General features: G+C 61.5%; 92 protein-coding genes (2 of these 92 running past the window's edge). 47 read left to right on the top strand and 45 right to left on the bottom strand.

Annotated features, from left to right (window positions below; translation table 11 throughout):
• Window positions 1-163, bottom strand: partial view of a pentapeptide repeat-containing protein gene (locus EDF56_RS07785; protein WP_132386161.1) — the start only. 530 nt of this gene lie to the left of the window's left edge; the window shows 163 of its 693 coding nt (coding positions 1-163); its start codon is at window positions 161-163; its stop codon lies off the left edge, out of view.
• A gap of 488 nt (window positions 164-651) precedes the next feature.
• Here EDF56_RS07785 and EDF56_RS07780 point away from each other — a divergent pair, with 488 nt between their 5' ends.
• Both EDF56_RS07780 and EDF56_RS07775 read left to right on the top strand, forming a co-directional pair.
• Window positions 652-2,454, top strand: a complete 1,803-nt coding sequence (locus EDF56_RS07780; RefSeq protein WP_243652460.1) for a tannase/feruloyl esterase family alpha/beta hydrolase — start codon at window positions 652-654, stop codon at window positions 2,452-2,454.
• Between the two features lie 411 nt (window positions 2,455-2,865).
• The gene (locus EDF56_RS07775) at window positions 2,866-3,762 is read left to right on the top strand and encodes an alpha/beta hydrolase (protein WP_243652459.1); all 897 of its coding nucleotides are present in this window, start codon (window positions 2,866-2,868) and stop codon (window positions 3,760-3,762) included.
• A 61-nt stretch (window positions 3,763-3,823) separates the two neighbouring features.
• Here EDF56_RS07775 and EDF56_RS07770 read toward each other — a convergent pair whose 3' ends face one another.
• Window positions 3,824-7,267 (bottom strand): glycosyl hydrolase, encoded by a 3,444-nt coding sequence (locus tag EDF56_RS07770; protein ID WP_347812970.1) that lies wholly within the window; start codon window positions 7,265-7,267, stop codon window positions 3,824-3,826.
• Between the two features lie 238 nt (window positions 7,268-7,505).
• On the opposite strand from EDF56_RS07770, the gene EDF56_RS07765 reads away from it, so the two are divergent.
• Window positions 7,506-8,795, top strand: a complete 1,290-nt coding sequence (locus tag EDF56_RS07765) for a cytochrome P450 (protein WP_132386160.1) — start codon at window positions 7,506-7,508, stop codon at window positions 8,793-8,795.
• 27 nt (window positions 8,796-8,822) lie between these two features.
• Window positions 8,823-9,569: an SDR family NAD(P)-dependent oxidoreductase gene (locus tag EDF56_RS07760; protein ID WP_132386159.1), complete on the top strand. Its 747-nt coding sequence runs from the start codon at window positions 8,823-8,825 to the stop codon at window positions 9,567-9,569.
• A 107-nt stretch (window positions 9,570-9,676) separates the two neighbouring features.
• Here the strand turns inward: EDF56_RS07760 and EDF56_RS07755 are convergent, their stop codons facing one another.
• The 3 genes from EDF56_RS07755 to EDF56_RS07745 form a co-directional block, all read right to left on the bottom strand.
• Window positions 9,677-10,720 carry a hypothetical protein gene (locus EDF56_RS07755; protein ID WP_132386158.1) on the bottom strand — a complete coding sequence of 348 codons (1,044 nt, stop codon included), beginning with the start codon at window positions 10,718-10,720 and terminating at the stop codon, window positions 9,677-9,679.
• Between the two features lie 88 nt (window positions 10,721-10,808).
• A complete protein-coding gene (locus EDF56_RS07750; protein WP_132386157.1) occupies window positions 10,809-11,720 on the bottom strand; it encodes an alpha/beta hydrolase in 912 nt (303 codons plus the stop codon).
• A gap of 133 nt (window positions 11,721-11,853) precedes the next feature.
• Window positions 11,854-12,984 carry a helix-turn-helix transcriptional regulator gene (locus EDF56_RS07745; RefSeq protein ID WP_132386156.1) on the bottom strand — a complete coding sequence of 377 codons (1,131 nt, stop codon included), beginning with the start codon at window positions 12,982-12,984 and terminating at the stop codon, window positions 11,854-11,856.
• A gap of 264 nt (window positions 12,985-13,248) precedes the next feature.
• On the opposite strand from EDF56_RS07745, the gene EDF56_RS07740 reads away from it, so the two are divergent.
• Both EDF56_RS07740 and EDF56_RS07735 read left to right on the top strand, forming a co-directional pair.
• Window positions 13,249-15,591 carry a TonB-dependent receptor gene (locus tag EDF56_RS07740; protein ID WP_132386155.1) on the top strand — a complete coding sequence of 781 codons (2,343 nt, stop codon included), beginning with the start codon at window positions 13,249-13,251 and terminating at the stop codon, window positions 15,589-15,591.
• Window positions 15,592-15,742: 151 nt separating this feature from the next.
• Window positions 15,743-17,422 (top strand): tannase/feruloyl esterase family alpha/beta hydrolase, encoded by a 1,680-nt coding sequence (locus tag EDF56_RS07735; protein ID WP_243652458.1) that lies wholly within the window; start codon window positions 15,743-15,745, stop codon window positions 17,420-17,422.
• A gap of 101 nt (window positions 17,423-17,523) precedes the next feature.
• Here EDF56_RS07735 and EDF56_RS07730 read toward each other — a convergent pair whose 3' ends face one another.
• Together EDF56_RS07730 and EDF56_RS07725 are read right to left on the bottom strand one after the other, a co-directional pair.
• A complete protein-coding gene (locus EDF56_RS07730) occupies window positions 17,524-19,329 on the bottom strand; it encodes a tannase/feruloyl esterase family alpha/beta hydrolase (protein ID WP_243652457.1) in 1,806 nt (601 codons plus the stop codon).
• A 306-nt stretch (window positions 19,330-19,635) separates the two neighbouring features.
• Window positions 19,636-20,310 carry a TetR/AcrR family transcriptional regulator gene (locus EDF56_RS07725; protein WP_243652488.1) on the bottom strand — a complete coding sequence of 225 codons (675 nt, stop codon included), beginning with the start codon at window positions 20,308-20,310 and terminating at the stop codon, window positions 19,636-19,638.
• Between the two features lie 246 nt (window positions 20,311-20,556).
• Here EDF56_RS07725 and EDF56_RS07720 point away from each other — a divergent pair, with 246 nt between their 5' ends.
• Window positions 20,557-22,092: a hypothetical protein gene (locus EDF56_RS07720; RefSeq protein ID WP_165912131.1), complete on the top strand. Its 1,536-nt coding sequence runs from the start codon at window positions 20,557-20,559 to the stop codon at window positions 22,090-22,092.
• Window positions 22,092-23,321, top strand: a complete 1,230-nt coding sequence (locus EDF56_RS07715; protein ID WP_132386151.1) for an alginate lyase family protein — start codon at window positions 22,092-22,094, stop codon at window positions 23,319-23,321. The genes EDF56_RS07720 and EDF56_RS07715 overlap by 1 nt, the downstream gene beginning before the upstream one ends.
• 220 nt (window positions 23,322-23,541) lie before the next feature.
• On the opposite strand, the gene EDF56_RS07710 is transcribed toward EDF56_RS07715, so the two are convergent.
• The 3 genes from EDF56_RS07710 to EDF56_RS07700 all read right to left on the bottom strand — a co-directional run bounded on the left by EDF56_RS07710 (window position 23,542) and on the right by EDF56_RS07700 (window position 25,903).
• Window positions 23,542-24,153: a TetR/AcrR family transcriptional regulator gene (locus EDF56_RS07710; protein ID WP_132386150.1), complete on the bottom strand. Its 612-nt coding sequence runs from the start codon at window positions 24,151-24,153 to the stop codon at window positions 23,542-23,544.
• 81 nt (window positions 24,154-24,234) lie between these two features.
• Complete coding sequence (locus EDF56_RS07705) at window positions 24,235-24,978, bottom strand: alpha/beta hydrolase (protein WP_132386149.1); 744 nt, start codon at window positions 24,976-24,978, stop codon at window positions 24,235-24,237.
• Between the two features lie 55 nt (window positions 24,979-25,033).
• On the bottom strand, window positions 25,034-25,903 hold the full coding sequence (locus EDF56_RS07700; protein ID WP_132386148.1) for a LysR family transcriptional regulator: 870 nt from the start codon (window positions 25,901-25,903) through the stop codon (window positions 25,034-25,036).
• Between the two features lie 93 nt (window positions 25,904-25,996).
• On the opposite strand from EDF56_RS07700, the gene EDF56_RS07695 reads away from it, so the two are divergent.
• The 6 genes from EDF56_RS07695 to EDF56_RS07670 are packed head-to-tail and all read left to right on the top strand — an operon-like array spanning window position 25,997 to window position 31,972.
• Window positions 25,997-26,419, top strand: coding sequence for an EthD domain-containing protein (locus EDF56_RS07695; RefSeq protein ID WP_132386147.1), 423 nt, complete (start codon window positions 25,997-25,999; stop codon window positions 26,417-26,419).
• A 5-nt stretch (window positions 26,420-26,424) separates the two neighbouring features.
• Window positions 26,425-26,940: a nitroreductase/quinone reductase family protein gene (locus EDF56_RS07690; protein WP_132386146.1), complete on the top strand. Its 516-nt coding sequence runs from the start codon at window positions 26,425-26,427 to the stop codon at window positions 26,938-26,940.
• Between the two features lie 6 nt (window positions 26,941-26,946).
• Window positions 26,947-28,641, top strand: coding sequence for an AMP-binding protein (locus EDF56_RS07685; RefSeq protein WP_132386145.1), 1,695 nt, complete (start codon window positions 26,947-26,949; stop codon window positions 28,639-28,641).
• Window positions 28,642-28,684: 43 nt separating this feature from the next.
• Entirely contained in the window at window positions 28,685-29,245 is a 561-nt protein-coding gene (locus tag EDF56_RS07680; RefSeq protein ID WP_132386144.1) for a nuclear transport factor 2 family protein, read from the top strand.
• Window positions 29,242-29,904, top strand: coding sequence for a carboxymuconolactone decarboxylase family protein (locus EDF56_RS07675; protein WP_132386143.1), 663 nt, complete (start codon window positions 29,242-29,244; stop codon window positions 29,902-29,904). Before EDF56_RS07680 ends, EDF56_RS07675 begins: the two co-directional genes overlap by 4 nt.
• A 52-nt stretch (window positions 29,905-29,956) precedes the next feature.
• Window positions 29,957-31,972 (top strand): alpha/beta hydrolase domain-containing protein, encoded by a 2,016-nt coding sequence (locus EDF56_RS07670; RefSeq protein WP_132386142.1) that lies wholly within the window; start codon window positions 29,957-29,959, stop codon window positions 31,970-31,972.
• A gap of 30 nt (window positions 31,973-32,002) precedes the next feature.
• On the opposite strand, the gene EDF56_RS07665 is transcribed toward EDF56_RS07670, so the two are convergent.
• From EDF56_RS07665 to EDF56_RS07650, 5 genes are all read right to left on the bottom strand, one after another.
• A complete protein-coding gene (locus EDF56_RS07665) occupies window positions 32,003-32,728 on the bottom strand; it encodes a TetR/AcrR family transcriptional regulator (protein ID WP_279389703.1) in 726 nt (241 codons plus the stop codon).
• Entirely contained in the window at window positions 32,614-34,272 is a 1,659-nt protein-coding gene (locus EDF56_RS07660) for a carboxylesterase/lipase family protein (RefSeq protein WP_132386140.1), read from the bottom strand. Before EDF56_RS07660 ends, EDF56_RS07665 begins: the two co-directional genes overlap by 115 nt.
• Window positions 34,273-34,294: 22 nt before the next feature.
• Window positions 34,295-35,764 carry a hypothetical protein gene (locus EDF56_RS07655; RefSeq protein WP_243652456.1) on the bottom strand — a complete coding sequence of 490 codons (1,470 nt, stop codon included), beginning with the start codon at window positions 35,762-35,764 and terminating at the stop codon, window positions 34,295-34,297.
• A gap of 37 nt (window positions 35,765-35,801) precedes the next feature.
• Complete coding sequence (locus tag EDF56_RS26580; RefSeq protein WP_279389702.1) at window positions 35,802-35,930, bottom strand: hypothetical protein; 129 nt, start codon at window positions 35,928-35,930, stop codon at window positions 35,802-35,804.
• A 286-nt stretch (window positions 35,931-36,216) separates the two neighbouring features.
• Window positions 36,217-36,687 carry an Lrp/AsnC family transcriptional regulator gene (locus EDF56_RS07650; protein ID WP_132386138.1) on the bottom strand — a complete coding sequence of 157 codons (471 nt, stop codon included), beginning with the start codon at window positions 36,685-36,687 and terminating at the stop codon, window positions 36,217-36,219.
• 150 nt (window positions 36,688-36,837) lie between these two features.
• Here EDF56_RS07650 and EDF56_RS07645 point away from each other — a divergent pair, with 150 nt between their 5' ends.
• From EDF56_RS07645 to EDF56_RS07605, 9 genes are all read left to right on the top strand, one after another.
• A complete protein-coding gene (locus tag EDF56_RS07645; RefSeq protein WP_132386137.1) occupies window positions 36,838-37,104 on the top strand; it encodes a hypothetical protein in 267 nt (88 codons plus the stop codon).
• Window positions 37,101-38,336 (top strand): thiamine pyrophosphate-dependent enzyme, encoded by a 1,236-nt coding sequence (locus EDF56_RS07640; protein ID WP_132386136.1) that lies wholly within the window; start codon window positions 37,101-37,103, stop codon window positions 38,334-38,336. The genes EDF56_RS07645 and EDF56_RS07640 overlap by 4 nt, the downstream gene beginning before the upstream one ends.
• A complete protein-coding gene (locus EDF56_RS07635; RefSeq protein WP_132386135.1) occupies window positions 38,333-39,355 on the top strand; it encodes an alpha-ketoacid dehydrogenase subunit beta in 1,023 nt (340 codons plus the stop codon). Before EDF56_RS07640 ends, EDF56_RS07635 begins: the two co-directional genes overlap by 4 nt.
• A 4-nt stretch (window positions 39,356-39,359) precedes the next feature.
• Window positions 39,360-40,631, top strand: a complete 1,272-nt coding sequence (locus EDF56_RS07630) for a dihydrolipoamide acetyltransferase family protein (RefSeq protein WP_132386134.1) — start codon at window positions 39,360-39,362, stop codon at window positions 40,629-40,631.
• 81 nt (window positions 40,632-40,712) lie between these two features.
• Window positions 40,713-41,132, top strand: a complete 420-nt coding sequence (locus tag EDF56_RS07625) for a heme-binding protein (RefSeq protein WP_132386133.1) — start codon at window positions 40,713-40,715, stop codon at window positions 41,130-41,132.
• Window positions 41,133-41,229: 97 nt separating this feature from the next.
• Window positions 41,230-41,979, top strand: coding sequence for an SDR family oxidoreductase (locus EDF56_RS07620; RefSeq protein WP_132386132.1), 750 nt, complete (start codon window positions 41,230-41,232; stop codon window positions 41,977-41,979).
• Window positions 41,980-42,078: 99 nt separating this feature from the next.
• On the top strand, window positions 42,079-42,846 hold the full coding sequence (locus EDF56_RS07615; protein WP_132386131.1) for an SDR family oxidoreductase: 768 nt from the start codon (window positions 42,079-42,081) through the stop codon (window positions 42,844-42,846).
• A gap of 124 nt (window positions 42,847-42,970) precedes the next feature.
• Window positions 42,971-43,552, top strand: a complete 582-nt coding sequence (locus EDF56_RS07610) for a TetR family transcriptional regulator (RefSeq protein WP_243652455.1) — start codon at window positions 42,971-42,973, stop codon at window positions 43,550-43,552.
• A gap of 125 nt (window positions 43,553-43,677) precedes the next feature.
• Entirely contained in the window at window positions 43,678-44,445 is a 768-nt protein-coding gene (locus EDF56_RS07605) for an SDR family NAD(P)-dependent oxidoreductase (protein WP_207904659.1), read from the top strand.
• Between the two features lie 45 nt (window positions 44,446-44,490).
• Here EDF56_RS07605 and EDF56_RS07600 read toward each other — a convergent pair whose 3' ends face one another.
• Window positions 44,491-45,645: an FAD-dependent monooxygenase gene (locus EDF56_RS07600; RefSeq protein ID WP_132386130.1), complete on the bottom strand. Its 1,155-nt coding sequence runs from the start codon at window positions 45,643-45,645 to the stop codon at window positions 44,491-44,493.
• Between the two features lie 211 nt (window positions 45,646-45,856).
• Between EDF56_RS07600 and EDF56_RS07595 the strand changes: the two genes are divergently transcribed.
• Window positions 45,857-46,756 carry an SMP-30/gluconolactonase/LRE family protein gene (locus EDF56_RS07595; protein WP_243652454.1) on the top strand — a complete coding sequence of 300 codons (900 nt, stop codon included), beginning with the start codon at window positions 45,857-45,859 and terminating at the stop codon, window positions 46,754-46,756.
• A gap of 18 nt (window positions 46,757-46,774) precedes the next feature.
• On the opposite strand, the gene EDF56_RS07590 is transcribed toward EDF56_RS07595, so the two are convergent.
• Window positions 46,775-47,581, bottom strand: coding sequence for an SDR family NAD(P)-dependent oxidoreductase (locus tag EDF56_RS07590; protein WP_132386129.1), 807 nt, complete (start codon window positions 47,579-47,581; stop codon window positions 46,775-46,777).
• Between the two features lie 43 nt (window positions 47,582-47,624).
• The gene (locus tag EDF56_RS26335; RefSeq protein WP_243652453.1) at window positions 47,625-48,230 is read right to left on the bottom strand and encodes a cytochrome P450; all 606 of its coding nucleotides are present in this window, start codon (window positions 48,228-48,230) and stop codon (window positions 47,625-47,627) included.
• Here EDF56_RS26335 and EDF56_RS26330 point away from each other — a divergent pair.
• From EDF56_RS26330 to EDF56_RS07565, 5 genes are all read left to right on the top strand, one after another.
• A complete protein-coding gene (locus EDF56_RS26330; RefSeq protein ID WP_243652452.1) occupies window positions 48,213-48,881 on the top strand; it encodes a hypothetical protein in 669 nt (222 codons plus the stop codon). The two genes, EDF56_RS26335 and EDF56_RS26330, sit on opposite strands and share 18 nt — an antisense overlap.
• Before the next feature lie 439 nt (window positions 48,882-49,320).
• The gene (locus EDF56_RS07580) at window positions 49,321-50,148 is read left to right on the top strand and encodes a helix-turn-helix domain-containing protein (RefSeq protein WP_132386127.1); all 828 of its coding nucleotides are present in this window, start codon (window positions 49,321-49,323) and stop codon (window positions 50,146-50,148) included.
• A gap of 205 nt (window positions 50,149-50,353) precedes the next feature.
• The gene (locus EDF56_RS07575) at window positions 50,354-52,366 is read left to right on the top strand and encodes a PQQ-dependent dehydrogenase, methanol/ethanol family (protein WP_243652451.1); all 2,013 of its coding nucleotides are present in this window, start codon (window positions 50,354-50,356) and stop codon (window positions 52,364-52,366) included.
• A 108-nt stretch (window positions 52,367-52,474) separates the two neighbouring features.
• Window positions 52,475-53,587 carry a ThuA domain-containing protein gene (locus EDF56_RS07570; RefSeq protein WP_132386125.1) on the top strand — a complete coding sequence of 371 codons (1,113 nt, stop codon included), beginning with the start codon at window positions 52,475-52,477 and terminating at the stop codon, window positions 53,585-53,587.
• 228 nt (window positions 53,588-53,815) lie between these two features.
• A complete protein-coding gene (locus tag EDF56_RS07565) occupies window positions 53,816-54,718 on the top strand; it encodes an alpha/beta hydrolase (RefSeq protein WP_243652486.1) in 903 nt (300 codons plus the stop codon).
• 116 nt (window positions 54,719-54,834) lie between these two features.
• Here EDF56_RS07565 and EDF56_RS07560 read toward each other — a convergent pair whose 3' ends face one another.
• The 6 genes from EDF56_RS07560 to EDF56_RS07535 all read right to left on the bottom strand — a co-directional run bounded on the left by EDF56_RS07560 (window position 54,835) and on the right by EDF56_RS07535 (window position 66,330).
• Window positions 54,835-57,180 carry a TonB-dependent receptor gene (locus tag EDF56_RS07560; RefSeq protein ID WP_243652450.1) on the bottom strand — a complete coding sequence of 782 codons (2,346 nt, stop codon included), beginning with the start codon at window positions 57,178-57,180 and terminating at the stop codon, window positions 54,835-54,837.
• A 421-nt stretch (window positions 57,181-57,601) separates the two neighbouring features.
• A complete protein-coding gene (locus EDF56_RS07555; RefSeq protein WP_132386122.1) occupies window positions 57,602-59,818 on the bottom strand; it encodes a glycoside hydrolase family 3 C-terminal domain-containing protein in 2,217 nt (738 codons plus the stop codon).
• Window positions 59,819-59,839: 21 nt separating this feature from the next.
• Complete coding sequence (locus tag EDF56_RS07550) at window positions 59,840-61,360, bottom strand: glycosyl hydrolase (RefSeq protein WP_132386121.1); 1,521 nt, start codon at window positions 61,358-61,360, stop codon at window positions 59,840-59,842.
• A gap of 9 nt (window positions 61,361-61,369) precedes the next feature.
• The gene (locus tag EDF56_RS07545; protein WP_132386120.1) at window positions 61,370-62,734 is read right to left on the bottom strand and encodes a family 1 glycosylhydrolase; all 1,365 of its coding nucleotides are present in this window, start codon (window positions 62,732-62,734) and stop codon (window positions 61,370-61,372) included.
• Window positions 62,735-62,799: 65 nt separating this feature from the next.
• Window positions 62,800-65,475, bottom strand: a complete 2,676-nt coding sequence (locus tag EDF56_RS07540) for a glycoside hydrolase family 2 TIM barrel-domain containing protein (RefSeq protein ID WP_243652449.1) — start codon at window positions 65,473-65,475, stop codon at window positions 62,800-62,802.
• 159 nt (window positions 65,476-65,634) lie between these two features.
• Window positions 65,635-66,330, bottom strand: a complete 696-nt coding sequence (locus tag EDF56_RS07535) for a GntR family transcriptional regulator (RefSeq protein WP_132386119.1) — start codon at window positions 66,328-66,330, stop codon at window positions 65,635-65,637.
• A gap of 135 nt (window positions 66,331-66,465) precedes the next feature.
• Between EDF56_RS07535 and EDF56_RS07530 the strand changes: the two genes are divergently transcribed.
• Both EDF56_RS07530 and EDF56_RS07525 read left to right on the top strand, forming a co-directional pair.
• The gene (locus EDF56_RS07530; protein ID WP_132386118.1) at window positions 66,466-67,206 is read left to right on the top strand and encodes an SDR family NAD(P)-dependent oxidoreductase; all 741 of its coding nucleotides are present in this window, start codon (window positions 66,466-66,468) and stop codon (window positions 67,204-67,206) included.
• A gap of 24 nt (window positions 67,207-67,230) precedes the next feature.
• A complete protein-coding gene (locus EDF56_RS07525; protein WP_165912129.1) occupies window positions 67,231-68,079 on the top strand; it encodes a TauD/TfdA family dioxygenase in 849 nt (282 codons plus the stop codon).
• Window positions 68,080-68,152: 73 nt separating this feature from the next.
• On the opposite strand, the gene EDF56_RS07520 is transcribed toward EDF56_RS07525, so the two are convergent.
• The 9 genes from EDF56_RS07520 to EDF56_RS07480 form a co-directional block, all read right to left on the bottom strand.
• Window positions 68,153-68,470, bottom strand: coding sequence for a hypothetical protein (locus EDF56_RS07520; RefSeq protein ID WP_132386116.1), 318 nt, complete (start codon window positions 68,468-68,470; stop codon window positions 68,153-68,155).
• Between the two features lie 205 nt (window positions 68,471-68,675).
• Window positions 68,676-69,341: a nitroreductase gene (locus EDF56_RS07515; protein ID WP_132386115.1), complete on the bottom strand. Its 666-nt coding sequence runs from the start codon at window positions 69,339-69,341 to the stop codon at window positions 68,676-68,678.
• Between the two features lie 23 nt (window positions 69,342-69,364).
• On the bottom strand, window positions 69,365-71,032 hold the full coding sequence (locus EDF56_RS07510; RefSeq protein ID WP_132386114.1) for an AMP-binding protein: 1,668 nt from the start codon (window positions 71,030-71,032) through the stop codon (window positions 69,365-69,367).
• The gene (locus EDF56_RS07505; protein ID WP_132386113.1) at window positions 71,029-71,856 is read right to left on the bottom strand and encodes a TIM barrel protein; all 828 of its coding nucleotides are present in this window, start codon (window positions 71,854-71,856) and stop codon (window positions 71,029-71,031) included. Before EDF56_RS07505 ends, EDF56_RS07510 begins: the two co-directional genes overlap by 4 nt.
• Before the next feature lie 24 nt (window positions 71,857-71,880).
• A complete protein-coding gene (locus tag EDF56_RS07500; RefSeq protein WP_132386112.1) occupies window positions 71,881-74,637 on the bottom strand; it encodes a xanthine dehydrogenase family protein molybdopterin-binding subunit in 2,757 nt (918 codons plus the stop codon).
• Complete coding sequence (locus tag EDF56_RS07495; RefSeq protein ID WP_132386111.1) at window positions 74,634-75,122, bottom strand: (2Fe-2S)-binding protein; 489 nt, start codon at window positions 75,120-75,122, stop codon at window positions 74,634-74,636. The genes EDF56_RS07500 and EDF56_RS07495 overlap by 4 nt, the downstream gene beginning before the upstream one ends.
• Entirely contained in the window at window positions 75,119-75,988 is an 870-nt protein-coding gene (locus EDF56_RS07490) for a xanthine dehydrogenase family protein subunit M (protein WP_132386110.1), read from the bottom strand. Before EDF56_RS07490 ends, EDF56_RS07495 begins: the two co-directional genes overlap by 4 nt.
• Entirely contained in the window at window positions 75,985-76,695 is a 711-nt protein-coding gene (locus EDF56_RS07485) for a carbon monoxide dehydrogenase subunit G (protein ID WP_243652448.1), read from the bottom strand. Before EDF56_RS07485 ends, EDF56_RS07490 begins: the two co-directional genes overlap by 4 nt.
• A gap of 101 nt (window positions 76,696-76,796) precedes the next feature.
• Window positions 76,797-77,417, bottom strand: coding sequence for a TetR/AcrR family transcriptional regulator (locus EDF56_RS07480; RefSeq protein WP_132386108.1), 621 nt, complete (start codon window positions 77,415-77,417; stop codon window positions 76,797-76,799).
• A gap of 259 nt (window positions 77,418-77,676) precedes the next feature.
• Between EDF56_RS07480 and EDF56_RS07475 the strand changes: the two genes are divergently transcribed.
• Entirely contained in the window at window positions 77,677-78,549 is an 873-nt protein-coding gene (locus EDF56_RS07475; protein WP_132386107.1) for an SDR family NAD(P)-dependent oxidoreductase, read from the top strand.
• 161 nt (window positions 78,550-78,710) lie between these two features.
• Entirely contained in the window at window positions 78,711-79,454 is a 744-nt protein-coding gene (locus EDF56_RS07470; protein WP_132386106.1) for a FadR/GntR family transcriptional regulator, read from the top strand.
• Between the two features lie 83 nt (window positions 79,455-79,537).
• Here the strand turns inward: EDF56_RS07470 and EDF56_RS07465 are convergent, their stop codons facing one another.
• On the bottom strand, window positions 79,538-81,160 hold the full coding sequence (locus EDF56_RS07465) for a hypothetical protein (protein WP_132386105.1): 1,623 nt from the start codon (window positions 81,158-81,160) through the stop codon (window positions 79,538-79,540).
• 400 nt (window positions 81,161-81,560) lie between these two features.
• Here EDF56_RS07465 and manD point away from each other — a divergent pair, with 400 nt between their 5' ends.
• Window positions 81,561-82,769 (top strand): D-mannonate dehydratase ManD, encoded by a 1,209-nt coding sequence (manD, locus tag EDF56_RS07460; RefSeq protein WP_132386104.1) that lies wholly within the window; start codon window positions 81,561-81,563, stop codon window positions 82,767-82,769.
• A gap of 76 nt (window positions 82,770-82,845) precedes the next feature.
• Here manD and EDF56_RS07455 read toward each other — a convergent pair whose 3' ends face one another.
• The 3 genes from EDF56_RS07455 to EDF56_RS07445 all read right to left on the bottom strand — a co-directional run bounded on the left by EDF56_RS07455 (window position 82,846) and on the right by EDF56_RS07445 (window position 88,201).
• Window positions 82,846-83,592, bottom strand: coding sequence for a FadR/GntR family transcriptional regulator (locus EDF56_RS07455; RefSeq protein WP_132386103.1), 747 nt, complete (start codon window positions 83,590-83,592; stop codon window positions 82,846-82,848).
• 495 nt (window positions 83,593-84,087) lie between these two features.
• Window positions 84,088-85,365: an MFS transporter gene (locus EDF56_RS07450; RefSeq protein WP_132386102.1), complete on the bottom strand. Its 1,278-nt coding sequence runs from the start codon at window positions 85,363-85,365 to the stop codon at window positions 84,088-84,090.
• A gap of 205 nt (window positions 85,366-85,570) precedes the next feature.
• A complete protein-coding gene (locus EDF56_RS07445; protein ID WP_165912128.1) occupies window positions 85,571-88,201 on the bottom strand; it encodes a TonB-dependent receptor in 2,631 nt (876 codons plus the stop codon).
• An 847-nt stretch (window positions 88,202-89,048) separates the two neighbouring features.
• On the opposite strand from EDF56_RS07445, the gene EDF56_RS07440 reads away from it, so the two are divergent.
• The 5 genes from EDF56_RS07440 to EDF56_RS07425 all read left to right on the top strand — a co-directional run bounded on the left by EDF56_RS07440 (window position 89,049) and on the right by EDF56_RS07425 (window position 97,885).
• The gene (locus tag EDF56_RS07440; protein ID WP_243652447.1) at window positions 89,049-90,977 is read left to right on the top strand and encodes a tannase/feruloyl esterase family alpha/beta hydrolase; all 1,929 of its coding nucleotides are present in this window, start codon (window positions 89,049-89,051) and stop codon (window positions 90,975-90,977) included.
• Window positions 90,978-91,171: 194 nt separating this feature from the next.
• Window positions 91,172-94,549 (top strand): glycosyl hydrolase, encoded by a 3,378-nt coding sequence (locus tag EDF56_RS07435; RefSeq protein WP_132386100.1) that lies wholly within the window; start codon window positions 91,172-91,174, stop codon window positions 94,547-94,549.
• A gap of 46 nt (window positions 94,550-94,595) precedes the next feature.
• Window positions 94,596-95,027: a beta-galactosidase gene (locus EDF56_RS26210; RefSeq protein WP_207904658.1), complete on the top strand. Its 432-nt coding sequence runs from the start codon at window positions 94,596-94,598 to the stop codon at window positions 95,025-95,027.
• Window positions 95,028-95,073: 46 nt separating this feature from the next.
• Window positions 95,074-96,219 carry a DUF5597 domain-containing protein gene (locus tag EDF56_RS07430; RefSeq protein WP_207904657.1) on the top strand — a complete coding sequence of 382 codons (1,146 nt, stop codon included), beginning with the start codon at window positions 95,074-95,076 and terminating at the stop codon, window positions 96,217-96,219.
• A gap of 22 nt (window positions 96,220-96,241) precedes the next feature.
• Window positions 96,242-97,885: a family 43 glycosylhydrolase gene (locus EDF56_RS07425; protein ID WP_132386099.1), complete on the top strand. Its 1,644-nt coding sequence runs from the start codon at window positions 96,242-96,244 to the stop codon at window positions 97,883-97,885.
• 253 nt (window positions 97,886-98,138) lie between these two features.
• On the opposite strand, the gene EDF56_RS07420 is transcribed toward EDF56_RS07425, so the two are convergent.
• Together EDF56_RS07420 and EDF56_RS07415 are read right to left on the bottom strand one after the other, a co-directional pair.
• A complete protein-coding gene (locus tag EDF56_RS07420) occupies window positions 98,139-98,339 on the bottom strand; it encodes a hypothetical protein (protein WP_207904656.1) in 201 nt (66 codons plus the stop codon).
• 259 nt (window positions 98,340-98,598) lie between these two features.
• Window positions 98,599-99,375, bottom strand: coding sequence for a helix-turn-helix transcriptional regulator (locus tag EDF56_RS07415; RefSeq protein WP_132386098.1), 777 nt, complete (start codon window positions 99,373-99,375; stop codon window positions 98,599-98,601).
• Window positions 99,376-99,467: 92 nt separating this feature from the next.
• On the opposite strand from EDF56_RS07415, the gene EDF56_RS07410 reads away from it, so the two are divergent.
• The 4 genes from EDF56_RS07410 to EDF56_RS07395 all read left to right on the top strand — a co-directional run bounded on the left by EDF56_RS07410 (window position 99,468) and on the right by EDF56_RS07395 (window position 104,357).
• Window positions 99,468-100,937 (top strand): TolC family protein, encoded by a 1,470-nt coding sequence (locus tag EDF56_RS07410; protein WP_165912127.1) that lies wholly within the window; start codon window positions 99,468-99,470, stop codon window positions 100,935-100,937.
• Between the two features lie 14 nt (window positions 100,938-100,951).
• Window positions 100,952-102,076 carry an HlyD family secretion protein gene (locus tag EDF56_RS07405; protein ID WP_132386096.1) on the top strand — a complete coding sequence of 375 codons (1,125 nt, stop codon included), beginning with the start codon at window positions 100,952-100,954 and terminating at the stop codon, window positions 102,074-102,076.
• Window positions 102,073-103,638 carry a DHA2 family efflux MFS transporter permease subunit gene (locus tag EDF56_RS07400; protein ID WP_132386095.1) on the top strand — a complete coding sequence of 522 codons (1,566 nt, stop codon included), beginning with the start codon at window positions 102,073-102,075 and terminating at the stop codon, window positions 103,636-103,638. Before EDF56_RS07405 ends, EDF56_RS07400 begins: the two co-directional genes overlap by 4 nt.
• A gap of 320 nt (window positions 103,639-103,958) precedes the next feature.
• Window positions 103,959-104,357, top strand: coding sequence for a hypothetical protein (locus tag EDF56_RS07395; protein WP_165912126.1), 399 nt, complete (start codon window positions 103,959-103,961; stop codon window positions 104,355-104,357).
• Window positions 104,358-104,402: 45 nt separating this feature from the next.
• On the opposite strand, the gene EDF56_RS07390 is transcribed toward EDF56_RS07395, so the two are convergent.
• From EDF56_RS07390 to EDF56_RS07370, 5 genes are all read right to left on the bottom strand, one after another.
• Window positions 104,403-105,287 carry a hypothetical protein gene (locus tag EDF56_RS07390; RefSeq protein ID WP_207904655.1) on the bottom strand — a complete coding sequence of 295 codons (885 nt, stop codon included), beginning with the start codon at window positions 105,285-105,287 and terminating at the stop codon, window positions 104,403-104,405.
• A 74-nt stretch (window positions 105,288-105,361) separates the two neighbouring features.
• The gene (locus EDF56_RS07385) at window positions 105,362-107,893 is read right to left on the bottom strand and encodes a fimbria/pilus outer membrane usher protein (protein ID WP_132386092.1); all 2,532 of its coding nucleotides are present in this window, start codon (window positions 107,891-107,893) and stop codon (window positions 105,362-105,364) included.
• 4 nt (window positions 107,894-107,897) lie between these two features.
• The gene (locus EDF56_RS07380; protein WP_132386091.1) at window positions 107,898-108,668 is read right to left on the bottom strand and encodes a fimbria/pilus periplasmic chaperone; all 771 of its coding nucleotides are present in this window, start codon (window positions 108,666-108,668) and stop codon (window positions 107,898-107,900) included.
• Between the two features lie 67 nt (window positions 108,669-108,735).
• The gene (locus tag EDF56_RS07375; RefSeq protein ID WP_132386090.1) at window positions 108,736-109,350 is read right to left on the bottom strand and encodes a hypothetical protein; all 615 of its coding nucleotides are present in this window, start codon (window positions 109,348-109,350) and stop codon (window positions 108,736-108,738) included.
• 150 nt (window positions 109,351-109,500) lie between these two features.
• Window positions 109,501-110,040 (bottom strand): hypothetical protein, encoded by a 540-nt coding sequence (locus EDF56_RS07370; RefSeq protein ID WP_132386089.1) that lies wholly within the window; start codon window positions 110,038-110,040, stop codon window positions 109,501-109,503.
• Window positions 110,041-110,493: 453 nt separating this feature from the next.
• Here EDF56_RS07370 and EDF56_RS07365 point away from each other — a divergent pair, with 453 nt between their 5' ends.
• The 4 genes from EDF56_RS07365 (at window position 110,494) to EDF56_RS25875 (ending at window position 114,930) form a co-directional block, all read left to right on the top strand.
• Entirely contained in the window at window positions 110,494-111,093 is a 600-nt protein-coding gene (locus EDF56_RS07365) for a hypothetical protein (protein WP_132386088.1), read from the top strand.
• Between the two features lie 117 nt (window positions 111,094-111,210).
• Complete coding sequence (locus tag EDF56_RS07360) at window positions 111,211-112,455, top strand: Xaa-Pro peptidase family protein (protein ID WP_132386087.1); 1,245 nt, start codon at window positions 111,211-111,213, stop codon at window positions 112,453-112,455.
• 175 nt (window positions 112,456-112,630) lie between these two features.
• Window positions 112,631-114,679 carry an AsmA family protein gene (locus EDF56_RS07355; RefSeq protein ID WP_132386349.1) on the top strand — a complete coding sequence of 683 codons (2,049 nt, stop codon included), beginning with the start codon at window positions 112,631-112,633 and terminating at the stop codon, window positions 114,677-114,679.
• 101 nt (window positions 114,680-114,780) lie between these two features.
• Complete coding sequence (locus EDF56_RS25875; protein ID WP_165912125.1) at window positions 114,781-114,930, top strand: hypothetical protein; 150 nt, start codon at window positions 114,781-114,783, stop codon at window positions 114,928-114,930.
• 45 nt (window positions 114,931-114,975) lie between these two features.
• Here EDF56_RS25875 and EDF56_RS07350 read toward each other — a convergent pair whose 3' ends face one another.
• On the bottom strand, window positions 114,976-115,343 hold the 3' portion of the coding sequence (locus EDF56_RS07350) for a hypothetical protein (protein ID WP_132386086.1). The gene runs 85 nt beyond the window's last position; the window shows 368 of its 453 coding nt (coding positions 86-453); its start codon lies beyond the right edge, outside the window; the stop codon is at window positions 114,976-114,978.

The raw sequence follows: 115,343 nt of genomic DNA, 5'->3' as shown, positions 1-115,343 counted from the left end.
AGCGCTCAAAACGCATTTGGCGCAAATCGAGCGAGGAAAAGTCGCCTCCGTCCAGATCGCACTCGATCAGGTGATGCGGCCGCAAGCCGTCTTCTCCGGCCAGATCGGCGCGCGTTACGGTACGGCCGGTCAATGTGGCGATGGCTTCTTTCGGATCGTTCATCACGGCCTTATGGGCGCACGAGCCGGGAGAAGAAAGCCTCGATCAGCACATGGGATAACCGCTTTCGAACCATGGGCGATCGATACTTCACCGCGCTGGCGGGCAAAAGCGGCCGAGGCCCACGGGCCTATTTCAGACTCATTCCCAACCGCGGCGAGAATTTCGGCGCCGTGCAAAGTAGCGCCTGAAGAAGCATGCCAATGGTTCGATGATGATACTCAAACCCGAATAAAAGCAATCTTGCAATCCGCTTATAGACCGATTAGTCGGTAAGTCAAGTTTGTGCACGCAATTGTCCAAGCAGTTTGGGGCTTTTCCAGCAGACGGTATTTCACCGCCGCCTCCGCGCTCTGTCGTGGGGTGCCGTTCGGTGGGAAGGGCAATGCGGCGCCGCTTCAGACGGAATAAGCCAGTCCACATCAGAAGGCTTTCAGGGCCCGCGCTTAACACGCCACGCAAATATCTTCGATCCTTGGGAGAGGCCGCTTATGACGAAAATTACCACGCGTTTGGGACTTTCAGCTGCGGCTACGGCCTCGCTGGGAATATTGCTCGGAACCTCCAGCGCGCTTGTACCCACCCCCGATTCCATGGCTCATTCGCAGACGCCGGCGACCAGTGGCTTCGCGGCAAGCTGCACACCGGAATTCGTGCAGGCCGCTGCCTCCGGGCTTGGCAGTGCGATCACGATCAAGCCGATCAAGGACAGCATGTTCAAGGGCGCCACAAACTACGTTGCGGCAAAAGGCACACGCCCGGCTTTCTGCCAAGTGACCGGAAGTTTCGTCACCAATCCCGAGACAGGCAAAACCTCGAACTTCCTTGCCTCGTTCCCGTCGAACTGGAATGGAAAGTACTTGCAGCTCGGCTGCAGTGGTCATTGCGGCCAGTTCTATGTGAGCGATCCGGCCATGCCTTCCGTCACTGTCACGGCACAAGGACATCCGGGTCAGATCATCGAGAAAGGATACGCGACTTTCGCCACCGACGAGGGCCACGAGGGGCTTGATTCCGCATCGTGGGCAGTGAAGAATGGAAAGGTCGATCAGGACTATGTCGACGATTTCCTCTATCGGGCCGATAAAGTCCTCGCGCGCCTCGGCAAGAATTTCACCACCGCCTTCTACGGCCGCGTGAACGGCGCGAAGACGCAGATCTCGCATTCCTATTTCGAGGGTTGCTCCGGAGGCGGACGCGACGCGATGGTTGCTGCATCCTACTTCCCGGAGGAGTTCGACGGGATCATCGCGGGATCGCCTTACGACATCTGGGGCGTGTCGTTCCACGGCACGGCAATCGGAAAAGCAACGAGCCGCTCGGCGGGATCAGTGCTTACACCCGGCTTGCTCTCGCTTATGGACAATGTGGTCAAGAAACAGTGCGATGCGCTCGACGGCGTCAAGGACGGGCTCATCCAGAACCCTGCCGCATGCAACTTCGATCCGGAACGGGATCTGCCGAAGTGTGGCCCCGGCTCCACGCCCGGGCAATGCTTCACTCCCGAACAGATCGAAACTGTGGCGGTAACTGTGAATGCGGTGACCGATGAGCGCGGAAACATCGTACAGCCGGGCTATTCAGTCAGTGAACTTGGCGTTCTGGGCGGCGGAACGGCGATGCTTAGCGATCCGGTGCATGAGATCTTCGTGCACAAAAACGATCCGGGCTTCAAAGCGGCTTCCATGGTCACATTCCGACGCGGCGGCCCCGGACCTGTCACGGGTTTTCATGCTGTCGTGCCCGCCGCCGAAGTCGCCGCAGCACGAGCAGCCCTGCTCCCCGGCATCGGAACGCTGCCCGAAAATACGGCGCGGCTGATGAACAGTAAGACGAAGCTGCTGATGTGGCATAACTACAGCGACGAGCGGCTCACTCCTTACATGTCGGTGAACTGGTATAACCAACTGGCGCGGCGCCATGGCGGCTTCGACAAGGTCCAGCAACAAGTCCGGCTGTTCATGCTTCCCGGCACCGCCCATTGCAGCATCGTAAGCAGTGCCCCCAATAGTTTCGACCCGATCACGGCACTTGAGGGATGGGTCGAGAAAGGCCACGCGCCTGAGTCCCTGCCGGCCTGGGTCGCCGACCGGCAATATACGCCCGGTGGGCCGAAAGCCTTGGCACTGAAGACCCCGAACTACACCATGCCCCTGTGCAAGTATCCCGAAATGGCCCGCTACAGCGGCAAGGGAGATGTGCAGGACAAGAAGAACTGGAGCTGCAGCCCAAGCGACAAGCGACTGCTCACTGTCGGGACCAGCGGCAGGCAGGCGGGCCTGATGATGAAATAGTGAAATCGCGAGATAAGCCGGTGCACCGGGAACGGCGTCCCGGGACGGCACCGGCTTATCGTCCGCCCGGCGCCCCTTACGATTTCGCCGCAATTGGCGGCGCTTTCGCGGTCTTGATCGAAACAGACAGCCGGATGCCTTGCAACGAAAGCGGCCGCAATCTGGCGAGAGACAAGATACATGAAAAATGCCCATGCTAATCGCGCTTCGAAAGCAGATGCGGCGTTTCCGCTGAGCCGTCGCGGCGTCTTCGGGCTGTCCGTTGCGCTTGCGGTAACGCTTGACGCCCAGCCCGCGGCCGCAGGCAGCGCCCCGACAACAGGCTCGATGAATGCGGCAGACGGCGCGGTTCACCTCCCGCCTCGGATCATCGAGCCGCCGCTGTCCATCAGCGAGGCCGCGCGGGCCTATTTGCGCAAGGGCGCGAATACCGCTGAGGATCCGTCTCCTCCCGTCACCAATTCTGCAGCATGGCGCACGAAGATCGCTTATCACGATGCGAGCATGCTCCGCATGATGAATGGCGGCGATCTGGTCCTCCCCGGTTTCAAGGTGGAAGACCGTGTGATCGGCGCGGCGAAAGTCTATGTTATCACACCGCCGGCCTCTGCGCCCAACCAAGGCAAGCCGCATCTCAGCATCCATGGAGGCGGCTGGACAAGTCTGGGCGGAAAAATCGCCCGCGTTCTGGCGCAAGTACAAGCCCAGCAATACGGCGGCGTGATCTATGCAGTCGATTATCGCATGCCGCCGGATCATCCCTTCCCCGCCCCCCTGGACGATTGCCTTGCTGTCTATCGAGAGATGACCCGCCAATTTCGGCCCGACCAGATCTTGGTCTCGGGCGGGTCGGCGGGAGGCAATCTGGCCGCTGCACTCATGTTGAAGGCACGCGACGGCGGGCTGCCTCAGCCCGCTGCGCTCTTGCTGGATACGCCGGTAGTCGATTTGACAGGTGTGAGTGACACCTTGCAGACCAACCAGCATCTCGACACGTTGTTGAAGGTCTGGCGGCAGGATGCGAATGTCGCTCTCTACGCTGGCAGTTCAAACCTCGCAGATCCTTATCTGTCCCCGCTGAAGGGAGACTTGTCTCGTGGCTTCCCGCCGACCTACCTGCGGTCCGGCACGCGTGACCTCTTCCTGTCCGACACGGTCCGTTTCCACGCTGCTTTGCGAAAGGCCGGTGTCCCTGCGGATCTCTATGTCGGCGAAGCTATGCCGCATGGGGGCTTCGGCGGCCGCACACCGGAAGACCTGGATGCCGTTGCCGATGCCCTGCGCTGGCTGGCCGTTCATTGGACCTGAAGTCGGCCGTAGTTACCTTGACGTGGAGCAAAGCGTAACCTCTGCGGTCCACGTCGCCTGATCAATTGGATTCTCTTGGATTGGCAACGCGACTGAGCGTCACCGGGCCGATCAATCCTGCAGGCCTGAGCGGAGCATCTGCCTTGTATGCGGGCATAACGGTGAAGGCTATCTTGGACGCTCCAGTCTGCGCGTCCCCGATCAAGCGATTGACCCACAAATTGGCGACGCGGACTTCGAGATGGTTCTTCCCATTTCGCAATGCCTTGCCAATGTCGACCTGAAACGGCGCATGCCAAACGGTACCTATCCTTATGCCGTTGAGGCGGACCTCGGCCAAGTCGCCGACGCGTCCCAGATCGAGCAGGACAGGCGCGCCGGAGCGGTAACCTGTCGGCACAGAAAAGTCTTTTGTGTAAGTAGCCACGCCCGAGAAGTACTTGATGCCCGGATCGGTCTGCTCGTTAAGCGGCGCAAGATGCCCCATTGCGAGCGAGCGAGGCGCTCCGCGGCCCGCTTCGAAAGCTACGTTCCACCCGTCATCCAATGACATCATCTGGCGGGGTTCGGACTGAAGAAGCGTCAATGCCTGTGCCGCCGCGTTTCGACGAAAGACCACGAAGAAGCTGTCATTGGCCGCCATCGTGAGCGGCACGACAGTCTCGTTGCCTTCGATCCGATAGGATACTCGCGTGATCGCGCCTGTATCGGCTCTCCAGATCTCCGGCGCTTTGCCTGCAACCCGGAAACGGGCGTCGAACCCTTCTCTTCGGCCGAGTCCATTAGACACGAAATAGATATCGCCGTCGTCCAGTTGCCGATGCACAAATCTGATCTGGCTGTCGGATCGTGCGCCGCCGATTGCGAAATCGGGCGCCACGCCGACGGTTCGCAGGGCGGCATCGACATCATGGCCACTAACGACCTGGCCGGCTCCGACAGAGGTCACGGCGCTACCCGACCACAGGCGGCGAACCAGCGCTGCATATTCGACGGGATCATCCTGCAAGGCAGGCGAACCGGCCGGAGCATCGCCCGCGATCACGGCGCCCGCATCTGCGAGTTCCGCAATGCGCCGAAGCATCGGCAAAGTCATCCGCGCACTCGATCCGCCAAGATAGAGCAGGCGATACCGGGCTCCGGACGGTGCCACCAAAGCGCCTGCGTCGACTTTGAAATCCTTTTGCAGGACCGTCGCATTGACGTAGTCGTAGCCGTTGCGCGTTGGACCATCGGCGTATGCAGCCTTGCCGGCTATGGGAGTAGGCTCCTCTTCGCCATAGAAATAGGCAACGTCGGCAACGAAACGCCCCTGTTGCAACAGCAAGCCGGTCCGCGCCATATAGTCCACCCATGGCCGCGCCATCTCGGACCAGGTTTCGTTGCGCGTGAAGAATTGGCCGATATGCCACATCGATAGCCCCGGCTTCTTGTCGACGGGTTGGTGTACCGAGGTATGGATGACGGGAAGATTGACCCCATTCGCAAACTCGGCGTCAATGACCGGACGCAGATCCGAGGGCGAATGGGCCCAAGGGAAGCGCGTCGACGTCATCGATTCTGCTGCGACTACGTTCTGCCCGAACAGATGGGCGACGGATGCCGCTCCCCGAATGTCGACAAGGTACGGAAATTTCGGCCCGTCCTCGGGCCTGAACGCCCACATCGCGGCCATGGGCACGTCCGCGAACCGCCTCATGTCCATATTGTCGCCGAGCGAGGTACGCCCCCCTTCAAGCGCCTCGCTGTACCAGCGAAGGCCGTTCTCGTGGGCAACTGCCGCGACCGTGGCATAGTGCTCCGAGGCGTGGAGGTCGGCAATCGTGCGACGAAAATCGAACAGGAAGGCATCGCTCTTTGCCCGGGATTCGACGATCGTTCCGGTCAGCACGGGCAGCCATGGACGGGCATCGTAGCCACGCAGCCGGCGAAACTGGTCAAGCATGGCGGGCGTCCAGTTGAACGGACCAACCTCGGTGCTGTCGTTGACGAGCGCCTTCAAACCGTGGGACGCGAACGAACCTGGTCCAAGTGTTTCCTTGAAGCGGCCAAGATAGGTCTCGAAATACCGGCGAACGGCGGCCGCATCGAGTTTGTCCACCTCAAGCCCGGTCGCCTCCGCCGAAGCAGGGTGATTGAGAGCGCCAGTGAGCGAGTAGCCCATCCGCACCACCCGCCATTCTCCCTGAGGAACGGTCCAGTCCAGCGAACCGTCGGGCCGCATCCGGCTTGTCAGATCGAGAACATCGCCGGCCGGCACGCCATTCGCCTCGCTTCCGACATCGGCATCAAGCGCACTGTAATCGGCGGCGGCGGAAAAGCCTGCCTTCACTTCGAACTCGTTGACCCGCGCCTCCTGCGACAGGCGCAGATCGACAATATCGAGTTTTTGCCTCGGCTTGCCGGGTCCAGAAAATCCCGCATATCCGGGCGCAGAGATCGTCGCGGAACCAGCAGCTGGCGGAGCCGGTACGAGAACGAAGCGGAAGTAGCGAGCGACAACCGGCGCGAAGCTGATGGTCGTGGGCACGATGCCAAGGCGGATATCGGTAATCCTGCGCCAGTGAATCCCGTCCATACTGGCTTCGAGGCGCGGTACTACGGTGGCCGCCGAATAAAGGTCGGCAATGTCGGCAATGAAGAGCGATGCGGAACGGATGGTTTGTGGACGGGAGTAAGTAAGAACAATCATGCCGGGGTTTTCTGAGGTGCCCGCAGGGACCTCGACTCCGGTTGCGTAGGAGCCGTCAAGCAGGGCGGTGCCGTCCAACGCTTTGCCATCAGCCAGTGTGAAAGTTGGAACCGCGCTCTTTTGCATATCGTGCACGCGCCAAGCGAACACGGCTGCATCGGCGTAAAAATCCGGAATTGGAGGCTTGGCAACCGCGCTCAGTTCCTTGTGCGGCGCAAGATCCTGAAACAGACCGGTTATAGTTGGCGGAAGTCGCAGCACGCCGTCGAACCGCCGGCCCCCGCGCACTATGGTTTCGCTCCAGACCAGCTTTTTCATCGCGTCCTGAGGCTTTACCCATGGCCCTCCGGACTCGCTCCAACCTGCCGAAGCGGCGATACCGAGTTCAAGACCGAGACCGTTCGCAAGCGTTGCCGCGTGCCGGAATGCACCCTGCCATTCCGGCGACATGTATGTGATCCGCCGCTCCACAACTTTGGGAAGAGCAAAACTCCCGTCAAAAGTCTGCGCTCCGCCCAGCCCGACGCGCTTCATCCATGCAAGGTCTTTCTCGATCCCGTCTTCGCTTATGTTGCCATCCAGCCAATGCCACCAAACCCTGGGGCGGGCGGCCTGGGGCGGATCGCGAAAGCCATCCTCTAACGGATCGCCTTGCGAAACGGCTTGCGGCGCGGGGTCGGCAAGTGCTGCAAACGGAAAGCTCAGGCCCGATCCGCAAAGCAGCGCACCGATCGCAAAAACGGCAAACGTTTTGGTTCTGTTCGGCGCATTTTCCAACGGCAACATCCTGCTCCCCACACCCAGCTTGAACAAACGGAGCCTCCTCCCCGCTGGAGGTCCCAGCACCCATTTCCCGTCGTTCCAAACATCGTGACGGCGGGAAACGAACAAGGAGAAGTGCCGCGTTATCTCGACTTCTCAAAAACCGATTGCAAAAATTACTGACTAGTTGGTAGGCTTAACGCTCATTCGCGATGCGGTCAACGCGCGTGACCGAATCCAAACCGTTTGCAGTTTTGAAAACGTTACGAAAAATTCTGGAGAGTATCCTGTGACAGAAGCCCTCGAACTGATCGACCGTGACTATCTTACCGATCCCGCTCTGTTGCTCGATCCTTACGAGTTTTTCAGGGAACTGCGCGAACGCGGCCGCGTGATCGCATCGAGGGCGCGCGAAGACCTCCTGATTGTCACGGGCTTCCAGGAAGCCCTCGACGTCCTCAATAATCCCAAGGATTTCTCCTCGGCGATCGCTCCCGGCGGCCCGGTCGCACCGCTGCCGTTCGTGCCTGAAGGTGACGACCTTACTCCGCAAATCGAGGCGCACCGCGATCAGATCATTGCTGGCGACTTGCTGGTTGCCCTCGACGATACCCGGCACGCCAACGCGCGCGCGGTGCTCAACCGCCTCTTCGTGCCCTCGCGGCTGAAGGCGAACGAGGCATACATCAACGAACTGGCAGAAACGATGGTGCGTGATGCCGTGCAGAGCGGCGGATGCGAAGTGATCAAGGGCGTTGCCGTACCGTTCGTGACACTTGTGATCGCGGATCTGCTGGGCGTTCCATCCGAGGACCGCGAACAGTTCACCAACGTCATCGAAAACGCGCCCCCGCCGGGCAGCATTCAAGCCGAAGGCGCGACGACGGACGTGGGACCGCTGGAATTCATGGCGGGCTTCTTCGTGCGCTACCTGATGGAACGCCGAGCCGCGCCCAACGGAGACGTCCTCAGCGATCTCGCAACCGCCACTTATCCGGACGGGACGCTTCCGGATGTCATCGAACTGGTCAAGCTCAGCACCTTCCTGTTCGGCGCTGGGCAGGACACGAGCGCGAAGCTGCTCGGCAATTCCATGCTCTATCTCACCCGAATGCCTGACGTGCAGCGCCAGCTTCGCGAAGACCCCAGCCTTATCCCGGCGTTCATCGAGGAAGTCCTGCGCCTTGAAGGGTCGAGCAAGGTCACGTTCCGCCTCGCGCGCCGGGACACCAATATCGGAGACCTTCCCGTCAAGGCGGGCACCAAGGTGATGATCGCCCTTGCTGCTGCCAATCGGGATCCGGCTCGCTGGGAAAATCCCGACGAATTCCAACTTAACCGTCCCAAACTGCGCGAACAGCTGGCCTTCGGCCGCGGCGGGCATGTCTGTTCGGGCGCACCGCTCGCCCGGGTGGAGATCCGGATCATCCTGGAGAAGTTCCTGAAGCTCACGAGCAATATCGCGATCGACGAGGCAGAACACGGTTCGCCAGCCGATCCGGCGCTTGAGTACGAGGCCAGCTTCATCGTTCGCGGACTCGAAAAACTGAATGTGAAATTGACCCCTGCGGCGAACTGAAAACAACCGAATTCAAGGAACGATCGAATGAATGAAAAACGTACTGTTGTCGTTACCGGCGCGGCAGGAGGCATCGGCCTTGGCATTGCCCAGCGCTTTGCGCGCGATGGCCATCCGACCGCGATGCTGGACATGAACGGCGCGCTTCTCGACAAGGAAGCCGAGCTGCTGCGTGTAGAAGGCACGCGGATTGTCGCTCACGCCGTCGATATTTCGGACCGTTCGGCACTCGACGAAGTCTATGACAGCATCCGCAAGGAACTGGGGCCGATCAGCATCGTCGTGGCGAACGCGGGGATTTCAGAATTCGTCCCCTTCATGGAAATGTCGCAGTCGCAATGGGACCGGACGATGTCGGTTAACCTCACCGGCGTGTTCCATACCGTGCAGGCCGCACTTCCGGACATGATCGAGCAGTCCTGGGGGCGGATCGTTACGATTTCCTCGCAGGCGGCGCAGTCGGGCGGCCCGCGGCAGGTCCATTACTCGGCATCGAAAGGCGGCGTCATCGGTATGACCCGGGCGCTCGCACGCGAGTTTGCCCCGCACAACATCACCGTCAACACCATCCCGCCTTCGCTGGTGGAGACCCCGATGATGCACCGGCATGCGGAATCCAGCGGGTTCCCGACCGAGATGATCGTCCAGATGATTCCGATTTCCCGTCCCGGCACGCCCGCCGACATCGCGGGGGCCTGCGCTTATCTCGCTTCCGACGATGCGAGCTACGTCACCGGACAGGTGCTCGGCGTGAATGGCGGGATGTACATCTGAGAGCGACCGCGCTCGCCTGACCTATCCATTACGGCGCCCCGGTTCAGACCGGGGCGCCGCTCCCATACCGTCGCGGGGAGCGGCGAACCGGGCTTGCCGTCGTCACTCTATCTTGCGGAGGCCCAAACGCCGGCAGGCGCGCAAGGCAGGCCAACGTCCTTCAACGTCAGAATGCCGGCCGGGGCCGCCTTGACATTGAAGGCGGCGTTTACGGCCGGCATGGCCGTCATCGTATCCCACTCGTGACGCCCCCAGTGCGCGGGCGGCGTGAAACGGATGCGCGTGTTGACCTCAGGCTCACCCTTGATCACCAGATGGTACTGGTCATCCTCAAACTTCCAGCCCTCATTGAGAAGTTTGGTCAGATACCAGGCGACGGTCACCTTTACGACGGTGCGACCGCCAATCTTCCCGGTCCAACCGGCGCGCAGCGCGGCATTGGTATCCTTGGGGATGGTCATGAAGCCGAGATCGACCGTCTGTGAGGCTGTGGCGAATTCGATATCGTAATCCAGTTCCTCCAGTTCGAAACCCAGAGCTGTCGCCAACCGATTCGCGGCATCGTAGAACGATGTCATCCACAAACGACTTGTCTGGATGACTTCCGGAGTGGCTTCGGGAAGCGATATTCCCATCGCGAGCCAGGTCTCCTTGGATTCATAGACCGAACAATCGGCCGATTCCGAAATCGAGACCATCTCGACATCGCGGCATACCGCTGTCAGCGCAGCGGCTACGCCGTTGATCCACCCGGGGTTTACCCCTGTAATGAAGAGCGAGGCGTCACCTTTACGACAGGCCTCCTCCAGCGCCTTGCGCGTGTCCCCCTGAATGCCTCCAACGTTCAGGAACAGGTTGGTGCTGATGATGTCTATTCCGCTTTCCAGCAATCTGACGGCGTGGTCCAGATCGGCCATGAAAGGTGTGTAGATGACCGCATCGGCACCCAGAGCAATCAGCGCGTCGATATCATTTGTCGCCAACACTCCGCATTCGGGCCGCCCGCAAAGCGTTCCTGCATCCACGCCACGCTTCTCGTCGGAATAGGCAAAGACACCAGCCAATTCCAATCGGGGATCATCCAGAATACCGCGAAGCGCAAGCTTGCCGACTTTTCCGGTGGTCCATTGTATTACCCGCATGGTTTCCATTTCTCTCTCCCGTATAATTTGCAAATTATCGATCAAAAGCCGACTTAAACACTACGACAGACAATATTTCGGAATGTTGCCGGCCAGTTCATTTTTCGGTTTTTCGTTTTAGAAACCCTTGAATATCCAGCCATTGGATAAGCTGGTCGAAGACGCCCAGACTGGTCGTGCCGGGCCTCCCCAACCCAAATCCGTGCCCGCCACTCTGATAGGCATGCAGTTCGACCGGCCGCCCTGCCGAGTGCCAAGCGGCGACGACAGGAAAGCCGTCAAATCTGGCAATCTTGTCGTCAAAGGCCACCGCAGCGAACATCGGCGGTGCCGTTGCCGGCACCTCGACCTTGTCCAAACCTCCGTAAAGGAGCGCAACGAAGTCCGGCCGCCCACCGGGCTCATTTACGAAAGCGGCGTCTCTGGCCACGGTTGCTCCAGAGGAGAACCCGATCATCCCGACGCGTGCTGGGTCCACTCCCCAGCGCGCGGCGTTGGCCCGTACCATCGCGATCGCGGTACCGGCATCCTTGACCGCGGCGGTGCTATCGGTCTCCGTCGCCTCGCCTTTTTCCGCCTTTGCCTGCAGCTGCGCAAAATAGGCCAGAAGATCGGGAACAGCCACGGGCGTCGGTTGGACCCGGTACTTCAGTACGAATGCCGCGATCCCGCGGCGTGCGAACGCATGCGCAACCTGCCAGCCTTCCGCGTCCAGGGCGAGCATGATCATGCCGCCGCCGGGCGCGATCACGACGGCCGCCCCTGTTGCATTCCCCGGTTCCGGAAGGATCGGTGTGAGCGTGGGATGCGAGACGTTTCTCACAACATCCAGCGTTCCAAGCCGTGTCCAGACTTCGGTATCGGCGCTACCCGCGACCGAACCGTCCAGCGGTATCGAAGGTGGTGAATTTGGAGCCGGAATATCGCGTACCGCAGGGCTTGTCTGCGCGGCGCTGGGCACACCGATGAGCGTAAAAGCAAGTGTCCCAATGTATACAGACTTTCGCATGCGCTACTCCCCAGCCCGTCCGGACGCTTTTGCATCCTGGAATCTCATTGCCCGCCGTCGCGATTCCCAACCCTACCGAACAGTTGGTTAATTGCGCAAGCCATGGCAAACCGAAATAGCACCTGTCCTCAGATCAACGAGGCAGCCGCTCGATGTCAGGTGCGAGCGCCAGCACACTGCCCATGAGAATGCGGACAAGGTCCGCTTGCCCCCGCGCGCCGATTTTTGCATAGATTTTCTTAGAGTAGCCCCGTGCCGTTTCGACCTGCAGGCCAAGATCGTCCGCCGCCTCGGCAATCGATCTTCCACGGCACAGTTCAAGCGCAAGCCGGGCCTCGCTCTTGGTAAGCCGGAACAAATCGATGAGTTGGCCACATCGATCCGCGATCCTCCAGCTATCGCCATGGATGTAGGCAACTACAACGGGCTTCCCGATCGTACCGATAAAGCGCCGGGGCGCCGGAACCAGCAGCATGTCCAGCCATGGATCCCTAGACAACGAAACCGCGCGTGGCTGGGCCTCAACACTTGTAGACATCACGCGGATGCTATCGAGAATGGCTTTTTCGGTATTAGCGTCGGCAATCTTCAGCCGCCCCGCCCCGGATCGGCCGAGCATTCCCGATCTTTGCAGCAAAACCGATCCGACGTCGTCGCAATCGACGACCTTTCCATTCCGGTCGAGAGCCAGCCATCCGAATTGCAGCCGGCGGATCGCCTCAGACGCGAGTGACGCAGTGAAGCTTTCTCTTTGCAAAGTCACGTAATTGCGCAGAACGCCTCGCAAAAACGGCGCAAGTTGTTCGAGAAGTCTGTCTACGTCGCGATCGAACGCTCCGACTTTGCGGACGATAGTCAGCCAGGCGTCGACACCGCTAGGCTCTCTGACCCGGATCTGGCGGATATCGCTTACACCATGGACTTGTGTCAGTTCGGTATAGAACGCCGTGTGCTCCCCTTGATCCTGCTCGATAAGATCCCGCAGGGAGTACGGCGTTGCCTCGCTCGTCGTGTCTCCCGAATTCGGGTCCCGTGAAACGAAATGACGTCTATGGATGTCCTTGCTCTCCTCGATGCGGGCATCGCCCCAAATGAGCTGCAAGGCATCATCCTGCCGCCAGCCGGGCGGTTGGCACAGAAGAATGGCAAAGTCGGAGTTGGTAGCGGCGGAAAGCTGCGAGAGAAAGGTGCTCCACAATTCCGTTTCATATGCGCCGTCCAGCAGGCTCTGGGTAAGATCAGCCAAGCCAAGCGTAGCGGACATTCTTAGCTCTCCCGGATTTTACTTCACATACCCCCATATGGGTGTTTTTCTGCTGCCATCCTTACGCCAAGATTGCCGCAACACCAAACGGGCGGCACGACAATAATGCCGCGGGATCGAGGATACTGGGCAACTCCAACCGACCGGCAAAAAGCGGGCATTGCCTGGTGCGATCGTGGGAGGAGAAGGCGACAACGCCATCTGCCGAAAAGAAAATTACCTGCACGCGGATGAAACCACGGCGGGCGAACAGGGAGGAAAGCCATGAAGAAACTACGGTGGATCGTGCTGTCAGGCGCGAGCCTGCTGCCATTGGCAAGCGCACACGCGCAGGACGCGCCGAAGGAAGCCACGGTATATTCGACTGAAGACATCATCGTCACGGCGCGCCGCCGTCAGGAGAGCCTGCAGGACGTGCCGCAAACGGTCAACGCCGTCACCACGGAGGCGATCGAAAAGCTCAACCTTCAGAACTTCAAGGATATTCAGAACGTCGTCCCCGGGCTCCAGCTTGCGGGCGGCGTTACCGGTTCGGATTCCAAGTTCTCGCTTCGCGGCGTGACGTTCGATACGCTGGCGGGCAGCACGAGCCCCACGGTTCAGTTCTACATCAATGAAGCGAGCGCGGATTCGAACCTTGTATTCCAGTCGATGTTCGACGTGGGACAGATCGAAGTGCTGCGCGGGCCGCAAGGCACCTTGCGCGGCCGTTCCGCGCCATCCGGCGCGATCACCCTGACGACCAAGGGCGCCGACCTTTCCGAGGTCGGCGGCTACGTCAACATGACCGGGACCACCCGAGGAAACATCAACGTCAACGGCGCCGTGGGCGTGCCGCTGATCGACGGCGTACTGGGAATTCGTCTAGCCGGGCTCGTCGATCACAACGAACTCGACAGCGTGACGAGCGTGAACAATGGCGCCGATCCGTTCGGCAAGACCGAGGCAATGCGCGCTAGTCTGCGCTTCGAGCCCACGGACACGATCGGCGTGTCCGTGATGTACCAGCACATGGACGCCAAATATCGCTCGTTCCAACAGGTCGATGGCTTTTCCAACCCCTTCCCGATGCTGGGCCTGCCCGCCGGCGGCCCGGTCATCTCGGGCAGCGATCGGCTTGCCGTGTCGGACTTTTCGCGCAATTCCAAGCTGAAATTCGACCTCGTCACCGCCAATGCCGATTGGGGTTTCGCCGGGCAGAAGCTCAGCTACGTGGGCGGATATTCGAAGCAGACGCTGAATACCTATACGCCGCAGGATCCATACAACGTCTTCCCCGGCTTCGATTCCTATCAGGCGATTGCGCCGGCCGGGAACGAGACATGGCGCCATGAACTGCGCCTGGCCTCCGAGGAGCGGATTGCCGGGATCTTCGACTATACGATCGGCGCCTACTACGAACACCAGAAGGGAAGCGCCATAGGCGTCGTCGATCCCTCGACGCCGCTTTCCAACATCGGCACGCTGCTCTCGCAAAAGGTCATAAGCCGCGAGGTTTCGTTCTTCGGCACAGTCACCGCGCACATTACCGACCGCACCGAACTGACCGGCGGCGCGCGGCATATCGATATCAAGCAGACGGCCAGCGAACCCTTCGATTCCGTTCCGGGTGAAGGAAACTCGCTGTGCCTCACGCCGTCGAATTTCTGCCTGCCGGGCTTTGCCCAGACCCAGCCGATCAAGGACACTCACTGGGTCTGGAACGCTTCGCTTTCGCATCGCTTGTCCGATGATTTCCTGATCTACGGCAATGCCGGAACATCCTACCGTCCGCCATTCAGCGTCGTGATCCTCAGTCCGCTGGAAGTACCGGGCTTTCAGTCGGCAAGCGATTTGCACTTCAAGCCACCGGAGAAATCGCTGGGCTTCGAGGTCGGCTTCAAGGCATCGTTCCTCGACAAGCGCGCGCATCTCAATGTCGCGGCGTTCTATCAGAAATTCGACAATCACAACTTCCTGATCGAAGACATCTATTTCGATGACTTCGCGCAAGGAATGGTCACAAGGCAGGATTTCACCGCCGATGCGAATGCGATTGTGAAGGGCATCGAAGCCGATGCCTCCTTCCTGATCACGCCCCGGTGGAATGTGTCGGCCGGCTTCAGCTATGCGAAGGGAACGGTCGACAACGATTATGTGCCCTGCAACGACAGCAACTTCGATGGCATTCCCGACAACGGCGTGCCGACTGCGGCCGACTTTGCGGCCGCCGGCGTTCTGGTAGCGCGCTGCAAGTCCAATCAATCGATTTCGACCGCGCCGCGCTGGACACTCTCGGTCCAGTCCGAATACTCGCACCCGGTGTCAAATTCCGTCGACGGATTTATCCGCGGGCTGTTCAACTATTACCCGGAAAATCCCTATCGCAACGAAGGCGTGGTCATCGACAACTACAGCCTGCTCAATGTCTACGCAGGCATTCGCTCGCCCGACAATGCCTGGGAAATCTCGCTGTACTCGAAGAATGCGCTGAACACGTCTCAGGTTCTTTCGCGGGGACAGGTGGCGCCGGTGTTTGGCTTCATTCCCGTCAACTACCGTCCGATCAGCTACACTCCGCGTCGTGAGTTTGGTCTGAATGTACGATACTCATTCGGATCGCGCTGATCCGCATTCGCAGCCGCACCGACGCGATCCTTCACGCCGTCGGTGCGGCATCATTTCCGTCCTGAAAACAGGCACGTACACCATGGCGTGCCTGCTCGCTTTCCATTCGGGAAGCGGCGAAGCACGACCGCCGATAGGAGCGCCCTGCGCCATGTCCGATAACCTTGTTGCCGCAATCGAGAACGATGACCTGACCCGCATCGTCCTGATCCGCCAGTTCAAAAAGGGCGAGTCGCTCGTCATCGACGAACCGGCATCACCCCATACGCCGGTCGCCCCGTCCGACCTGTGCCTCGTCAAGCTGATCGTCGGGCCCGGCAATCCGGGGCCCGAGGGCGCGCCTTCGACCTCGCCCGGGATCGGCATCGAAGTCTGGCTGCCCTCGCGTGAGGCCTGGAACGGGCGCATCCACAACATCGGCGGCCTCGGCGGCTTCGACGGCGGCCAGCACAGTTCGCCCCATGCCGTGGGCTGGCCTTACGCGGCGCTGACCGCAGGCAGCGAGGGCTCGCTTTCAGCCAGTACCGATTCCGGTCACACGCTCACAAACGGTGCCTGGGCGATGAACCCGGATGGCACGCCGGCGCGCCAGCTTTGGGAGGACTACGCCCACCGCGCGATGCACGTGATGGCCGAAAAGACCAAGCAGCTCGCCCAAGTCTATTACGGTAAGCCCGCACACCATGCCTATTACGAAGGTGTGTCTACCGGCGGGCGACACGGCTACCGCCTCGCCCAGGAGTATCCGGGTGACTATGACGGCATCATCGCCAGCCTGCCTGCACTCAACTGGGCGCAATGGGTGACTGCCGATGTCTACCGCAGCCTCGCAGTCGAACGCGAACTCGGCGGTCATTACCTGACCAAGGCCCAGATGGACCTTGTGTCCAATGCCGCCATTGCCTCGTGCGATACCGTGGGCGGGCAGCACATGGGCTATGTAACCGACAACGCCGCGTGCATCTACGATCCCACCAAGGACAAGGCCGTGCTGCGCGTCGAGGATGGCGGCACCAACGCCGGGCCCGATGCGCTGTCGCTCGCGCAGGCGCGCGTCGTCAACCAGATGTGGTACGGCATCACCAGTGATGGCTCGGCGCCCGATCCCGCGCGCGACAATGGCGTAGGGACGGAACTTTCGGGGCCGCACAAGTGGTACGGCCTCATGCGCGGCACCTCCCTCTATCAGGCCTATTTCGCCAATATCGGCTATGGCAGCTCGAACGCCCACGAGGGATACGTGGCCGATCAGGTGGCGCTCGATCTGGGTGATCCCCGCCTCGCCAATCCGACGTTCCACAATGCCAGCGCCAATGGCGAGGCGGGCTGGACGAAGCTGACTTATGAGGAACTCGCCCGGGCGTTCGATCGCGGAACCGAACTCGACGAGACTTTCGGCCGCCTTGCCAGCGACGATCCCGACCTTTCGGCATTCAAGGCGCGCGGCGGCAAGTTCCTGAGCTGGCACGGCTGGAATGACGAGGCGATCCCGGTCCAGGGAACGATCCGCTACTACGACCGGGTGCTTGAGACGATGGGCGGGCCGGAGCAGGTCCATGACTTCTTCCGCCTCTACCTGCTGCCGGGTGTGGGCCACATGTCTCCCAACGGCACGTCGAACCCCGAAGCGCATCCGCCACTGGTGGCGCCGGGTCAGTTCTTCGCCCTGATGGTCGACTGGGTCGAGAACGGCAAATCGCCGGACGATATCATCATCGAGACTCCCGCCGACAGCCCGATCCGCCGCAGCGCGCCGATCGCACCTTACCCAAGGCAAGTGCGCTACGCCGGCGGGAATCCGAACGAGGCCGCCAGCTACGAAGTGCAATAAAAAGGGGGGCTCCGAAGCATCGCGCACTTGCGTGCTTCCGCGCCCCCTCACAGGCAGACATTCACAGGCGCGCGCGTGTCACCACGCGCGCGCCATTGCATTCAGGTCCGTGGTATCGTCACGCCTGCCTGACGCCCGCTTTCGCCGACTCCAAGCATACGCCGGTCGTTCGCCGGGCATTCCCAGTTGTGACCGTCGTTGACGTCGCCCGTGCCTTTGTACCGCGCCATTTCGGGATACTTGCAAAGTGGCATTGTTCTGCCGGGCGCTTTGTCGAATTGCTTAACGCCGAAGCCGTTCACCGCGTAGTTCGTGGCCCAAAGCGCCTCGGGCGCCTGCCCCTGCTCGACCCATTTCTCCATCGCTCCCATCGCATCGAAGCTGTTGGGGCCTGCACCGCCCATGCTGCAATGCGGTGTGCCGGGAAGGCCGAACAGGCGCACGCTCTGTTGCAAACGGGCATAGCCGCCGTGGCGGGCCGCCAGCTTGTTGTAGAGATTGGTCGAAGCATAGGGCGTCAGGACATTGTCGGAAAGGTTGTGCCAGATCATCAGACGCGTTTTCGAGCGCATCAACGGGTCGAACCCTTCGACGAAATGACCGATCCCGGTTTGCGCCTTGCGGCGAAGCAGAGCGACCTCGGAACTGGGCACGACGATGTGATAGTTCGTGACCTGTCCATTGCCGCCACGCGCGAAGCTCACGACCGAACGCGAATGGAAATTCGGATCGTTGCCGTGAACGAAGACCTTCAGCATGGCATCGGCAAGCGGCCAATAGCCATTGCCGGCGACATCGCCATTGTCCGAACCCGGAAACGGTTCCAGCGCGGCAAGGTCGTCGGGACGCTTGGGAGTCTTGAAGGACATTCCCTGCATGTCGCTGACGGACAGCCCCGGCTGGACGATCTCGCCGTTTTCGTCGGTCACGGCGCTGATCAATGTGCTGACCGTCTCGGCCTGCTCCTTGGTGAAGCACTTTCCGCCGCTTTCACCGGGCTTGCATATCGGCAAGTCGCGCTCGGGCACGAAATTGCAGGCGGCCGGGTTCTGGATCAGACCATCCTCCACCCCGTCAAGCTTATCGCACTGGGCAGCCACGATGGGCGGGATCAATGCCGCCAGTTCCGCCGTGATCACTGCGCCCGGCGATCTCAGTGCGGCGACCGGAACACCTGCGAACTGGAACGCTGCTCCCGCCGCGTTGTAGGGTGAGCCTGAAATGATCCCGTCGAACGCCTGCGGGAACCGCGTGGCCGCAACGAGCGCGTCGCGCCCTCCGCCGGAACATCCATTAAAGTACGAATAGGCGATCGTCTGCGGCCGATTCCTCAGGGTGCCGTAGAAAGCCTTTGTGAAATTCTTGCCCAATTTGGAAAGCACCTCATCGGCGCGGTAGTAGAGATCGTCGATCGCATCTTGATCGATCTGCCCGGGACCCTTTGTGGCCCAGGTACCGCCGGCAAGGCCGGTGTGGCCTTCATCGGTCGCGAAGATCGCATAGCCTCTGTTGATCGCATCCATGGGCTTGCCCTGGCTGGTAATCACGATCGTGGGCATCGCCGGGTCGCTGACAAAGAACTGCCCGCAGTGGCCAGAGCATCCGACCTGCATGTATTTCCCGTTCCAGTTGGCCGGAAAAGTCGCCATGAAGTTGGCGGTCTTGCCGGTAGCCGGATTGGTCACGAAGCTGCCGACGGCCTGGCAGAACGCCGGCGATTCCCCGGCGGATGCGTGAAAGCGTGCGCCGCCCGGCACTGTCGCGCCATTGGGAATGGCCTTCACAGTTACGCCTTCGCCCAGCGCCGAGGCTACCTTCTGCATGGCCTGCGGCGTGCAGGCTGCGGCCAAGGCCTGATCGCTGATCATGGCTGCCGATGGCGCTGAAACCGCCGTGCCATTCGCCATGTCTCCGGTACTGCATCCCGTCAGCGCAAGTGCGCACGTGGCCACCATGATTTCCGGTATTCGCGATGTTTTCTGCATTCGAACCACCCTCCTCTCCCTGTTTCGGCACCGTTGCGCCGCAAGACTCGTCGGAGCTTACCGACTAATCGGTAGATAATTTACTCATGCGGGAGGTACAACGTTTTTATGCCGTTCGGTGCCGGGGAGGATTGCTCTTCGAAAGTTGGCAGCGACGACACTGCAAGCACGGCTGAAGCGAAACAACCTTTACATCGAAAGCCGATATTCAACCGGCCTCTGCGCCTGTCACCAAGCCACCTTGCCATTCAGGATTATGTCGACCGCATGGTCAAGGTGTTGGTCAACGACAGAAGCGCTCAGCCCTCCCGATTCCCCGAGATGGGTATGAACCGCGCCGATCATGCCCAGAAACAACTCGGCCAGCAGCCTTGGGTTTGCCGGCTTTACGCCGTCCTTTGGGCCGAATTCCGTGATGTCACGCTCAATGACATCGACCATTTGATTTTGCCGAATGTTCTGCATCTCTTCTGCAACAGAGCGAGCGCTTCCCCAACATTCGAGGATCAAGTTGCCAAACGCAACAACTTCCGGATCCTGACGCCACCGCGTCATCGACCGGGCGTAATGTCGCAGACGCTGCTCCAGCGTATCTCCGCGCGCGACCGCCCGGCTGTCGGAAATTGCAGACCAGGCGGCCACTCTGTCTTGCATGACGGCCCTTAGCAGCGCGACCTTGTCATCGTATCGTTGATAGAGAGTGGCTTTCGTCACTCCTGCCCGCCTTGCGATCCCGTCCATTGTCGTTGCGGCAAACCCGTCCGAGAGAAAACTGTGCTTGGCAGCTTCCAGCACGTTCCGATCGATGGATTCAGCACGCTCTCGGGACGGTCGGCCACGCGGGCGCGGGGCGATTTGCACGCTGTCCTGTCCAGCAGTTTTTCCGCGCTTTCCAACCGCCACTTTGTTCAATTCCCTTGACGCCGCTCACGCACGGCAATGCGCTTCTTGCCCGTGGCCGACGTCTGCGCAAGAGCACTGACATAAATCGAACCGTGAGTATATTAAATTGACGGGCGCACGGAACTGCGCAATGTGGACCCAACGAAGAGCACGCAGACGGCCGTGAACACCATCACGGGATCGCAACCATGGCGTGTATTTGGGAGATTTCTCATGAACTTATCGCTATCATCGCGGCGAGTCGCAATGACCGTTCTGATTGGCGTTGTCGGGACTACGGCTTCCTCGCTGATGGCGCAGCAGCCCGGGGTGTCCCCGGCGACTATGCAGAAAATCGGTGAGGTTGATAGTCGCTACCAAGCCTACAACCTGGATATGATTGCGATAACCGGCATGGCGAAAAAACCAGTCAAGCAGCAGGCGAGCGGAAGCGCTTCGTCGGATGGGGATGTCCACGTCGACACTGTCATGAGCGGTGTAAAGCTGGACCAGCCGCTTGACCTCTACAATCGCCGCCTGCGCATATTGGCAAGCGCGCTCGGCCCGGCCTACCTGCGCACCAGCGGCACATCTGCAAACACCGTCTATTTCCAGAATGACGACAAGCCCGCGCTGGCCGTGCCGCCGGCGGGGTACAATTCTGTTTTGACGCGGGCACAATGGAAAGGCGTCATCGACTTCGCTCATGCCGTTGACGCCAAGCTGCTGATGTCCTTCACCGTAAATTCGGCCGTTCGTGACAAGCAAGGCATCTGGACACCGCTACAGGCCAGACCGCTGGTGGAATATACCCACAGCATCGGCGGTGATGTCGACGCCGCCGAATTGTTCAATGAGCCTAATCTGCCAAATTACGGCGGCGCGCCCAAGCAGTACGACGCGGCCTGGTTCGCCCGCGATCAGGTCGCATTTCGGGCCTTCGCATCGCAGGCACTGCCGAAGATGAAAATCGTCGGCCCCGGCGACGTTGCCGTGGCCAATATACCACTACCCGGCAATCTTAATCCTGATCAGATGATGTCGGGAAATCCAACGCCCAAGTTCGATGTCATTTCATACCACTTCTATCCTGCAGTCGCACCGCGTTGCGCCCCATCCGACACCCCGGTGGGAACGAGCCCCGAACTGTCGATGACCGATGGTTGGTTCGCCCGGACCGAAAAGTCATTTCTCGATCACAAGGCGCTACGGGACCGTTATGCGCCAGGTGCGCCGATATGGAATACCGAGACCGCCGGTGCGGCTTGCAGCGGCGCACCGTGGAGCGCGACTTTCCTCGACACCTTCCGCTACGTCGATCAGCTGGGAAGACTCGCCAAGTTGGGCGCGAATATCGTGTTCCATCAAACACTGGTGGGCGGCAACTACGGCATGCTGGAACCAGAGACACTGACGCCGAGACCTAACTATTGGGCGGCTCTGCTCTGGAAGCGCCTGGTTGGATCAACAGTCCTGGATGCGGGAAATTCGGGCAAACCTGGCCTGCACATCTATGCGCATTGCGCGCCACAAGGCAAAGGCGCGGTAACACTCGTCGCGATTAATGCCAGCAATGCGGCGCAGCCGCTCCAGACAAACGGAAAAGCGCGGATCTACACGCTGACGGCGCCGGAACTGCAAGCCAAGTCCGTCCTGCTGAATGGCCACGCGCTTGAATTGGGGGCGGATGACAAGCTGCCCGATCTGCATCCGCGGGAGGCCGCCAGCGAAGCCGTAACACTGCCCGCTCTGAGCATAACCTTCATCCAGATTCCCGGCGCCGGCAACCGGGCGTGCCTTTGATGCGTCAAACCCCATTGGTGTGGAGCCGCTACTGGTTTGCAGCTCTTACCGCACGCTTTGCACCTGCGGCGCTCGCTGTGGCAGGGTTAATGGCCACCCCGGCATCCGTCAGTGCTCGGGCAGTCCTGCCTTCCCAAGCCATGGCGGTACCGGACTATGCCCTCCTTGGCCCGGATTTCGCCCGAGGCAAGGTGGGCGGTACCCTCAAACGCGCTATCCTCGACCGGGCACAGGTCTTTTTGACACGTAATCCACGGCCGGCGAAACACATCCGGATTGAAGGTGTGAGTTCCGGACAGGCGCAAGCGCCCGGAATTACAGGTCAGGTTTCAGACGCCCGCGATATTGCGGCCGCCAAGGCCAGTCTCGAAGACATGGACGTCATGTTCGATCTGGCGGTGGCGTGGCGGCTGACGGGTGATCGAGCCTATCTGCGCAAGGCCACGCAGTACATCGATGCCTGGGTGTCCACCTATACGCTCTCCTTCAATCCGATCGACGAGGGGCGTTTCGACAGAATGATACTCGCCTATGATCTTGTCGCACCCGACGCCTCTACGGCGATGCGCGTGAAAGTTAGCCTATTTTTGAAGCAGCTTGCGGCGGGCTATATCGAGGCCATGGAGAAAAGCGACGTTCCCATCAAACCGACGTTGACGAACAATTGGCAGAGCCATCGGATCAAGCTGGCAACCCTTGCAGCCTTTCAGCTCGGCGACGATGATCTGATCCGGCGCGCGCGCATGCTGTTCGAAATGCAAGTCGACGCCAATCTCCTGCCGGATGGTTCGACCATCGACTTTGCTCAGCGCGATGCGCTGCATTACGTGGATTTCAGCCTGTCATCCCAGCTCATGGCCGCTCTCGCTGCAAAAGCGCATGGGGAAGACTGGTACGGCTATCAAGGCAGAGAGGGCAGAAGCCTCCAACGAACGCTTGCCTGGCTCAGCGCCTTCGCCAGCGGCAAGCAGTCACATATCGAATTCGTGAAGTCCGTCGTACCCTTCGACCGGCAACGAGCGGAAGCAGGAAACCCTCTGTTCCGGAACGAGCCGTGGAAACCGGCGACCGCTGAGCGTGTCTATCTGATGGCAGCTTATCTCGATCCCGAATGGCGGACGATTGCCGCCGGACTGCATCGGACGGCGGCGGCGCAACCGGAGCTACGCAATGATGAGGACGGCGCAGTCGAATGGCTGCTCATGCTGGATGAAGGAACCAAGACGTAAGGTGCGGCGCGCAATGCGCCGCATTCCTTATGACGCAGGGCCTCCTTCAAAGGCCCTACCCTTCAACAGTCCTTCTGGACCGAAATCATTGCGACCTTAAACAAGCAGCGATTGGCGCAAGCCTTACATATCAGCCAATTGGCACGGCTTCACCAATCTGAGTGGCAAGCCCGCAAGCTGCTCAACCAAGTTGCGGTATGGGCAGCTGCAAACCAGCCTGTCACCTTTCGAATGGAACCAATGCGCGAATGGTGTTCTCCAGCGTGGCCCCCAAATCGAACGATTCCGGCTTATCATACCACCGGCGGGCTAGGCCGAATATCAGCGCGTAGCAGATGCGAGCCGTCTCTTCCGGATCCTCTGCCCAGGACTGCAGCAATTGGGCAAAGAGGGTTTCGGTTTCCTCGGCCCTTGCCAGGAACCAGTCATGCGCCGGATGGGCGGGATCCATGGCATCCGTCTGCAGGATGATGAGAAAGCGGCCAAGCTCGGGAATTTCCCGATAACGCTCGATAATCCGGCGCAGCAACCGCACCATTGCCAGGTAGGCATCTTTTCCGTTCCCGGAGGATTTTTTCGTGGCGGCCACGAGCGGCGCCACGATCACTTCCTCGCGGCGCTCGATCTCATCGATCAAGGCCATCAGGACGCCATCCTTGGAGCCGAAGTAATACAATAGCCCGGCGTTGGAGATCCCGCACTTGCTCGCCAGACCCTGGATGGTAAATCCGCGCGAGCCTATCTGACCGATCTGGCGGATTGCCTCGTCGATGATCTGCGCTCTGCGAACGGCAGCGTCTTCGCGCGTTCCTCTTTGATTCTTGGAAACCATGGAACTGCTGTACCGATCAGTTGGTAACGCGCGCAAGGCCCAACGCGCCGCCAATCCAACAAATCGGCATTCCCTGCCGCATTAGTGGCTGGCCACCATTTCTTGCCGCAAAATCTCCGCGAGACCATGCGGCCTCGTATTCATCGCCTGATGCCCAGCATCGATCCGCACGATCCTATCGGCTGCGAAGCGTTCGGCGAACCGCTCCTGCCAACGAACCGGCAATATGCCATCGACGAGGCAGACGACGTATGTCGCCGGCACTATACCATGATGATCGTATCGCCATGACGTGTATTCGTACGTCGACAAAGGCCATGTGTCGGCACCCAAGTTCGCCAGAAACGTCGATCTTTGGGCCTCATCCATGTCGTTGCAGAACATCTGAGGATAGCGATCCGCGGGGTTTTCGGTCTTTGGATCGAAAGGCCAGCCGACTTCGTCGGGATTGGTGCCCTGAATTCCGGAGCCCATCAGCGCACGAACGCTCCGGCCTGGTAGAGGTATGGAGCACGAGACATAGACCGCGCGCCGAAACAGGTCAGGACGCCGGGCCAGCATCAGCGACATGACCTGACCGCCTTGTGAATGACCGACCAGCAACGGCCGCTTCAGACCGGCAGCGATGATATCGGCGATCATCTCCTCCGCCACGTCATCAAGGCTAACTTCGGCGGTAACCCGGCCCCGCTTGGTGCCGCAGCCCGGGGCATCGAGAGCCACGGTCCTGCAACCGCCGGACTGCAGATTGAGGGCGGCGATGGTCTCCCCCCACACCCATCCGCCTTGCCCGCCGCCGTGGACGAACGCGATCTCGATATCCATGCACGCTTCCATCTCTGTTCTTGTTATCGGCTATGGGTCGGATCAGGCCGAGGCATCATGCCGCCAGATAGCCGCGTATCGCGGCCAGTGCCCTTGCCGCAAGCGGCGAATGGACCCTCCCCTTGAGGCGCCCTGCGAAGATTGCGGTAGGGGGCAGCGGCAATCCGTCGATGACGATCTCCACCAGTCGGCCATCGCGCAGTTCTTCGGCTATGAAAGCCTGCGAACAGATGCAGACTAGCTCCGTGGCCATCACCGCATCGCGCAGGATATGGTAATTGTCGCAGACCATGCGCGATCGGCTCGGGATCGGGGGGCCCACCGGATCTTCGACCGAACTGGCCCAGGGATAGTCCGCCAGATCGGCAAGTTGCAGATTTTTTCGGCCCGTCAGGGGATGACCTTGTCGGACCACACAGGCGGGCCGCGCATCGCCAACTCGTTCCAGTTCGATTTCCCCGGCGTCGGCAACGTGCGGGCCGGGGAAGAAAATCATTTCGACTTCGTTGTTGGCAAGGGCCTCGACCAGTTCCTCACCCGGGCGGACCATGACGCGAAGCTGCGTATCGCTGGTGCCGAAGAAGTCGCCGGTGAAGCGGGGGACCAGCTCGCTGGCCAGCAGCGGCGCCATTCCCATCGACAGTCGCCCCCCGCGCCCGCCCGCCAGAAGGCCCATGTTGCTTTCGAAGACCCGCAGTCCCTCAAGCAGGGGACGCGCCTGTTCCAGCACCTGAAGCCCTGCCGCCGTGGGCTCGACGCCGTGGCCCACACGGTTGAAGATCGCGAAGCCGTAGCGTTCCTCGATCGTCGCGATGCTGCGGCTCAGCGCCGGCTGGCTGAGATTGAGTTCCATCGCCGCGCGCGAGAAGCTTCCGCAGCGCGCTACGGAAACCAGATGCTGAAGCTTGCCGAGCGATAGGTCCATAAACAATCCGCATGGAGATACACGAATTCAGCATTAGACCTCATACCCCGCTTGCCGCAATGCTCATGCCATAACGACAAGTGGGGATGCCCGATGTTCAAACAGATCTGCTTCTTCCGGAAGCGGCCCGACATGTCGATGGACGCCTTCCTCGACTATTACGAAAACCAGCATTCGCAGCTTGCGAAGAAGATGGGCGCGAAGCCCGCGCTCCCGAACGCGGTACGCTATGTCCGCCGCTATCTCACGCCCGAGCGCAATCCCGTAACGGGCGAAATTCATGATCCGGGTTATGACTGTCTGATGGAAATCTGGTGGAACAGCCGCGAGGATTTCGAAGCCTCGCAGCGCATCATTTCCGATCCCGCGCGTCTGCCGATGACCATGGAGGATGAGCGCCGCCTGTTCGCCAGCCATGCCAATCCGGTCTGCTCGGTGATCGATTACGATTCCCCAATGGGTCCGCATGGCGAGGCGACACATGTCGTGCTTCGCCATGGCGATGAAGCGGAGTAAAGCGGATGAGTGACGAAAGCATGCAGGTGATCCGCGAAGCCCGGCGCGACTGGGTGAGCGAGCACCGTGAGATGTATCTCTCCTCCGGCGGCGTTCAGGGCCACATCATGGACATCACGGCCGTGGGCGGCCGTGCCTTCGCCACGCATTGCCTGGTCAAGTACACCGGCCGCAAGAGCGGCAAGATCTTCATCACGCCGCTGTGCTACGCCGATATCGGCGGCGAAGTGGTGATCTGCGCGTCCAAGGGCGGCGCCGATCATCATCCGGCCTGGTATCTCAATATCGTCGACCAGCCCGAAATCGAATTCCAGATCGCGACGCAGGCATTCCGGGGCACCTGGCGAGAGCCCGAAGGCGCCGAGCGCGAGAAGGTCTGGTCCTTCTTCATCGACTGCCATCCCTTCTACGAGACCTACCAGAGATCGACGAGCCGGGTGCTTCCGCTGGTCATGTTCAAGGCGGCCGAGGAAATTCCGGTCTTTCGCGCCGAAGACGCCACCGGCATCCGGACGACCTGACCGGCCATGACCCACGTTTACGCGAAACGCGATACTGCGGGACTGTCTTACGCGCACGGCATTCCGCTCGCCGAGGAAGCCGGATGCGGCGCGCTGACGCTGGGCGCCTATCTGCGCGAAGTCATGGAGCGTCACGGCCCCGCCGAAGCCGCCGTGATCCACCTTGACGGCGCCGCGGTGCGCTGGACCTATGACGACCTGTGGGCGCGCGCCAACGAAGTCGCGCGCGCACTCAAGGCTTGCGGCGTCGGCAAGGGCACGCGGGTTGGCCTGCTGATGACGAACCGACTGGAGTTCCTCTCCTGCCTGTTCGGCACCGCGCTGGCAGGCGGCATCGCCACGACCATCAGCACATTCTTCACCGCGCCGGAACTCGGCGCCGTGTTGGAGGCGTCGTGCTGCTCGGTCCTGCTGCTTGAGCGTCATGTCCTCAAAAAGGACTTCGCCGCGATGCTGGGCGAACTGGAGCCGTCCATCGGGGGAAGCGCGCCGGGCGCCCTGCTCTCTGCCCGGTTCCCCTTCCTGACGCATATCGCGCGCATCGATGGCGACGAAGGCAGTGGCGCCGTCGAAGGCTGGTCTTCGTTCCTTGCCCGTGGCGACGGTGTTCCCGATGCCGTGATCGAGGCCTGCGCGGCAGCCGTCCTGCCAAGCGATCCGGGCGCCCTGTTCTTCTCTTCCGGATCGACCGGCAAGGCGAAAGGCATTCTCTCCGCACATCGTGCGATCTGCCTGCAACTCTGGCGCTGGAAGACATGGTACGGGATCGATGAGCCGCCGCGGACGTGGTCCGCGAACGGGTTCTTCTTCTCGGGCAATTTCACCATGGCGCTGGGGGGAACGCTGTCTTCGGGCGGCTGCCTGCTGCTCCAGCGCTGGTTCGATCCCGAAGCGGCGCTGGCGCTGATCCAGGCGGAAAAAGCGACGATGCTGCTCGCCTGGCCGCATCAGTGGCCGCAGCTTGAGGCCGTGCCCGGCTATACGGAGGCGGATCTTTCAGCCCTGCGCTACCTGGACGGCGCCTTCCCGCTCGCCAATCACCCGACGGTTTCGGCCAACTGGACCGAACCGCGCGCCTACGGCAGCACCGAGACGTTCACGCTGATCTCGGTCTTTCCAGCCGGTACGCCGGAAAGCGACGCTGCGGGCAGTCATGGACGCCCGACCGCAGGATCGACGATCCGCATCGTCGATCCGATGACCGGCTCCGCCGTGCCGCTTGGCGAACGCGGCGAAATCGCCGTGAAGGGACCAACGCTGATGCTGGGCTATCTTGGCGTCCCGCTGGACGATACGCTGGATGACGAAGGCTTCTTCCACACGGGAGACGGTGGCTGGCTGGACGCTGAGGGCCGTCTGTTCTGGGAGGGCCGGCTCAACGACATCATCAAGACGGGCGGCGCCAACGTTTCACCGCTGGAGATCGACGCGGTGCTGCGCGACTGTCCAGGGGTGAAGATCGCACAGACGGTGGGTTTGCCCGACGCGCTGCTGGGCGAACTCGTGGTCAGCTGCGTGGTGCCGCTGGAAGGCGCGGCGCCCTCCCCCGAACAGATCCGCGCCTATGCCCGCGAGCGGCTTGCGAGTTTCAAGGTCCCGCGCATGGTCCTGTTTTTCGCCGAAGACGAACTCAAGACCACCGGAAGCGCCAAGATCAAGACGGCCGACCTTCGCCAGCTGGCGGCCAGCCGGCTCGTGTGAGGCGAGTTGGGCAGACAATATATTCGAATTGGGAGAGCATATTATGAGCCTGGAACAGGAACTCGCGGAATTGAAGGCGACTGTCGTCTATCTCAAGGACCGACAGGACATTCTTGATTGCATCCAGCGCGAGAGCCGCGCGCGCGACCGGCAGGATGTCGAGCAGATCGCCGGCTGCTGGTGGGAAGACGGTGTGGACGAGCACGGCCCGAGCGTCACGTTCGCTCCGGACTATCCGGAAAAGGCCAACAAGGGCCACTACACGAATTTCAACATGACCAGCCACAACATCACCAACCACATCTGCGAGTTGGAAGGCGATGTGGCGCACTGCGAATCCTACGTGATCGGCGGCCTCTACTGGCTTGATGGCAAGAGTACGACCATCGCCATCGGCCGCTATCTCGACCGGCTGGAAAAGCGAAACGGCGAATGGCGCATCGTCGTGCGCCGCTGCACTATCGAGGCGAGCGCGGATTGCGACGGCACCTGGGTTCACTCCAAGAATGTGCAAGGCTTCCTCAAGGGCCTGTGGAGCAAGGAGGATCCTTCTTACGAGCGGCCCTACGAGTGGAAGCCCCGCGAAGAAGGAGTCCGCTGGTGAGCGATACGCAGACAGTGGCCATCAATCCGCAGACGCTTGAACGCATTCGTGCCCGGGAGGCCGAAATCCTCGGAAAACCGCCGCGCGTCGAGACAGTGGATCGCATGGCGCGCGCCGACGAGATCATCGAGGCCACCGATCGCCTGCGCGCCTCGCTGTTCGGCAACGTCCCTTCGCTCTCGATCGAGCAGGTTCCCCAGATCATGGTGACAATGATGCCGTTCGGCACATTGTGGGAACGGATCATGGGGCTGTCCATGACGGTCATGGGCCCGGCAAGCCGCCTTGCGAAGCGCGACCAGAAGCTGGCGATCCTGCGCACCGGCTGGCTGCTGCAGGCGCCTTACGAATTCGGCGAGCACGTCCATCAATCGAAAGCGCTGGGCATGACCAGCGAGGAGATAGAGCGGATCACGTCGGAAGGCTCGGCATCGCCGCTCTGGAGCGACCACGAACGTGCCATTCTACGCTGTGCCGAGCAGTTGCACGCCAATGCCGCAGTCGACGACGAGACCTGGGAGGTGCTTTCGCGCAGTCTGGACGCCCAGCAGATCTTTGAGCTGATTGTGCTGATCGGCCAGTTCACGCTGGTCGCCTATTTCCAGAATGCGCTGCGGCTTCCGCTGGAAGCCGGCAATCCGGGGCTCGCAGCCCGCTGATTATCGCTGCCGCGCCCGACCTACCGAACTATACAGGACTACGGAGACACCCATGGCGCTGACACGCCTCGTCATCGAACACAGCGAGCCCTATGCGGGTGGCCACTCCTGGGGCGAGGCCGGCCCATACGAACGCCTGACCGGCACGGCATGGTTCGAAGTCGATCCCGCCGACCCGCGCAATGCCGTGATCGTCAATCTCGATCGCGCTCCGCGGACCGCGAGCGGCAAAGTCGCCTTCCGTGCCCCGGTAATCTTGCTCAAGCCCGTGGACATGGGGCGAGGCAACGGCAAGATCTTCCACGACATCAACAATCGCGGCAATACCGACCTCGGGCCGGTCGATGACGCGTCGAAGGTCAACGGGCAGGTCGCGCAGCAGCTCCGCATGGGTTTCGTGCTTGTCGATGCGGGCTGGCACGGCGACGGCATTCCCAATCCAGTGCAGCTCTTCCCCGAGTTTCCAGTCGCCACGCAGGCCGACGGTTCCCCGATCATCGCCAATGTCCGTCTGGAATTCTCGGTCCCGGTACCGATGCTGAGCCAGCCCTTCGCCCCTTTCTGGCGCGCTTACGAGACCGCGGATACCGACACTTCGGCCTCAAGCCTCGTCATGCGCGAGCGGGCAGGCGGAGCGCCGGTCCCGGTGCCCGCCGACAGATGGGCCTTCGGGACGTGCAACGACGGTCTGGAGAGCCTGACGCCCTCCACCACCGACATCACGCTGTTCGACGGCTTCAGCCCGGACCGGCTCTATGAACTGATCTGTCCGGCCAGGAATCCGATTGTCATGGGGCTGGCCTATGCGGTGACGCGCGACCTTGCCGCATTTCTGCGCTCGGCCGCAGCCGACGGCGAGGGCACGCCCAATCCATTGGGCTTCTCACCCCAGCGCCCTGCGCGCCGCTCCTATGCCTATGGCGCCTCCTCGACCGGCATGTATTTGCGCGAATTCCTCTATCTCGGCTTCAATGAGGACGAGGCCGGCGGAAAGGTCTTCGACGGCGTGTTCATCAACACCGGAGGGGCCAATCGCCTCTTTGCCAATGTCGAATTCGCGCACCCCACATTCTATGCCGCGCAGGACGGCCATGCCGACTATCTTTCCAACGCCCAGTCGCCCTTCACATTCGGACCCTCGCTCGATCCGCTGACCGGCCGGACCGATGGCATCCTGAAGCGTCCCGCGACCGATCCTCTGGTGATCGAGGCTGTCGATGAGAACAGCTTCTGGACATGGAAGAACTCCCTCCAGGTCGTCGATGGGCACGGCAACGCCATTGCTCAAGCCGACAACGTGCGGCTCTATTTCAAGGCGGGTTCCGGCCATCTCGGCATCCATGGACTGCTGAGCCCGCCGGTGACGCCAAATGGTTTCATGGGCGAAGCCCGCTACCCGGCGCAGGCCCTCGATGCACCAGCCTTCAACCCGCAAGCCATCGAGCGTTCGCTGCCCGGTCTTGGCGGCGCGCTGGTGGTCGTTCTCGACGAATGGGCGGACCGGGGAATTGCGCCGCCGTCCAGTACCTTCCCGACGATCGAAAACGGCGGGCTGGTTACGATCGAGGAATACCAGGCGCTGTTCCCGGACATACCGGATTTCCAGCCGCCCACCGTCATCGCCGGTCTGGATCTGCTGGATTTCGGACCGGAGTTTGGCCCGCAAGGCGGACGCCTCACCACGCTTCCGCCGCGCCATGGTGAGAGCTACCGCCTCTTCGTCCCGCGCCCGGACGCGGACGGCATCGCAGTGGGGGACCTCCGCCCGATGGAAGCGGCGGTTCCGCTGGGCACCAATGTCGGCTGGAACTTGCGCCGCGAAGGATGCCGCGGCGGCGACCTCTGCGGACTGGAAGGATCGTACCTGCCGTTCGCCCGAACGCGCGAAGAGCGACTTGCCGCAGGCGACCCCCGTCTTTCACTGGAAGAGCGCTACGGCGACCACGCGGGCTTCGTCTCTGCTATCCGCAAGGCCGCGCAGGAACGCGTTGAAGCCCGCTTCATGCTCGAAATGGACGCCCGAGCATGGATCGAAGCGGCCGAGGATTCCGATGTCCTGAGGGAATGACGGCACACGCGTTCCCTCCAACGCGCATAGTCAGGGCTGAGCCAGTCTGCCTCGCGACAGCAGGGGTTCCAGAACCTTGTCCCACTCGGCGACGACGTCGAATTCCCTGCCCTGCCGCAACCATTGCTGAGCAAGGCCCTGCATGACCGCCAGAACGTGGCGGCTGTTCGAGGCCGGCTCGGCAACATAGGGCGTCAGCAGTTTCTCCAAGAGTTCGAGCGTCATTTGCTCGCGCTTTTTGAACCAGTCGTGCGCGACATGCCCCGTTTCCAGAGACTCGGCCTGCAACAGCAGCACGAAGCGGGTAATCACCGGGTCCGCCACCGACCGGCGAACCATCTCCCGCATCAGCGTGACGATCGATTGCCAGGCCATGGCCGAATGGTCCTGCGCATGTTCGAAAGCCTTTATCAGGGGCTCGGCTGCCGCTCTTTCGCTTGTCTCGAGGGTGTCGAGCACTCCCAGCAGCAGGTCTTCCTTCGAATGGAAGTAATAAAGAAGACCCGCGCCGGACATCCCGCAGCGATCCGCAAGACCATGGACCGTCAAGCCGTGAAAGCCGAGTTCGGCGAACATGGCGATTGCCTCTTTCAGGATCGCATTTCTCCGCTCCTGAGGCTTCCAGCGATCCTTCGATTTCGTCACGCACGGCCTCTGGCGACCGGATCGCGTGCGACAGGGTCCGGATCGTTGACGACACGGGTGGAAACGTCGAAGATCATGTTGGGACGTGTCCGGCTGTCGTAGCGCGGCCATGCCAACCGGCTTCCTGCCGGATTGCCGTTTTTCGCAAAATCTAGCCATGCCGTCATCATAAGGTCAGACAGGCTATCGACCTCCGGTCCCTCGCCAATGAACTGGACAGGGACTTTCGTGCCGAACACCAGCGGCACTTCGGTTCCATGCGGACTGCGCAGCACACGGCCCGCCACGCGCGGCTCGTAATCGACGCGGTAGAGGTAGACGGGCGCAGCGTTTTGCGCTGACTTCCGCTCTGCCATTACGATCGAATCCGAACGGAACAGGCGGTCCGTCATCATGGACGACACCAGATAGCTGGGATCGTCATGAGGATAGGCCGCGCGATAGGCGGCGAAGGCAGCCGCGCCGCGATCGCCCATGACTGCGGCGAACCGCTCCCGGGCATGCTCTTCGCTCATGGCGCCGAGCTCGGGGTCACCTGCCATGAAGAGAGTGGCCTCGTCCTTTGCGGACCCCACCATCAGCGGGATATTCCGGCTGAACGCAGTCGCCGCCGGGTCGAACGGGTCGGCCGGGATCGAGCGTCCGTCCACCATCGGCGCAAGCGTCCCTGCCGCCAGCCCGGTCCCGGCCGAAGGCAGGCGCACTGCGGACGCAGCGGCAATGATCTTCTGGCGATCGATTGTCTGCATGGTGTGCACGTCGGCCTTGGAAATTCCCAGCCGGGCAATCGTCTGCTCGGCGATCTCCTGTGCATCCGACTTCGAGACCAGCGAGACGATCGGCCCGCTCATCGCGATCGCCTTGTGGAACAGGCCCTGAGCCGGCGCCATGCCCAACAGGGTCGAGACCTTGGCCCCACCGCCGCTCTGTCCGAAGATCGTCACGTTATCCGGATCGCCCCCGAAGGCGGCGATATTATCGTGCACCCATTGCAGCGCGAGCACAATGTCGAGCATGCCGACATTGCCGCTATCGGCAAAATCCTCATGCAAGCCGCCAAGATAAAGATAACCCATCGCATTCAGACGATGGTTGAGCGAAACGAACACGACATCGCCGCGCCGGACGAGTTCGCTTCCGTCCGTCATCGGATCGAGGCCCGATCCCATCGCAAATGCGCCGCCGTGGAGCCAGACCATGACTGGCCGCTTTCGCGTGGGCGCAGCATCGGGCGTGATGACATTGAGGACGAGACAATCCTCGCTCTCGCCAAGCTGGGCATTGGTCAGATTGGCGACCGCCATCATCACCGGAAGGCCCGGGGCATGGGGATCAACCTTACCCATGATTCCGGGCAAGGTGATCATGCCCTGCGGCGCCTTGTGGCCGAGGGTATTACACGCGCGCACGCCGCTCCACGGCGATACTGCCTGCGCCGGCTGAAAACGCCGCAGGGAAGTGTCGCCTCCATAGGGGATACCGAGGAAACGCGAGACTCCGCCGGCGCGGGCTCCCGTCACTTTCCCCGATGTCGTTTCCACCACGCCCGTAGCGGTCGGTTCGCCCGCATCGGCCATACCCGGCAGGGTCATGGCCGCCGCGCCTGCCAGCGCGGTGCCCAGCACTTTTCTTCGGTCCCATGCGCCATGGTCCATGTCAGTATGCTCCCCTTCCCGGTCATCGTGCGCGGCGCGGCACCGCCAGCCCCAGCGACTTGCGCAGTTCCGGCTTGAGTTCGATCACGTAGAACCCGCTCGCATTGCAGGCGAACCAGATCTGGCCGCTCTCACCCACGTAGCGGACGTGGGACATGCAGGGGTCGCCAGGCTTGAAATAGGCGATCTCACGCGGATCGGCCGGATTGCGCAAGTCCACGATCCGAAGGCCCGCGTACATGAACGGGAACAGGCCCAGCCGGGTATTGTCGGCGTCGTCAACATCCTGGAAGTGCGTGGCGGCCGTCCCGACGCGTCCCACGATACCTCCGGTGGCTTTTTCCATTGTGCTGGGCGTTGGGCAGTTCTCCTGCCGGTTCATCGCGAGCCGGAACTCGCCAACGATCTTGGGATTTTTCTCGTCGGCAATGGAAGTGATGCGCGGCCATGCGCCCGGGCAGGCGCCCAGTTCACCGGCATTCACGATATAGGGAACACCGCCAATCCGCGCGCGAGCCGGCGAATGCCAGCCGGCGTGAGCAGCCGCTCCGATCAGCCGCAGCTTGGGATCGGCCCGGCCTTGTGCAAAGTCGCTGTTGTCGAAGATGAACAGGCCGCCCGCATCCTGACCGACCGCTGCCGGTGACGGAACGCCGGGCTTGGGGTTGCGGAATTCGTGCTCCGCATCCGCGCCCTGCGATGTCGTGACACCCACATAGATGCGCGAGGCATCGGGGCTGAAGACAAGCTCATGCGGCGCGAACGGGAAGCTGGTACCGTCGGGGCGCGTTGCTTCGAATTTGCCGACGAACCTTGGGCTGGACGGGTTGGAAATGTCCATGATCTGGATGCCGCCAGCCCCCGTGAAGGGATTGAGCACGGTTCCATAAACGAACCGGCCGTCCGGCGAGATCGTGATCGTGTGCACCGGCTCCGGCCACTTGATCTCGGACTTCAGTTTGGGATCGGCACATGCATGAACATCGTAGATCGAAAGCCAGCCCTCGTCGGGACCGCCCATCCCGGAAACCCCGCCGTAGGTGCTTGCCGCCAGGATCGCATGATCCTTGGTCGTGGATGCATTCAGGGTTTCCGTCGCGTAGATGGCGCCCTTGTCTTGCAGATACCGCACGGTCTTGGGCGCTGCGGGATTGCTCACGTCGATCACTGCGACCCCGGATGTCGCATCGACGGGAAGCTTGAGCAGCTGTCCGTCCGGTTTGATCGTCATGCCCGAGGCGACGTAAGCGCAGGCGCCCGACCAGGCCATGGCAAGATTACCCGTCCGACCGCCAATGTCCGAATGACCGACGACATTCACGCCGCTCGAGTACGGTGTGGCAAGCACTTTGCCCGCTTCGGCCTCGACAGTCTCCCCCTGCTTGCCCGGCTCAGGGCGGTCCGCCGTCGCTGCAACAGCTTGGGAGACCGGCAGCGAGATCGCCGCACATCCGACCAGAAGGACAGAGCCGAGCGCCTTCAGTGTCATCATCGATTTTGTTTTCCTTGCCTGCATTTCCCTCACCCTTTCAACCGACAACGTCGGGGTAGCGACCGTTCTTGCGCATCCGGCGCATCGATCCGTCTTGCCCCGCGCAAGTCCAGTTCGCCGTATCGAGGCTGTCTAAGTTGGTGCTTCCCCGGTGCAGTTCCGTCACCGTCCGACTCCCCTTCGGCCGGTCCGCTTTGCAGCGAACTCGTAACCTACCGAATGTTTAGTAGTCTTTCTTGTTTTGGCAAGTCCGCGGGTGAAATTGAATTGCCAAGCTTCGGGGTGGCATTGCCAAACGCCTCGAGGCGCGCACTACCGGTCTTCCGTGCACGACCGTCCAAGCTGGACGAAACCTGTGCCGCGATCGCTTCCAGGGTTTTCGCTTAGCGCGGCTCTGATGTCCGTTCAGACGGCCTCGCGTTGAAAGAGCCAATCAAAGACTACGTGGCCTTTCAATAAATCGGCAGGCGCGTGGTAGCCTTGATTTCCGAAAGTGCGACCAGTGAATTGATTTCCTGCACGCCAGGCACCAGCGAGAGCTTGTCGAAAAAGAAGCGCTCATAGGCGCCGATGTCCTTCGCCACGATGCGCAGGATGAAGTCGATGTTACCCATCAGCACGTAACAATCGAGCACTTCCGGAAACCCCCGAATCGCCTCGGTGAAGGCCTCCAGATTGGCGCGTCCGGTGGCTGTCAGTTTCACTTGCGCAAAGATCTGTGCGTTTAGCCCTAGAAGGCCCCTGTCGAGCAAGGCAACTTGCTCTCGAATGTAGCCATTTTCTTTCAGGCGCTGGATCCGCCTCCAGCATGGGGCTTGAGACAGCCCAATCGCTTCGGCGATTTCAGCGGTCGACTGCGCGCAATTGCGCTGCAGCTCGCCCAAAATCGCTTTGTCGAACTCATCGAGTTCATCGATCGACATTTTTCTTAAAACCTCCAATTTTGGTAATTTTTATGCGAGGCAAGCGCAATGGGCTCAAATTGCGCAATTTTTTTTAGCCCATCCGCGGACTATCTTCCGTTGGTGCCCGCCCGCAGAGCAGGCCCTTCACCGGGAAGAGCATATTCCTCAATGTATACAACAAAGCAATTTCTCGTTCGCGCCTGGTCCGATCCGGCAACCGTGTCCCGCGTGGTCAATCCGTTCGTGCAGCTTGGTCTGATCCCTAGGCGGATCGAGGCGCAGGTGCTGGAAACCATGATGGAAGTAACGATCACGCAGGATGGCCTGGGCATGCCGGAAGCCGAGCGGCTGGCCGATAAGCTCGGCGGCATTTTCCTGGTACAGGATGTCAGCCTTCACGATGTCGTGGAACGCGAGTTGGATCCGGCGACATGAACTGGCCAGCGAACGGCCCGCATCTCCACATTCCCGAACCTTGCACGAGGCCTGGAGACGGCGCCGACTTTTCGGGTTTCGCCATCCCGCCTGCAGGCTCCGTTCCCCGGCCTGCAATCGACGCGGATCCGGCCGCGATGCGTGCGCTCGCCTTCGATCTCATCCGCGTCCTTGATGAAAACCATCGAGCCGTGGGCGAGTGGAACCCGCACTTGACGGACGAGACACTCGTCGCCGGCCTGCGCGCGATGCTCCTGACGCGTGCATACGACTCCCGCATGATGCGCGCGCAGCGGCAAGGCAAGACGAGCTTTTACATGAAGTCCACGGGCGAGGAGGCCGTGGCGGTTGCAGCCGCCATGGCGCTGAATTCGCAGGACATGTGCTTCCCAACCTACCGCCAGCAAGGCCTGCTTGTCGCGCGTGACTGGTCTCTGGTTGAAATGATGAACCAGGTCTATTCCAACAGCCATGACCGCCTGAAGGGCCGGCAGATGCCGGTTTTTTATTCAAGCCGCGAAGCCGGATTCTTCTCCATTTCCGGAAACCTTGGCACGCAGTTTAGCCAGGCGGTCGGCTGGGCCATGGCATCGGCTTCGGAAAGCGACCCGCGCATCGCGGCGGCCTGGATCGGCGAAGGCGCCACGGCCGAGGGCGACTTTCACCACGCGCTTACTTTCGCCAGCGTCTATCAGGCTCCGGTCATTCTGAACGTCGTCAATAACCAATGGGCGATCTCCTCATTTTCGGGGATCGCAGGCGGCGAGCGTGCGACATTCGCTTCACGCGGCATCGGCCACGGCATTCCTTCGCTGCGTGTCGATGGCAATGACTTCCTTGCCGTGCACGCTGTCACGGACTGGGCCGCAAAGCGCGCGCGCATGGGCCTTGGTCCGACGCTCATCGAATTGTTCACGTACCGTGCCGAAGGCCATTCGACTTCGGATGACCCAACTCGCTATCGGCCCAACACGGACACCGCCACGTGGCCCCTTGGCGATCCCATTGCGCGCCTCAGCGACCATCTCGCTTCGCGCGGATGCTGGTCGGCAGCGATGCACACCGAACTGGAACGCGAGGTCAAGGAAGTGGTGGACGCCGCCGGGCGCGAGTCGGAAAGTTTCGGCACCCTGAAGGAAGGCTCCCGCCTGCCTGCCTCTTCGATTTTCGAAGACGTCTACAAGATCATGCCTCCGCATCTGCGCGATCAGCTGGCGGAGTCAGGCTTATGAACGCAACACGATCCCTCAGCATGATCCAGGCGATCAACGAGGCCCTCGACGTCGCGCTTGAGCGCGACCGGATGGTAACGATTTTCGGGCAGGATGTGGGCTATTTCGGCGGCGTCTTCCGGGCGACTGAAGGGCTTCAGAAAAGGCACGGGTCACACCGTGTTTTCGATGCACCCATCAGCGAGGCAGGTATTGTCGCCGTCGCCGTCGGCATGGGTGCATTCGGCAAGCGCCCCGTGGTGGAAATCCAGTTCGCCGACTACATCTACCCGGCGGCCGACCAGATCATCTCCGAAGCCGCGCGCATGCGCTATCGCACGTGCGGGGAATGGTGGTCGCCGATTACCGTGCGCTCACCTTACGGCGGCGGGATCTACGGCGGTCAAACCCACAGTCAGTCACCGGAAGGCATATTCACGCATGTGGCTGGCCTGAAGACCGTCATTCCCTCGAACCCTCACGACGCCAAGGGGCTTTTGCTGGCTGCGATCGAGGATGACGACCCGGTTCTCTTCTTCGAACCCAAGCGGCTCTATCACGGGCCGTTCGACGGCCATCATGAGCGCCCCGTTCAGTCCTGGTCCGATCATCCGGACGCCGAGGTACCGCAAGGGCATTATACAACGCCGCTCGGCAAGGCGCGCATCGTGCGCGAAGGGGATGAAGTTACGGTCCTTGCCTATGGAACCATGGTCCATGTCGCGCTGGCGGCTGTGCAAGAGACAGGAATCGATGCAGAAATCATCGATTTACGTACCCTCATCCCCCTCGACCTCGACACCATTCGGCAATCGGCCTCCAAAACGGGTCGCTGCGTCGTGGTCCATGAGGCTACGCGAACTTGCGGTTTCGGCGCCGAGCTTGCGGCCCTGGTCCAGAAGCACTGCTTCTTCGATCTGGAGGCTCCGGTTGAACGTGTAACCGGTTGGGACACGCCCTACCCCCATGCTTTCGAATGGGAATATTTTCCCGGCCCTGCGCGTGTGGGGCAGGCGCTCAGACAGATAATCGAGGTGTGATGAGGTGACGACGTACGCATTCAAGCTTCCCGATATCGGGGAAGGAATCGCGCAGGCCGAGATCGTGGGATGGAAGGTCGGTATCGGCGACTGGGTCAGCGAGGACGATCCCATCGCGGATGTCATGACCGACAAGGCCACCGTGGAAATGTCTGCTCCCGTTTCGGGCAGGTTGCTCCAGATCGGCGGTGCGGAAGGGGACCAAATCGCCATCGGCAGCATGCTCGCCGTCTTTGAACTGGAAGGAGAGGAAACTCCCGATAGCATTCCCTTGGTCCAGATGGATATGGCGACGGCAGAACTCGCGTCTACCACCCATGAAATGCTCGCGCAGGTCGCGACCGTAAGCAATGGATCGTCGGAACAAGGCCCTGCGCCTTCGGACAGCCATTTGTTCGGGGCTCCGCCCCGTTCGGCACGGGCCGACCGGGTCGCGGCCTCTCCCGCAGTCCGCGGCCGGGCGAAAGAACTGGGTATCCCTCTCAGCGAAGTCCGACCGGGTGCCGACAGACGCATCCGCCATGCCGATCTCGACGCGTTTCTTCGCTATTCCGAAAGCTACCGCCCCTCGGGCGCCGCTCGTAAAGACGAAGCTATTCGCGTGATCGGGCTGCGACGCCGGGTGGCCGAGAATATGGCGGCGGCCAAACGGAACATACCGCACTTCTCCTACATCGAAGAGATCGATGTCACCAAGCTGGAAGCCTTGCGCGCCGATCTCAATGCCACTCGCGGGGAGCGGCCAAGGATTACGATCCTGCCGCTTCTGGCAGTGGCGCTATGTCGCACGGTCCCGGCTTTTCCGATGATGAACGCACTCTACGACGAGGATATCGGCATCGTTACCCGCAAGGGCGCGGTGCATTTGGGAATAGCCACACAGACCGATGCAGGTCTGATGGTACCGGTCGTACGCGATGCCCATTCGCTCAATATCTGGCAGCTTGCGAATGAGATCGCCCGCCTTGCCGCCGCGGCACGCGACGGCACGATCCGCGCCGCCGAATTATCCGGATCGACGCTGACGATTACCTCGCTCGGCCCGCTCGGAGGAATCGCCACGACGCCGGTGATAAACAGACCGGAAGTCGCGATTCTTGGCCCTAACAAAGTCGTCGAGCGGCCTGTCGTCAGGGATGGCAGGATAGAAGTTGCCAAAGTCATGAATCTGTCGGTGTCGTGCGACCACCGTGTCGTGGATGGATGGGATGCCGCCAGCTTCGTGCAGGCGATGAAGCGGCTGATCGAAACACCGGCCCTCCTTTTTGTCGACTGAGCGACAATAAGCGTCTCGCATCAATCGGCTAACCGCACCGGGCGCCGTCCCGTGCCAAATTCATATGAGGTCACTTCTCCCATGATTGAACTTGCTCAGGCACGTGCCGTCATTGCCGCTGCTCGCGCCAAAGGCCGCGAATTGGGGCTCAATCCACTCACCGTCGTAATCCTCGATCCCGGCGGACATCTGGTCGCCCTCGAGCGCGAAGACAACTCGGGATTCGGCCGACCCGACATTGCACTCGGCAAGGCGGCCGGGGCCCTTGCAATGGGTGTATCCAGCCGCAAGCTGGGCGATATGGCGGCCGAGCGCCCGCAGTTCATGGGCGCCCTTTCCAGCGCATGGAATGGCAAGCTCATTCCTGCCGCAGGGGGCGTGCTGATCCGCTCGCAAGCGGGCGTATTGCTCGGCGCCATTGGCGTCAGCGGCGACGTTTCGGACCAGGACGAAGCAACAGCCTTCGCCGGAATTGAAGCGGCCGGTCTCGCAGTCGGCTGAGCCGAGACCGCTCTCAGCCGAGTGTACAGACCGCACGTCGGGAGACATTCCTTCCTCCATGCTCGGCAAAAAAAACTAAAAAAACCGGAGAGACAGATTGAGACTTAACGACAAGGTCGCACTGGTGACGGGCGCAGGTTCGGGCATCGGGCGGGCAATCTGCGAACTGTTCGCGGCCGAAGGGGCCCGTGTGGTCTGCGCCGACATCAGCGGAGCCCAGGTGGATGTTGCCGCTGCGATTGGCAAGGCAGCATATCCCGTCCATGCCGACGTCACACAAAGCCGGGACGTCGCCGCGATGGTCGCTGCGGCGCAGGAGCGATACGGCCGACTGGACATTCTCGTCAACAATGCGGGGATTACCGGCGCGATCGACGCTCCGCTTCACGAGCAGGACGAGGACGCGTTCGATCTTGTGGTGAACGTGAATCTTCGCAGCGTTTTTCTCGGCATGAAGCATGCCATTCCGGCCATGCTGCGCACCGGGGGAGGCGCGATCGTCAATACGGCTTCCGCCTCGGGGCTGGTCGGATGGAAAGGACTGTCGTGCTACTCTGCGTCCAAGGCAGCGGTCATCCAGCTAACCAAGAGTGCGGCGCTCGATTACGCCAAGGACCGTATTCGCATCAATGCGATTTGTCCCGGTACCACCTGGACCGGAATGGTTCCCTGGTCGGAAGGACTGCGTGAACCACCCGAAGGGACCGCCGTGCTGCCCAACATTCCGATGGAGCGCTGGGGGTTAGACCGCGAAATCGCTTCGGCTGCGGTCTATCTCGTCAGCGACGAGGCCAGCTACGTAACCGGGATCGCGATGCCGGTGGACGGTGGTTATGTCGCCGCCTGACGGAGGCTTGCGGCGATAGATTGACGCTCTCATGCTCCATCGCTAACAATATGACGAACACACCCGCAGAATGGGGTGATCGTCGTGGGAGCAGAAGTCATGACATCGGGATATCCGCGTCTGGAAGGCAAAGTCGCGATCGTTTCCGGCGGGGGCCAGGGGATTGGCGCAGCAATTGCTGTCGCCTACGCCCGCGAAGGGGCCCGCGTTCTGATCACTGGCCGAACCCGAGAGAAGCTGGCAAGCGTCGCCGCTGAAATCGAAAATTCGGGCGGCACATGCGCCTATGAAGTCGCGATCGCGGGCGAACGGGAACAATCGGCAAAAGTCGTGGAACGCGCGATGCGCGATTGGGCCCGCGTCGACATCCTCGTCAACAATGCCCACAGCTTCACAGACTACCTCCCGTTAGCCGACCCAATGATGGAAGAACATTGCCGGATCGATTTCCAGTCCGCATTCTTCGGCTCCCTCCAGTTCATGCAATTGTGTCATCCGCACATGGCTGCCCGGGGCGGGGGATCGATCATCAACTTCGGCTCAAGTTTCGGCATTCGCTGCGAGCCGGGGTTCCTTGCCTATGCCGCATCCAAGGAGGCGATCCGCACGCTTACACGAACCGCCGCTAGGGAATGGGGAACCGACGGCATTCGCGTAAACACGATCCTGCCTTCGGCGATGTCTCCCAAGGCACTGAGCTATCTTGAGGAAAGCCGAAGCTACGATGCCGAACTGGCGAAAGTCGCCGTCGGGCGCTTCGGCGAGCCCGCCGACATTGCGCCGACCGCGATTTTCCTGGCCAGCGACGAATCCGCCTATGTCACCGGCCAGACCATTGGCGTCGATGGCGGCTCCACCATGCTGTGAACCGGGAAAGCCCCTGCTCTTTACTTCCGTCGGAGCTGCGTGAAGAACGCCTGTCGTGACGAATGTACGGTAGCGCCCAAGCAAAGTGCGCGAAGGCCGGACCGCGAAGGGGTTGAACGAGACGATGACAGTCAACCGGCGAATGGGGCCACCGGGATCTGCCGTATGGCACCAGATGCTGGACGGGGCCGAGGCGATCCTGCGAGATGAAGGGTACGGGGCCCTCACCTCGCGCAGCGTGGCTGAACGCATTGGCGTCAAGCAGCGACTGGTTTACTATTACTTCGCCACGATGGACGAATTGATCGTTCAGACATTCCGGCGGCTCGCCTCGCGGGAGGTCGAACGGCTTGAAGCCGCGCTCACCGGCAACAATTCACTGCACGAGGTATGGGACGTCTGCGTCCACACCAGCGATACCCGCATGGTCTCCGAATTCATGGCGCTGGCCAACCGCATGGAGCCGCTTCGCGAGGAAGTGGTCGCCTATATCGAGACGACCCGGCGCATTCAAATCGCAGCGCTCGAACAGGCTCTCGGCAAGGATCTGGCAGCAAGGATGCCCAAGGCCGCCATCGCGATTCTGGCCACGAGCGCGGCACTTACGCTCCACCGCGAGGCGGCTATCGGGATCACCCTGGGACACGATGAGGTCATGAAGGTGATCGAGGAATTCATCGCGCATTACGCGCCGTTGAAATCGTAAGAAAACCTTCTCCCGACGGCCCGTCGGCCACGAGAATTGACAGAGCCGCGGCCTGCTAATAACCTGACGAACATGACGGGGCGGCGCGAATACCTCTCGCGCCGGAATCCGTGCAGGGAGAAGGCATGGCTATGGCTGCTAAGCGAACCGCACTTATAACGGGAGCCGGCGATCCTGCCGGCATGGGCGCCGCAATCGCCCGCCGCTTCGCCCGATCGGGCATGAGCGTGGCCGTGCTCGACATCGTGGAGGAAGGTGCAAAAGAAGTGGCTGCCTCGATCACGGCGGCGGGCGGCAGCGCAATTGCCGTGACTGCAGACGTGACCGACAGAAAGCAGGTAACAGAGGCCGCCGAACGCGTCCGCAGTGCCCTTGGTCCGATCGGCGTGCTGGTAAACAATGCCGCAATCGAAGGCTGGTGCAAGTTCGAGGATCTGACCGACGAACTGTGGGACCGGACGATGGAGGTCAATCTCAAGGGTGCGTTCATAGTCACGCAGACCGTGCTTCCCGATATGGAAGCGGCAGGCTGGGGCCGTATCGTAAACATCTCCGCTCTGGGCGGCCAGATGGGCGGCGTGTTCGACATGAGCCATTACAATTCGAGCAAGGGAGGCATGATCAGCTTCACCCATTCGCTCGCCATCGGGCTCGGCGCCAAGGGCATTACCGCCAATACCGTATCGCCCGGCTTCATCGACACACCGATGGCCCGAAGAGCCATAGAGACCAGCGCGTTTCCGGTCGATCACCGCGAGATCCTCAAGTCCTATCCGATCCCGCGACTGGGCAGCGCCGAAGATATTGCGGCCGCCGTCGCCTTCTTCGCTTCCGAAGATGCAGGATACATCACAAACCAGGTGCTGGGCGTGAACGGCGGTTGCTACAACTGAGGAACTTGTAAGGTCGGTGGCGCCGGTTTCGTCCGGCGCCCACGCTCAGACCCGTGCAAAGTCCCCAGGATCGAGCACGATTGCATTCTTCGCCTTTTCGATAGCGGGCACGACAATATCGCCGTAATAGCCTGGATCACGCTCGAACCGCTCATCACGGGTCAGATCGGCTATTGCCTGGTTGAGTTCGACAAATGGCCTCATTCTCGCTTCGTACCGAGCAAATGCCGCGGCGTGATCTTCGGGCGATCGCGCAATTTCGCTCGCAAGGACGAACCCGCCAACGATGGCCAGCGTCGCGCCCTGACCGGAATATGGCGAAGGACAATAGGCCGCGTCCCCCACAACGGCGATGCGGCCCTTGCTCCAGCGGTCCATCCGCACCTGAGCGATGAGCCCGAGATAGAAGTCCGGCGCAGATTCCATTGCCTCAAGGAAGTGGCCTGTCTTCCAGCCGAGATGCATGGTTCGCTCACGAACCCGGGCCATCTGTTCTGCGCGATTTCCGAGGTCTTCTCCAAGACTTGCCGGCACGCTGAAGCAGACGCGCAGTTGGTCGTTCTCGGGTGTGGGATAGACCATATATCCGCCTGCCGCCCCTTTGTAGCTGATCTGCCAATCCTTGAGGCCCAGAGTGTTCGGCGCCGAAAAGGGCGCAAGCGCGATGCCGAACGGACGCAAGAATTCTTCATCCACTCCGAAACACCGGCGCCGCAGATCCGAGCGCAAGCCTTCGGCTCCAATCACCAGATCGAAACGTCGCCGCTCTCCGCTCTTGAAAGCGACATCTACGCCCTCTTCGGTCTCTTGCACGTCGACAATGGAGTTTCCGAAACAAACCGGAACCTCTTTCGGCAGCGCATTGACCAGCGTATTGGCCAATCGGTCGCGCAATATCTCAATGTCAGGGTTATCGAGCGGCCCGCCGGAGATCGTCATCTCCTCCGAACGCCAGACTTCTTTCCCGTCATCATCGATGATCGATACGCCCTTCATGCGCATGGCATTGGCGCGCACGGCGTGCTCGAGATCCATCGCCTCAAGAACTGCCAGAGCCTTTCCGCGCACATCGATCGCATGCCCGCCGCGTGGTCCAGTCGAAAGACGTTCGACCAGCACCGGGCGAAAGCCGAAGCGATGCAGCCACCATGCGGTGACAGGCCCCGCGATGCTCGCTCCCGAAACGAGGATGTCTTTCATGTCGCTCTCCGCACGTGTTCGTCAAGATGATAGCATCTTCGATGGGGAGAGTGCAGGCCAGGGAACGACAATCGCTCGGCCGATCTCTTCGCGGGCGAGCAACGGTAGGGAGCCGTCAACAGCATTGACCAGATCTGTACAATCGCCAACAAATAGACGAACAAAAGAAATGCGCCGCGTCCATCAAGGTGCCGCATCATGGGAGATGAACATGGAGGTGGTCGATGCAAGTGCCTATCTGGTAATCGCGGAAGGCACGTATCTTGAAGGACTGTCCTACGACTTCCGACGCGGCGTGATCTGGTACAGCGACGTGATCGCCGGCGGCATCCACGGTGTGAGGCCTGACGGAACGCCCGTTGCCAGTTTCAACGAAAGCCGGATGTGGACCGGCGGAGTGATGATGAACGAGTGCGGCGCCGTGCTCTCAAGCGGTCAGGGCGGCATCATGTGGAACGATCCCGACAGTGGCAAGTCAGGCTGGCTGATCCGCTACCTGGAAGGGCTGCCGATCAACGGCATCAACGAAATGTGGCCCGACGGCGAAGGCGGCATCTTCTTCGGTACCAATGACATCGACCATGTGATCGCCGCACGCGACACGCGCCCGACCGCCATCTACCGGATGAGCGTGGAGGGCCGGGTTACCAAATTATCAGACGAGGTCTATTTCTCGAACGGCATCGCGCACGATCCGCTGCGCAGCCGCTTCTATTGCAGCGATACCTTCCGGACTTCTCTGGTTTGGGATGTGACCGACGACTTCTCGCTACAAAATCGCCGGACCTTCTTCGAGAAGGACGACTGCGACGGACTGGCGCTGGAAGACGACGGCACAGTCCTCCTGACGGGGTTTCGCTCGCCAGGCCTGATCACGCGCGTATCACCGGAAGGGCAGGAACTTGCTCCACTGATAACGCCGGATGGCTCCACGACTCAGATCCGCTTCGGAGGCGAGGATCTGCGCGATTTCTATATCAACGTGGTGCCGGGGGACGGCGGCGACAGCCTGAAGGAAGGTCGGCCCCTTTCCGGACGCTCGCGCCTCTATCGGGGCAGGAGCGCGAAGGCCGGAATGCCTGTGCCTCCCTCGCGCTTCACGCTCACCTGACAGACGCGGGCGACCGCCTCACGCCATCTCGGCGGCGTCGACCTTCACGGTCGTGCCGCTCATGAACGCAGCCATGTCGGACGCAAGGAAAAGCACGACGCGGCCGATATCGTCAGGCACACCCACGCGGCCGAGCCGGCTGGTGCTCAGCGCCGGAATCTGCTCGAGAAGTTCAGGCTTTGCCGCAATGGCGCGGGCGGTCTTTTCCGTCCGGGCGTGGCTCGGCGCAACGCCCAGGACCCGTATATCGAAAGGCGCCAGTTCGAGCGCCAATTGCCGGGTCATGCCGCGAACGCCGTGCTTCGACGCGACATAGGCACAAAGCCCCGGCGCAACACCCCTGAACCCGGCCTGAGATGCAACATTGATGATTACGCCGCCTTGGCCGCGCTCGATCATCCGCCGCGCCGCCGTCCTCGCGCCGATAAAGACGCCACGAAGGTTGACGGCCATGACCTCATCCCACTCTCCAACCGTCATATCGAGGAGCGGAATGCTGGGATAAAGCGCGGCGTTTCCAACCCAGATGTCGATCCCGCCAAAGTGCTCAGCCGCCACTGCCGCGACCTGCTCGCATTCCGCCTCATTGGCAGCATCGCAGCGACACGCGACCACCTGCCCTCGTCCCATCGCGCGTATCTCCTCGGCAGCGGCACTAGCAAGAGGCGCGTCGATATCGGCGATCAGCACGTTTGCACCGGCTTCCGCAAGTCGGCGGGCCATGGCTTTGCCAAGCCCCGTCGCGCCGCCGGTAACAACCGCGCAGCGCCCTTCAAGCGATATCAGCTGTTCAATGGTTCTGTCGGATACATCGGCTACGGCCATCGGCTAATCCCCCCGTCTTGAATGACTTCCGGAAAGTCCGGCGTCAGGCCATCTCGAATTTGATGTGAAGGTCTACGAGACTGCGGAAGGTATAGGTCGGCACGAAACGGAAGTGCCGGCTCTCCGGCGGTCCGTGACGGGTCTCATCAAGTTCGAGACGCTTGGTGCGTGCAAGCAGCCGCTCAATCGCGATGCCCGCCTCCATCCGGCCCAAAGGTGCGCCGGGGCAGGCGTGAAGCCCTCTGCTGAAAGCGATATGGTCCCGCAATCCCGCCCGGTCGATATCGAATGCATCCGGATTTTCAAAGCGCCGCGGATCGCGATTGGCCGCCGAGAGACAGGCAGTCATCACGCTGCCCGCCGGAAGCGGAATGCCAGCCAGTTCGGTATCCCTCACGGCCAGACGATAGGCCGCCTTGACCGGTGGATCGAAGCGCAGAACTTCCTCGATGAAGTCACCGATGCGCGCCGGTTCCACACGCAGACGCTCCTGCAGATCGCTATCTTCGGCAAGAATGCGCACAGCCATCGAGATAAGATGCGACGTGGTATCCTGGCCCGCACCGAACAGAAACCGCGCAAGGTTGGAGAGAGTTTCAAAAGGCACGTCTTCGCCGTTCCGGAACTTCGATTGGACCAGCTCGGTCAAGAGATCGTCGCGCGGGCGTTCCAGCCTTTCGCGCAGATAGCCATCGAACAGGTCCTTCAACGCGGCAAGCGGATCTGGGCCGACCTTCGCTTGCGCATCCCCCTCGATCTGGCTTGGCGGTGCGCCGATAGCTTCCAGCAGCACCGCGCGGTCGGATTCGGGAATGCCCATGAAATCCGAAATCGCGAAAGTCGTAGTCGCATGGGCGTAGCGGACGACGACATTGCATTGCCCTTCGCTCGCAAATCCGTCGATCAGACGATCTGCCAGCGATCTCAGGTACTGTTCGTTTTGCCGGATGCGCCGATAGGTCAGCAGACTTGTGATCAGCGTGCGATGCTCTGCATGCCGGGCTCCGTCGAAGCAGACCAGGTGCGCCGACCATGGCAGGCGATCGCGGACTTCATCGAGCTGCGCACCAATGTCATCGCCGTGAGGTTCGAAGGGCAGCGGCGGAATGGGCCCAAGAACGGAAAGGCAGGACGAAATGCCCTCATCCTTGCGATTGAGCAGTTCGGTCAGTTCATCATAGCCGGTTACCATATAGGCACCCTGATATGGCTCGCGCTGTACCGGGCAGATTGCACGAATCCGGCCGAAATAATCGGCGGGATCATCGATCACGGCCCGATCGTTGAAGAAATCCGGTAGCGGCTTGTCCACGTTGTCGCATCCTCTCCCCTCGCCCAGACGGTCATTTGTAGGCGCATAGCAGCGCGGCGAGGACGGTGTTCGTCATATTGTTAGCATCGTTCCGGGGAACGGTCAATCGGCCGCTCCCCGCCTGCGCAAACCTCACCGGAATCGAAAAACCTCTTTCCAACCCATGCTCATTAGTCTACCAACTGTTTAGTTGATATTGCAGCGCCGAACCTTGTGGGTACGAAGGTCACGAATTCCGGGCGGTGCGCCCGTACTGCGTTACCACAGCCTGTCGTCATCCCTCCGGAGCGCCAGGTTGAAACTTGCGAATGCCCGCCGTCTCGATGCGTTTCCTCTCCTGGAAGCAGACGGGACGGCGGGCACTTTTTCGCGTTACACCGTACCGGACGCAATATCGCACCGCGAGGGGACAGAGGGAGGCGGGAAGATGACGATGGCCGAGAGGAACAAGACAAAGATCGCTCGCCGCGTAATCGAAGTTCTGGATTACCTCGACAGCGGGCGCGACGAAATCACCGTGATGGACATCGTGCGCTCTTTCCATCGCCCGCAATCCAGCACCTCCGAATTGCTGGCGAGCCTGGTTGAACTCGGCCTTCTCCACAAGGACCCGGTCGCGCGGACATACCGCGTGATGCCGCGTGCGGCGTTCATCGGCCAGTCTTGCCAACCACAATCGATCCGCGACGGGCGCATCGTACGCCTCGTTGAAACGCTCCATTCGCAGACCGGATACCCGGTTACACTCAATGCGATTGTCGGTGTATCGGCACAAATTGTCGCAGTGCGCGGTACCGGCGATCTGGCCACGCGCAAGTCACGCTTCCAATGCGGTGCCAAAGATCCGCTCGCCTTCAGTGCAGTCGGGCAAATGCTGCTTTCAGCGGTGCCCCAACCACGCCGAGGCGGCGTTCTGCGTCGCCTCAACGCCGAAGCCGAACAGAAACGCAAATTCGCTGTAGCCGAAATGGACGTGCGTATCGCAGCTATGAGCGAGCGGCAGTTCGCGATCGGTCCGGCCGGATTTGGAACCGACCGCAAGGCGCTGGCGCTGCTCGTTCCCGGTCAACCCGGGGATCGCCCGCTGGCAATCGGACTCGTCCTGCCGGCGCGCGAAAAGACGGAACCCGCGCCTCTTTTGGAGCAAGTTCACGCTGTCATGGCGACGTGCCTCGGGATTCCGGAAATCGGCCAGCCCGACGATGAAAGCCAAACGGTCCTCGAAATGCGCAGCGTGTTGAAAGCATCCGCCTGATCCGCGAAACGTCCTGCAGGTCAACCAGCCAAATCGAACCGACACTCTGAAATACCAGGCAAAGCGCGCCCACAAGAATCCGCGCATCAGGGAGAGTAAAAAGGGAATGCTGGCAACGCGTATGAAACCGGGGCTTTATTCGGCCCTTGCCGCCGTACTTGCACTGTCTGCGTGCAACAAACCCGCTCAGCCGATCGATCAGAACATGATCGCGAATCCCGACGAGTGGCCGAGCTGGGGCCGCACGCCGGGCGAAACGCACTATTCGCCGCTGGACGAGATCAACACCGACACGGTCGGCAATCTCAAGCTGGCGTGGCATACCGATCTGGAGCCGGGGTTCACCGCCAGCACCCCGTTGATGGCCGAGGGCAAGGTCTTCGTGACCAGCGGCCACTCGCATATCCGCGCGCTCGACGCGGTGACCGGCAAGCAATTGTGGGAATACGACGGCGGCACGCGCGAGCGGGCTACATCCACTCTGCAGATGAGTTGGGGCAACAAGGGCATCGCCTATGACGCGGGTCACGTCTTCCTTGTTACCACCGATGGCTACGTGATCTCGCTCGATGCCAAGACCGGCAAGGAAGCGTGGAAGACCTACGACTATCCCGATCAGGCCCCGCGCAATTCGAACGGCGCACCGCGCGTGTTCGGGGGCAAGGTGATCGTCGGCTTCGGCGGCGCGGATATCAGCCCGGCGCGCGGCTTCGTCTCGGCCTATGACGAGAAGAGCGGCAAGCTTGCCTGGCGCTTCTACACCACCCCCGGAGACGAGGTTTCGCCGGTCAATCAGAAGGCCGAAGCGGTCATGCGCAAGACATGGCCGAGCGGGTGGAAGAACCCCGACGGCACCCGGCGCGGCGGCGGCGGCACCGCGTGGAACGCGTTCAGCTACGATCCCGAACTCAACATGATCTACCTCGGCATCGGCAACGGCTTCCCCTACAACCAGAACCTGCGCAGCCCCGGTGGTGGCGACAACCTGTTCCTTGCCTCGATCGTCGCGGTCGATGCGAATACCGGCGAATACAAGTGGCATTATCAGGTCTGTCCCGGCGAGCAGTGGGACTGCACCGCCACCACCGACATGTCGCTGGCCACGCTGAAGATCGACGGCAAGGACCGCAAGGTGCTGATGCAAGCGCCGAAGAACGGGTTCCTCTATGTGATCGACCGGGCGAGCGGAAAGCTGATTTCCGCCGACAAGATCGCCAAGGTCACCTGGGCCGATCACATCGACATGAAGACCGGCCGCCCGGTCGAGAACCCCGGCATCCGCTACGCGGGCAAGCCCGGCATGTTCGAACTGTGGCCGGGACCGACCGGCGCGCATTCGTGGATGCCGCAGGCCTACAGCCCGCAGACTGGTCTCCTTTACATCCCTGTGATCGAAAAGGGCGCGCTGATTGGTGACGGCCAAAAGGGCGGCGCGGAGATCAGCAGGGGCATGGGCGTGACACTCAATCCCGAAGCCGGGTTGAAGAACGATTCCCGTTCCTTCCTCAAGGCTTTCGATCCCGCCACGCAGAAGGAAATCTGGAAAGTCGAACTCCCCGGAGACTGGCCCGGCGGCGTGATGGCCAGCGGCGGCGGACTGGTGTTCGAGGGGCAGATCGACGGACAGTTCGTCGCCCGCGATGCCAAGACCGGAAAGCAGCTCTGGTCGTTCAAGGCACAGAGTCCGATCGTTGGCGCCCCGATCACCTATCGGGCCGGCGGCAAGCAGTATGTCACGGTGCTGTCGGGCAATGGCGGCACTGGCGGCGGCATCGGATCACCGGGCAACGCGGCTTACCGCACCGATTATCGCGCGCCCCGGCATGTGCTGACTTTCGCGATCGGGGGAAGCGACAGCCTTCCCGCCTATCAGCCGCCCAAGCTGGTGCCCCCCGCCGATCCGGATTTCAAACCGGATACAAACAAGATCATGGCAGGCGGGATGGCATTCGCAACCAACGGGTGCATGGTGTGCCACGGCTGGAATGCGGTGGGCGGCGGAGCCGCGCCTGACTTGCGCTATTCGCCTGCAATCGTGGATCCGCAGACGTTCAAGATGATCGTTCAGCAAGGCGGCCTCAAGCTCAACGGAATGCCGCCCTTCCGACAATTGAGCGATCAGGATCTGGAAGCTTTGCGTCTCTATCTGCGCGCACGCGCCAAAGCAGCTCCAGGGGAGGCGCAGGCAGCACAGCATGGTGGGCCGAGCTCGCGATAAACCGGCAAGTCCTGCATATCGAAAATGACGGCAAGAGCGGGAATCAAGAGTAACTCGATTCTTACGCTCTTGCCGCCAAAATGAGCTGTGAGAGGAACAAGACCGGCCATGCTTTCCTGGACTTTAGCGGCCCTGGCGGTCGCAGCAGCACCGGTAACCGTGGCGGCCGCCCCGGTCGCCGACTGCCCGCTTCGCGATGCCGCCTTTTCGCTGGATTCTCCGCTGATCGACGTGCTCCTCAGCCCGTCAGCGAAGGCCGCTGCGGATCAGGCGATGTCGGGAAAGCTGTCGAGCCTGCCACCGTTTTTTGCGCGAACCGACGCACCGACCTTTTCCGCCATTTTGACGCTGCGCCAAGTCGCCATGATGGTGGGGGCGGATGCAAAGGCGCTACCTGCGCTCGATACGAAATTGCGATCCCTCCCGGTGACCGAGGCCGACCACATTGCCCGGTGTGCACGCTATGACAATGACCGCCCACAATTCGATCTCCAGCCGGGCAAACCGCACATTCTGCTGTTCGAAAAGATAAATGGATTCAAAGACGAGCCCGGCTTCAATGCTGCCCATGCCGCCTTCATCGCAATGGCCGCGCGCAAAGGCTGGAACATCGTCACGACGAATCGCGGCGGCGCCTTTACGCCCGAGAATCTTTCGCATTTCGATGCAGTCGTCTGGAACAACATCAGCGGGGACGTGCTGACACTGGCGCAGCGCAAAGCCTTTCGCGACTACATCGAGAAAGGCGGTGCCTACATAGGCGTACACGGCAGCGCCGGCGATCCCTCCTATTTCTGGGACTGGTACGCCGATACCCTGCTAGGCGCCCGCTTCGTGGGCCACCCCATGCAGCCGCAGTTTCAGGAAGCCCGGATATTCGTTGACGACAAGACGCATCCTGCGGCAGCCCGCCTGCCTGCGACCTGGACCATGAAAGATGAATGGTACAGCTTCGCCGCCAGCCCGCGGCTCACCGGGGCCGACGTCATCGCCCGTCTGGACGAAAGCACCTATTCGCAGAATGGTGGTTTCGGTGAGAAGCTGTCGATGGGTGACCACCCCATCGCGTGGAGCAGACACGTCGGAAAAGGACGGATGTTCTATTCGGCAATCGGCCACCTCCCGCAATCCTACTCCGAGGCGCACTACGTCGCCATGCTCGAAGACGCCGCCGACTGGGCAATCGGTAAATCAGCATCGCCAACGACGGCTCACGAGTGATCCCGCAATGCCCATCAGCCAGGAAAGGCAATTATGGCGAATGAAGGAATCTCGCGCAGGCAATGCGCAAGTCTTGTAAGCACGGCGGCTATCGGCGCCGCCTTGGCACCACATGCCTTTGCGCAAGCGGCCGCTGCCGGCGCCGGCATATCGAGCCCGCCTGCGGATTTCGACCCTCTTCCCTTCGTGAACCCCGAGCTCAGGCCAATGATTGCATCGGCATTGCCGATGATGCGCGGCTCGGTCACCACCAAGGAAGCCGTGATTGCCGCCCGATCCAGCCGTTCCCCGCTTGAGCGCGCGCCCAGCACCGGGGTTTCTATCGCCGAGAAGCGGATTCCCGGAAAACCAGGCGATCCCGATGTGCGTATCTATATCGTCAACGCTGGGCCGAAAGCGCAGGCCCGCCCTGCGATCCTGCACATTCACGGCGGCGGCTACATCCTTGGGACTGCCGCAAGCGGCCTGGCCGACCTACAGGATCTCGCCCGCGATCTCGACTGCGTAATTGTCACGGTGGACTACCGTCTTGCGCCCGAGACCGCATTCCCCGGCCCGCTGGAAGATTGCTATGCCGGCCTGAAATGGCTCCATGCGAACGTGGGCGCGCTTGGCGTCGATCCTGCGCGCATCGCGGTAAAGGGCGAAAGCGCAGGTGGCGGTCTGGCCGCGATGCTTGCGATTGCCGCGCGCGACCGGAAAGAAGTTCCGCTGGCCTACCAATGCCTGATCTACCCGATGCTTGATGATCGGACGGGAAGCACCGTGCACCGGCCTCCCCAGCAGGGCGCGCTGATGTGGACCCCGCAAAGCAACAGGTTCGGCTGGAGTAGCTTTCTGGGCATCCCTGCGGGATCGCCGCAAGTTCCAGCCGGGGCTGTACCCGCTCGCACCGCAAACCTTGAAGGTCTGCCTCCCGCTTTCATAGGAGTCGGTACTATCGACCTGTTTTATGAGGAAAATCTCGAATACGCACGGCGCCTCGCGGCCGCCGGCGTGCAAGTGGAACTTGCCATTGCTCCCGGCGCTTTTCATGGCTTCACGCTGGTCCGTCAGGCGAAACTCGTCCAGCGCTACGAAAGCCACATGATGGCCGCCCTTCGCGATGGTTTGGGGCTGCCGCCAGCATAGGCCTCCAACGCCGGCGCCAAGGACGGGCGCTTCCAGCCTTCACGACATGAAAAGAACCCCCGCCACAATCTGGCGGGGGTTCTTTTCCATTCAGACCCGGGCAATTGACGCCGGGATCACCTCGATCCGAACGCGTAACGGAATGTCAGTCCGAACTCGCGATTGGGGGTCGTATTGATGATCGTGTAGGGGCTGGTGGCCGTCATCCCCACCGTCTTGAAGGTGGGCAGCACCAATTGCTGGTAGTTCGACGTGGCCGCGCGGTTAATGATCGTCGCCTTGTCGACACCAAACAGGTTCTTGGCAAAGGCCGAGACTTCCCAGGCGCCCTTGGGATCGCGAATGCCAAGGAACAGATTGAGCAGGCCATAGGAACCGACCTGATCAAAAGCGAACTGGGGATCGCCCTGCGCCGATCCGTTGAAGTTGAACATGGCCCGCCCGAAACCTTCGAGCGAGGACGATATATCCTGATGATACTCGGTCTGAACGGTTGCGGAGAACGGCGACTGGAACGAGGAACGCTGCGTCACCTTGCAACCGGCCACATTATTGGCCCCGACCGCGGCCTGAAGGGCCGCAAGCGAGGGCGGCGCGCTCAGATCGTCGGGAATGCCGTCGCCATTGAGGTCGTTGCAGGGAATGAGCCCGTTCTTGATCTTGCCCAGCGCGTAACTTGCCGTGGCCGAAACGCTCCAGTTCGGCGTGATCTCAAAGGAGGCATCCGCTTCGACGCCGTTGACTTCGACCGGCACCGAGGCGACGAAATTGAAGATGCCCACTGACGGCGTCACCGTCACGGCTCCGCCGGCACCCACCGTGGCCATGTAATTCACGTAATAGACGCCGCTCTGGGAACGATAGGGATAGTTGTTGAACTTCTGGTGATACACGGAGAGGTTTGCCGTACCACGGCCGCCGAACAGCGTGGTCTTGATACCCGCTTCGTAGGACTGCGATGTTTCGGTCTTCAAGTTCTGGAATGAGTTCTGAAGATCGGACTTCACGACGCTGAAATCACCGATCGAAAACGCACCGGGACGCCTTGAGGTACCGAAGCTTGCATAGGCCATGACGGCGGGACTGAAGCGGTGCTTGAGCGAAGCAATATAGATCATGCCGTCGTCGTTAACCGGCGACGTCGGGAGAGCGTTGCCCGCGATCACCATCGGCACGCCCGGATCCCGGTGTTTGATGTGGCGCAGACCGCCGGAAAGCTCCGTACTGTCGCCAATATGTGCCGTCAGGTTCGCGAAGAACGATTCCTCGGTCACGTGGCCGCCATTCAGGCCGATAGGTGTTTCGGCGATCGTGGCCAGTCCACCACCAAGACTCGCAGGAAGAAATACCGGGGTCTGCGAAATTACGTTCGTGTCGGCTTTCTGCAGCGTGTGGAAATAGCCCGCTACGTAGTCGAACATTCCCGCGACCAAGGATTCGTTCTGAAGACGGATTTCATGCGTCCACGTGTCGGCGTGGGTATGCGTGGTCTGGAACCAGTTCTTTCCCGAAAGGATATTGGCGCTGTCTGAGTTCGTCACCGACTGGACGTCAAGATCGTACTTCTGACCCTGATAGACCAGCAACTGACCGGCAAGGCGGAGTTCCGCGCGCCAGTTATAGCTGTTGAACGTCTGATCGACATTGCGGGGATTGGACAGGATCGAAAGCCGGTCGCCCGGCGTGATGACCGGATCGCTTTGCTCGGCGCTGGGATCGAACAGCGAGTAGGACGCAAATTGATCGAATTCGCGCGCCTTGCGCGACATCGTCTGCGCCACGCCGTAAAGCCGCAGGAAATCGGTCGGCTCGACAAGAAGACTGATGCGCCCGCTTGCCGTATGGGTATAGGGATCTCGGCGATCGCCATCGTTCTGGATCGACGTGACACGGTTACCCTCGCCCGCCGAATAGACGCCCGCGACACGCACCGCAGCCAGCCCGGACAGCAGTGGTAGATTGAGTGCACCATTGACGTTCTGGCCGCCAATAGTGTTGGCCGTCGTCGACATGTAGCCTCCGACATTGTAAAGATCGGGTCGCTTCGTGTTGACGACAATCGAACCTGACGGGGTCGCCTGTCCACGCAAGGTTCCCTGCGGTCCGCGCAAGACTTCCACCTGACTCACGTCATACATGGTCTGCAGGACCAGGCTGCCCTCCTGCGGGGCATCGTTCTGGTAAAAGGCGACCGAAGCCGAGACGCCGGCGTTGGGATCGTACTGGATCCCGCGCATCTGGCCGCCTGCGGCAACGCCGTTGGAATTGCTGAAGAACTGAAGGCCCGGAACCAGGTTCTGCACTTCGTTGAAGTCGCGCATGTTGAGCTTCTGGATCTGCTCGGACGTGACAGCATTGACCGCCATCGGCACGTCCTGAATGCTTTCATCCCGGCGACGCGCTTCGACGATGATGACACTCGACGCTTCTTCGGCATCTTGGGATGGAGCTTGCTGCGCCATTGCTGGAACAGAAATCGACAGAGCGCTCACACCGATGAACGCCACCTTCTTGCAAAGGCGCATGTAATACCTCCCCTATTTTTTAAGGCGCCTCCAACCAAATGGGCGCTGTTGATTGCCTGACCAATCTTGATTCCCCTATTGCACCCGCCTTCTTCCTTGGCAAGCAGCATGGCACAAGATTGCATACAATCTGAGTCAGAGAGGCAGTTGGCCCACCTCCAGGATTGGGGGCAGGCCAACGACCAAAAATCTAAAATATCCATAAAACCACGCGTTTTAGCGATTTTTATCGGCAAAGGGTGCCATCGATCTCTTCGTCTTTTCCCGTCGAGGCCAGATCATCGCCACAGCGTTTGGTATCCAATAACAGGCCTTACCACTTTTAAGGCGAGAAAAGCCGCTCGAAATGGCCTACGCCTCACTGCGCCCAGACGCGCCCTTTCCAATTGGAACGCACCGATGGACCAAGCGCTTCCGCGTTCTCGCCCAAGGCGAAATCATAGTCGCCCGCCGGGATAGTCCATTTTCCGTCGGCCCAATCCGCCAGCAGGCGATTGTCGATAGTCATGCTGACACTACGAGACTCGCCGGGCTCAAGCGCGACACGCTGGAATCCGACCAACCGCTGCACCTTCCGCCCGGCTCGGCCAACCAGATAGAGCTGGACGACCGTGGCGCCGCTGCGTTGCCCCGTATTGGTGACAAGCATTGTCGCGCGGTTGCCCTGGATCTGGAGCTTGCCGGCCTGAAACGCCGTGTAACTCAGCCCGAAGCCGAACGGAAAAAGTGCCCGCTGTTGCTTGAGGGCATTCCATCGATAGCCGACGTCCGCGCCTTCGATGTCGTAGTTCACATTGAGCCTGGTGTTCGCAGGAATGTTACCGGGTGAAATGTCGCCGCTCAATTCCACGCCGTCGAGATGAGGGCGAGGGAGTTGTGCGGTGGCGGCAGGGAAAGTGACCGACAGGCGGCCCGAGGGATTGGTTTCGCCGAACAAGACTGAGGCAATCGCCTCGGCGCCCGCCGCGCCCGGATACCAGGCCTCGACAACGGCGGCTGTCTTGCCAAGCCAGGGCATCAGGACGGGGCCGCCCGTTTCAAGCACCACGATCGTACGCGGATTGGCTGCGGCAACGGCCTCGATCAGGGCGTCCTGCCCGTCGGGAAGGCCGAGGTCCGGCGCGTCGATGCCCTCGGTCATCCACTGCGTCGCGAACACGATGGCGATATCCGAGTGCCGGGCAAGCTCAACCGCGCGCGAAATGTATCGGCTGTCGCGAAAGCGAACCTCCGCGCCTGCCGCTCGCCGCTTGATCGCGTCGAAAGGCGCGCCGGGCTGGTACTGCTGCGAAATCATGGCCGCGAATGGCCCCGATCCGCCGATCGGCACCGTCAGCGCCGGCCCCTTCTCGCCGTTGACCTGGCTCGAACCTGCGCCCGACAGTACCCCGGTATCCGCAAAGCCGCCGATGACGGCAATGGATTTCGCCGACCCGGCAAGCGGCAAAACGCCGCCGACATTGCGCAGCAAGACGATGCCCTGCTCGGCAATCCGGCGCGAGACGGCGAGGTTGGCAGCGGCATCGACTGCCTTTGCAGGCTCACCCGGCTTGTCGAGCCCGTGAGCATAGATGCTCGTCAGGATCCGCTTGTTCATATCGTCCAGCCGCCGCGCGTATTGCGGGTCGGACGCAGCCTTGCCTGCCAGAGTGTCGCTGAAGAACACCTTCGGGTCCATTTCCTGACCCGACTGCTGGTCGAGGCCGTGAATGGCGGCTTCCACCCCATGAACAGCGCCCCAATCCGACATGACGAAGCCCTTGTAGCCCCAGTCCTGCTTAAGCACTTTCTGGAGAAGCCAGTCATTCTCGCAAGCGTAGGCGCCATTCACCTTGTTGTAGGCGCACATCACCGCGCCGGGACGTCCGATTTCAAGACCGATCTGGAAAGCGAGGAGATCGCTCTCCCGCGCGGCGCTTTCGGATATCCGCGCATCGAGAAAATAGCGGCCGCTTTCCTGATCGTTGACCGCGAAGTGCTTGATCGTCGAGATAATCCCGTTCGATTGGATACCGGCAATCGCATTGCCCGCCAGGACACCGGAAAGCAGCGGATCTTCGGACAGATATTCGAACGTGCGCCCGTTGCGCGGGTCCCGGATCAGGTTCGTGCCTCCGGCCAGCATCACATTGAAGCCCTTGGCCTTCGCCTCTGCGCCAATCATGGCGCCGCCGGCATGGATCAGATCGGGATCCCACGTCGATCCCATGGCCATACCGGAGGGAAGTGCCGTCGCGCCGTCCTTGCGAAGACCCATGAGCCAGGCGACGCCGAGACTTGCATCGGTTTCGCGCAGCGAAGGTACGCCAAGGCGCGGAATGCCGTGGACGTAGCCCGCGCCGATGACGGCATCGGCGGGCAGTTTCATCGGCCCCATGATCGGGACCGCCATCTGCCCGTGCGTCAGGACGGTCTTCTCCTCGGCCGACATCTGCCGAAGCGTGTTTTCGGCCCGAGCCTCCGCACTCTTGACGTCAGCATCGTCGCTCCGCGCAGGAGCCGCCACTGCCCCGGTTGGGCAGGCCAGCGCCAGAGCCAACACAGAACTCAACGTCCGCAGATTTTTCGCGCGCATGAGCCTCCCCCCCTTTTTTCTTCAGACCAGTTCAAGCAACGCCACACCTTCGGGCGGCAAGTCCACCGAGACCGAGGCATTGCGGTCCAGCCGCAGCGTCACCGGCGCGGCGATCGAGGATTCCTTGCGCAAGGTATCGATCTGCGCAGGCGTCGGCAGGCGGGGCGATCCCATCGCGCGCCATGCCGGCATCGGCGATCCGCGCTCCTGATCGACGAAGCTCACCTTTACTTTCTGCCCCTCCCACGCTCCGGCAAACCGCACGTCGAACCGCTTCGGAGACCCGGTGACTTTCCGTTCGGACGTGGCACCCGGAATACCGGCCGGCTGCAAGGCTTCCGCCAGATTCCAGACGAGCGCGGATACGCCGCCCTCATCCCGCCGAGAGGCCAGTGCGGGCCCGTCCGCCTTGAGCCGCCGCGTGCCCAGACGATGCAGCAGCCGGTACGTGTTGAAGCTCGGGCGGGCGATGCCCTGCACCATCGTCGCCCAGCCCATGTCTCCCTCTTTGAGCAAGTAGTCGGGGACGCCCAGTTCCTCATAGGTGCCGGAAAGCACCCAATGCGACATGCCACGCAGCATCGGCAGGCACTGCGTCACGACTTCGGCGATCATGGCCGGACTGTCCGAAGACCACTCGCTAAGCCAGATGGGCTTGCCCGCGCAGGCCGACGCCTGTACCTGCCCATGCACCTTGCGCACGGTATCGGGGATCACCTGGTTCACCGAGAACCGGGCATCCTTGCCGTAGAGATCTTCCTGATTTCCCCCGGCATAGGCATGCGTGGAAATGAAATCGACGGGCGCATTGCTCTGGGCGCAGAATCGAGCGAAATCGTCGACCCATTTGCCGCCCGAAGTCGCGGGGCCGCCCACCGCAATCGCCGGATCGATCGATTTGATCGCCACCGCCGTTGCCTTGTAGAGATCGAAATAGTCCTGCTGCTTGCCGCTCCAGAAGAACGGCAAGTTCGGCTCGTTCCAGACCTCGAAATTCCATCCGCGAACTTTGGCGATGCCGTAGCGGTCGGCAAGCGCGCCGACGAAAGTGCGGATGAAAGCGGCCCAATCCTCCATGGATTTGGGCGGAGTGATGTTCGCCTCGTAAAACCCGAATGTCGATTTTCCCGAAGCGAGCGCGCCGGGCATGAAACCGACTTCGACAAAGGGATCGACACCGCGCGCCACCAGTCCGTCGTAGACTTCGAACACGTTGCGGAAGTTGGGGCTGGGCTTGCCGCGATTGAGAATGGAAGGCGCGAAGACCCCCATCTCGTCCGCGAATATGCCGTGAAACCGCACTCTCTTGAGGCCGCAGTCACCGACCCATCGATCGAGATCGCCGCGCCAGCTTTCGCGCATCGTGATTGCCGCGCGGTCCGATCCGGCACATTCGGACCAGACGTGCTTGAGGTCGCCGGTCGCCTCGCGCGTTTCGATCAAAATCGGAACACGGTCGGACAGTTCGGCCCCTGCCGCCCTGCCCGCAAGCGACATGGCGCCGAGCGCAGCCGCGCCGCCCATGAATTCACGCCGATGCATATGCCCCCCTCAGACCGCGTTCGCGCGGATAATCTGCCGGTAAACTGCTGCGCTCGGCTTCAGCTTGCGCGCGAAGGTCTTGCGATCGACGCTCGCCAGCCCGAATTGCGGCTTGAAGCCTTGCAGCCACTCGAAATTGTCGATGAGCGACCAGTGCATGTAGCCCATGACAGGCACACCCGCATCGATCGCGTCATGCAGTTGCTTGAGGACTTGCGGAATATACCATTCCCGGCGGCGGTCGTCGGGCGTTTCGAGGCCGTTTTCCGTCACGAAGATCGGCTTGCCCGTTTCCTTGTGGACATACTCGACCGTATTGCGCAGCGCTTCGGGCTGCTTGATCAGTTCTTCCAGATGAGCGCGGTCCACATAGGGCATGTCGGGGAAATCCGGCAGTTTCGCACCGGCGCCCGGTATGCGGACCTGCCTGTACGTCTGCACGCCGATGAAATCGCCTGCCCGCGCGGCAACTTCCAGCCAGGGGCCATAGGCCGCCTTGCGCAGTTCGCCATAGGGCGAGCCCTCATTGGCCGGCTGGAAATCGACCAGGTTCAGGGTAACGCCTGTCGGCAGGTCTCCGCGCGCGGCCTTGATGGCGGCAAAGCCTTTCTCATGCGCGGCCATGAGCTGCGGCGTCATTCCCTTGATGTCCGGGTGGTTCATGGTCACGAACCGATCGCTGCCCATGGCCCGCGCAGCGGCTGCATGCGCCACCTGCTGCGCTTCATCCAGCTTTCCGAAATAGGCCTGGGACTGCGGCATGATCCGGTAGGTCAGGCCGACTTGCGGTTCGTTGATCGTGCAGGCAACGCCGATCTCTGCAGCCAGTTGCCGCGCCGCGCGGTCGCAGTAGCGTGCGAAAAGATCGGGCGATTCCGGATTGAGCCAGCCCCCGGCGGCAGCGAACCAACGCGGTGCGGCCACGTGGTAGAAAGTGACCACGGGCTCGATCCCGGCCTCGCGCAAGGCCGCGATGAAGCGGCGGTAGTAATCGAGCTGGGCCTGCGAAAACTCGCCGCGTTCCGGTTCGATCCGCGACCACTCGATCGAAAAGCGGTAGGCGTTGAGCCCGATCGCCTTCATCACCGCAATATCTTCGCGCCAACGGTGGTAGCTGTCGTCCGCATCTCCCGACAGTTCGGCGAATGTCTGGGGCTTCACATGCTCCATCACCCAGAGGTCGGCATTCACGCTGTTGCCTTCGATCTGGTAGCCCGCCGTAGAGGCGCCCCAGCGAAAGCCTTTTGGAAACCGGCGGACTGCCGGTGCGGCAAGGGCCGCTGGAGCCGTCAGCCCGACAGTGCCTGCCGCCAGAGCAGTGGCCGCAGCCGTGAGTGCCGTGCGGCGATCAAACCGTGTGTTCCGATCGTCCATTCTCTCTCCCCTTCGATATTTGTTGTTTGCAGCGCTGCCTGGTGAAGCGCCGCATCGAAATTCGATCATTTATTCAGCATGATGGCGGCGACGACGGCCTTGCCGCCCGCGCCGGCAAAGTCGAGCTTGAGCGTGCCGCCGTGCACCTCGACAGGAAAACTCAAGGCCTTTGCCTTGAGCGCCCCGCCTGCCGACTGGGCGATGTTGAACGCGGGAACGACCACGGCGCCATTGGCCGATACTGTCATCGTTGCGCTGGCAGGAGCGGCAGGAGACGGCTGGAAGGTCAGTACGGTGACCTTCCATTGGCCGTCAGGCACCGGAATCGCGTAAGAAAAGCTTTCGCCCTCGCGCCAGAAATCAAAGAGCTCGGGCGTAGGACCATCCACACGACACGGGTTGGCAAGCTTGCGCCCGAACCCTTCCATGTTGAGCACCATCGGCGTTCCGCCGGTCACGAAATCGTCGGAGCCGAACTGGCGGCCAGCCACGGTGCGCCCTGCCAGATCGCCCGCGTCGATGGCGATGCCGGACCGCACCGGATCCGGCCCGGTCCAGACCATCTCGTCCTTCACACCCACGCCGTTGACCGCACCTTCGACCACCGCCCGGTTGGCGCCGGGGACCAGCGCAACCGCCGGCCATACGCAGATCCGATCCGTGCAGGGCACCTCTCCGATTGCCTTCCCATTGATCGTCAGGCGCGCCTTGGTCGCATTGGAATAGGCCTTCACCTCCATCACCGGATAGGCGCGCGACACGTATCGCTTGCCGGTCAGATGCATCATCGGTTCGGGATTCCACTGCGCCTTGTAATAGTAGAATGCATCCTTGCGCGTCTTGCGATCGAAGCTGACGAGGCCCTTGGTATTGAGATCGATCGCATCGCCCTCCTGCCGGAGGTCGCTGGGAAAATCGAACATGTTCCAGATCCAGCTCGCGAACACGAAGTCACGCTCGCGGATGACGGGCCAGGTCTCCTCATGCACGAAGGACTCGAATTCCTCCGGCTGGGGCCGCCCCGCCATGTTGACGAAGCCGGCCCGCACATTGTCGCTATGCTGCGTCAACGCGCCGCCTGCGCCATATTCCGAGACAGACAGCGGCAGGCTCGGATGATCGCCATGCAAGCGGTCCAGCGCCTCACCGAACTGCCTGCGCGCGTCGGTCTGATTGGGCATGTACCAGCCGTAGTAGCGGTTGTAGCCGATAAGGTCGGTGGTCCCGGCCAGCCCTTCGCCTGCCGTCTTGATCATCGTCAGCCCCTCGCAGCAGTCCGCGAACGTGGTCGGTCGCGCCGGGTCCTCCTGCTTGGCGATTGCATTGAGATGCTTGAGCAGAGCGAGCGGCTGAGGCGGCTCGCCCTGAACTCCGAAGCCTTTTGCCGAATCCACCTCGTTCCCCACTGACCACATCATGATCGAGGGGTGGTTGAAGTTCTGCCGGATCTGCTCGCGCAGTTGCTGTTCGGCATTGGCCCAGAGGTGTTCGCTGCCCTTGCCTCCCGAGAGCGAAGGCGTGGTGACGTAGGGAAGCTCCGCCCACACGACCATTCCGGCCTTGTCCGCTTCGTCCGACCAGGCATCGGCATGCTGATAATGGGCCTGACGCACGGTATTGGCGCCCAGTTCCCTGATCATCGCCATGTCGCGCGCATGGTCTTCGTCCGAAAGAGCCCAGCCCTTGCCCATGACGTCCTGATGGCGCGAGACGCCGTGGAGTTTCACATGCTGCCCATTAAGGGAGAACCCCGCCTTGGGATCGAAGTGAAAGCTGCGCACGCCAAGCGGAACCGAAACCGTCTCTCCGGCTGCCCCCTGCTCGCGCGTTTCGACGGACACCGTATAGAGATACGGGTCGGCGACCCCGTTCCAGAGATGCGGCTTGGCAACCGAGAGGTTCACGTGCCGGGAATCCTGCCCCGGACTGAGTTCGAGGGCCTGCGATTGCTTCGCAACCGGCCTGCCTTGCGCGTCCCGGATCACCGTGATCACTGCCAGACTGCGCTTGACCGTTCCCTGATTACGAAAGCGAACCAGCACATCGATATCTGCGCGCTCGGGCGAGATTGCATTGGCTTGTGCGTAGACACCGGGCCCGCCGAAATCGAGCAGATCGACCCCGGCATCGCGCGCCGTTACCAGCTTTACGCCTCTGTAAATGCCGCCATTGACGAAAAAGTCTCCGGAGAGGGGGATGACTTGCCCGCTCTCGTTATCGGCGCTCGGCCTCGAATTGTCGGCGCGCACGGCAACGATATTATCCTGTCCCGGTTTCCAGACGGATGTCACGTCGATGCGGAACCGCGCGAATGCGCCTTCATGCCGGCCGACATGGGTGCCGTTCACCCAGATATCGGCAATCTTCCCCACGCCTGCAAAGTCGAGATACTGACGATCGCGCGGCCCGGCCTTTGGTGCCGCGACATGGAGCCGGTACCAGCCTGCCCCCTGAACATTGTTCGCAGCCGGGCTTCGTTCGAGCGCATATTCGCCGATGCGGTTCCAGGTATGAGGTACGGACACGGTCTGCCATGCCGTATCCGCAAAGTCCGGCAGCACCGCCGCAGACCGGTCGAGATCTCCGAGATGAAACCGCCACCCGTTCGAAAGATCGAGCACCTCGCGCCCACTCTCGGCAGATGCGCTGCGCGTGACCTCGGCATGTGCCGGGATCGCAATCGCGCCGCAGCACAGTAGAGCCGGCAACATGGCGCAAGCACCCTTTGCGAATATCGTCACGCGAGCATCCTCTGTTTTTGGTCTGACCTCAATGGATCAATTGGACAGATTTCTGTCAGAAGGCTTGGCAATGGTCAATGAGCCTCGCTTTCCGCAACGAGAGATCGCGGTCAGGCGATTATCTTGTATCCAATTGGAAACCGAGTAGCGGCGTGCGAATCAGCCGGCCGCGCCGGACACTGGGGCGGCTTTTCCGGAAACATCCTGCTGTTCGGCATAGCTAAGCAGGGCTTTGTGGGTGCGGCGGACCTGTATGGCCCAGATACGCTGTGCCAAATCGATATCCTGCTGAAGAATGGCATCGAAAAGCAACTCCCGCTCGGCACACATGGCCCGCAGCCGCCCTTCATCGACAACCGACATGCGCGCGAAAGCAGCGCGATAGCTGTAAGTCGTGTCCCACAGCCACTCGATGACATGCGCAAGCAGCGGCGCCTTGTGTCCACTGAAACACAGGATGTGAAAATCCCGCGTCAAGTTCAGGTATTCTTCGTAGTCCAGCGGTCCAGCCAGACGATCCTTCAGGACCCGGAGCTGTTCGATGACCTCTCGCGTCAGATTCGGAATGCTTTCGCCGAGCAGCATCGGCTCCAGAACCTCTCGTATACGATAGGAGACATCCATGTCCTCCACGGTCCGGCTGATCACTTTGGCGCTGGCATTCGCGCGCAGGGAAACCATCCCCCGCTTTTCGAGAATCCGCAGCGCATCGCGTACGGGGATCCGGCTGGTGCCAAGTTCGACTGCCAGTTCGTCTTGCTTGATCGGTTCGCCGGCCGCCAGTTCCCCGGTCATAATCCTTTCGGCGATGATCCGCGCCACGCGGTCCCCGGCAAGATCGGATCCATCGTCCATTTCTTCACTCTCCAGAATTATCTACCCTCACCCTAGAACGGGCGGATTTTTGCGGCAAGCCGCAATGAGAATTGCAATCGCGCTGAACACCTGTATGACTTATTGTATACAATCATGTGAAATGGGAGATAGGATATGTCGCTTGAAGGCAAGGCCGCGGTAGTGACCGGCGGTGCGCGCGGCTTGGGTCGTGCGATTGCGCTTCGCCTCGCGAAGGACGGCGTGGCAGTGGCGGTCTGGGACCTGAATGGAGCCGGAGCGCAGGAAACCGCCCAGATGATCATCGATCAAGGTGGCAAGGCCATTGGTCTGGCCGCTGACAGCTCGCTTGCCACCGAGATTGCCGCTGCGGCCAACGAAAGCCGGGCAGCGCTGGGTCCCATTTCGATTCTCGTGAACAATGCCGCGCTTTCGCCCTTCGCGAAATTCGAGGATCTCGATGAGGAAACCTGGGACCGCCTGATGGCGATCAATCTCAAGGGGCCTTTCCTGTGCGTGAAGGAAATCGTTCCCGACATGCTGGCGCAGGGCTGGGGGCGTATCATCAACATTGCATCGTCGTCTGCCCAGGCAGGAACGCCCAATCAGGCTCACTATGCGGCCACCAAGGGCGGTGTTCTGGGCTTCACGAAAGCCCTCGCAATGGAATTCGCGACGCGCGGGATCACGGTCAACGCGGTGCCGCCGGGCTTCGTCAATACCGAAGGACTTCAGGAATCTCCGGTCGACGTCGAGGCCTATGCGCCGATGACACCGATGCGGCGGGCCGGACGCCCCGAGAACATCGCCGCCGCCGTTGCCTTCCTGGCCTCGGAAGATGCCGACTACATCACCGGCCACACGCTCAGCGTGAACGGTGGACGCTATCTCAACTGATCGCTGGCAGGGGATGGAATGACCATGACATCGGCAATCGAGATAACGCCGCTTGGCGGCGGGACCGGCGCTTCGGTTCGGATCGAACCCGCCTGCGCATCCACTCCGCAGGCTGCACGGGCGATCCGCGACGCTCTGGACCGCTACCACGTGCTTATTTTCCCGGAGGCACACTTCTCCGATCAGCATCTTCTCGATCTGAGCAGTGTGCTCGGTTCGCTCCACGCCAACGACGTCACCGATGATGGTACCGCGCCCAGCGGGAAAGGCATCTACCGCATCGCGCTCGACAAGATGGATGCCAACCAGCTCGACTATGTCAAAGGCAATGACTGGTGGCATATGGACGGCACATCATACGACACACCGGGCAAGGCCACGCTCCTCAAGTGCGAGAGTGCGCCCGCAGAAGGCGGAGACACCGGCTTTGCGAACCTGCACGCCGCCCACGCGGCGCTTCCGCAGGATCGCCGCGACCAGCTTGAGAGCCTGCGCGTCAGTCATTGCCTTGCCGCCGTCGGCAGGCTGATCCATGCCGAACCGACGGCGGCGGACTTCGCGCGGTGGAACGCAGTGTTCCCGCCGCGTGAACATCCGCTCGTGTGGCATCAGAAGGATGCGAACAGCGTGCTTCTGATCGGTTCGACGGCCGATCATGTCGTCGGAATGGAGGCATCGCAAAGCCGGCAGCTTCTGGACGAATTGCTCGAATGGTGCACGCAGGACCGGTTTACCTATCGCCACACGTGGCGCGCGGGCGATCTGGTCATCTTCAACAATCCGGCGCTCCTGCACCGGTCCTATCCCTATCCAGCCTCGGCCGGGCGAATATTGCATCGCACGACACTGCGCGGTGAAGAAACGATCGCCTGACGCACAAAAAAAGGGGCGGCAATCTGCCGCCCCTTCGCATTTCTGCCCGGTCCCGCCGGACCGGTGCCGCCCGTTACTTGGCGGCAGGAATCTTGGCGAGATCGGCGTCGATCTGCTTCAGCTTCTCATCCGTAAGCGCGTCGCCGGCATAAGACTGAAGCTGACGCAGCGTCATCGAGCGCGCCATGTCGATCTGCGGATTGCTGATCATGTCATGAATGTACTTGTCGAGAACCGCCTTGGTCTGCGGATTGTCGAGCAGGGTGCCGAGATCGGTCTGCGTCGAGTAGGCCGGCGTGGCAGGTGCTTCGGCCGCGATCGCAGGTGCGAGCGTAACCGGCACGGACAGCGCTGCGACGCTGGCGAACATGAGTTTGTGAAGAATAGTCATGAGCAATTCCTTTCAGCTTCATCCCCGGTGCCGGACGCCCGTTGTCCCGCACCCGTATCCATTTCTTGTCTTCGCCTTGCACCAGCTTGTGCCACGGACAGAAAGCGGAGCCTTTGCGTCCTGTTCCGGCTAATTTGGCGCAGCGATTCAGGCCGTCACTTCAATATACCAACCATTCGGTTGTTCAACAGGATTTCCGCAGAACTCACGCTGTATGCCAGCGCGTGAATTCTTCTGGACCTGCACGCTCGGTGATCAGCTGGTTAACCGTGGCCGAGAGATCCTCGTATCCCATCGCCATGCCGGACAGCAGGATCTGATTGTCCGGAATATCGAGGATGCGATGCACTACCGGCCCATAATCGCACCAGGCCTGCTGCGGACATGTTTCCAGCCCGTGCGCACGGGCCAGGATCATGACGTTCTGCATGAACATTCCGCTATCCAGCCAAGCGCCCAGTCCGTGACTGCGTTCCATCGTAAAGAACAAGCCCACCGGCGCCCCGAAAAAGCGGAAATTGCGCAAGGCCGCGGCTTGCCGTGCAGGATAATCGTCCCGCGCAATCCCGTAGAGGGAAAAGAGGTCATATCCCACCTTGCGTCGCCGCGAGAGGTACGGCTCGTCCATGGAAGGCGCCAGATAGGCATATTCAAGCTCGCGCTCTCCGGCTTCGGCAGCCGCGATGACCGCTTCGGAAAGGCGGTCCCGGGCCTCGCCGATCACGACATGGACGAGCCAGGGCTGAATATTCGTTCCCGAGGCTGCCCGGGACGCACCCGCCAGAATAGTACGGACAACCTCGGGATCGACATCATCGGCAAGGAATTGGCGCACGGATCTGCGCCCGACGACCGCTTCCTCGGCCGACATCGGAATGTCCAGGTCCCAACCGTTCACGCGTTCGACCCATTCATCTCTGCAAGCTCCTCCTTGCGGCGCTGCTTGAGTACGAAGCGCTGCACTTTGCCGCTTGGTGTGCGCGGCAGCGCATCGGCGAAATGAACCCGGCGCGGAAAAGCGTGAGCGGCATAGTGTGTCTTTACCCATTGCTGGATTTCACGCTCCAGTTCAGCAGATGGCTGCTTGCCCGGAGCGAGAACGACATAGGCTTCCATCACTTCGCCGCGAACCTGATCCGGCACGGCAATCACTGCCGCTTCGGAAACCGCAGGATGCGATATCATTGCCGATTCCACTTCGAACGGTCCGATGCGGTACCCCGCCATGATGATAACATCGTCATCGCGCGCCGAGAAATGGAAGTAGCCTTCCTCATCCACGCTTCCGGTGTCCCCCGTCACGTAATAACGGCCATCGGCAGTAAACTTCTCGGCCGTCTTGGCGGGATCGCCGTCATAGCCGTGGAACCAGAGCAGCGGGCTTTCCTTCACGACCAGAGCCACTCGGCCGACTGTCCCGACGCCTACAGGCTCATCGCTTTCTTCGGCGAGGATCGTCGCGGACCACCCCGGCATGGCGTGCCCCATCGCTCCGGCCTTGATCGGGCGCCGTACCAGCGGATGGTGGTGATTATTGATCACCATTCCCGCCTCCGTCTGCCCGTAGTGGTCGTGGACTTCGACACCCAGTGCGTCGACGGCCCATTCGTTCACGTCGGGCGTCAGCGGCTCGCCCGCACTCGATGCGCAGCGAAGATGCAGCAACCGCCCTTCCCCCAAGTCCGCTTGGCAAAGCGCCCGATAGACAGTCGGCGCAGCAGCAAAGTTGGTGACGTGCTCCCTTTCAAGGATCGCCATTGTCGCTTCCGGCGAAAAGCCGCCGGCGTAAAGGATCGATCGTACTCCGGTGGTGAAGGTGGCAAGTACCCCGAAATAGAGGCCATAGGCCCAGCCCGGATCGGCCGCGCACCAGAACACGTCGTCCTCGCGAACGCCCTGTCCGAATTCCGCATAGGCCTGAAACGCCGCAAGTGCGCGCTGCGGCACGATCACCGCTTTCGGCTTACCCGTCGTGCCCGATGTATAGATGTGGATGATCGGCGCTTCACCGCCAAGCCGCACTGCCTCGAATCCCGGAACGCCCTCGTCCAGCAGTCTGCTGAACGACAGCACGCCGCCGCCGCCCGGACCGGTGGATATGATGTGCCAGGTCGCATCTGCGGGCATGTCCTCACCGGGGGCGAGCTTGTGCTGCTGGCCGGCATCGCAGACGACAGCGACGGCACGGCTTCCCTCCAGCCTCATCGCGATTGCGGACGGCGCGAACGCTGTGAAAAGCGGTACATGGACGGCCCCGAGCCGCCAGATCGCCATCAGAGTGACGAGATATTCCCGGCTCTTCCCCATAAGCGTGGCGACGCGGTCCCCGGGCCGGATCCCGAGGGTGCTGAACGCACTGGCAAGCTTTTCGGATTCCAGGCGCAGTTCGCCATATGTCAGATCCTTGCCCACAAGATCGCCATCGATGATCCGATAAGCCAGTGCTGATGGATCATGACTGTCGCACAGCAATTGCGCCGCACCGGCAGCGGGATCCCGATAGCGCGCATTCAGGAATTCCACGCGAGCGCGAATGCGATCGTCGTCGGTCTCGCCGGTCATTTCGGTTCCCCGTATTCGCGAGCAGCCTGTTCAAGCTGCGTATAGAGACTTTCCACCGCCAGGAGCGCCTCACGCGCCTGCTCGGCAGGTGCCTTGCCCGCGCGTACGCGGGAAAGGCTCGGACATTCGATGCCCACGGTCGCATCGGCAGGTATGGCGCGCAGCATATCCAGAAGCGGAAATTCACCTTCGCCGGGATAGAGGCGGTGTGCGATCGCCTCGCTCGCAGCGATGTCGCTCGAAGCGATCAGGGGGCCATCGCATAGCTGTACATAGCGTATCATCCCGGCCGGAATCTCGGCGATATCGGCAATCGAGCCGCCCGCGCGGATCAGGTGGAAGGGATCGAGCGTTATCCCGACGTCCGCGCCCGAAGCCACGATAAGGTCGCGGGCCTGCCGCAAGGAGCTGGTCTTTCCGCCCGCCACCGGTTCCAGATTGGCGCCGATGCCGTATTCGCCGGCAATCTCGGCAAACTTGCCCAGAAGTTCGGCGGATTGCCTGCGATCGGGATTAGAATAGTTGAGAACCAGCGCCGTCTTGCCCCCCAGCCGGGCACCGCGTTCCAGTGCCGGTCGATAGGCTTCGAGCGCATCGAAGGAATGCAGGTCGAACACCTCAAGCGTCTCGACCGCGATCCCGGTGGCCTGCAACCGTTCGGCGCAGCCTGCCTCTTTATCAGCGGTACAAGCCGCCGAAGCGTAGAGCGCCGGCGGCTGAACCCACAGGCTGATCGTCCCGAAACCGGCCTGCGCCGCTGCCTCGATGAGTTCGGTTGGCTCGGTATCGGTCAGGGTCAGGCTGTCTAGCGAAAATCGCGGCATCTATCTCTCCTCTTCCCGCCTTTTTCAGGCGCGCTGCCCGGTCACCTTTGCGGAGCCGAACATTCCCATCTTGCATTTGCCCGAGACGATATCGCCTTCAATCAGGAGATCGTACTTGAGCGTGATCTTCATCGGCTTCTCGACCTTGAGGTCGAAGCGAACCCGTCCTGCATCCAGCCTTCCGCCATCGAACGCCTGACTGCCTTCAGCACTGCTGAACATTCCCGAAACGCCGCCCGCGCCATCGGTTGCAAAAGTCACGACCATGGGTTGGGGCCCCATCGGGGTCTTGAGCACCATGTTCCAGTCGCCGTCGATGCTGCGCGCCTCGGCAGCGGACTGCTCCTGGCTGTTCTCGGGCATCGGGGGCGGTGCCTCCGGCTCCTGCACGGCATCGGCCACAGGCGCAGTGGCCATTTCGGAATGGCTCGCACCAAATCCGGAGACATCTCGCTGCTCGACGATATCCAGTATGCGTGCGGGCGTCAGCGGCAGCACGAGCTTCTCGATCTCCCCGAACGGGGAAAGAGCGTCGGCAATCGCGTTCACCAGCGTGGGCGGCCCGATGATGGCCCCGCCCTCACCCACGCCGCGCATGCCTCCGATCGTCTTCGACGGCGTGTTGGCGTGTATGAATTCGAACACCGGAACATCGCTGATCGCCGGCAGGAGATAGTCCTTGAACGTCGCGGCAGTGGGATTGCCGCGGGCATCATAAGGCATTTCCTCAAGCAGAACCATGCCGATCGCCTGAGCAAGCCCGCCCGAGATCTGCCCTTCGACCACGCCGGGATTGATCACGGTTCCGCAATCCTCGGACGATATCCAGCGCAGAATTTTCACGAAACCCGTGTCGGTATCGACTTCGACAACGCAAAGATGTGCGGCGCTCGTCAGGGTCATCGGAGGGGGCTGATAGCGGAATTGCGCCTCCAGTCCGGCCTCGAAGCCGGGAGGCAAGCGGTCCGGCTCCGCATAGGCGATGTTGGCGATCTCTCCCAGCGGCCGTGACATTTCCGGAGCGCCGGCGATGTGGACGATGCCGTCCTCGATCGACACGCTTTCGGGAGATGCATTGAAGAGGTGTGCAGCAAGGACCCTAACCTTGTCCGCAAGCATTTCGGACGCGCGGATCGCCGCGCCGCCGCCAATGACGCCCTGCCGGCTCCCGGCCGCGCCGGGTCCGAAGCCTCCTCGCGAACTGTCCCCTTCGAATACCGTGACATCGTCATAAGCCACGCCAAGCCGGTCCGCGATGCACTGTGCCATGGTCGTGGCGGTGCCGTGGCCCTGCGAATGCGTAGACATCATGGCCGTGACCCTCCCGGTCGGCTCGATCCGAACCTGAGCGAGTTCGCCTGTCATCGTGACCATGCTGCCGGCCGATCCGGTCGGCTCGATATAGGCGGCGATGCCCACGCCAAGATAGCGGCTCTGCTCGCGCGCCTGCGCCTGCTCTTTCCTGAAAGCCGCGAAGTCGAAATGGGCGACCAGTTTTTCCAGGCATTCTCCGGGCGTGATATCGTCAACCGGAATGCCCATGCAGGAAACCGCAGGCTGGTCCTTCAGGTAGACCAGATTGCGTCTGCGGATTTCCACGGGATCTATCCCGAGCCGGCGCGCAGCCTTGTCCAGCAAGGTCTCCCGGATCAGCGATTCCATGGCCCACGGCCCGCGATAGGCGGCAAGACCGTTGGTATTCGTATACCAGCCGCGCGAAAGGAAGGCATAGGCCGGCATCTTGTAAGCCGCCCACAGGAACATGTGGACCGCAATGTTGTTGTCCGCCCCCTGAGGATAGGCGCCATTGTTGCAGTCATAAACGGCGTGGCTGGCGACAAGCCGGCCATTCGCATCAAGCGCCGCAGACAGCCTCATCTGTGCTTCCCGGCACTGGTTCGAGGCAGTCAGCGCCTCATAGCGATCCTCCGTCCACTTGAGCGGACGACCGAACAGCATCGCTGCGCAGATGACCGCGCATTCTTCCTTCCAGGGCGTGTTCTTGAGGCCGAACGAGCCGCCGACATCCTTGGCGATGACCCGGATCGCTGTCTGCGGCAGTCCCAGTGCCAAGCTGACCCAGCGGGCGATATTGTGCGGGCTCTGGCAGGTTATGTAGAGCGTCAGCTCTTCGGGGCCCTCCCTGGTTGCAAGGATCGCGCGGTTTTCCATCGGCGCCTGCGAAATGCGCTGATGGACAACCTCCTGCGTCAGCAGGCAGTGCGCACCCTGAAGTGCCTGAGCCAGATCCTCCTCGGGCTCCTCATCGCCGATTTCCGACGCTACGTTCGTTTCGGTGCCGGGATGGATGGGCGCGGCAGCCATGGCATCGGCAATCGTGACGACCGGGCTCAGTTCCTCATAATCGATCTCGATCAGGGATACCGCATCTTCCGCGATAGCGCGGGTTTCAGCGATCACCATGACGACGGGATCGCCGACATACTGGACAAGCTCACCGGCAAGGGGCGTGATCGGCACCTCGGACGGGGTAAAGAAGAAGCTCATCATGGTGATCGGCTGCGCGGCGAGTTCGCGCGCAGTGTAGATCGCGTGCACCCCCGGCAATTCAGCCGCCACGGACGTCTCGACCCTGGTTATCCGTCCGTGCGCAATCGTACTGCGGGCGAAAGCAACGTGGAGCATGCCCGGTAGCACCACATCGTCGGTATATTGCCCGCGCCCGGTCAGCAGGCGTGCATCTTCCTTGCGTTCCACCCGCTTGCCAATCCAGCGCGCCGCGCCCGATCCCGCCGAAGGAATAAGTGTCTGTTCGCTCATGTGTCGCTACCGGCCGAGCCGACCTCCGCTGCAAGCATGGTGATGGCCCTGCGAATGCCTTGGTAGCCCGTGCACCGGCAGATGTGCCCGCTCATCGCGGCGACCATGGACTGCTCGTCGCAGCGCCTGTCCGCACATAGCGAGGCCAAAGTCATGACCACTCCGGGTGTGCAGAACCCGCATTGGAGGCCGTGCGCCTTGCGCATGGCGTCCTGCGCGGGATGAAGCGCATCCTGCGCATCTGCAAGACCTTCGACCGTAAGGACCTCACTGCCTTCGGCCTGGACAGCCAGCATCAAACAGGAACGCACGGCGCGCCCGTCCACCATTATGGTGCAGGCGCCGCACACGCCGTGCTCGCAGCCCATGTGCACGCCGGTGTATCCAAGCTTCAGCCGCAGGAAATCCCCCAGCGAGGTGCGCGCCTCCACCGCTTCGGCGACCCTGCGGCCATTAACCTTCATTTCGACGCGATATTCGCTCATGCCACTTCTCCAAGCGCGAGGGCATCGCCGATGCTTCGCGTAAACATTCGGCCCCCCACGGTCCGCCGATATTCGGCGCTCGCATGATGGTCATCGAACGGAGCAGCATCGGAAACAGCGAGCCGCGAAAGCGATTTCAGATCGAGCGCATCCGGCGCTTTGCCTTGCAGTTCCGCCTCGACGCGGCGCATCTTCATGGGCGTGGGCCCCATACCGAACCAGGAAAGTCCGACCCGCTGGATGAGGCCACCCTCGATCACGAGGGCACCAACCATGCCAACCAGTGCGAAGTCTCCGGGTCGCTGGGCAAGTTCCTGAAACACCACCAGATGCCCTTGCGGCCAGTCCGGATAAATAATCCCTGTCACCAGTTCGTCGGGTTCCAGCACGGTCATGTAAGGGCCAAGATAGAACGCCTCCGCAGGCACCCGTCTAGTGCCCCGGATAGACGCGATCTCGATCTCCGCACCAAGCGCCACCGCCGTAGCCGGCATTTCCGCCGCCGGTTCACCCAAGGCAACCGAACCTCCTATGGTGCCGCGGTTGCGGGTCTGATGATGACCGACATGGCTGAGCGCACGGACAAATGCGGGAAGATGCTGCGCAAGGAGCTGATCCTCAAGCGCATCGGCCTGTCGTGTCATCGGTCCCACGCGGATGCCGCCGACCACCCTGTCGACTCCCCGCAGCTCCGGTATCGCGCCGATATCGACCAGAACAAAAGGCTGGCTCATCCGCAGATTCAGCAGCGGTACAAGTGTCTGGCCGCCAGCGATGACCGTTGCCCCTCCCCCTGCCTCTGACAGGATCGTGCAAGCCTCATCGATGGAGGCAGGGCGCACGTAGTCAAAAGGTGCGGGCTTCATCGCATCGCTCCTCGCCGACCTGCCTCGAAGGCGGCTGCGGCCGTGACCACCAGCATGGCCAGAGCGACAATAAACTCGAATTGCAGGTGCGCGGCGCCCAGAACAAAGCCGGCTGTCAATGCCAAAACGAGTGCGGCGACCCACGCCCATGGCGCGCGGGATGGCGAAGCCAGTCCAGGCATCGGTCCTGGTACCGAACCGGAAGCGGACGGTGCGGCAGGGCCTGTGTGAACGCCTACTGCGGGCTCCGCGATACGATGATCGGCAGAGCCTCCCGTCAGCACTTCCTCGAAACGGGAAAAGAACTTTGCGGCCAGATTGCGCGCCGTCGCATCGATGATCGGACCGCCGAGTTGGGCCATTCGGCCACCCACTTCCGCATCGACGGTGTAGGTTATCATCGTGCGTCCGCCGCCGAGGTCTGCAAGACGAACTTTTGCCTCCCCCTTGGCGGATCCCGCAATGCCGCCGTTGCCGGTTCCCGTGATCGTATACCCATTCGGCGCTTCGAGATCGGACAGGCGAACGTCACCTTTGAAACGCGCGCCGATCGGTCCGATCTTCACTTCGGCCACCGCTGCAAAGCCGTCGCTGCCGTCCCTCGTCAGGCTCTGGCATCCGGGAATGCATTGCGCCAGGATTACCGGATCGTTCAATGCCTGCCAAACGGCATGGCGTTCGGCAGCGACTTCCTGCTTGCCATCCATGCGCATTGTCCAATTCTCCCATTATCGCGCCGGCATGTTCCCGCCCGGCTGTATTGGCACTCAAAGCTGAGGCCCTGGATCTCCCCCTGACCTCGGCGTCATCAAGGCGATCTTTGCGGTGCAAACGGCACCAAAGCGCGGACACCCATTTCGAACTGAGCGGGAAGATCGAACCTGCCGTCCTCCAGCCAGCGGCGGGTCAGCCCCTGCATCAATGCCAGGATAAGCCGTGCCGAAAGTTCGGGAATGGCAGCCCACGGCGCGAAGAGCTTGGCGAACAGGTCTTCAGCTTCGTTCGCGCGGTCGATAAACCAGCCATGAGCGGAATGCCCCGAACTCATCGCGTCGGTCTGGAATATAGTGATGAAGCGCGTCAGCTGGGGGGCGTCGGACAACCGCTCGGCCATCACCCGAAGCAGCCGAACGGCTTCCTCATACGCGCGTTCATCGTTCGACGATGATCGCTCTATCGCGGCGAGAAGCGGTTCGATCGCTATTTCTTCGCCCTGCTCGATCTCGCCCATCAGAGCCAGCAGCAGATCGTCCTTGGATTGGAAATAATACAGCAGACCGGCATTAGACAGCCCACATCGCCGTGCGAGCCCCTGAATTGTGAAACCGCGCAGCCCACCCTGACCGATCATGCGAATGGCCTCACCCACGATAAGCGCACGCCGTGCGGCTGCGTCTTCCCGGTTGCGGTGGCGATTCGACATGGTCATTCAGCAATGTTACCGAATGGTTGGTAGACATTGCAAGTGCAGTTGATAACTTGCGCGTGCAGCTGATCGCGTCGGCGTCGAGCAGACCTATTGCAGCCAGCGGTTGATCAAATTACCAACCATTTGGTTTACAGATATCCAAAATCGAACTCATGATTGCCACTGAAACAAGGCCAATCTCGCCAGCACAGCGGCTAAACGCACGTCCAATTCAAGTGATGCCGACTTCAAAGGCACATCGGTTACCGGGAGATCACGAATGACTGAAAATGGGCAAATCGCACTTGTCACGGGAGCGAGCCGGGGCGCAGGTCGCGGCATTGCCCGTGCCCTGGGCTCTCACGGGTGCACGGTCTACGTCACCGGACGGACGCTTAACCCCGGCGATGCCGAAGTTCCCGGAACGATCTTTGCGACTGCCCAGGAAGTGACCGAGGCCGGAGGAAAGGGCATTGCCGTAAAATGCGATCATGCAAACGACGCCGAAGTGAAGGCGCTGATCGAACGGATCATCGACGAACAGGGCCGGCTCGACATTCTCGTCAACAATGCCTGCTATCAGAGCCATGCCATCTCCGCGCCTGGACAATTCTGGGAAAAACCCCTCGAAATTGCCGAAATGATGAATGTCGGCCTTCGCAGCGGTTTCGTCGCAAGTTGGTATGCTGCGCCGCATATGGTGAAGCAGGAAAAGGGTCTGATCGTGTTCACGTCATCACCCGGAGCCGCGCACTATTGCTTCGGGCCGTGCTACGGCGCCCAGAAGGCCGGCGTCGACAAGATGGCGCATGACATGGGCGTCGACTTTTCGGATGCCGGAGCAAATGTCGCTGCCGTGTCGATCTGGATGGGGCCTCTCACCACGGAACGCCTGCTCGAAATGATGGAGGCGGCGCCCGACAAATTCAGCCATCTCGAAGGCAAGCTGGAATCGACCGAATATACCGGCCACATCGCGTGGGCCATGTTCAACGACCCTGACCTGATGGACCGCTGGAACGGGAAGGTCGTCATTGGCGCGGAAGTAGGCCGCGAAATCGGCTTGATGGATGTGGGAGACAAGTATCCGCTATCGGTCCGGTCCACGACTGCTACCGACACGCCGGTCTTCGCCAAGTACAAGGTAAAATAGGTCCAGCCGGAAAGTGCCGGTGAAATCCGAATGCGTGATTGCCGGCACCTTCCCGCGCCCGGATGAGCCCCCTCCCGAATTTTGGTCCATCCTATTGATAAGACCATTTCCACTCTTACCCGAACATTGAGTCAAGCCATTAAGTGTGCGATGGGATGCACATGGCAATTGGCGAAAAGCTGTATCACCGCGTTGCTGGCGCGATCGAGGAGGGAATCTGCAGCGGCCGCTATCCCGAGGGCACTCGCCTTCCGGGGGAGCGCGATCTTGCGGAGGAATTTGGCGTGAGCCGTCCGACTATCCGCGAAGCCATGATCGCCCTTGAAATTCGCGGGCTGGTTTCGGTTCGCCATGGTTCGGGCCTTTTCGTGATGCCGCAGGCCAGTCGCCCGCGCAGCGCTCCAGAACTGGACGTCGGCGCATTCGAGCTTATCGAGGCGCGCATTCTGTTCGAGGGTGAAGCGGCAGCCTTGGCCGCAACCGCAATTGACGCACCCGCGCTGGAGAGGCTCGGCCTTATTCTGGATGAAATGGACTCCGGCAGCGCCGGTCACGCACAACGCATGGATGCCGACCGCGAATTTCACTTGCTGATCGCTGAAGCGACCGGAAACAGCCTTGTTCTGAACACCGTGGAAACGCTCTGGAACGTGCGTGAACAATCGCCGCTATGCGCGCATATGTTCGACAAAGCCCGCCGGGAAGGTGTGACGCCTCGTGTTGATGAACATCGCCTGATAGTGGAAGCGCTGCGCAACAAGGACGCCGACGGCGCCAGACGGGCGATGCGAGCTCACCTCAAGCGTGTTTCCGAAGACGTATTGGAAGCCACCGAGCTGGAATTGATCGAGCAGGCGCGATCGGAAATCGAAGCACACCGAAACAGGCTCGCCCGGCGGGTCTGAATCTCGCCCGCGCCAGACGCATCAGGCGAGGCCTGACGTCGGGCGGGGGCGGAACCAACATGGCCCCACCCCCGCTTGCGACATCAAGGCACAAGATCGGCCGCGTCAAGGCGATGCCCCTCGTACTCCGCGAAACCACGGGTCCCCGGCTGGCCTGACGCATCAGGCGCAAAAATGAGCGCTGCCGGATGCTCGCCCCCGAGTGGGCCAAATGTCATCTGGAGTTCCATTGCACCAGGCTTGGGTCCCGAGACCCTTAAATCAGCATTGTACGTCGAGCGGCCGGCCGGGTTTATGACCATCGTTTCCTTGCCGCTATAAACGCTGCGCCCGTCATCGCTGAAGTTTTCGTAGATCTTCTCGATGTGTGAAGCGGTTCGGCGAAACAGAATTCGCCCCGAGGCCTGGCCATAGACTTTTACGTCTACGTCGCGATTTGTAGCGGCAAACGCGCGAACCTGCGAAAGTTCGGAACTGGCATACCTTCCCGGCTCCGGCGTGGGAACCGCGCGGACAGCCGGCCCGGGCTTGTAATCTGGAAGCCGAACGATGCGAATGCGCTTGTCCTTGGCACCTTTCAGGCCCTCGATCCACAGACCCCTCTTGCTGCTCGGATGCCAGGACATCGGCGAGTAAAAGGCCCAATCCCCCTGCTCATTCAGGTTCGCGCCAAGATAACCCGGCGTGCTTTTCGAAACTTCAAGATCGATCAGCGCGGGCCCGATGTTGCCCGCCCGGCCAAGGCGCACGCCGGTAACGCTGTAAGTGTAGGCGAACATGGCAAGATCCATGCCGAGCGCAGTAGGATAAGGTCGCGGCAAGAGCCCAAGGATTGCCGGATCGGACGGCCGGGAGAACCTTGTCGTCATCGTCAAGCCGAGACGGCCATCAGGGGAGACGATCGTAGTCTCGTTGTATCCCGGCGTATCGGTGATCGCTTTGACTTCGCCCGTCGCGATGTCCTGGATAACGGAATCGGGTGTATCCCGCTTCAATCCACCCGCGAGTGACAAAGCCGCTCCACCGGCCACGAACTGCTTGACCTCTCCTCCCTTGATATATTCGGGAACGACACCGTCGGGATGTGCAGGATCCTGGTGGAAGGGGTTCATGGTACTGACGATCCGCGGCGAGGCGATGGTGTACGCCTCGCCCGTACGCTTCAGTTCTCCGGTGAAGACAAGCGCGGAGGAAGGGAGGAGGAGCGTGGTCCAAGCGACATGTCGGTTATCAGGCGCGACCACGATTTCCGACCACCGGTGGGAAACGTGATCCCCACCGGCAACTTCCTGGGGATAGACGACGGGCAGAAGCTTGGGCTGCTTGCAGGTTTCCAGGCTGGTCGAACACTCCAGAACAAAATCGCCTAGAAATATCCGCTTGTTGTCTGGAAACACCATGAAGCGCAGACCATTGTCCTTTTCCCGCGCCGGGATCACGCCGGAATAGAACGGACGCAAATTCTGGCCACTGTCATCCATCGTTGCCACTGTAATGGCGCGATCATTGCTATGATCTTGTGCGTACACGACCAGAACTTTACCCGAAGGCGTATAGGTCGCCACTCTAAGCCCAAGTCTGGCGTCGAATGGGATCGTCGAGATTTCGGCACGCCCGAAAGCATGCTCCTGGCTGGTTGCCGCATGGCCGGATTGTGACGTCAGGCACATTACCAGAATTGTCAGGAGACCAGTCCTCTTGGTCATCACGCTCTCTCACTCCCGATGCTATTTTTCGGGTGTTGTCCGCCCCTGTAGCAATTTTGGAAAGTCGCAAAATGTGTCATCGGCTGGGCGATACGGATTCAGGTAAGATTTTCCAGCACCAGACAGAGCGCTCAAAGTGCGTGTTAGCTCCTCAAGTACCTTCGTTCTTCGCGCCGAAATTTCACCAATTTTGTCGGAATTTATCGGCAACTGCTCCGCGCGATCCGAGGTTATCGGCACTCACCCTCCCAGGAATGCGGATGGGGTCACCGCGCACAATTCAACATATTCTCCGCGCCAAAAGCGTCCAGATGTGTTGCATATTTTTGGCCTGACCAATATATGGCGGCCAACCCTGCGCGCGTGACGCCGTGCATAAAGTTCAGGATCCCAGACTCCCATGCTCATTCAGAACGCCAAGGTCATCGTCACCTGCCCGGGACGCAACTTCGTAACTCTCAAGATATTCACCGATCAGGGCGTGTACGGGATCGGAGACGCAACGCTGAACGGGCGTGAAAAGTCAGTCGTGAGCTATCTCGAAGACCACGTGATCCCGTGCCTGATCGGCACGGATCCCCGCCGAATCGAAGACATCTGGCAATATCTCTATCGCGGGGCGTACTGGCGCCGGGGCCCGGTCACGATGCGGGCAATCGCGGCCGTCGACATGGCGCTCTGGGACATCAAGGCCAAGATGGCCGGCATGCCCCTTTACGATCTGCTCGGGGGCAAGAGCCGCGATCGCGTCATGGTCTATGGTCATGCCAATGGCGGGGACATTGCAGAGACCGTCGATGCCGTTGGCCAATATATTGATATGGGCTACAAGGCCATCCGCGCACAGACTGGCGTTCCAGGCATCAAGGACGCCTATGGAGTGGGGCGAGGCAAGCTCTACTACGAGCCGGCCGATGCGGCCCTTCCCTCGCAGACCGGGTGGGATACGCGCAAGGCGCTTAATTATATCCCGAAGATGTTCGAGAAGCTGCGCGAGACCTATGGTTTCGACCACCATCTCCTCCATGACGGACACCACCGCTATACGCCGCAGGAAGCGGCCAATCTGGGCAAGATGCTGGAACCGTTCCAATTATTCTGGCTGGAGGACGCGACACCGGCCGAAAACCAGGAGGCCTTCCGCCTCGTGCGCCAGCATACGGTCACGCCGCTCGCGGTCGGGGAGATCTTCAATACGATCTGGGATGCCAAGGATCTCATCCAGAACCAGTTGATCGACTACATCCGCTGCACTGTGGTGGGTGCGGGCGGTCTGACGCATCTGCGCCGCATTGCCGACCTTGCCAGCCTCTATCAGGTCCGCACCGGATGCCACGGTGCGACCGATCTCTCACCCGTAACGATGGGCTGCGCTCTTCACTTCGATACCTGGGTGCCCAACTTCGGCATCCAGGAGTACATGCGGCACAGCGAAGAGACCGACGCGGTGTTCCCGCATGATTACCGCTTTGAAGATGGCCATCTCATCTGCGGCGAAACGCCTGGTCACGGCGTCGACATCGACGAGAAGCTGGCCGCAAAGTATCCGTACAAGCCCGCCTATCTGCCGGTAGCGCGGCTGGAAGACGGCACCATGTGGAACTGGTGAACCGCTCCGCTCAATCTTGACCAACGCTGAAGGAAGTCCGTCCGCGAGCCCGGCACTGCCGGGCCGCGACGGGCCCTCACATGCGCTCGGGGGCCAGCCTGCGACGCTTCTCCATGATATCCAGCTTGGCCTTTTCGATCATTTCCAGTTCGGTGACTGCGAGTAGATCCTCGGAAACCCGGCGCAAATGGTCGCGCATGGCGTCCCGAGCCATGGCGCCGTTCCTTGCCTGCAACGCTTCGTAGATGCGGCGGTGCTCGTGTGGCCGCGGATTGATGCCTTCGTGCCGCGCTTGCTCGAACATGTGGCGGCAGAGAGGTGATTGATCGCGAAGGTCCCACAAATGCTCTATCGTCTGGGCGACGATGGAGCTCTGGGTCCCTTCGGCTATCGCCAAGTGAAATTGCCTGTCGAGGTTGAGTTCCTCGACCGAGGATGGGTCCAGCGCCTCCATTTGGGTCAGGATGTCCCCGATATGCGCGATTTCCTCGTCGCTCATCACCGTTGCGGCAAGCCCGGCCGCCTCACCTTCGAACATCAATCTGGCTTCGATCAATTCGAAGGCACCGACATTCAATTCGGTCTCCGGGGGATCGGCAGGTATCTTGCCGCTTACGTAGACGCCTGAACCGTGCCTGACCTCCACAAAATTACGGATCTCCAGCGCGATTACGGCTTCTCGAATGGTGGGGCGGCTAACCTTGAAGATTTGCGCCAAATCGCGCTCCGCAGGCAGGCGGCTTCCGTGCGTGTATACACCTTCGAGGATTTTCTGCTCGATCTGGTGAGCAACGCGCTGGTACAGTTTGGATCGTTCGGTCATCGCAATTCGAATGTCACAGCCGCTTACCGACGGCAAGACGTCATACCAATCGCGAAGCAGCCAAAAAAGACACTTCAAGCCGCAACGGTGCCTGATTGCCGCGAGCAAGAATGCCATCGGCACGCATTTCTCGTTGTCCGTGGTTCAGATCCGCCCACCCTTTAAGAGCGGGCGGACTCGCGCCATGCCAGGCCTAAAAATCCGGCAACACCTACCGGCCAGCGCCCATACAGACGGGTCGTGTATGATTGCCGTTTGCCCTCCCAGGAGACGAAAAATTCCTCCTCATCACAGCCATGGACCGGGACTGAGCCAATTCACCAGTGATGTTGAACGCCGCACTTTCATCGCCTTTCTTTCAGATTTTGTCCCTGCCCGACAATCGCATGCAGCCGCCTGCCGGGTGAGGGTCACTGGCCATTACTTGCTCGTGTTCGAGACGGCTTCTCGCCGATTCAACCTCGGCCGACCTCCCACCCGACATGCGGCCGCAATTCACTCCTTCATCAGCAGGCAGATGCCGCCGCCCACCAAAGTTACGATGGCAATGCCAATTAACCCGGGCACGTAGCTGCCGCTCATCTCGTGGGTTTTGGCGATGGCGAAGGGTGCAAAGGCCATGATGGGCAGGAAAGCCATCGTCAGACCAAAGGCCCGACCAGAGGCCGCCGCCCCGAATTCGTTGGCAATGGCCGAGGCGATCAGGGGCCAGAGCCCTCCCCCCATGCCCACGAGCACAATACCGCTGGCCAAGCCAATCATCCCCTGCCCCAGCGCCGTGATGATTCCGCCCGTGGCCGCGATAACGGCAAGCATCGCCAAGGGACGGCGATTGCCAAATCTATCGGACAACAATCCCATCAACAGCGTCGAGCCAAGTTGGGCCCCGCTGAAGAGCGACAGGAGCAGACCCACCGCTGACTGATCGAGCCCGCGACTGCTGGCGATTGGCCCAAGGTTCTGGTTGACGCCGCCCCACAGGCCCAGCAGCGGCAAGTACGTGGCGACAACGATCCAAAACGTCCGCCGCCTGAACACCTCGCGCCAGTGAACCTCGACGTGGGCCGCGGCGCCGGAAACGGGTTGATCGCCCGGCGCGCTGACGTAGTGCAATCCATCTTCTTCTGTCGGGCGATCCCGTACCAACCAGAACGCCAGTGGCAGCATGACCAGACCGATGAGGGTCCCCGCCCCCATCCAAAGCATCCGCCACTGGAGCAACGGCAGCAGCGCGGCAATGATCGGCGGTAGGACAACACCCGCGCCGCTGAGGCCGAACGATGTCACCGCCAGCGCCAGCCCGCGACGCCTGACGAACCAGCGTGAAACCAGGGTATTGGTAATGACCGAGGTGGAAAGCGCCATACCCAGAGGCAGGACAACGCCGTAAAGCGCCAGGAATTGCCATGTCGCAAAGATCGCTCCGATAGCGACATGAAAAAGCGCAACAAGTCCCAATCCCGTCACCAGAAGGGTTCTTGCCGGCACTTTGTCGGCCAGCCCGCCGGCAAACGGTGCCAGGATCGCACTTCCCAAACCCAGCAGGGCAATGGCCAGTTGCAAGGTGCTGACAGGCGTGTTGAGGTTGCTCGACCAGTCGACAACGAACAGCGTAAAAGCGTTAACCGGCATGCCGTTCGATGCCACCTGCGCAAGCGTGGCGATGGCGACGATGGTCCAGCCATGATACCATCCGAATTTGCGCGGCGCTTCTGCTGCCACCGACATCCATTTTTCTCCCAGATTGATTTCGGCCGTTGCCGGCGGCTTCATGCAGGCGCGCGCTGCCTGCCACTGTTTGATGGCCGGCCTTCGCTCACCGAATGCTTCACACACCAACCATCAGGCTCGGCGGAAATCGCATTTCGACCTGGCGCCGCGGATGTGCGAATGAAAAACCCTCTCATTCGGTATGATGAGAAACGTAAATCACTTCGCCGCCGCACGGGGCGGCGGCGAAGCGTGTTTCGCATTTAGATCAGAACTGCTTGCTAACACCGAACTGTACGAAACGACCAATGGTGTTGCCGTTGATATAGCCATCCTGCGATGCAGTGATCGATTGCTGGATATAGCGCGGCGGATCCTGGTCGAAGACGTTGTCCACATTCAGAGAGAACGAGAGGTTCTTGAAGATCCCCTGCCCCGGAACGTCATACTTGAAGAAGAGATTGAAGACGTTGAACGATTTGACACGGTCCTGTTCCCCCGCAGAACTCACGGTGGGATCGAGATCGTAGCCAGCCGTGTGGTTCCACGTCACCTGAGCGCGCAATCCGCTGATTGTTGTGCCAAGGACCGTGCTGAACTTGAAGCGGCTGTTGTTGGCTTCCAGCAAATCGCTGAAGGCAGCGCCCGCGATGGCCTGCTGCTTGCGGTTAAGCCCGTAGTTGGCGTTGAAGCCCAGATCGAACGAGGCGAACCCGGCATCGATGCGGTAGTTCAATGCCATATCCAGGCCGTCGAGCTTCACATTGGCGAAATTCCGCTTTCGCGCATCGAGGATGGCATAGCAGCCCGTCGGACCTGTTCCCGCGACCGTGCAGCCGGAACCGACGATAGTGTCCGCCTGTGCGAGATAGGAATTGATCTGCGCCTGCGTGGGATTGACGGTGATGACGGATCCGAAGTTCGTCCAGAAATCGACCTGGTTAGTGAAGTTCGGCAGATTGATGAGATTCTTGAAGTTGATGTTCCAGTATGTGAGGCTGAGATTGAGCCCCGGAACGAACGGCGGCTCGACATCAAAGCCAAGCGACCAAGTCGTCGCCTTCTCCGGCTGGATGTTCGGTGCGCTGCCCAGCACAACTGCCACGTTGCTGTTTTGCGGCGCAGGGTAAGTTCCATTGGCGATAAGGCTGGCTGGTGGCAGCAGGAACGACAGCCCATTGACCTGATTGTACGATGTAACATCGGTTTCCGGCCTGTCCGCAAGGCTCGGCGCGACGAACGACTTACCCCATGATCCGCGCAGCTTGACCCAGTTTACCGGCCTGTACGTGACGCCGATCTTGGGATTGAAGGTATCGCCGAAATCGCTGTAATCGTCATATCGTCCGGAGAGCGAGAAGGTCAGCTCGCGCATCCCGCCAAAACCGTTGTCTGCCCCGAAAACTGGCACGACCAGTTCACCGAAAGCGGACTTTGTATTCCGCGAAACTGAGACAATCGGAAGATTAGCGTAAGGCGCGATAACTGTGACGCCGTTGTAGACGAGACCGCCATAACCGGTGTTTTCCGTACCGGGCACGATCGAGCCTTTCTGCGATCGCAGGCCTTCGGAATTGTACTCGACACCGCCTGCGAACTTCACGTCTCCGCCGGGCAACTTGAACAGGGAGCCATCAAGGATCAGGCGGCCACTGAACAGCCGCTGGCGGGTCCGCCCGAACGATTCATAGTTGCTGAGAACATTGAGCCCCAGATCGCTGCTCGAATTGATGTCATAGGGATTGAGAAGGCCCGTGGCGATCGCGAGAGGCACTGCGGTCGAGTTGTACTGCCCGACGATATTCTGCGTCGTGCTTTCACCATAGCTGCCGAGCCCGCGAAGCTGCCATCCCTTGCCCAGGTCGGCCGTGAACGTCGGCGTGACGCCCCAGGTACTGAGCGACAGGCGCTGCTGTTCTGTGTCGTCGCCGCCATAGGAATAGGAGACCTGATGGATCTCGAACGGATTGGCGGCATTGACCTTGTGCGCCGCCATGTAGGGGCTCGGTATCAGGCCCAGGAAGGCCGGGCCGATGTATTCGGAATCGTAAATGGGCCCGAGATCGGCGGACACCTTGCGCTGGGTGAACCACGCCCGGATGTCGACTTTCAACGCATCGCTCAGGTCCTGCGAAAAGCCGGCGAACACGGAGTGGCGATTTTCGCTTGGATAGATCGGCGCCCCGTCGCTTTCGTCGCACTGGTTGGCGGTATTGGCCACCGCCGATCCCGTCGAGTAGGGCAGCGCGTAGATCGTGCCCGAGGGAACAAGTTGCACGTTTCCGGGAGTGCAGCGCACGCTGGTAATGGGGAACGGAACCCCCGTGATCGTCTTGGGATACATCCGTACATAGTCGCGGTCCCGGCCGTAGATCGCGCCATGTTCAGAATAGTTGTAAGAGATATAGATCGAGCCGGTATCCCACGACTTGCCCGCTGTCGCGTTGACATCGAATGCGTGATAGTCGTCGGCGAATCCGTAGTGCCCGTCTACGTTGAACCCATCGAACTTCTTGCGCGTAATGAAGTTGATCACCCCCGCGACAGCGTCCGAACCATAGATCGCTGAGCCGCCATCGGGAACGATCTCAACGCGCTCGATGACGCCGGGCGGGATGATGTCGGGGTCGGGACTGGTCGATTGGATGCCCATGCCCACGATGCGGTGTCCATCAAGAAGGACGAGCGTGGGAGAGCTGCCGGCCGTCTGGAAACCGGGAAGGTTGCGCAGGTTCGGACGGTTCGTCGTGACCTGGTTGAAAGCGCCCGCCGGCTGCTGAAGCGTGTTGAACTGGCCGAGTTGCGGAATTGTCTGAAGGAGCTGCGCGGTGGTTGTGGCACCGGTCGATTGAATGGCCTGCTGCGTGACATCGATAACATTGGTGCCGGTCGGCGCCACGCCGCGAATAAGCGTGCCTGTGACGACAATTTCCTGGACCTGCCGGTCCGTCAGTTGCCCTTTGTCATCCGGTTGCGGAGGCGGTGGACTATCAGCTTGGGCAAAGGCAGGAACTGCAAGGCAAAGCGCTGAAATAGCCACCCCGCAGTTCAGGACCACACCGAGCCGTGAACAGCCGTTCAAATTCTTCATACAACTCCCTCTCCGTTTATATTATTTTATTTCCCATTTATATTTATTAGTATTTTCGCCATTCTCGATAAGATCGATAACCGTGCCACGACGTCCATTTCGCAGGGCGAACATTCGATGCTGCCCGCCTTGACAAGATTGGCGAGCATCAAAGTCGCACACGCGACTGATCCTAAGGAAACTTCGATCAATCAATAAAACGTGACTTGGATATCAAGTAAGTCGCACACTCCCCGCCCCACCCTATGTACGGCGGTTTTCGAGGTGTTTTATCGGGCCCTCCCCTGCCCGGATTATCGAGTCGCGATCTTATATACCATACAGTCGGTAAGTAGAAAGCTGTACGGAAGGATTATTCCGGATTGGGACGCTCCAGAGCGAATTCCCGAGAATTCCGGCGATCCCGTGATCGACAACTTTCTGCCGCCGAGGAATGTTTGACGGGCACCGCCACCCCTCCGTGAAGCGCCGGTAAAATCGCCTCTTTTGTTTTTACCGAACGGTTGGTAGATTACTCGGGATTTACGGCGAATCGAATGCGCACGGCTTTCCCGGCCACGATGAGTGGTCGCGAGAGGCCCATGAAATAACGTCGCTTGGCCGAGCGGCAGAGTTGCCGAACCGGGCATAAGATCATTGGGGGAAGGATAAACACATGCACCGAATATCGCGGATCGTCCTGTCAACGGTGACACCATTGCTATGCGTCGCTGCGGCGCTAGGAAACTACGGTAGCGGGGAAACTGTCGCCTCGGCGCAGGACGCAAAGCCGATTGCGGCAACTGCGGTTAGCCAAGGCACTGCTATCGCCGGTGGCGTCGTCGCCGCGAGCATGGCCGAATTGTGCCAGCCCGCCGCCATGCAGGCGATTGCATCCAAGCTGAATATCAAGGTCACGGTCGAGAAGCTGCCTGCGAACGAGCAGCCGGGCCCGTTCCTCGAAGGAGGCACGCGCTTCACGCCGGCCCGCGGCGATCTGCCGGCCTATTGCCAGGTTACCGGCAGCTTCGTGACCAACCCCGCGACCGGCAAGACGGCAAACTTCCTTGCCACCTTGCCTATGACCTGGAACCGCAAGTACCTCCAGCTGGGTTGCGGCGGCCATTGCGGGACTTTCGCGGTCAGCGATGCCGCCTCACCCACGATCACGATCACGAACCAGGGTAAACCGGGCGACAGCGTCCGGAAGGGCTACGCCTCCTTCGCGACAGACGAAGGCCATGCCGGTTTCACGCAGGGCAAATGGGCTATCACCGGCCCGGGCCAAATCAGTCAGGACTATCTCGACGACTATCTCTATCGCTCGCAGAAAGTCCTTGCGACAATGGGCAAGGAATTCACGACCGCATTCTATGCTCAGGCGAGCGGAACCACGTCGAAGATCGCCTACTCCTATTTCTGCGGTTGTTCGGGCGGCGGACGTGACGCCCTTGTCGCGGCAGCATACTTTCCCGAGGCGTTCGACGGTATTGTTTCGGGATCTCCTTATGCGAACCTCTCCAATCTCGCATTCCTGACCACCGGCGCCTCTCTGGCAACGGTACGCTCACCTGACGCAAACCTGCCGGCTTCGCTCGTTGCCCAGATCAGCCCGCTGGTGCTCGCGAAATGCGACGCCGTGGACGGCGTCAAGGACGGCCTCATCCAGAATCCGATGGCCTGCGACTTCCGGCCGGAAAAGGACCTTCCGCGCTGCGCAGACAACAAGCCGGGCGCCAATTGCTTCACCCAGGCACAGATCGAAAGCGTAAGCACGGTTTTGACGGCAGCTACGGACCATGAAGGGCACGTCGTTCAGCCCGGCTATTCTGTAAGCGAGCTGCAAAATTCGCTCATGCTGCCGCCTGCCAATCCGGGCACCGCAACCCCCTGGCCCGATGCCGGAAATCCGGCAACCGGAGCGAGCAACGGCATGGCCTTGCTCGGCGACGCCGTCATCCGCGTCTTCACCCACCGCAACGATCCGGCCTTCCAGACGGCATCGGTGATTTCGTTCGGTTCGGGCGGTCCGGGGCCCATCACCGGTTTCCGGGTGATCGCTCCAGCCGCGGAAGTGGCCAAGGCGAATGAAGCGCTGCGCATGGGGATCGGCGATATTTCGCAGAACGCCGCCAAACTCATCAAGAGCAATCACAAGATGATCATGTGGGTAAATCTGAGCGATCATCTCCTGACGCCCTACATGTCCGTCAACTACTACAAGAAGCTTGCGAAGACCTTCGGCGGCTACGACAAGCTGCACAAGAACATCCGCATGTTCATGCTTCCGGGAACCGCGCATTGCAGCGGCGGCGGTATTGGTGAGGGCCCTGGCAGCTTCGATGCGCTGAGCGCCATCGAGGCATGGGTTGAAAAGGGCGACGCTCCCGACAATCTGCCCGCCACGCTCTACAAGGCGAACCAGTTCGGCGTCGATTTCAAGCAGCCGCTCGGCCGCACGATGCCGCTGTGCAAGTTCCCTGAAATGGCGCGCTACAGCGGCAAGGGCGATGTGAAGGACGGTGCCAACTGGAGCTGTGTCCCCGGAGACAAGCGCATGCTCAAGCTCGGCGAATCCGGAAGACAGGCCGGCGTCATCGATTGAGGGTCATTCGGGCGACGGCAGCGAGCCGGTTCCGTCGCCCCGCTCGACCAGAAAACCGAGACTGGCTTCGTAGATGCGGCGCACTCAAACCGCGCCGCACATCCCTTCGCTCCCGCACGGTTGGGTCTGCGCCATTAAGGCGAGGATCCGATGGCGGGGGCGTCTTTCGCTCCTTGTTTTGAACTGGAGTCACGATGACAATTGCCCGGTCCAAGGCGCGAAAGGTGCGCCGCCTTGCCTTGCTTCTTGGAGCAGGCATCGCCCTGCTGCCAATCTCGGACATCAACGCTTACGCCCAGCAGGCCGAGGATCTTGAAGCCGGTTTCCGCGATCCCCCGCTCACGGCGCGCCCTCGCGTCTGGTGGCACTGGATGAACGGGAACATCACCGAAGACGGCATCCGAAAGGATATCGAGTGGATGGCTCGTATTGGCATCGGGGGCATGCAGAGCTTCGATGCCGCCGTGGTTACTCCGCAAATCGTGGCCAAGCGCCTCCCTTACATGAGCCCTGAATGGAAGCATGCTTTCCGGGTCGCTGCCGAAGAAGCCGACAAGCATGGCCTGGAGCTTGCCACCGCCTCTTCTCCGGGGTGGAGCGAAACCGGCGGCCCTTGGGTCAAGCCGGCCGACGGCATGAAGAAGCTCGTCTGGAGCGAGATGTCTGCAGAAGGCGGCAAGCGTTTCATCGGCAGCCTTCCGCCCATTCCGGATACCACCGGCAGCTTCCAGGACATCCCGGCCCAGCACATGGCCTTTTCGCCCGGGCAGGAGGGGATCGCCTTCCCTCAATATGCCCGCGACTTTGCCGTGCTGGCCTTCCGCATTCCCGGCGATTGGACGCCGCTTCCGATCCCATCCGTCCGCGTGGACGATCGCCCTCTGGATGCAGCGGCGCTGAACGATGGCAGGTATGCCCAAAGCGTGGACATCCTGACCGCCGGATCGAAGACGCCATCTGCTGTGCTGATCGAATACAACAAGCCCAGAACCATCCGTTCCGTGACCTACCAGATTTCGGGAACCACGTCCGTCCCGCTTCTCGAAGCGGAGGGCGAACACGGCGAATGGCGCAAGGTGGCAGAGCTGCCGGCAGGACCGATGCCCTCGACGGCAAGCTTCGCCCCCGTGACCGCCGCCCGGTTCCGACTGAGCTGGAGCGCGCGCGCCAATCAGGGTGGCATGCTTGGACAGATGGGCGACATGACGCCGGGAGTCGATATCCCCGGCATGTTGCAGGCCTTCGGCGCCAAAGGTGCCGCCGAAATGATGAGGGGCGGCGCCTCCGACCGCATCAGGATCACCGAGCTGGCACTGCAGGCGGCACCGCGGGTCAACGCTTTCGAACAGAAGGCCGGGTTTGCGATTGCCAATGACTACTATGCGCTTGATCGCGGTGTCGGGCCCGAGGTTCCGGGCATAGATCCAAAAGACATCGTTGACCTCACCGGCCGGATGTCACCCGATGGCAAGCTCGATTGGACGCCCCCGGCCGGGCACTGGAAGATCGTGCGTCTGGGCTATTCGCTGACAGGCACGATGAACCACCCGGCGACGGCCGAGGCCACCGGTCTCGAAGTCGACAAGTACGACGGCCACGCGGTGCGCGATTACCTTCAGACCTATCTCGACATGTATGCCAGCGCCACGGGTGACGACCTGATCGGCCGGCGCGGCCTTCGCGCAATCCTGACGGACAGTACCGAAGTCGGCCCCTCAAACTGGACCGCCGATCTGGTAACCCAGTTCAAGGCGCTTCGCGGATACGATCCGAAGCCCTGGTTCCCGGCTCTCACCGGTGTGATCGTCGGTTCGCGCGCCCAGAGCGACGCGTTTCTCTATGATTTCCGCCGGACACTCGGCGATCTCATGGCAAGCCAGCATTATGCGACAATCGCGCAGGTCGCACATGAGCGCGGCCTCATTTACTACGGCGAGGCTCTGGAGACCAGCCGCGTAGTCCTCGGCGACGACATGGCGATGCGCCGGCCGACAGACATACCCATGTCGATGTCGGCCGCAGAGATAGACATGCGCGGCGCTGCGTCGGTCGCGCATATTTACGGACAAAATCTGGTCGCCGCTGAATCGCTGACCAATGCCCTCTCGCCGTGGGCGACTTCGCCTGCAGATCTGCGAGCAAAGATGGATTTCGCATTCGCGTCGGGCGTCAACCGGCCGGTGATCCACACATCGGTCCACCAACCGGTCGATGACAAGCAGCCCGGTCTCGCGCTTCTCATTTTCGGACAGTACTTCAATCGGCACGAAACCTGGGCCGAGATGGCGAAGCCGTGGATCGATTATCTGGCGCGCACCGCATTCCTTCTCCAGCAGGGACGCGACCATTCCGATCTTGCCTACTTCTATGGCGAAGAGGCCCCGCTGGTGGGACAGTTCAACACTTCGCCCAAGGATGCGCCCACGCGCTACGGGTACGATTTCGTCAATGTCGCCGCGCTGCACGACGCGCTGAAAGTGGAGGGCAAGGATCTGGTCACGCCCGGAGGCGCTCGCTACCGCGCGCTCTATCTTGGCGGCACCAGCGACCGGATGACGGTAGCGACCCTGCGCCGGCTCGCCGCGCTCGCCAACGACGGCGCGATAATCATGGGGCATGCGCCCTCGTCCTCTCCGGCGCTCGGGGACGATCCGCGCGAATTTGCTCAACTGGTCAAGCAATTGTGGACCGATGGCTCGGGCGCGACTGTCGGCAAAGGGCAGGTCATCGGCACGGGCGATGTCGAGGCAGCGCTCGCTCAGTCAGGCCTGGCGCCCGATTTCAGCTACACTGGAGCGGCGAGCGACAGCAAGATCCTGTTCCGGCATCGAACCCTGCCTGAGGGTGAAATCTATTTCCTGACCAACCGCACGGAGCACCGCGAAACCGGTGAAGCACGCTTTCGCGTTACCGGAAAGCTTCCGGAAATCTGGCGAGCGGATACAGGTCAACATGTGCCCGTCACATACGGCATCGAGGATGGGCAGACAGTCGTGAAGCTGGACATGGCGCCGACCGATGCGTTCTTCATTACCTTCGTGCGGCCGGCAACGGCGCAGTCTGCATCGGTTCCCGAAGTGGGCCTCAAGCCGGTCAAAGATATCGGTGCGGGCGTCTGGAATGTCGATTTCCAGCCCGGTCGCGGCGCACCTGCGTCAACGAAGTTGCCCCGCCTCGCTTCCTTGAGCGAGAACGACGACCCCGGCATCCGCTACTTTTCCGGAATCGCGACCTACAGCAAGACCTTCGAGCTGCCCAAGGAAACAAGGCCGGGGCAACCGCTGGTGCTCGATCTCGGCAAATTCGGGGACATTGCCGAAGTTACGGTCAACGGCCATCTGGCGGGCACGCTCTGGCGCGAGCCACATACCATCGACATCGGTTCACTGGTCAAGGAAGGGCACAACACCCTTAGCGTCCGGGTAGCCGATCGCTGGGTAAACCGGCTGATCGGAGATGCACAGCCCGGCGCCCACAAAGTGACCTGGACCAGCACTCCGACTTACCTGCCGAATGCACCGCTGCGGCCTTCCGGGCTGATTGGCCCCGTTTACTTGCTCACCCCGCAGTAAACGAAAGAAATCGATAAAACAGAGGGAGAGGGTATTGCGAGTTTTGATGAGATCGGCGCTTTTGCTGGCCTTGGCTCCGTCAGCCATGGCATCGGCTGCGCCCACGGCACTCCCCCATTTGCAGCGCAATGGTGCCGCAACGCAGTTGATGGTCGACGGTGAGCCCTATCTCGTGCTTGGCGGCGAGCTGCATAACAGCAGCCCGTCCAGCCCGGACTATATGGCGCCGATCTGGGACAAGCTGGCCCGCAATCATGTCCGCACAGTGATCGGCGCTGCCAGCTGGGAACTGGTCGAGCCGCAAGAGGGTCATTACGATTTCACCGCCGTGGACGACCAGATAAGGCAAGCGTCCGCGCATGACATGAAGCTCGTCCTGATCTGGTTCGGTGCCTACAAGAATGCGGAGTCGACCTACACCCCATCCTGGGTGCGCAGCGACACGGCCCGCTTTCAAAGCGGTCGAGCGCGATCCTAATGCCAAGCCCAAAGGGATCGCCGCCTATCTGGGCTATAATCCCACGATGAGCGTCTTCAGCGACGCCTTGCTGCAAGCCGACGCACGCGCCTTTGCCGCGCTCATGGCGCATATTCGGGAGATCGACCGCAAACATACCGTCATCATGATGCAGGTGGAGAATGAGGTCGGCCTTCTCGGTGACAGCCGCGACCGCTCGCCACTCGCGGCGGCCGCGTGGAGCCAGCCAGTGCCGCCTGCGCTGATCGCCTATTTGCGCGACCATCGCGCGACCTTGCGACCGGAACTGTTGGCAGTCTGGCAGCGCAATGGCTTCCGGGAAACGGGAACATGGGCAGAAGTGTTCGGCACGGACAAGGCGGCCGATGAAATCTTCATGGCCTGGGGCTTCGGCAGCTATGTGGAGCGCGTGGCAAAGGCCGGCGCGTCCCAGCTTGCGCTGCCCATGTACGCCAATGCCTGGCTCGGCCCGCAGGCCAAGTCTCCCGAACCCGGTGACTATCCCAGCGGCGGCCCGGTTGCCCGAATGATGGATGTTTGGAAGGCAGCAGCGCCCTCGCTCGCCCTCCTGGGGCCGGACATCTATGTGGACGACTATGCCGGCACGCTGGCGGACTACAAGCAGGCCGACAATCCGATCTTCAATCCGGAAGCGAAGAACGACACGGGCAATCTGTTCGTGGCAATCGGCCAATATGACGCCATCGCTTTCTCCCCCTTCGGTATCGAGGACGCGGCGGATGGCAGCGAACTCTTCCAGGCCTACAAGGTGCTGAACGAGATGTCCGGCCCGATCGCCCGGGCGCAGGCGGAGGGCAAAATTCGCGGCTTCCGCATCGCCAAGGGCAGCCAGATCAAGGAGACGCTGGGCGACTATACCCTCAGCATTTCCGGGCCGATCTCCACAGTGGGAGCCTTCGGCGCGGGTACCGGGGAAGAGGCGAAGCCACCAGAAACCGGCTACGGCCTTGCCATCGCCAGCGGCGAGGATGAATTTCTGATCGTCGGTCGCGGCATCAACTTGCGCTTTTCCATCCCCGGCACTCAAGTCGAGATCGATCACGTTCAGGAAGGCGTTTTCGAGAACGGCCGCTGGATCGCCGGCCGAACGATGAACGGCGACGAACGCTATTTCCTTTTCCCCAATGACGGCCTGCGGATCATCCGCCTGAAGCTGCTGCGCCGCCCCTGACGATGATTTCCGGAGAACATCCATGAACAGTACACGCCGCCAGACTTTGCTCTCGGCGATGGGTGCGGCAGGCCTCGCTGCCCTGCCCGAAACACTATCCGCAGCGAATAAATCCGTCTCCAATCATGCCCGCAAAGGAACGGACTGGGGGCGTGGCATCGAAGGGCAGCGCACCGCCGATCTGGGCGACGGCACATTTCGAAACCCCGTCATGGCGGGCGACCATCCTGATCCCAGCATCCTGCGTGACGGCGACACTTACTATCAGGTCTCCTCGTCCTTCGTTTACTATCCGGGATTGGTGATCTGGAAGTCCGGCGATCTGGTCAACTGGTCACCGATCGGCCCTGCCCTCACCGAGCCGGTCGGTTCGGTCTATGCGCCGGATCTCGTGAAGCACGACGGGCGCTATTACATCTATTTCGCGGTACGCGGCGTGCCGCAAATGCCAAGCGCGACCGGCGCGGCCCGCCGGCCGATGACCAACTATGTCATCCACGCCGACCACATCGAGGGCCCGTGGAGCGAGCCGGTCGATGTGGGCATCTACACCGCCATCGATCCCGGCCATGCGGTGGGCGAGGATGGCAAGCGCTATCTCTATGTGAGCGATGGCGTGCTCATCCCGCTGAGCGATGATGGCCTGACCCGCTCCGGACCGGACCAGAAAGCCTATGAGGGCTGGAAATATCCCGCCGACTGGGCGGTCGAGACCTTTGCTCTGGAAGGGCCGAAGATCATCCGTCGCAATGGCTGGTTCTATCTGTTCTCTGCCGAGGGCGGTACGGCGGGGCCGCCCACCAGTCATATGGTGATCGTCGCACGCGCGAAGTCCATCAAGGGGCCTTGGGAGAATTGCCCGCACAACCCCATCGTCCGCACGACTTCGATCAACGAACCCTGGTGGTCGCGCGGTCACGGCACACCGGTCGAGGATCCATCCGGGAAATGGTGGATGCTCTATCACGGCTATGAAAACGGCTATCGCACGCTGGGGCGGCAGAGCTTGCTGGAGCCCATCGAATGGACGGCAGACGATTGGCCCCGGGCGCTTGGCGGCGACCTGTCCCGCCCGTTCCGCAAGCCGGCGGGCCGTAAGCTCGGCGCAAATGGCGTGGCCTTCTCCGGCCCGTTTGACGCGGGTGCACTGGGCGCACGCATGAGCTTTTACAAACCCGGCCGCAACTATCGGGACCGCGTCCGCTTCGACAACGGCGCCCTCGTATTGACCGCCCAAGGCAAAGGACCGGCTGACGCATCGCCTCTGGTCATGAACAGCGGCGATCGACGCTACGAACTGTCGATGGAAGTGGAACTGGAGGGACAGGTAACCGCAGGGATCCTGTTGTTCTACAACGAGAAATATTTCTGCGGGATCGCCACAGACCCGAACCGCTTTCGCGCCTATGTGCTGGGTGAGGAGAATGCCTTCGAAGCCCGAGTGCCTGCCATCGGCCCCCGCCTATATCTTCGGGTTCGCAACGAGGATCAGGTTGGCCGCTTCTATTACAGTGCCGACGGCCAGACTTGGGTGCTCCACCGCTCCTATGAAGTGAGCGGCTATAACCAGAACATGGCGGGAGCGTACCTCAGCCTGCGCCCGGCGCTGTTCGCGGCGGGTAGTGGCACCGTCAGGGTCCGCAATATGGTCTATTCTGCCGATTGACCCATTCGGGCGCGGTCACGCTGAATCGAAGCGGCCCCCGCGCGGGATTGTTGCCCGACCGGGGCTGCTTTGGTTCGAGATGGACGCCATTTCGGCACCCCTTCGGGATTTACCTCACGGTTTGACCAAGATGGTCCATCGCTGCGCCAGGAAGGATTGAAATATCGACATATTCCTTCGCCTTCCTTCCTGGCGTTGAACCATATTCCTTCAATCCCGATGGCGCTTTTTACGCCCGGTGAGCCCCAATCCGTTATTCCTTGGGCGTCACCCAAACTTCGACCGGCGTGATGAACTTGCCCGGAGCGGGCTTACCGACATGCACGCGATCTGCGGTCACCTGCTCGCCGGTCGAAAGATGGAAGGTAACCCACGGCTTGGGCATGCGTTCGAACTTCATCTTCTGGATGATTTGGCCGGTGGTCGTGTTCATGATTTGCGCGATGATACTCATGGGCAGCCCGCTAGCGCCGATTGCGGAGGGGCGTCCATGCCGCAAATCCGGTTATCCAGCGAAATAATATTCATACGAAATGAAAGATTATATTGAAATTATATGTCAACTTTTATCGAGTTACCTGCCCTTCTTGATTTCCGGGACTATGCTTGCTGCAAACGCCTTCAAGCGCCGCTCCACGACAACCTCCGAACCGTCCGGTTATGACATTTGCTCCGATAAGCGGCACGTAAAGCAACAAACCCCGGCACTCCGATCACCCTCGGGTCTTGACGTAAAGATTGGGCGGAAGTCCGAGTTCGCGGCGGAACATCGCCGTGAATGCGCTCGGGCTATCGTAACCGTGTTCCAGTGCCACTTCGAGCACAGTGGCCCCTGCTGCGAGGCGCGGCAGGCTCAGCAGCAGCCGCATGCGGCGCAGCCATGCGCCGAAGCTCATTCCCAACTCGCGATGGAACATCCGGGCCAAAGTGCGCCCGCTGACGTGAACTTTTGCGGCCAGCCCCTCCAGAGTCACCGGCGCGGACGGATCCGCTATCATCACCTCGCACAGCCGCATCAACCGCCGATCACGCGGAAGCGGAACGTGCATGTGCAGGCGCGGCGCGGCCGTGATCTCATCGAGGATCAGTTCCATCACCCGCTCGTCCCGCCCGCCCGGCGCATAGTCCAGGGGGATTGCCGTCGCCTCGACCAGCGCCTCGCGGAGGAAGGGGGAGATTTCTATCACCTCACAGGTGACGGGCAGATCGGACCGAGCGTCGGGCCCGACGAAGAGCGTGCGCATCGAGACATCGCCGGCAATGCGGATCGCGTGCTCGACTTCGGGCGGCATCCACACCGCGCGCCCTGTCGGGACGACCCAGCTTCCTTCCGCACACGTCACTGTCATGACACCCGTGAGCGTGTGAATGAGCTGCGCGCGCGGATGGCTATGCGGTGCGATATGCTCGCCATTTGGATGCTCGCTCGCAAAGGCGGCAATTAGCCGCGCCGCACGCTGGCATTCATCGACAGTTCGCAAGATGTCCATTTCACGACGATTATTGTCATACCCGCAGGAGATGGACAAGCGCGTATGCCCTAACGGAACGGGCCCAAGATGCTCTGAAAGACCCTGCTTCCGTGCCCCAGCCCTCCGCATCGCTTCCTGCCGCGATCCTGCCGCTTGCTCTGTTGGCAGGGTGCGCGGCTGCGCCGTCCGCCCCACCCCGCTCGACGATTGCGCTGCCCGAGGCGCCCTCCTCGGCCGACCCGACACCGTCACAGTGGTGGCGCCTTTACAACGAACCCGATCTCGACGCGCTGGTCGCGGAGGCGTTGACCGACAACCGGGACCTTCAGGCGACCAAAGCCCGGCTACTCGAAGCACGCGCGGTGTTGCGCGAAGCCGAAGGCAATCGCTTGCCCGATACCGCACTCTCCGCAGGCGCTGGCCGGGGCAGCACGTTGCAGGACCAGATCGAGGCAGCCTCTCGGCAAAGTTCGCATGTCCGCACCGGCTCGCGCTTCGATCTTGGCGCAGACCTCACATGGGAACTCGACCTTTTCGGCCAGATCGATGCCTCGATCCAGGCTGAATCGGCAGACAGCGAGGCGGAAGCTGCATTGCTCGATGCGGCGCGCGTGGCCATTGCCGCACAAGTGGTGCGCGGTTGGGTTGACGCCTGCGGCCTGTCTCGCCGGATGGCGATAGCGCGGGAAGATGAAGCACTGGCGGCACGTAACCGCCAGATCTTAGAGACCCTGCGGGATGCAGGCGCGGTCACGGAAGGCCAGGTCGCGGAAGCTGCGGCCGACGAGGCGCGCACCCATACCGTGCGCCCCGCACTGGAAGCCCGGCGGCACGAGGCGCTGGAGGCGCTGGCAGTGCTCACGGGCCGCGTGCCGTCGGACGTGCCCGCCGCCGCGGAGGCGTGCACGCATCTGCCGGAATTCGCTTCCGCTCCGCCGCAACTGGATGGCCGGGCACTTCTGAACCGTCGTCCAGACGTGCTCGCGGCCGAACTGAGGCTGAAGGCCAGCACCGCGCGGATCGGCGTCGCCGTGGGCGATCTCTACCCGCATATCGCCTTTGGCGCCGGGATCGTGAGTTCGGCGAAGACGCCCGGAGATCTTGGCCTACGCAACAATATGGTCTGGCGACTGGGGCCCCTGCTCTCGTGGAGCTTTCCCAATGTGAGCGCCGCCCGGGCCCGGATCGCACAGGCACGCGCCCGGGAGCGCGGCGAACTGGCCCGGTTCGACGCCGCGATCCTCACCGCGCTTCAGGAAGCGAGTGCAGCCGCTTCCGCGCTCGATGCCGCCGCGCGAACGCGCGACGCCCGCCGCCTTGCTGCAGAGCGGAGCGATAAAGCCGCCGAACTCATGCGCGCGAACCGCGCGGCGGGCGGTGCGGATGCGCTGGAGGCGCTTGCTGCCGAGCGCGGCGCCCTTTCTGACCGGGCCGCACTGGCCGAAGCCAACCTCGACTTTGCCGCCGCACAAGTCACCCTTTTCCGCGCTCTTGGCGGAGGATGGGAAGGCGCGCCCGATCCGGCGGCGGCGCCACTGATCCGCTCGCCCCTGCTCACCACACCGCGTTCACCCTCGTGATCGACCATAACCAGATGAGTAATGAGACAATGACCGATGCCGCTTCCCCAGCCCGCAGCCTTCGTCCATCCCGCAGAAATCTCGCGCTTTCGGCTGCGGCCTTGGTGCTCGTCGGCGGAGCGGTCTGGGGGCTGCACTGGTGGTCGTTCGAACGCTTCATGGTCGATACCGACAACGCCTATGCCCGCGCCGACGTGGTGACAGTGGCGCCGCTGGTAACAGGGCGCGTGGTCGAATTGGCGGTAGCGGACAACCAGCGTGTGACGGCCGGACAAGTGCTCGCGCAGATCGACGACCGCGATTACCGGGCACGGCGCGAAGCGGCCGCAGGTGCCGTGGCGGCAGCCGAAGCGGACATCGCTGCGCAGCAAGCCCGTATCGCCAATCTGGGCGCACAGATAAGCCAGCAGGACAGCGTGATCGCCCACAGCGTTGCGGCAGCCACGGCCAGCGCCGCCGATGCGCATCGCAGCGAACTGGAGTTCCAGCGCCAACGCCTGCTCACCCGGCAGGCCGTGGCCAGCGCCCAGGCGCTTGAAGGTGCCGAGGCCGATGCCCGTCGGACACAGTCTCAGCTTGCAGCCGCCAACGCATCGGCCGCCGCCGAGCGCAAACGACTGCCCGTGCTCGCCACGCAGCAACAAGCCGCGCAAGCCGATCTGGACAAGGCAAGAGCGGCTCTCCGTCAGGCCCATGCGGCACTGGATCTGGCCGTTCTGCAACTCGCCCGCACCGTGATCCGCGCACCGGTTTCCGGCACTATCGGTCAACGCACGCTCCGCGTGGGCGAATACGTTGTGCCGGGCACGCCGGTCATGGCCGTGGTGCCGGACGCGGTGTACGTGGTCGCCAACTACAAGGAGACGCAAGTCGATCGCGTGCGCCCCGGCCAACCGGCACGGATCGCGGTCGACGCTTTTGGCGGTGTGACGCTCACCGGCCATGTGGACAGCATTGCGCCCGCATCCGGCGCAGAGTTCGCTCTGCTGCCGCCCGACAATGCCACCGGCAATTTCACCAAGATCGTCCAGCGCATGCCCGTGCGCATCCGTCTCGATCCCGGACAGCGTCGCGCCAGGGGCCTTCACCCCGGCATGTCGGTGGTAACGCAAATAGACACCCGGGAGAGCGGACGATGAGCGGCGGTGGCGGAGGGGAAACGGTCTCCACGCGGGCGTGGGTCGCGGTGCTCGGCGGTGTGGTCGGCTGCTTCATGGCAGGCATGAACGTCCACGTCACCAATGCTTCGCTGCCCGACGTGCGCGGTTCTCTGGGTGCTTCGTTCGAGGAAGGGGCGTGGATCACGACCGCCTATCTGGTCGCGGAAATCATTGTCATCCCGCTGACCGGCTGGCTGGTTTCGGTCTTCTCGATGCGGCGGGTACTGATGGTGGGAACAGCCGGTTTCGTGTTGTTTTCCATCGTCTGCTCGCTGGCGCCCAATATCGGCGTGATGATTGCCGCGCGGGCGCTTCAGGGTGCTTTCGGCGGCGTGCTAATTCCGCTGTCGTTCCAGATCATCGTTACCGAACTGCCGCCTTCCAAACACCCGTTCGGGATGGCGCTGTTCGCCGTCGCCAATAACGTGGCGCAGGCCGCCGGGCCCTCGCTGGGCGGATGGCTGACCGAGGCCTACGACTGGCGTTGGATCTTCTCTCTGCAAGTGCCGCCGGGCTTGCTGCTGCTCGCCGCAATCGGTTGGGCGACACCGCGCACGCCCATGGCGCTGAGCAAGCTTCGCAGCGGCGACTGGGCCGGAATCGCGACGATGGCCATCGGCCTCTCGTCCTTGCAGATCATGTTGGAGGAAGGCGGCAGGAAGGACTGGTTCACGTCATCCTTCATTGTCAATTCGGCGCTGTGCGCTGCGATCTGCCTCACCGCCTTCGTGGTGATCGAACTGCGCCGGAAAGACCCGTTCATCGATTTGCGCCTGCTGGGTCGCCGGAACTTCGGCCTTGCCAGTCTCATGCAGTTCACGTTCGGAGCCGCCGTATTCGGCGTGGTATTTCTGGTGCCGAACTATTTCGCGGAAGCCCATGGCTACAACGCACTTCAGATCGGCCTGACCATGATCCCCTACGGATTGGTCCAGTTTGCCATGTCCTTCGCATCGCCGCGCCTGATGAAATGGTTCGGCGTGCGGGTAGTCGTCATGCTGGGGTTCGCGGTGATGGCGGCGGGGTGCCTGATGAACATCCACCTCGATGGCGATGCAGCCAGCAATGTGATCGTGCCGTCGCTGGTGGTGCGCGGGATCGGGCAATCGTTCATCGTCGTCGCGCTTGGCGTCATGGCGGTGGACGGTCTGGAAAAGTCCGAACTCGGATCCGCATCGGGCCTGTTTTCGACGCTGCGCAATGTGGGCGGCGCCATCGGCATCGCCATTGCCGGACAGATCGTCGTCGACCGCGAGAAGCTCCACGCAAGCCGGATCGGAGAGGCGATCACGCCGTTTTCGCAGGCCTACCGTGATCGCATGGTGGACATGGTGCGCTTGCTTGGGCACGGACAAGTGGAACGCCACACCGCCCTTCACGGCCCGGCGACCGGTCCGCTCCGGCAACAAGCGCTCGCGCTGCTGGATGCGACGGTGCACCGCCAGGCCCTGCTGCTGGCCTATAGCGACGCCTTCCTGATTGCCGGCCTGGCCATGGGCGCCTGCGCTTTGGGGAGCCTTTGCCTCAAGCGATCGCGCTGAGACAGTCCGTCCGATGGAGTTATTCCGCGAAAGCCCCCTCGCGGTAAATACTGACTTCTGGCGCCAAGATTACGCGGGTATAGTTCTATAAGGTCATTAGAGGCTGTCACGTTACGTCTGAAGACTGTGTGATCCCCACATGTGAAACGACACCGTTTTCATGGAGGGTTGGTCAAAATCGACCACTTTCAGCAGGTAAGCCGTTAGTTAATACACGTTAACCACGTATCTAAACCGCAGTTTCAGCCCGAATGCACAATGCTCCCCGCAGCAGGAGGCTAGACATGCCAAGTATGGGAAACAAATGCGGAGCGCTGGCCATGGCGCTGCTGGCCTTTACGGCGACGTCAGCCAGTGCCTATGACGGCACGTCGATCTCGGTGTCCGGTAGGGTGCCGACCGTTTGCCAGGTCAGCATTGCCGGTTCGTCCGCCCGTCCCATTCAGGCCGGCACCAATGACCTTGGCGTCATGAACGAGCTTTGCAACAACCTCGCCGGCTACACGGTGACCCTGAATCATCCGGCCGGTCTGGTGAATTCATGGGTAGAGGTCGGCAGCCAGCGCATTGCGATCTCTCCGAACGATACCCAGACGGTGATCGTCGACAATCGCGCGCCCGCCTACAGGACCGAGCCGCTGCGTTTGGTCCTTTCGCAGGCCCCTGAAAGCGCGACGAACTTCAGCCTCAATGCCGAGGCGAAGGGCACCATTTTCTAAGCTGGTAGCCCCGCTGGAAAGCAGGGCCGACCTGCCCTCCGGTGCTTACGGTTTCCCGGCCGAGCACCCGTCGCCGCCCGACAACCCAAGGCGCGGCGAGAACGTCAGCGTGACGATATCGCTATACTTGCCCGCAGGCATGCGTTGGATATCCCGGCTCTGGAGTTCCACCTGCACGTTGTGGTTGCGGCCGCTGGGCGCTGGTGTCTGGCTGCACGTCACGGTCGACTGGTTCGATACCGGGAAGCCTGACAGTTTCAACGCATAGGGAAGCGCGGCGTCGTCTCCATCGAAACGCTTCATCACGCCGCGATCCTGCGCGACACGGATTTCGTAAGGCACGGTGGACTGTGCAGTGACGGTCAGGCCGCGAACGGGATTGCCGCTGGACCCATCGATATCACCGAAATCGATACGCCCTCTTTGCGACCCCGCCGACCCGACGAAAGTCGCGATGCGCTCGGGCACTGTCACATCGACGGCCACCTGGCTGCCCAGTTGCGTGCCGCGATCGATCTCATCCCGACCGGCAAGGCAGACGAAGCGAAGCTCAAGCGGCTGATAGTAATTCCCGGCAACGATCCCCTGCCCCGCCGGAATCTGCAGCCGGAAGTTCTGGTTCACGTTGTCGCCCGTGGCGTTGGCGGAAAATTCGATCAGCGCACCATTGGTCGCATTCGGCTGTTCCGCACCGGACACGAGGATCATTCGCCCGGCGTCCTGAACCCAGCGGATATCGTAGCGGACCGAATTGTTGCGCCCGAGCGCCGACCCGCGATTGACCGCGCCGGGGTTCGCCAAAACCAGTCGCACCGCCGTCACGCGCGGATCGAGGCGGCGGACGTGAATGGTGAAGATCCGCTCGATCCCGGCCGGATTGAAGGGATCGTAGTCCACGCTGAGTTCGCTGGCAGAAGCGCGAAAGTCCACGCAATTTGCCTGGGCCAATTGCGGGAATGCAACGGCGAGCAAACTTAACAGTGGCAGGAGAGCGGTGGCAATCTTCATTGGGTTCTCTCCGGCTTCAAGGCAGCCCCGCGCTGCAATGCGTCGCTTGTCGTCACATCGATCTCATAGACGAGAGTTCCCTCGTCCGTCGGCATTTCGATCCGCCACTTACCTGCGCGCAGTCCTTGTACCGCGAAACGGCCGGTTCGGTTGGTGAACATGTCGACAGGCTTGCGATCCGGCTTTGAGACTTCGATCGCATGCCCGCCGACCAGTGCCAGCGGCGTACCGTCCGGCTTCAGGAGTTGACCGGCGTACGTGACGAAATAGTCCGAACCGATTTCGATCAGATGGCCCGACCGATAAGGCGGGCGGACCTGGATGATGCCGGTTCCGACATCGTACCCCGCCGGTGCGCCGGGAACGTCGTAAGTGATGAGGCGCGGCGAATAGGCGGAAAGCTGCGGTACGACCGCGCCGCCGAAGAGCCCCGACTTGGCGACATAATCATCACCGCGCGGATCGATGTAGACCGGCGCGCCCTTGAGCGAGTCGTGCGTCTTGACGATCGCGAAGCTGTCGTAGATCGGCCGGGAAAGGGCAACGGAACCGCCCGCATAGGCCAGCGAGAATGCTGCCCGCAGCGAGGTGCGCTGATCGGTGATGGTCCCGTTATTGTCGAAGGACGTGTAATGCGCCGCGCCCAGTTCGGCCCGGTTCGTCATGTAGTTCACCGTGGCGTTGAGACCGACCGAGTCGTCGACCCGATCGATATTCGCCGACGCATTGTAGGACCCGACACCGGTGCCGCTGGAACGCTGATAGCTCAGGCGGGCACGATCGTTCTGGGTGTCGAAGTCGCTCGTGACGCTTGAATTCTGGTCGAAGCGATAGATCAGCGACACTCGGGCACCCGGACCCGAAGCGCGCTCGCTCTTCTCGTAGCTCGCTTCGGCTGTCAGCAGCAGCCGCTGGTTGGGCCGCCAGCCATACGTGGCGCGGAAAGTGGACTGGTCTTGCCGCGATCCGCGTCCGACCGAATAGAAACCGTCGAGGCTGAAATAATGGTCGGCGCCAAGAGACTGCGAATAGGTCGCGCCGATATCGAGCAAGTAGGGATTGCTGGCCGCGAGCGTATCGGGCAGCGCGAAGTCCTTGCTGGTCGCCTGAATGGAGGCGGTCAGCGAACGGCCATTGTTTTCCGTCCCCACGAAGGACAGTTCGTAGCCGATATTGACGGCATAGCCGCTGCCGACCCAGGTGTTGTGCGAACCGGCAAGGTTCAGCGCCAGCGTGCCAACGGGGGAGGCCCAGACCACTTCGGCGCCGGCCACGGCGCCCCGGCGCTGGGCCTGGAAGTTGGCGCCGACCGTCAGCTCCTCGGTCAGACCATGGCGATAGAAGCCCGATGCGACGGGTTCGTCGCTATACGTCCGGCCATTGGTATCGAACGGCGTCTTTACGCCGCCGTAGATCCCGAACTCGCTCAATCCAGCGGCCAGCAGCGTGCGGTCAAAATTGATCGAGAACGAGATCACGTTCTCGCGGCCGGAGTCGTCCCTGATGAGCAGCTTTACGTCGTTCGAGCCTTGGGCGAACGGGAAGTCGCTGATGTCGTAGGTGCCGGGATTGAGGCGCGTGACCTGCACCGACTGGCCGTTCACGATCGTTTCGACCGTGGAGGCGCGCGTCAGCGTGAACGACCTCTGGCCCTGCGGCTGCACGTTCCGCTGCGGGTCCAGATCGGCATAGACGCGCGAGAGCGACACGCCCGCCATCGGGCTCGTGCCCGAAAACCCGCGGGAGACCGGTTCAAGGTCGCCCACGGTGTAGCGCGCCGTGTGCCGCTGGTCGTCGTAAACCAGCCGGGTGCCTTCGCGGCGGAACACGTCCTGCACGCTCGCCTCGTTTTCAAGCACGACACCGCCCACCCGCACGGCACTGTCCAGCAGGACGTTCGGGGTGATGAAACCGGTTTGCGGGCCCGTGTAAACGTAATCGCTGTTGACGAAGGCCGTGACATAGGCCGAAACGGCTTCGGCGGGTTGGATAGGGCCGGCAACAGGCTCGTATCCGCTCATGACACGGAGCGACTGGCGTTGACGAACCTTGGGGTCCACCGTCATCAGCAGGCCCAGCGTGCTGGGATCGTAGGCCAGCGAAACGCCATACTTCGGCAAATCGGCAATCGAAACCGTAGGCTGCGTGCTGACGCCATCGGCAAGGCGCTGCCAGACATCGGCGGAAAGCACATTCCGCAGCAGCGGCAGCAGGTCCTGCACATCGACCAGGATGCTGTCGTCGGCCTTCAGGGTGTAGGAAACTTCGCCCAGCACGAACCCGTTGTCCGAAAGCGGGCCGCCCATCGGAATATCCCGCCCGGTCGGGTTCAGGCGCTTGGCCGCGCTGTGCCCAGCGAGCCCGGCATCGGGGGCAGCGGCCACCACGCTGGGGGTGGCGCTGCTCATGGCGGTTCCGCTCATCAGACCCGGCAGCGCAGTCGTACCTTCAGGCACGCTCGCCGCCAGTGAACTGAACGGAACCAGCCCCGCCAAGCCTAGCAGATAGAAGGGATAGCGGTTTGGCACGGCGTCATTTTCTTCCGGCCGAATTCAGCTCGACTGACAGGGTACCGGAGGAGTCCGGTAGTTCGACGTTCATCGGAAGGATCCGGCTCGCTTTGGACGGCACGAGGCCGAGTCCCATGCTTTCGCGGATTTCTTCCGGCTCGAATGTTTTGCGATAGGCTTCGGTACCGTCGCCGCGGCGTTCCACCACGGTCATGCGGTTGCTGGCCAGGTAGCCGTACGTGCCGCCGTCGTTGGTGACTTTCACGACGGGCTGCGGCTTGCCCTGAGCGTCCTTGCCGATGGTCGCTTCGACGATCTTCAGCGAAGGCGTCTCGGAAGCCGAACCGACGCTGACGAGAACCTTGAAGCGATGAAGAACCTGAATGGTGTTCTGGCCGTCCGGCATGGTAACCGGCAGCTGTGCGATGGTGACGTAGAAGTGCTTGCTCTCACCGGCGGCGGGCTGACCGATCCATTGGACCCGGAATGCCTGCGACTGGTTGGCCGCCAGAGTGGCCTGGCTGGGGAAGACCAGCAGATCGTCACCCTCTGCGTTCTCGTCTTCCTGAAGTTCGCCGTTCACCACGTTGACGGGATGGACCGTCACTTCCACGGGAACCGTGTCCGGGAAGGTGTTCTGCAACGTGACGATGGCCGAGGCCCGGCGCCCCGTGGTTTGCAGGTCGACGACGACAGGCTGCACGTTGAGCGCCAAAGCCGGGGTAGCAGTAGCCAGCAATGCTGTCAGCGACACCAGCGCGTGCGCGGCGTGTCGCGCAAAACGCGAATTCATCATCTTCATCCTGAAACGGCGCGGTCCGGAAAGGTTGGAGGCGGGCCGAAGCCCGCCTCCAGAGAAATCAGGCAGCCGGGGTCAGCTCGATCGAGACGTAACCCGTGTAGTTGCCAGCAGCCATCCGACGATCGGTGAGCGACGACCAGTTCGTGGCGGTGCGGTTGGCACCGTTCGACGAAGCAACAGCCGTACCGTCGCTGACGGCCTTCGTGAACTTCACGTGGGTTTCGACAGCGCTCAGGCTGTCGTGGCCGCCGAAGCGCTGGGCAACGGTCGAACCGGCGTCGGTCGAGGTCGAGTCAAGGGCCAGGCCGTTGATCGAGGTGTCGAGGTTGTAACGGATGTACTGAGCGAAATCGCCCTGTGCCAGGCCGTTGCCGGTCGCGCCGTCAAGGGCGAGAACAGCGCGCGACACCTTAACGTTGCTGCCGCCGTTGTTGCAGAAGGCAACGACGTTGGCGTCGGTCAGCTTCTGGGCGATCTCGTCGGTCACGGTCGAACGGACCTTGGCGTTGGCGTCGGTCAGGTCACCGATGGTGATCGACGAAGCCTGCGACGAGATGCCGCACTTGCTGTCGACTTCAGCCTTGATGTCGATGCTGGTGGTGGTGGCGGCCTGCGCGCCACCGGCCACGAGGAAGATCGCTGCTGCGCTGGCGGTGAGAATCGAACGCTTCATAATCAATTCCTTAGGCAATATAGCGCACAATGGCGCGGATGATGTAGAACCCCATGTGCGGTTCTTGCGAATTACATCGGATCCCGCATGGGCAACCGATGGCTGAACGACACGCCGACCCACGCGCCGTCCTTCAGATGGAGAGCTGCCTTATGCGCGTGGCCCGACCACCAGAATTAGAGTGTCCTTGTAGTGACCGGCAGCAAGCCGCGGCTGAGCCGTGGACTGCGCAGGCCAATCGATCTTGACGACCGCGTTGCGGCCGATGCTGATACCGGGACCCGACTTGAGCCCGTTCCCCGGTACGGGGCTGGCGAAAGAGCACCGGCCTCCGTCGATGAGATCGCCGGATCCGCAGCGCTCGCTGCGGACCATGCCCTTGTCCGTCTCCAGAGAGATCGACACCCGATAGGACTTGCTGAAGGCAAAGCCAGATCCGTCATCGGAAGCATCCAGATTGGTGAGAGCACCGCGCTGCGACGTGACGCCAAGCGCATAAGGCGTGTTGCAGTCGAGACCGACCGCGAACGAGAAATCGGCAGCGCTTTCAAGATCGCGCGGCGCATTGTAGCTAACCGGACCGCCGGCGGCGAAGCCGCAGCGCTCCTTGATGCTGGCAACCACGTCGATCGAGACGGAGTCGCTGTGGGCATGTGCAGAAGTTGCAGAAAGAAGTGCCGCGACCAGCACACTGCCGGTCCGGCAGGCGGCGGACGCTCGCCGCCGTGACCACACGGAATGCATTAAGGCCCCACTTAATTTCCGAGCGCGTTCAGCCCCCTGCTGCCCGCATCCACTCGCCCTAACTAGGTATGAATGCGGCTTAGAAATGGACTGACGGATTAGCAAATACAAAATGTTAGCTAATTGATTACTACCCATTTTGGCACAGGTCTGCGGCAGTTCCTGAACGATTCTCGAGCGTTGATGACGCCTCGAATCCCGGATTCAAGCGCTTTCGACGAATTGCGACGGTCATGTTGCAGGCCATGTTCACGACATGGAGTGGTTGGAATTCCTCGCAATTTATATCCGAATCGGACGAATCGCCGCTTGCAAGGAATACCCAAAGGGATTCGAACGCCCCGTTCGGGAGCCACGCCCACTCTGGTTTCGGCGTTCGCGAGGCGCTAAGGGGCCGGGATGTCGACCGTCAAAGATCTCGCACAGCTGGGCAAGCGCATTGCCGCTCAACATGGCTGGGCCGCAGCCAAGGCATTCAAAGCCTATGAAATGAACGAAGCCGACCGCGCGGTGCTGTCGAAGTGCGCGACGGACCTGCTGAAAGTCTTTCCGCCGGTCTCGGGCGTGGCCGCGGAAATGAGCGCCGCTTTGGCGGTGGGACTGGAAAGCCGCCTGGCCGCGCCAATCCATGTCGTGGCCGGAACGCTGGCCGTGGAGGGCGTGCCGGTCTTCGGCGACCGAACGCCGTTCGACGGCGCCGAAGTCTTCAGCACACCCAATCCCGACTGGAATGGTCATGTCTGGGTGATGATCGGCCCCTATGTCGTGGATATCGCGATCTTTCGCGCTGCCTATTCGCGTCAGGGACCGGCGCGATTGGCCCGCCATATCGATCTGAATTTCGGGCCGAACAAGGGGCTCTACGTCGATCTCTGGAGGCGGACGCAGCAGGTGGGCCTAAGCTACGAGCCCCACTACGTTCTCAGCGCCGATGAGGTGACCCGGCTGATGGGCGGCGCCTATCACATCATAAAGCAGGCCCAGCCCGAGCAGCCCTGACCGCCCTGAGGAAACTGTGGGGCGGATCAAAGTCGGGGACTTCCTCTTGATCGCAGCCTTGGCAGTGGCCTAGATCGCAAAATGCCGGTCAAATCGCTGGCGAACGGGGGCTTTTCCATGATCTCTAAACGCGGGTTTCTCACGGGCGCGGTGGCCATGGCCGGCATCGCCATGACTTCGCGGCTCCATGCCGGGGCTGCCTCGGACCCGCGCCTGCCGAACGGCCCTGACGTCAAGCCGATTTCCCGCGAGGAGTACGCGGCCCGCATCGCCAAGCTTCAGGGCCTGATGCGCGAAGCCGGTATCGGCGCGCTCATTGTCGAATCCGGTTCGAGCCTGCGCTATTTCACGGGTATCGAGTGGTGGCGCTCCGAGCGGGTGACTGCCGCGATCATCCCGGCCGACGGCGACACGGTCGTGGTCACCCCGGCCTTCGAGGAGCCGAGCGTGCGCGAAACCTTGCGCATTCCGGCGGAAGTCCGCCCATGGGACGAGGACCAGAGCCCGGAACTGCGGATGGCGGGCGTGCTCGTCGACCGCAAGGTGCCGAAAGGCAAAATCGCCATCGAGCCGACTTCGCGCTTCTTCATCTTCGACGCCTTGCGCAAGCAAGCGAGCGACTGGGAAGTGGTCTCGGGCGAGGCACTGGTCAACCGCTGCCGCCAGATCAAGTCGCCTGCCGAACTGGCGCTGATGCAGCGCGCCAACGACATAACCATGGCCGCGCTTCGTTATGTCCATGGCGAGATCAAGCCCGGCATGACCCAGCAGGACATCGCCAGCCTCATGGACAAGACGTCTGCCGCGATGGGCGGGCCACCGGAATTCTCACTGGTTCTGCTCAACGAGGCGAGCGCCTATCCGCATGGTTCGGCGCAGCCGCAAGCAGTCCGCGAGGGATCGGTGATCCTCATGGATTGCGGCGCGCAAGTACACGGCTATCAGTCCGACATCTCCCGCAGTTGGGTCTACGGCGAACCGTCGGCCCGCCAGCGCAAGGTGTGGGATACCGTCAAGCGGGGGCAGGAGATCGCCTTGGAAGTCGCCCGGATCGGCACGCCCGTCGGCGCGATCGACGATGCGGTCCGCGCATTCTACACCCGCGAAGGCTGGGGCCCCGGTTATCGGCTGCCCGGACTGTCGCACCGCACGGGCCATGGCATCGGGCTCGACGGTCATGAATCGCCCTATCTGGTGCACGGCGACGACACGCGTCTGGAAGAAGGCATGTGCTTCTCGGACGAGCCCGGCCTCTACATTCCCGGCGAATTCGGTATCCGACTGGAGGACTGCTGGCACATGACGGCCTCCGGACCAAAGCTGTTCACGCCCTTGGCGAAGTCGATCGACCAGCCCGTCTGAACCGCTGAACGAACGCCCGGATTTTATTGGGCGGGCCAGCGCGCGCCTGTGCGTTGAAAGGCAGAAAGGTTCGCTATCCGTCGTCAACGCGCTCTTTGACGACGGCAATGCACGGTCCGTCACCATCCTGAAACTAACGGTGCCGTATCTGCACTTACCCGGCATCATGGATGCGATGTCGACATATGTGGCCCAGGACGCCGAAACGAGCGAACCGCACGGGCGCAACCTGCGACTGCTCCGCAACGCCGCATTAATCCTGGTCGGCCTTATATTTACGGTATGGCTCATCCTGTTCGTGACGAAGGGCCGCTTTCTCAAGCATCCGTTCGAACACATCGCCAGTTCACTGTCTGACCGCCCGGTACGCGTAGCCGGGGATTTCCAACTCTACTTCGCACCGCTGCGCATCAAGTTCCTCGCCGAAGGGATCGACGTCGCCAACCCCGCATGGGCCGGGCGCAAGAGCCTTTTCGCCGCCCGCCGGGTGGAAGCGCATATCGCCCCGCTTTCGCTGCTGCTCGGCCGCCGCCACATCTACACGCTCGATCTCGATCAGGGCGTGGTCGATCTTGAGTGGGATGCGCGGCATCGCGCCAACACATGGACGTTCGGTTCAGGCGGGGGCAAACCGCTGGAATTTCCCCGGATCGACCGGGCGACGGTTTCGGGATCGCGCGTCCGCTATCTTGACCCGCAGATGCCGCTGGAAGCCAACCTCCAGGTCGATCCGATCGTCTCGACCGATGCCCATATCGGCAAGGCCGTGGCCCTACACGGCGATGGCACCCTGCGCGATACGCCGTTCCGCGTGCAGGCCCGCCTGCTCTCACCCGATGCGACCGTCAATCGCGGCGCCAATGCGCTGGAATTGCGCGCCTGGGCGGCGAACAGCGTGATCGACGTTTCCGGGCAACTGCCGTCGATCTCGCAAATCGAGGATGTACCGCTGCAAGTCCGCGCGCAGGGCCGGGACTTGTCGGACCTGCTCGATGTCATCGACGTGGTCATTCCGCATACCCGCAACTATGTGCTGCGCTCAAAGCTGGTGAAGGACGGCACCAATTATCGGTTCACAAACCTGAGCGGCAGGTTCGGCCAGTCCGATCTCTCGGGGCAACTCACGATCGCCAATGACAAGCGGCTGCGCCTTACCGCCGCGCTGGTGACCCGCCGCCTCGACATCGTCGATGCCGCACCATTTATCGGCTACAACCCGGACATCGTCGCCGCCAGAGGCGCAGTTGCTGCCGCCGCGGCGACCGGCGCCGGGCCCCAGCGGGTGCTTCCCGACGCGCGCCTGCCGGTCGAAGCGCTTCAACGCTTCGACGCCGCCTTGAACTGGAAGATCGGCGTGGTCCGTTCGAGGAACGTGCCGGTGCAGGACATCGCCCTTACGCTCCGTCTCGACCGGGGCCGACTGGCGCTTTCGCCGCTGACTTTCTCGATGGCGCGGGGCGATGTCTCATCCGATCTCATCTTCGACACCCGCGAGCGTCCCACCGCGACCAGTTACGATATCCGGCTGTCACCCACGCCGATGGGGCGCCTGCTTGCAGGCTACGGCCTTGCCCAATCCGGCACGACCGGCACCATCCGGGGCCGGATCAGGCTGGAGGGCCGGGGCGATACCATCCACGATTCGCTCGCCAGTTCCTCGGGCCGCATCGCCTTCGTCATGCCCCAGGGCACGCTGTGGACCCAGAATGCCCAGCTTGCCGAGTTGGATATCGGGACTTTCGTGACCAAGATGTTCGAAGGCAAGCTCAAGAAGCCCATAGAGGTCAACTGCGGCTTGCTCGCCTTCACGGTGCGCGGCGGGACCGCCGCGGCGGATCCGATCCTGATCGATACTTCCAAGAACGTCGTCACCGGACGCGGCGGCTTCAGCTTCGATAGCGAGGCTCTCGATCTGGCCTTCCGGGCTGACGGAAAGAAGTTCAGCCTGTTTTCGGGCCAGTCTCCGGTCGGTATCGGGGGGCACTTTGCGCACCCCTCGCTCAATGTCGTCAGCCCCGCGCTGCTGGCCCGCGCCGGAGCCGGGATCGGACTTGCGGTCGTTGCCGCGCCGGTGGCCGGGCTGCTTGCCTTCGTCGATATCGGCGATGCCAAGTCCGCGGCCTGCGGCCCTATTCTGGCAGGCGCAGGAGCCGCCGCACAGCGCACCACGAAAGGCAAGCCGCGCGACGATGTCGGTAATGGCCATGTGAAGAAGATCGACTAGCTGCCGAGCCGTCTCGGCGATCGATCATGCCCTAACGAGAGGCTCTAAACGGGATCGTCCTCATTCGCGTTCGCTTGCAGCAAGTCGAGTCCATGTTGCACATGGACGGCCGCCAATGTCTGGCCGCAGGCATCCAGGCGTTCGAGCACATCCCGGAGTGCCGCCGCTATTTCCTGAAGTTCGCTGAGCCGTTGTGCCTGCGAAAACATGATGAGTGCTGCCGTCCTGAACTGATCGGGAACTATGCTTAATCCCATTCGGTCGCCAGGCAAGAACGATGTTCTTGCAGCAGGCCATCAGAACGTTGCGGCGACGGCGCGAAGATACTCCTCCATTTGCGCTTTCGCCTGCTCGGTCAGCATGAGGAACGATCGCCTGCCGTCTTTCGGATCGTTTTGCCGCAGCACCAGCCCCTCCGCCTCAAGAATGGCAAGCCATCGCAGCGCGGTGGTCGATGCCGCCGCCGAAGCCAATGTGGCCGAGGTCACGGACACCCGGCGGCCGGAATGTTCCGAGACGTAAAGGTCCAGCAACATATCCCATGCCGCTTCACCGAATAGATCCTGCTTGAAGAAGGCAGCCCGCTTGCGGCGGCCGCCGTAGATACATTTTGCCACCGCCAAAGGATCCGCCGGAGCGGAATTGGCACATTCTCTCATGATCG

This window comes from Novosphingobium sp. PhB165 (assembly GCF_004341845.1).
Taxonomy (GTDB): domain Bacteria; phylum Pseudomonadota; class Alphaproteobacteria; order Sphingomonadales; family Sphingomonadaceae; genus Novosphingobium.
Note: the sequence above shows the minus strand (reverse complement) of the source record. Positions and strands in the feature narration are given on the sequence as shown.

Excerpts from the sequence above, each read along its gene's own strand:
- EDF56_RS07780 (WP_243652460.1), top strand. The coding sequence starts at position 652 with ATGACGAAAATTACCACGCGTTTGGGACTTTCAGCTGCGGCTACGGCC.
- EDF56_RS07760 (WP_132386159.1), top strand. The coding sequence starts at position 8,823 with ATGAATGAAAAACGTACTGTTGTCGTTACCGGCGCGGCAGGAGGCATC.
- EDF56_RS07755 (WP_132386158.1), bottom strand. The coding sequence starts at position 10,720 with ATGGAAACCATGCGGGTAATACAATGGACCACCGGAAAAGTCGGCAAG.
- EDF56_RS07750 (WP_132386157.1), bottom strand. The coding sequence starts at position 11,720 with ATGCGAAAGTCTGTATACATTGGGACACTTGCTTTTACGCTCATCGGT.
- EDF56_RS07745 (WP_132386156.1), bottom strand. The coding sequence starts at position 12,984 with ATGTCCGCTACGCTTGGCTTGGCTGATCTTACCCAGAGCCTGCTGGAC.
- EDF56_RS07740 (WP_132386155.1), top strand. The coding sequence starts at position 13,249 with ATGAAGAAACTACGGTGGATCGTGCTGTCAGGCGCGAGCCTGCTGCCA.
- EDF56_RS07735 (WP_243652458.1), top strand. The coding sequence starts at position 15,743 with ATGTCCGATAACCTTGTTGCCGCAATCGAGAACGATGACCTGACCCGC.
- EDF56_RS07730 (WP_243652457.1), bottom strand. The coding sequence starts at position 19,329 with ATGGCGAATGGCACGGCGGTTTCAGCGCCATCGGCAGCCATGATCAGC.
- EDF56_RS07720 (WP_165912131.1), top strand. The coding sequence starts at position 20,557 with ATGACCGTTCTGATTGGCGTTGTCGGGACTACGGCTTCCTCGCTGATG.
- EDF56_RS07715 (WP_132386151.1), top strand. The coding sequence starts at position 22,092 with ATGCGTCAAACCCCATTGGTGTGGAGCCGCTACTGGTTTGCAGCTCTT.
- EDF56_RS07710 (WP_132386150.1), bottom strand. The coding sequence starts at position 24,153 with ATGGTTTCCAAGAATCAAAGAGGAACGCGCGAAGACGCTGCCGTTCGC.
- EDF56_RS07705 (WP_132386149.1), bottom strand. The coding sequence starts at position 24,978 with ATGGATATCGAGATCGCGTTCGTCCACGGCGGCGGGCAAGGCGGATGG.
- EDF56_RS07700 (WP_132386148.1), bottom strand. The coding sequence starts at position 25,903 with ATGGACCTATCGCTCGGCAAGCTTCAGCATCTGGTTTCCGTAGCGCGC.
- EDF56_RS07695 (WP_132386147.1), top strand. The coding sequence starts at position 25,997 with ATGTTCAAACAGATCTGCTTCTTCCGGAAGCGGCCCGACATGTCGATG.
- EDF56_RS07690 (WP_132386146.1), top strand. The coding sequence starts at position 26,425 with ATGAGTGACGAAAGCATGCAGGTGATCCGCGAAGCCCGGCGCGACTGG.
- EDF56_RS07685 (WP_132386145.1), top strand. The coding sequence starts at position 26,947 with ATGACCCACGTTTACGCGAAACGCGATACTGCGGGACTGTCTTACGCG.
- EDF56_RS07680 (WP_132386144.1), top strand. The coding sequence starts at position 28,685 with ATGAGCCTGGAACAGGAACTCGCGGAATTGAAGGCGACTGTCGTCTAT.
- EDF56_RS07670 (WP_132386142.1), top strand. The coding sequence starts at position 29,957 with ATGGCGCTGACACGCCTCGTCATCGAACACAGCGAGCCCTATGCGGGT.
- EDF56_RS07665 (WP_279389703.1), bottom strand. The coding sequence starts at position 32,728 with ATGGCCGCGCTACGACAGCCGGACACGTCCCAACATGATCTTCGACGT.
- EDF56_RS07660 (WP_132386140.1), bottom strand. The coding sequence starts at position 34,272 with ATGGACCATGGCGCATGGGACCGAAGAAAAGTGCTGGGCACCGCGCTG.
- EDF56_RS07655 (WP_243652456.1), bottom strand. The coding sequence starts at position 35,764 with ATGATGACACTGAAGGCGCTCGGCTCTGTCCTTCTGGTCGGATGTGCG.
- EDF56_RS07650 (WP_132386138.1), bottom strand. The coding sequence starts at position 36,687 with ATGTCGATCGATGAACTCGATGAGTTCGACAAAGCGATTTTGGGCGAG.
- EDF56_RS07645 (WP_132386137.1), top strand. The coding sequence starts at position 36,838 with ATGTATACAACAAAGCAATTTCTCGTTCGCGCCTGGTCCGATCCGGCA.
- EDF56_RS07640 (WP_132386136.1), top strand. The coding sequence starts at position 37,101 with ATGAACTGGCCAGCGAACGGCCCGCATCTCCACATTCCCGAACCTTGC.
- EDF56_RS07635 (WP_132386135.1), top strand. The coding sequence starts at position 38,333 with ATGAACGCAACACGATCCCTCAGCATGATCCAGGCGATCAACGAGGCC.
- EDF56_RS07625 (WP_132386133.1), top strand. The coding sequence starts at position 40,713 with ATGATTGAACTTGCTCAGGCACGTGCCGTCATTGCCGCTGCTCGCGCC.
- EDF56_RS07615 (WP_132386131.1), top strand. The coding sequence starts at position 42,079 with ATGACATCGGGATATCCGCGTCTGGAAGGCAAAGTCGCGATCGTTTCC.
- EDF56_RS07610 (WP_243652455.1), top strand. The coding sequence starts at position 42,971 with ATGACAGTCAACCGGCGAATGGGGCCACCGGGATCTGCCGTATGGCAC.
- EDF56_RS07605 (WP_207904659.1), top strand. The coding sequence starts at position 43,678 with ATGGCTATGGCTGCTAAGCGAACCGCACTTATAACGGGAGCCGGCGAT.
- EDF56_RS07600 (WP_132386130.1), bottom strand. The coding sequence starts at position 45,645 with ATGAAAGACATCCTCGTTTCGGGAGCGAGCATCGCGGGGCCTGTCACC.
- EDF56_RS07595 (WP_243652454.1), top strand. The coding sequence starts at position 45,857 with ATGGAGGTGGTCGATGCAAGTGCCTATCTGGTAATCGCGGAAGGCACG.
- EDF56_RS07590 (WP_132386129.1), bottom strand. The coding sequence starts at position 47,581 with ATGGCCGTAGCCGATGTATCCGACAGAACCATTGAACAGCTGATATCG.
- EDF56_RS07580 (WP_132386127.1), top strand. The coding sequence starts at position 49,321 with ATGACGATGGCCGAGAGGAACAAGACAAAGATCGCTCGCCGCGTAATC.
- EDF56_RS07575 (WP_243652451.1), top strand. The coding sequence starts at position 50,354 with ATGATCGCGAATCCCGACGAGTGGCCGAGCTGGGGCCGCACGCCGGGC.
- EDF56_RS07570 (WP_132386125.1), top strand. The coding sequence starts at position 52,475 with ATGCTTTCCTGGACTTTAGCGGCCCTGGCGGTCGCAGCAGCACCGGTA.
- EDF56_RS07565 (WP_243652486.1), top strand. The coding sequence starts at position 53,816 with ATGATGCGCGGCTCGGTCACCACCAAGGAAGCCGTGATTGCCGCCCGA.
- EDF56_RS07560 (WP_243652450.1), bottom strand. The coding sequence starts at position 57,180 with ATGGCGCAGCAAGCTCCATCCCAAGATGCCGAAGAAGCGTCGAGTGTC.
- EDF56_RS07555 (WP_132386122.1), bottom strand. The coding sequence starts at position 59,818 with ATGCGCGCGAAAAATCTGCGGACGTTGAGTTCTGTGTTGGCTCTGGCG.
- EDF56_RS07550 (WP_132386121.1), bottom strand. The coding sequence starts at position 61,360 with ATGCATCGGCGTGAATTCATGGGCGGCGCGGCTGCGCTCGGCGCCATG.
- EDF56_RS07545 (WP_132386120.1), bottom strand. The coding sequence starts at position 62,734 with ATGGACGATCGGAACACACGGTTTGATCGCCGCACGGCACTCACGGCT.
- EDF56_RS07535 (WP_132386119.1), bottom strand. The coding sequence starts at position 66,330 with ATGGACGATGGATCCGATCTTGCCGGGGACCGCGTGGCGCGGATCATC.
- EDF56_RS07530 (WP_132386118.1), top strand. The coding sequence starts at position 66,466 with ATGTCGCTTGAAGGCAAGGCCGCGGTAGTGACCGGCGGTGCGCGCGGC.
- EDF56_RS07525 (WP_165912129.1), top strand. The coding sequence starts at position 67,231 with ATGACATCGGCAATCGAGATAACGCCGCTTGGCGGCGGGACCGGCGCT.
- EDF56_RS07520 (WP_132386116.1), bottom strand. The coding sequence starts at position 68,470 with ATGACTATTCTTCACAAACTCATGTTCGCCAGCGTCGCAGCGCTGTCC.
- EDF56_RS07515 (WP_132386115.1), bottom strand. The coding sequence starts at position 69,341 with ATGTCGGCCGAGGAAGCGGTCGTCGGGCGCAGATCCGTGCGCCAATTC.
- EDF56_RS07510 (WP_132386114.1), bottom strand. The coding sequence starts at position 71,032 with ATGACCGGCGAGACCGACGACGATCGCATTCGCGCTCGCGTGGAATTC.
- EDF56_RS07505 (WP_132386113.1), bottom strand. The coding sequence starts at position 71,856 with ATGCCGCGATTTTCGCTAGACAGCCTGACCCTGACCGATACCGAGCCA.
- EDF56_RS07500 (WP_132386112.1), bottom strand. The coding sequence starts at position 74,637 with ATGAGCGAACAGACACTTATTCCTTCGGCGGGATCGGGCGCGGCGCGC.
- EDF56_RS07495 (WP_132386111.1), bottom strand. The coding sequence starts at position 75,122 with ATGAGCGAATATCGCGTCGAAATGAAGGTTAATGGCCGCAGGGTCGCC.
- EDF56_RS07490 (WP_132386110.1), bottom strand. The coding sequence starts at position 75,988 with ATGAAGCCCGCACCTTTTGACTACGTGCGCCCTGCCTCCATCGATGAG.
- EDF56_RS07485 (WP_243652448.1), bottom strand. The coding sequence starts at position 76,695 with ATGGATGGCAAGCAGGAAGTCGCTGCCGAACGCCATGCCGTTTGGCAG.
- EDF56_RS07480 (WP_132386108.1), bottom strand. The coding sequence starts at position 77,417 with ATGACCATGTCGAATCGCCACCGCAACCGGGAAGACGCAGCCGCACGG.
- EDF56_RS07475 (WP_132386107.1), top strand. The coding sequence starts at position 77,677 with ATGACTGAAAATGGGCAAATCGCACTTGTCACGGGAGCGAGCCGGGGC.
- EDF56_RS07470 (WP_132386106.1), top strand. The coding sequence starts at position 78,711 with ATGGCAATTGGCGAAAAGCTGTATCACCGCGTTGCTGGCGCGATCGAG.
- EDF56_RS07465 (WP_132386105.1), bottom strand. The coding sequence starts at position 81,160 with ATGACCAAGAGGACTGGTCTCCTGACAATTCTGGTAATGTGCCTGACG.
- manD (WP_132386104.1), top strand. The coding sequence starts at position 81,561 with ATGCTCATTCAGAACGCCAAGGTCATCGTCACCTGCCCGGGACGCAAC.
- EDF56_RS07455 (WP_132386103.1), bottom strand. The coding sequence starts at position 83,592 with ATGACCGAACGATCCAAACTGTACCAGCGCGTTGCTCACCAGATCGAG.
- EDF56_RS07450 (WP_132386102.1), bottom strand. The coding sequence starts at position 85,365 with ATGAAGCCGCCGGCAACGGCCGAAATCAATCTGGGAGAAAAATGGATG.
- EDF56_RS07440 (WP_243652447.1), top strand. The coding sequence starts at position 89,049 with ATGCACCGAATATCGCGGATCGTCCTGTCAACGGTGACACCATTGCTA.
- EDF56_RS07435 (WP_132386100.1), top strand. The coding sequence starts at position 91,172 with ATGACAATTGCCCGGTCCAAGGCGCGAAAGGTGCGCCGCCTTGCCTTG.
- EDF56_RS26210 (WP_207904658.1), top strand. The coding sequence starts at position 94,596 with ATGAGATCGGCGCTTTTGCTGGCCTTGGCTCCGTCAGCCATGGCATCG.
- EDF56_RS07430 (WP_207904657.1), top strand. The coding sequence starts at position 95,074 with ATGAGCGTCTTCAGCGACGCCTTGCTGCAAGCCGACGCACGCGCCTTT.
- EDF56_RS07425 (WP_132386099.1), top strand. The coding sequence starts at position 96,242 with ATGAACAGTACACGCCGCCAGACTTTGCTCTCGGCGATGGGTGCGGCA.
- EDF56_RS07420 (WP_207904656.1), bottom strand. The coding sequence starts at position 98,339 with ATGAGTATCATCGCGCAAATCATGAACACGACCACCGGCCAAATCATC.
- EDF56_RS07415 (WP_132386098.1), bottom strand. The coding sequence starts at position 99,375 with ATGGACATCTTGCGAACTGTCGATGAATGCCAGCGTGCGGCGCGGCTA.
- EDF56_RS07405 (WP_132386096.1), top strand. The coding sequence starts at position 100,952 with ATGAGTAATGAGACAATGACCGATGCCGCTTCCCCAGCCCGCAGCCTT.
- EDF56_RS07400 (WP_132386095.1), top strand. The coding sequence starts at position 102,073 with ATGAGCGGCGGTGGCGGAGGGGAAACGGTCTCCACGCGGGCGTGGGTC.
- EDF56_RS07395 (WP_165912126.1), top strand. The coding sequence starts at position 103,959 with ATGGCGCTGCTGGCCTTTACGGCGACGTCAGCCAGTGCCTATGACGGC.
- EDF56_RS07380 (WP_132386091.1), bottom strand. The coding sequence starts at position 108,668 with ATGAATTCGCGTTTTGCGCGACACGCCGCGCACGCGCTGGTGTCGCTG.
- EDF56_RS07375 (WP_132386090.1), bottom strand. The coding sequence starts at position 109,350 with ATGAAGCGTTCGATTCTCACCGCCAGCGCAGCAGCGATCTTCCTCGTG.
- EDF56_RS07365 (WP_132386088.1), top strand. The coding sequence starts at position 110,494 with ATGTCGACCGTCAAAGATCTCGCACAGCTGGGCAAGCGCATTGCCGCT.
- EDF56_RS07360 (WP_132386087.1), top strand. The coding sequence starts at position 111,211 with ATGATCTCTAAACGCGGGTTTCTCACGGGCGCGGTGGCCATGGCCGGC.
- EDF56_RS07355 (WP_132386349.1), top strand. The coding sequence starts at position 112,631 with ATGTCGACATATGTGGCCCAGGACGCCGAAACGAGCGAACCGCACGGG.
- EDF56_RS25875 (WP_165912125.1), top strand. The coding sequence starts at position 114,781 with ATGGACGGCCGCCAATGTCTGGCCGCAGGCATCCAGGCGTTCGAGCAC.